Source organism: Candidatus Pelagibacter sp. (assembly GCF_052049855.1).
In the GTDB taxonomy this organism is placed as follows: Bacteria; Pseudomonadota; Alphaproteobacteria; order Pelagibacterales; family Pelagibacteraceae; genus Pelagibacter.
Genome location: NZ_JBNGZE010000001.1, coordinates 171,097 through 286,439 on the forward strand (window position 1 = coordinate 171,097; position 115,343 = coordinate 286,439).

Genomic DNA, 115,343 nt, shown 5'->3' on the forward strand with positions numbered 1-115,343 from the left:
TTTCCAATAATATTTTTTATAGAAGCTTCACCAGAATATGAAGATCCTTTAATATCAAACTTTTTATTATTTTTATTTAATTTTAATTTTACAAATTTTTCTTTTTTATTTTGAAGTGTTTTTGATTGAAAAGATATTAAATTATCTTTTAAATAAATTTCTTCCCCATATCCCTCTACTTTAAATATTGTTGCAGATAGTAATTTTACCTCAAATTTATATTGATTTTTTACTATTGTTTTTTCTCCATCTCTTTTAAAATAATAATTGTTATATCCAATTACCTCATCATTTCTCAAGATCTCCATTTCTATTTTGTCAAATTTGTTATAATGACCAATATGAGCTAAAGAAATTGATGAGAAAAATACAACAAGTAAAATAATTGCAATCTTTTTCATTTACTGATTACAATATTAGAATTTTTCATTAATAGATATAGCTTATTATAATTATGTTTTTAAAAATAAAAAAAATTCCAAAAGTAAAATGGAGCTCAGAAAAACCATTTAATTTTAAACCAAAGCTTTCTACATTTTTTTTCTTATGTTTCGGTTTGTCTCTATTTGGATTAGGTGAAGGATTATTAATTGTTTCATTCACAGGAGCCTCTCCTTGGAGTGTTTTAGCTCAAGGTATTTCCTTAAATATTAATTTAAGTATTGGAACTATTACATTATTAATAAGTATTGCTGTTTTAATTTTATGGATCCCTCTTGGGCAAAAACCAGGGATGGGCACAATATTTAATGCTTTGATAATTGCAATTATGATTGATCTTTGTATCAAATATGTTCCAACACCATCAAATTATATTCATCAATTATTTTTAGCTGTAATTTCTGTAATCATGGTTGGAATAGGTGGGGGTATTTACTTAGTATCAAATTTAGGAGCCGGTCCTAGAGATGGGCTTATGATAGGATTACAAAAAGTAACAAATTTTCCTATAGCTGTAGTAAGAGCAACATTAGAAATTTCAGTTGTAAGTATTGGATGGTATTTAGGAGGAACAGTAGGGGTTGGAACTTTACTGTTCGCGTTTGGCATAGGTCCTTGCGTTGCTCTAGGACTTTATTTAGTTGATAAAACTTTTGATTAGGCTGCGGCTGTAGCTTTTTCGCTTTTCTTTCTTTCGTGTGGATCAAGAATTGCTTTTCTCAATCTACAAGAGTCTGGAGTTATCTCTAAAGCTTCATCAGTATTAAGCATACTTAATTGTTCAGCAATAGACATTGTTCTGACGGGTGTAAGGACAACATTTTCATCAGTACCTTGAGTTCTCATATTGGTCAATTTTTTACCTTTCATAACGTTGATTATCATGTCACCTGGTTTAGGGGAAAGACCAACTATCATTCCAGGATAAACAGCATCATTATGAGTTACAAACATTTCTCCTCTTGCTTGTAGGTTAAATATCGCGAATGCAACTGCTTTTCCCTGTTCCATAGAGATTAATGCTCCATTTCTTCTACCTTCCATTTCTCCTTCAAAGGGACCATAGCTATGGAATATTCTATTTATCACTCCATTTCCTTTTGTAAGCGTAAGAAATCTACTTGTGTATCCCATTAACCCTCTTGTAGGTGCATGAAAAATTAACCTTTTTTTATTGGTTCCAGTATCTTTTAATTCTATTAGTTTACCTTTTCTTCTGTTCATGGAGTCAATTACTTTTGACGAATGTTCCTCATCAAGGTCCATGGTAATTTCCTCAATTGGCTCAAGTTTATTTCCACTTTCATCAGTTTTATATAATACTTTTGGAGGACTAACTGTCATTTCAAAACCTTCTCTTCTCATTTGAGTTAAAAGAATTTCTAACATCAGTTCACCTCTACCACTTACGACAAAAGAGTCTTTACCTTCGTTTTCAGAAAATGTAATTCCAACGTTGTTTTGAGCTTCTTGAACCAATCTATCTCTTATTTGGGTGCTAGTTAATTTTTTACCTTCTGTTCCAGCTAAAGGTGAAGTATTTACAGTAATTGTAATTGACATTGTAGGAGGATCTATCGGAGTAGCAGGGATCGGCTCATTTACTTCTAGATCACATATGGTATCAGCAACGTTTGCTTTTTCTAATCCAGCAACAACTACAATATCCCCAGCTTCACCAACATCTATTGGAACTTTTTTTGTTCCTTCATATCTAAAAATCTTTGTTAATTTTCCTTCATCAACTTTTTCACCATTTAAATTGATTGCTTTTATAGACTGGTTCGCTTTTGCAGTGCCTTGTGTAATTCTTCCAACTAAGCTTCTTCCTAAAAAACTATCTGCATAAAGTAGCGTTGACAACATTGCAAAAGGTTTAGTTTTATCAAGTTCAGCAGGTTTTACATGATCAACAATTAAATCTAACAAAGGATTTAAATTTTCTCTTGGACCATCAACTTCATGGTCTGCCCAACCTGATCTTCCACTTGCATATAGAACTGGAAAATCTAATTGTTCTTCATTTGCATCTAAGCTAACAAACAAATCAAATGTTTCATCCAAAACTTCATTAGCTCTTTGATCAGCTTTATCTAATTTATTAATAACAACAATTGGTTTTAATCCCTGTTTAAGAGCTTTGGATAATACAAATTTTGTTTGAGGCATAACACCTTCTGCAGAGTCAATTAATAGTAATGCTCCATCTGCCATACTTAAAACTCTTTCAACTTCAGCAGCAAAATCTCTGTGGCCTGGAGTATCGATTATATTTATTCTTGAATTATTCCAATTAATTGAAGCAGGTTTAGCTAAAATTGTAATTCCTCTTTCCTTTTCGAGCTCACCTGAGTCCATTAATCTTTCATCAACAACTTCATTCTCTCTAAATGAACCGCTTTGTTTCATTAAATTATCAATTAGAGTAGTTTTGCCATGATCAACATGGGCTATGATTGTAATGTTTCTGATATTATTGCTCATAAATTCTGGCTCTTATACATATTTAAAAGGATATTAAAACTCAAAAAAACTCATAACTGGCTTGAATAATTTTCAAAATTCAGGATTAATTTGTCTTTTTTTGCTTATCTTTTTTAAGTTTTCTTTTTTCTTTAAAGCTCAATTTAGGTTTTTTTTTAACACTAGAGTCTTTAAATGATTTACCGCTATATCTTTTTGACATAATTAGTCTTCACATAAAAAAAAGGCCATCTTAAGATGGCCTTTTAAATTTTGTTTAAGAAAATGAGGGATTACATTCCCATTCCACCCATTCCTCCCATGCCGCCCATACCACCAGGCATACCACCAGGCATTCCGCCAGCAGCATCTTTTTCCTCTGGTTTGTCAGCAATCATTGCTTCTGTAGTTACTAATAATCCAGCAATTGAGGCAGCGTCTTGTAAAGCAGTTCTCACAACTTTAACTGGGTCTATGATACCCTTTGCAAACATGTCACAATACTCTTCGTTTTGAGCATCGTAACCGTTAGTTTTTTTCTTCTGCTCTAATAATTTACCAACTACCACTGAACCATCTACACCAGCATTTTTAGTAATTTGTCTAATCGGAGCTTCTAATGCTTTTCTTACAAGATCCACACCAGCTTTTTGGTCATCACCTTTTGCTTTAACCTTATCAAGCTCTTGAGCAGCATAAAGAAGAGCACATCCACCACCAGTTACAATACCTTCTTCAACGGCAGCTCTAGTAGCGTTTAAAGCATCTTCAACTCTGTCTTTTCTTTCTTTAACTTCAACTTCGGTTGCACCACCAACTTTGATAACTGCAACTCCACCAGCTAACTTAGCTAATCTCTCTTGAAGTTTTTCTCTATCATAATCAGAAGTAGTTTCCTCAACTTGTTGTTTGATAGATGAACATCTTGCTTCAATGTCAGATTTTTTACCACTACCATTAACGATAGTACTATTATCTTTATCAACTTTGATTTTCTTACAAGATCCAAGATCATCAAGTTTAACATTTTCAAGTTTTATACCTAGGTCTTCAGATATAACCTGACCTCCTGTTAAAATTGCGATATCTTCAAGCATAGCTTTTCTTCTATCACCAAATCCTGGAGCTTTAACAGCCACAACTTTTAAACCGCCTCTTAGTTTGTTTACAACTAAAGTAGCTAAAGCTTCCCCTTCAACATCTTCAGAAATAATCATCAGTGGTCTACCAGCTTGTACAACAGCTTCTAATAAAGGAACCATTGGTTGCAAGTTAGTTAATTTTTTTTCGTGTAAAAGAATAAAAGGATTTTCTAACTCTGTAGTCATTTTATCACTGTTAGTGATAAAATATGGTGATAGATATCCTCTATCAAACTGCATACCTTCAACTACATCTAATTCTGTTTCAATACCTTTATTTTCTTCAACAGTAATAACTCCCTCGTTTCCAACTTTCTGCATAGCTTTTGCAATCATTGTTCCAATTTCTTTATCGCCATTTGCAGAAATTGTACCAACTTGAGCAATCTCATCACTGTCTTTTACTTTTTTTGCAGATGCAACAAGACTATCTTTTACTGTTTCTACAGCTGCATCAATACCTCTTTTTACATCCATAGGATTCATACCAGCTGTTACGTACTTCACACCTTCTTTTACAATAGCTTGTGCAAGTATAGTTGCAGTAGTAGTTCCATCACCAGCTTCATCGTTAGTTTTGCTAGCAACTTCTTTAACCATTTGTGCACCCATATTTTCAAATTTATCTTCAAGGTCTATTTCTTTAGCAACAGACACACCATCTTTAGTAATTCTAGGTGCACCATAAGATTTATCCATTACGACATTTCTTCCTTTTGGTCCTAAAGTTACTTTAACAGTGTCAGCTAAGATATTTACACCTCTAATCATTGCTGCTCTTGCTTCAGCATCAAATTTAACAACTTTTGCCATTATTTTTCTCCTTTAAATTAAATTACTTACCTGAAATACCCATAATGTCAGACTCTTTCATTATGCTGTATTCTTTACCATTAATTTTGACTTCAGTTCCTGACCATTTGCCAAATAAAACTTTATCACCAACTTTAACATCCATTGGAATTATTTTTCCATCTTCAGTTTTTGCACCACCACCTACAGCAACAACTTTGCCTTCTTGAGGTTTTTCTTGAGCTGTGTCAGGGATAATTATTCCTCCTGCAGTTTTTTCACTGCCATCTAATACTTCGATTAAAACTCTGTCATGTAACGGTTTAAACTTCATAAATTCTCCTTTATAAATCTTTACAAATATGAGCCTCATATAGATATTTCACCGTCTATTTCAAGATCAGAAAATGTTTAAGATATTAATATTGCTAGTAAATTCGGGATTTTATGGTTTATACCTTAAATTATGACCAAAAATTTAGATTTAAATGGCCTACAATCAATTGCTGATAATTATGATCTTTTTTATATAGACTTATGGGGCGTTGTTCATAATGGGGTTAATCTTCACGAAAATGCAATAGCTGTTTTAAATGAGCTTTTTAAAAAAAAGAAAATGTTCGTACTTTTAACAAATGCCCCAAGACCAAATAAAACTGTTCAAATTTTTTTAGAAAAGATGGGTATGGATAAAATACTTAGAGATCATGTATTTACCTCAGGAGAAGCAGCATTGAATTATTTGAAAAAATCTTACTTATCAAAAAAGTTTTATCACATAGGTCCACCCAGAGATTTTGATTTATTTTATTTATTTGAGAAAAATAAGTGTGAAAATATTAGTGATAGTGAATATTTATTGTGCACAGGGTTATTTGATGATCACGATAAGGATTTAAAATTTTACAAAGATTTACTTGAAAAACATATTACCAAAAAAATGATTTGTACAAATCCAGATTTAATTGTTGATCGTGGTGAAGTTAGAGAGTTGTGTGCAGGTTCTGTTGCAATGGTTTTTGAAAAAATGGGTGGAGAAGTAGTATATTTTGGAAAACCACATCCAGAGGTCTATAATCAGTCAACTGACAATAAAAATAAAAAAATATTAGCAATTGGTGATAATTTAAATACTGATATCAAAGGTGCAAATCTTTTAAATTATGATTCTTTATTAATTAGTAATGGAATACATAGAAATGAAATAAAAAATAAAGGTATCCAAGATGTTTCAAAAGAATATGAAGCTATAGTTAATTTTATTCAATCAGATTTAAAATGGTAAAACATTACACAAATTTTAATATTAAAAAAATACACAGAGGATCAATTATTTTAATTGGTAATTTTGATGGTTTGCATTTGGGTCATCAAAAATTATTTCAATTAGCACAGTCATATAAGAAAAAATATAATTTAAAGATTGGTGTTGTAAATTTTGATCCAATGCCAAAAATGTTTTTTAACAAAAAATTAAAAAATTTTCGACTTTCTAATATTGATCAAAAAATTAAATTACTAAGTAACTTAAAAGTAGATTTTGTTATAACAAAAAAATTTGATAAAAAATTTTCTAAAACTAAAGCGCTAAATTTTATTTCTCAAATTTTAAATAAAAAATTAAGCTCCAAATTTATTTTTGTTAGCAATAATTTTAGATTCGGAAACAAAAGAGAAGGTAATGTTAATTTACTAAAAAAATACGAAAAGTTATTTAATTATAAAGTTGTTAAACCTGAACCATTAATTAAAAGTAAAAAAATCGTATCATCATCTTTAATAAGAAATCTTTTAGAAAAAGGGTTGTTGGACAAAGCTAATAATCTCTTGAAAAGAAACTGGACGATACAAGGAATAGTTAAAAAGGGAAGACAAGTAGGAAAAAAAATTGGTTTTCCAACCTGTAACATAGACATCGGTGATTATGTTTTAGCAAAACCAGGAGTTTATGCCGTAAAGGTTTTAAGAAAAAATAGTGATAAATATCTTAAAGGAATTGCCAATCTTGGATATAGACCAACATTTAATCAAAAAAAAATATTATTAGAAGTTCATTTATTTAATTTTTCTGGAAATCTTTATAATAAACTTTTATCAGTAGAGTTTTTAAAGTTTATAAGGAAAGAAAAAAAATTTAATAATGTTAATCAATTAAGAGCTCAAATTAAAAAAGATTTAAATATTGCACAAAAGACTAAATGACTAAATCACAAATAAATCTACCAAAAACAGCTTTTTCTATGAAAGCTAACTTGCCTACTAGAGAACCAGAAATTCTTGAATATTGGAAAAAAATAAATCTTTACGATGAATTAAGAAATCAAAGTAAAGGAAGAGAAAAATTCGTTTTACATGATGGTCCCCCATATGCAAACGGAAATATTCATATGGGGACAGCTCTCAATAAAATTCTTAAAGATATAATTGTAAAATTTCATCAAATGGATGGCAAAGACTCCATTTACGTTCCAGGTTGGGATTGTCATGGCTTACCAATTGAATGGAAAATTGAGGAACAGTATAAAAAAAATAAAAAAAATAAAAATGAAGTTCCGATAGTTGAGTTTAGGAAAGAATGTAGAACATTTGCTGAGAAGTGGATTGAAGTTCATAAAAGTCAATTTAAAAGATTAGGTGTTGTCGGGGACTGGGAAAATTATTACTCAACAATGAGCTTTAATGCAGAAGCTCAAATAGTTAGGGAGCTTGGTAAATTTTTAAAAGAAGGAAGTTTATATAAAGGTTTTAAACCTGTGTTATGGTCAACAGTTGAGAAAACTGCACTTGCTGATGCTGAGGTAGAATATCAAGATCATAAATCAGATACAATTTACACATCGTTTAAAGTTAAATCATCTAATTTAAAAGATTTAGCTGGATGTGAAATAGTTATCTGGACAACAACTCCATGGACAATACCAGCCAATAAAGCTTTAGCATATAACGAGTCTCTTGATTATATAATATTAGAAATAAATGATGAGGGTGATTTTAAAAATAGAAAAATTGTTATTGCAGATGCTTTACTTGAATCAGTCGTTAAAGAATGTGAATTAAAAGAATATAAAAAACTTCTCACGTTTAAAGGTAAAGAATTTAAAAATACTATTTGTAGCCACCCTTTTTCAAATCTTAGTTATGATCATGATATTCCAATGCTTGAGGCTAGATTTGTAACTACTGATCAAGGAACCGGAATAGTTCACTGCGCACCAAGTCATGGACCTGATGACTTTAATCTTTGTCTAAACAACGGCATTAAAGCGATAGAAACAGTTGATGGAGATGGAAAATATACAAACAATGTGAAATTGTTTGAAGGAACTCATATTTTTAAAGCAAATCCAATTGTAATTGAAAAACTAAAAGAACAAAAAAATTTATTATTTAACAGTGAGTTGGTGCACTCTTATCCACACTCATGGAGATCTAAGGCTCCACTTGTTCATAGAGCCACTCCTCAATGGTTTATTTCAATGGAAAGTCATAAATTAAGAGATAAAGCATTAAAGGCCATTGATGAAACTACTTTTTATCCACATAAAGGTAAAGAAAGATTAAAATCAATGATAGAAACAAGACCTGATTGGTGTGTTTCAAGACAGAGAGTCTGGGGAGTACCTCTTCCAATTTTCGTAAATAAAAAAACAAAAGAAATATTAGTTGACGATCAGGTTACTGAAAATATTGCCTCTATTTATGAAAAAGAAGGTTCAGATTGTTGGTTTTCAGATGATCCTCAAAGATTTTTAGGAAATAAGTATAAAGCTGAGGATTTCGAAAAATTAAGTGATATTGTTGAGGTTTGGTTCGATAGTGGTTCAACTCATTCATTTGTTTTAGAAAAAAGAGATGATTTAAAATGGCCAGCATCGATGTATCTAGAGGGTTCAGACCAACACAGAGGTTGGTTTCATTCATCATTATTAGAGTCTTGTGGAACAAGAGGAAGAGCACCATTTGAATCAATTTTATCTCATGGATTTGTTGTAGATGGTAAAGGTTTGAAAATGTCTAAATCTTTGGGAAACGTAATTGCTCCTGAGGATATTTTAAAAAAATATGGTGCTGATATTTTAAGGATATGGGTAGCATCATCAAATTATGCAGAAGATTTAAGAATAGATTATTCAATCTTAGATCAACACGCTGACTCATATAGAAAGATTAGAAATACATTTAGATATTTGCTTGGAAATATAAATGATAATTTTGAAAATATAAATTTAGATGATTTAGATTTATCTGAATTTCCTGAATTAGAGCAATTGATGTTACATAAAATTTTTATATTAAATGATAAATTTAAAAAATATTTTAAGAATTATGATTTTCATAATTTATATAAAGAACTACTAAATTTCTGTACAGTTGATTTATCTGCTTTTTATTTTGATATTAGGAAAGATAATTTATATTGCGATACTAAAGACTCGAAAAAAAGAAAATCGACTATTTTACTACTTAATATAATTCTAAATGCACTATTAAGATGGTTTGCTCCTATTTTATCTTTCACAACTGAGGAAATTTTTAAGTTATTATTTAAAGATCAAAAAAGTATTCACTTTGAAAAATTTCTAGAGTTTCCAGATAAATTTAACAATGAAAAACTAAGCGAAAAATGGAGTGAATTAATTAAAATTAGAAATATTTGTAATATTAGTATTGAAGAAAAAAGAGCTAGTAAAGAAATAGGATCAAGCTTAGAAGCAGATTTAAAAATAAATTTAAATCAAAAATTACGAGATTTAACAAATAATATTGATTTTTCAGAACTATGTATTACTTCAAAAGCTGAGGTTAGTTATGCCGAAGAAGTTGAGACAACTGCAATCACTAGCAAAGCAAAGGGAACCAAGTGCCCAGTTTGTTGGAAAATAAATGAAGGTCCTTGCCCTAGACATTCTTAATGGTTGAAAAAATTTTAAGAAAAAATTTTATAATTAATTTGTTGTTAGTTTTTTTAATATTTTTACTTGATAGGATTTCTAAAATTTATGTAATTTATTTAGATAAAAAATATAATGGAGCTGAAATATTTTCCTCTAAATTTTTAAACATTAATTTAATCTGGAATGAAGGAATAGCTTTTGGTCTATTTTCATTTGATAACAATTTTTTTTATAATTTTTTAACCATTTTCATATTTATTATTATTTTGATAATTTTATTTATGATATTTAAATCTGGAGGTAAAAAAAAATACGCATTAATAGCAATATTAGGTGGAGCCATAGGAAACTTTTATGATCGTATTTATTACAGAGCGGTTCCTGATTTCATAGATTTTCATTTGGGTGGATTTCATTGGTTTATATTTAATTTTGCAGACGTATTTATCTCTTTAGGAGTAATTTTTATGATTTTAATGGAATTTATTGGTAATAATAGAAATAATGTGAAGTATGAAAAACTTTAAATTTTTAATTATATATTTTTTACTTTTTCTTAATCTGAATTCTTGTGGAACAATAAAAGAAGGTTTTTCTGCTCAAAAAAAAGACAATACTGACGAATTTCTAGTGGAAAAAAAAAATCCTTTAAAATTACCACCAAACTTTGATGAATTGCCTGTACCCAATAACTCAAACAATTTAGAGCAAAATAATGAAAAGAATCAAATAAAAGATATGATTAAAAATACCGAAAATCCCTCTGACAATTTAAACAATTCTGGTACTCCCAAAAAAACAAGTTTAGAAAAAATTTTATTGGATAAAATAAAAAAAAATTAATGCTAACCGAAGGGATAAATTTAACAAATTTTAAGAAAGTTTATAAATATTCAAAAGTATCCAAAATTTTAACAAAAATTTTAAAAGAAAATAATGAGATAATTAAATCTTTAACAAAAAATTATAAATATTCATTTAAAAAAAAAGACATCAAAAAATTTAAGAAAAATTTGAATTTTAGAATTATTGGTATGGGTGGATCTTCTCTTGGAGCACAAGCAATTTTCAATTTTTTAAAACATAAAATAAAAAAAAAATTCGATTTTGTGGATAACTTAACTCCAGATTATATTAAAAATAAAAATAAAAATTTTACAAATTTAATTATTTCTAAGTCTGGAAATACAATAGAAACTATTATTAACTCAAATTTAATTATTAAAAAAGGAGATAAAAATATTTTTATAACTGAAGATAAAAATAATTACCTATATCTTTTTGCTGAAAAGTTGAAAGCAGATATAATTCATCATAACAATTATATAGGTGGAAGATATTCGGTATTGTCTGAAGTAGGAATGCTTCCAGCTGAATTAATGGGTTTAAATCCAAATAATTTTAAAAGATATAATAATTTGATAAAAAATAAAAAATTTACTAAAGCGTTAATCAGTAATGTTGGTTCAATTCTTTATTTCTCTAGAAAAAAAAAGTTTAATTCAGTAATTATCAATTACGATGAAAAATCAGATAGTTTATTAAAATGGTATCAACAACTAGTTGCAGAAAGCTTGGGTAAAAAAAATAAAGGAATCTTACCAATTATTTCTAATATGCCAAAAGACAATCATAGTTTAATGCAATTGTACTTAGACGGATTTAATAATAATTTTTTTACCTTTTTTTATGTAAATGAAAAAAATTCAAATAAAATTAAAAATAATTTAATTTTATCAACTCATAAGTATTTAAAAAATAAAAATATATCTGAAATTATCTTCGCTCAAAAAAAAGCAAGTGAAAATGTATTTAAAAAAAAAAATATTCCTTTTAGAAGTTTTGAAATTAAGAAAAGAAACGAAACAATCTTAGGAGAGCTTTTTACTTTTTTTATTCTGGAGACAATATTACTAGGAAAATGTCTTAGATTAAATCCTTATGACCAACCTGCTGTCGAACTAATAAAAAAAGAGACTAAAAAAATATTAATTTAAGCAAGTTAAAAAAAATATTCTAGAGATACCATACTTTTTATTCTCCAAAATTTTAAATTTTTTTGGAAAATCATCTTTACTATTCACATGTCTATGCAAAATAATTACTCCATTTTTTTTTAGAATTTTTTTTAAGTAAATCGTTTCTAAAATTTTACTAAAATTTTGATCTTTGTATGGTGGATCTAAAAATATTATGTCAAAATTTTCTTTTAAATCTAAGAAGATATTTTGATCATATGCATTTTTTTCTATAATTTTAAAATTTTCTATATTTTTTAAACCACTTAAGTTTTTTTTAAGAATCAATAATACCTCTTTATAATTTTCAATAAATATTACTCTTCTTGCACCTCTAGAAAAACATTCCAAACCAAATGATCCAACACCTGCAAAAATATCTAAAACATTAGACTCTTTTATAAAAATTTTAAACTTATTTGAATGATCAATTATATTAAAAATAGATTCTTTTGTTAAATCTCTTAATGGTCTTGTTTTGAAATCTTTAGGTTGAAGAATTTTTTTTCCTTTAAATAAACCAGATATAATTCTCATTACTTTATAACTTTATATCCTATATCTTTTCTATAAAATCCTTCAGACCAATCTAATGCAGAAATATTATTAATAATATTTTTTTTAGCACTAGCAAAATCATCAGAAAGCGAGACAAAATTAAAAACTCTACCACCTATAGCATAAATTTTTTTATTTTCTAATTTTGTACCTGCATGAAATAAGAAATTACTTTTATCAAGTTTTAAATTATCTAAATTACTTATTTCAACATTTTTTTTTATTTTTTCTGGGTAGCCTTTTGAGCAAAGTACAATACATAGACTTTTTTTGTTAAGCCATTCGATTTTAATTTTATCTAAACTATGTTCACAACAGGCAATAAATATTTCGTAAAGATCCGTTTTTAAATTTGGTAGTATAGTTTGGCACTCAGGATCACCCATTCTCACGTTGTACTCAATAAGATAAGGTTCATTATTTACTATCATTAATCCGGTATATAAAAAACCTTGATACTCAGTTCCTATTTCAGACAACGCTTGAAGTGTTGGTTTGATAATTTTATTTAATATTTTTTTTTCTAATTCATCTGAAATCAATCTTGATGGCGAATATGCTCCCATGCCACCTGTATTTTTGCCTCTATCACCCTCCAGAACTCTTTTGTGATCTTGCGCAGTTCCAAAAATTTTAAAATGTCTTCCATCATGAATAGTAAAAAAACTCATTTCCTCTCCCTTCAAGAATTCCTCAATGAGTAAATTTTCTGCTTTGCCAAATTTCCCTGTAAATATTTCCTCTACTGCATTAATTGCTTCATTGAACTCTTCACAGATGTACACTCCTTTTCCAGAAGCTAAATTGTCAGCCTTAATTACTATTGGGAAGTTAGTTTTTTTTAAAAATTTTTTTACATCATCAATATTTTTAAAAATACCAAATTTAGCTGTAGGAATATTGAATTTTTCACAAATTTGTTTTGTAAAAATTTTAGATCCTTCTAATTGTGAAGCTATTTTATTTGGTCCAAAAACTTTTATTTTAAATCTTCTTAGATAATCCACTATACCTTCTACTAATGGTTTTTCAGGTCCAACAATAACTAAATCTATTTCTTTATTAATAATTAAATTTTTAATATTTTCAAAATTTTCTAAATCAATATTAATATTTTCTGCTATTTGAGCAGTTCCTGCATTTCCTGGAAAGCAATAGATTTTTTCAACTTTATTTGATTTTTTAATAATTTGACATATCGAATGTTCTCTTCCACCACTTCCTATAATACCAACTTTCATATAAAACTATATAAACTAAAAATGACAAAAAAATTAGCAAAATTAAAATATTTACCAAATAATTTCCAAATCATAGAGGAAGGAGATTATGTTGAATGTGCTATGACAGGAAAAAAAATTAATTTAAATAATTTAACTTATTGGAATGTTGATTTACAAGAAGCTTACTATTCTTATGCAGAAGCTTTCAAAAAAAGGGAAAAATTAGATAAAAAATAATTTTATTTCCAGCGATTATGAGACCAAATCCACTGCCCAGGATTTAAAATTATCATTTTTTCTAACTCCATATTTAATTCATCAGTTATATTCTTTATTGTTTTTTCTTTTGAAAAATAGATAGGGTTTTTAATTTTAATTTTAAAATTAATTTGATTAATCCTTTTAATGTAAACAGGTACAACTGGTATATTAAATTTTTTGACCAATTGAGCTGGTATTGTTGTTGTTAGAGCTTCTTGGTTAAAAAAGTTTGACAAGATTCCTTCCGAAACTCTTTGATCAATCATAAGTGCAGTAGAAAAGTTCTTTTTTTTTAATTTTATCAACTTTTTCATTCCACCAATTCCTTTTTTAATTTGGTTTTTACAGATATATTTTTTTCTTATTCTTTCCATTAATGGATTAAGAAAAATGTTATTCAAAGGACGATATATGGCTGCAACATTGATATTGTTTTTTTCCAAACTCATAGCCATTAATTCAAAATTACTAAAATGTCCTGAAATAAAAATTACCTGCTTATTACTTTTTTTGATTTCATCAAGTGTCTCTTTTCCCTCGATATTAATATTTGTAGCAAGATTACCTGTTCTGAAATTTTCAATAAAAATATATTCAGCAAAAATTCTGCCATAGTTATTCCACATTGAATTAATTATTTTTTTCTCATTTTCAAAATTAATATTTGGGATTGCTTTCCTTATATTTGAGCGAATAATCTTTTTGGATCTAAATAATGGTCCAATTTTTTCAAAAATTTTTCCACCAAGTTTTGAGGACAAATTTGGACCTAATAATTTGAATAATGAGAAGATCAAAATAACAAATATGAATTGAATAAAATATTTTAAATACTTCATTATCTATAATATTAAATTTTCTATTTCTTGTTCATTAATTATTTTTAATTCAGATTTAATAAATTTAATCTTCTTATCATTTATATTTTTTAATCTATAGAAATCTTTTTCTGTTGTAATTACTTTGCAATCAATTTTATTTGCATTTTCTAAAATTTGATTAATATCATTTTTTGTGTATTGATAATGATCTGGAAATTCTAAATCTCGAATAATTTTTAGTCCATTGCTCTTTATCATTGAGACAAAAGTTTGATGATTCCCAATACCTGAAAATACGAAATAATTTTCGTCCTTGCTAAATTCGTCTAAATTTATTGGTTCATATTTTCCAAAATAAATTTTAATTTTTGAATTAATTTTGAGTATTTGTTTTATTAAATCTTCACTGTTTTCAAGATTTCCATTTATAAAAACATGCTCATATAATTTTAAATTTTGAATACTCTCACGAAGTGGTCCTGATGGAAGAGTCATACCATTTCCAACCGAATTTATTGAATTAAAACAAACAAATTTAAGATCATATTCAACAGAACTATCTTGTAATCCATCGTCACATATTGCTATTTCATAATTTTGTTTTTCTGCTTCAATAATAGCTTGCATTCTTTTTGATGATAAAAATAGTTCTCCTTTTTTTTTTAATAATTTTTGCTCATCAACTTGTGCATTGTAAAATTTTTTAATAAAACATGATTTTATTTTTTTTTTTTTCAAAATTTCATGAATTTTTAAACATAATGATGTTTTACCAGTTCCACCAACATAGATATTACCGATACAAATAGTTTTGATTTTTCTTTTTTTATTTATCCGAGTGCATTTTTTTTTTAAAAAAACTAATACTTTTATAAGAAATGCTATTGGATAAAGAATATAGGCATAAATGTTTGGTTTTTTATAGTCCCAAAATTTAGGTTTTCTTATATTCATTATTAATAAATTTATTCAATTCTTTTATAGTTTTATTTTGGATTTTTTCTCCAATATTTTTAATTTTAATACCTATTTTTTTATTTTTCTTAAAAGATATCGATGTAGCCAATTGTTTAGGTGTACTTATTTTCTTTGATATTTTTAACATTTTTAATAATTTATAAACATCTTTAAAATTTTCTACGTTTGGACCATGTAATATTTTTGCACCATATCGTGCAGCTTCTAATGGATTTTGGCCACCTCTTTTTATTATAGACCCACCAAGAAAAACTGAGTTACTTATTTTATGGAATTTGCCTGTTTCACCAAATGTATTAACAATATATATGTCGGTACCATTTAAACTTTTCTGCTTGTCACTATGTAATACAGTTTTTAAGTTAAGTTTATTTATTTCTGTTACAATTTTATTTACGCGATGTACGTGTCGTGGGATTATAATAGTAAGAAGATTTTTAATTTTTTTTTGGAGTTCAATGTGCGCTTTCGCACAAAAAATCTCTTCTATTCCATGAGTACTTGATGCAATCCAAATTTTTTTTTTATTAAGTTCTGATTTTAATTTTTTTGAAATTTGATTATAATATTTATCAGGACTTTCAGTAAATTTTAAATTTCCTATTAAAGAAATTTTTTTGGTTTTGAGTTTTTTTAAATATTTTCCAGTTTCAAGATTTTGGGGGTAGGCAATGTTTATTTCATTAAAAATACTTTTTGAAAAAAATTTTATTTTTAACCATTTGTTAAATGTTTTTTTGGTTATTCTTGCATTTAATAAAATTAAAGGAACATTCAATTTACCCATATTTTTAAACATGCAAGGCCAAATTTCTGACTCTATAAATATCGCTAGGTGTGGTCTCCAAAATTTTAAAAATTTATTAGTAAAGTAAATATGATCTATTGGATAAAATTGATGAATTGTTTTTTTAAATTTAAATTTTTCAATCACTTTAGATGAACTTAAAGTGCTGGAAGTGACAAGAATTTGACTAATATCTTTTTTTTTTTCGTAGTATTTAATTATTGGAATTATACTTAAAATCTCTCCAACACTAGCTCCATGAAACCATATTAATTTTCCTTTTGTTCTTTGATCTGAAGGTATGCTAAATTTTTCAATAAAACGAAATTTATCTTCCTTGTTTTTAAAAATTCTAATAATTAGTATTAATGGTGAAATCAGCAGAAGAATTGAGATAATAATTTGATACAAAAAAAACATTTTTACTTTTGGATTTGTTTTTCATAAAAGTTTTTATATAAGTCAGATTTTATTAATAATTCACTATGCTTTCCGTTATCAACTACTTTTCCTGAATTGATCAAATATATATTATTTGAATTCAATATAGTAGAAAGTCTATGCGCAATCACAATAGTTGTTTTATCAGTAGTCAATATTTTAAGTGCCTCTTGAATTTTTTTTTCTGTTTCAGTATCTAATGCCGATGTTGCTTCATCTAATAAAATTATACTACTTTTTTTAATCATAGCTCTTGCTATAGATAATCTTTGTTTTTCTCCACCAGATAATCTCACTCCATTTTCTCCAATTAAAGTTTCATATTTATTGGGCAATTTCTCAATAAAATCATGTGAATTGGATAATCTAGAAACTTCATACACCTCCTCGTCTGTTGCATTTTCATTTGCATATTTTATGTTATTTTTGATTGTGTCATCAAATAGAGTCGTTTCTTGACTTACTAGAGAAATATTTTTTCTCAAAGAACTTATCGTTGCTTCATTAATAGAGGTTTTGTCAATTGTAATGTCACCCTTATGAGATTGATAGAATCTTGGTATTAAATTTAAAATTGTAGATTTACCCGATCCACTATGTCCTACAAGTGCCGTCATTTTGCGACCTTCAAAAACTAAATTTATGCCTTTAAGAATATTTTCCTCTTCTGAATTATATTTAAAAAAAATATTTTTGAATTCAATAGTGCCATCAGTGATATTTATTGGTTGAGAAGTTATTTTATCTTTAATGTTGTTTTCAGTATCAACAATTGGCAATATTCTTGACGCTGCAGAAAAACCTTGATTAATAACGATATTTAGAGTTGATAATGATCTAACAGGTTGATATGCCAACATCATCGCTGCTAAAAAAGAAAAAAAATTATTTACTTCTATTTCGTTTTTAATAATCAATTTACCAGAGTAATAGATCAATATTGCAATCATAATTCCTGTTAACACTTCCATAATTGGTGACATTCTAACTAGAATAGTACTTATCTTTTTACTTTTCTCTTTTAATTGATTTAAATGATTATTTGCTCTTTTATTCTCAAAGTTTTCTTTTTGAAAAATTTTAATTAGCTTATGATTTTTAAAAAGTTCTACTAAATAACTCGTTAAAAATCCAGATTTTTCCTGAGCTTCTGTAACTACTTTACCCATTCTTTTTCCTAAGCTTCTTGCTGCAATACTTGCTAGTGGTATCATTACAATTGAAACTAGAGATAACTTCCAATTCTGTAAAAACATTACAGTTAAAAGACCAATTAAAGTCAAACTATCTTTAAATAAATTTAAAATAGCATTACTTAGCAGGTTGGTAATATGTGCTACATCATATGTTAAATTAGAAATAAATTTTCCTGAATGTTTGTTGTCAATGAATTGAGTATCAGCACTAATTAAAGATTTTAACATGTCAGATTGAAGTTTCATTTTAACTTCTTCGCCAACATTAATCATTAATATCTTTGCTACATACAAAGAAACACCTTTTACTGCAAAAGCAATTATGATTAGCAGAGGTATAATAAATATTAATGTTTGATCTTTTTCAATAAATATTTTTTTAATTGCAGGATCAAGTAGCCACGCAATTGATGAAGTGCTTCCAGCAACCAAAATAGAAAAAAATACAGAAAATAATATTTTGTCAAGATATTTCTTAGTATAATCATTATAGAGTCTTTTAAAAATTTCTATTTTATTCATCAAAAAATTTTACAAATTAAAAAATTAAGAAATATTATAAATCCAAATAAATTATTACTTTTAAATGCCCTCAAACAGCTTGAAGGGTTATCTAAATTAAATATTTTGATTTGATAAGCAAATAAATGTAAAAAAGGAATTATTGTCAAAAAATAGAATATTATATTAAATTTCATTTTATACCCACCTATCAGAAAAAAGATTAACAAAAATGTGTAGCATAAAAATAAAAATTTTTTAGCATTTCCTTTAAATTTAATTGAGGTTGATTTTAATCCTATTATTTCGTCATCTTTTATGTCTTGATATCCATAAATCGTATCGTACCCCAGTGTCCAAAATATGGCTCCAAAATAGAAAATTATAGCTACAAAATCTAATTGATTTTGTACTGCAGTCCATCCAAGAATTAATCCATAATTAAAAGTAATACCTAAAAATAATTGCGGCCAATAAGTGTACCTTTTCATTAGAGGATAAGTAAAAGCCAATGGCATTGAAGCTAAAGCTAAAAATATAGTTAAAAAATTAAAATTAATAAGGACAATTAGTGCAAAAATACATAAAATTAATGAATAAAATATTCCTGTTTTTATTGAAACTTTTCCTGATGCTATAGGACGATTTTTAGTTCTAGAAACTCTACTATCAAACTCTTTATCTAGAATATCATTTACAATACAACCAGCGGATCTCATTAAAACAGATCCAAAAAAAAATAATATTAAATATGATATATAATTTTTTAAACCTGAGGAAAAATCGTATGCTAATGTTAATCCCCAGGCGCACGGCCAGAATAACAACATAAAGCCAATTGGTTTTTTCAATCTAGCTAAATCGATAAATAGTTTTAATTGGTCCATATTATTTTACTTGTAAATAACAAAGCCTAGTTTCATAATCAAATTGATTCGTATGAATATAGATTACACAGTCACTGCTCTAATGTTTCCTGCAATCCCTTTGATGATGGCTGTATATAGTAATAGGTTTCATTCTTTAAGTATATTAATTCGCCAGCTTCATGATGAGCATGTTTATGAAAAACATATCCCACCAGAATGGAAAAAGCAGTTTATAAATCTTAGTGGTAGAATAACTTTGCTAAGATGGACAATACTTTTTTCATCATTTGGATTCCTTTTTAACATGTTGACAGTATTTGCCTTGTATCTTGATGAGTTTTTTTTGGCTCGTGTAATTTTTGGATCTTGCTGTTTATCTATGATTATATCTATAATTTTTTTTATAAGGGAAATTCAAATTTCAACGAATGCACTCAAGCTACATATGTCTGATATGGATGTTGATGTTAATTAGGGATTATAACAGCTGGACCTAAAATTTTTCTTCCTTCAAGATCTTTATGCGCTTGAATAACATCTTCTAGATTATATTTTTTAAAAATTTTGATTTTAATTTTATCAAGGCTAATTTTTTCAAACATTGTTTTGGATGCTTCATTTAACTCTTCTCTTGTTGAGAGGTATTGTTGCATGGAAGGTCTTACAAGATAAAGACCTTTTGGCTGAATAACTTTAGGCACATTAATATCTGACAAAGGTCCAGATGCATTTCCAAATGAAACCATCATTCCTCTAATAGCTAAACATTCAATAGAACCGTCTAGTGTATCTTTTCCAACACCATCATAAACAACAGGTACACCCTTGCCATTTGTTATTTCTAAAACATTTTTAGCAAAGTTTTCTTTATTATAATTAATTACATGATCGTAACCATTTTCTTTAGCTATATTTATTTTTTCATCTGATCCAACCGTACCTATAACAGTGCAACCTAAACTTTTAGCCCATTGTCCAAAAATTTGACCAACACCGCCAGCGGCCGCATGAAATAAAATTGTTTCACCTGATTTAACTGGATAAGTTTTATGTAAAAGATAAAAAGTTGTTAGTCCTTTTGTCATTAAAGTTGCGGCTATTTCAAGATTAATATCATTGGGTACTTTTACTAAATTCTTAGTTGGATAATTTCTGTGCGAACAATAAGAACCTAAAGGAGTCCCCGCATAAGAAATTTTATCACCAATTTTAAAGTCTTTTACATTCTCACCAACATCTGTAATAACTCCAGCACCTTCCAAGCCAAGACCAGTAGGTAGTTTTAAAGGGTATAGACCTGATCTATGATAAGTATCAATGTAGTTTAAACCAATTGCTTTTTGTTCAATGGTTACATGATCAGGACCAGGTTTATCTAAAGTAATATTGTTTACTTCCAAAACTTCAGGTCCACCATTTTTATTAATTTCTACAGCTTTCATAATTTATTTTACAAACGTACCATTATGATAATCTTGAACTGCTTTCAAGATTTCTGCTTTAGTATTCATAACAAATGGTCCACCTCTAGCTATTTCCTCATTTATTGGTTTACCTGAAATCAATAAAAACTTAGTATTTGATTTTGCTTTAACACTTAAATCTTCACCTTTAGTTAATAATATTAAAGTACTATCTGTAACTTGATCGTGTTTATCCTTTCCAATTTCAATTTCACCATTAATTAAATAAACAAAAGTATTGTGGGTAGATGGTAATTTAAAATTAAATTCTTTACCTTTGTTGAGCTCAACATCAAAATAAACCGGTTCAACGTTATGACCTTTTACTGGTCCTTCAGCACTCTTGAATTTACCAGCAATTACTTTTACTTGTTTCTCATCATCTTTGTGAACACTCATTTTATCAGCATCAATATAAAGATATTCAGGCTTACTCATTTTTAATTTAGCGGGCATGTTAATCCACAATTGAAAACCATGAAGTCTTCCTTCTTTCATAGCAGGCATTTCTGAATGAATGATCCCACTTCCTGTTTTCATCCATTGAACATCTCCCGCTGTCATTCTACCTTCACCACCTGAACTATCTTTATGCTCAAAGTCGCCAGCCAACATATAAGTCACTGTTTCAATTCCTCTATGAGGGTGGGGTGGGAAACCCGCGATATAATCCTCACTATTTTCTGATCCAAATTCATCAAGCATTAAGAAAGGATCAAAATAATTTGGCTCAACACCAATACTTCTTTTTAATTTAACTCCAGCACCGTCAGAAGCTGGAATAGGATCAATGATTTTACTAACTTCAATATTTTTCATATTTTATAAATAAGAATTTTTTATATTATATCAAGTAACTTACTAAGATCTTTAATTTGATGTTTTGGTACATAATCTAGATTATCAAAAGTATTATTGTTTCTATTAACCCAAATAGAATTATAACCATAATTTCCACCACCAGATATATCCCAAGTGTTAGCACTTAAAAAAGCAACCTCATTTTTTTTAATATTATATTTTTTAATTGGTATATCGTAAACTTTAGAGTCTGGTTTATAAATACCAACTTCTTCAATTGAAAAGAGATCATCAAACAAATTATCTAAATTATTGCTTTTAACTAATTGATTGAGAAGAGCGGGTGTACCATTTGAAAGAATAGCAAGTTTTAAATTTTTATTTTTTAAAGATTTTAAAACTTCAGGCACTTCCTTAAATGGTGATAGAATTTTGTAAAGGTTTAATAATTCATTTCTCATATGAGAATCTATTTCATAGGTTTTCATTGATTTATCCAAACTATCCTCAGTCACTTGCCAAAAATCCTTATGACGTTTCATTAAACTTCTTAGCCAAGTGTATTCTAATTGTGTAGTTCTCCAATGATTAGCAAAACTTTCCCACTTATCACCTATTTTGCCTTTACATTTCTCAGCAGCTGAATTGACATCAAATAAGGTGCCGTAAGCATCAAAAATTATTGCTTTAATATTTTGCATAAACTAACTTATCAATATGAGTAACATTAGATTATTTTATTCAAAAAGTTTATCTCTTAATTTGACTGACAAACTTGATAAATCTCAATCTCATTATGTTTCTAAAGTAATGAGAATTAAAGAAAATGAAGTTTTTTCTCTTTTTAATAGTAGTGGTGAATGGGAAGCTAAAATTTTAAATATAACCAAAAACATAGTTGAGTTTAATGTTACGAAGCAATTAAGACAGAAAGAAAATATAAAAGAACTCTGGTTAGCTTTCTCTCCAATCAAATTAAATTACTTAAATTTTATGATTCAAAAAGCTACTGAGCTTGGTGTAACTAAGTTTTTACCAGTTATCTTTGAAAGAACGATTGTTAGAAAGATCAATAAAGAGAGATTGGAAAAAGTAATCATAGAAGCAACCGAACAGTCAAATAGAATAAGAGTTCCTCCAATTGAGGATCCTCAAAATTTAAAAAGCTTTTTAAATAATGATATGGATTTAATATTTACTGACCTCAACACTACTAATACAAAAATTGACATTAAAAAGTTAACTACAAAGCCTACTTGTGTAATTATAGGACCTGAGGGAGATTTTTCTGAGGAGGAAAGGGAAGAGATTCTTAGTTTTAACGATGTCCAACCAATTAAAATCAATGAAAACATCTTGAGATCTGAAACGGCTGTAATTTCTGCCTTATCGATCATAAATTACGCCATTAATTGATATTTTGTCGCTAAAAGTAAAAGTGTATTTTTTTAAAAGACACTCTATATAAGGTAAAAAAATGAAAAAATTTTTATATATATTTCTAACATTCTTTATCACTTCAAGCGCATTCGCTAATCAACCAGTCGATTGGCAACTAGGTTTTCAAAAGGCTGCTTCCGAGACTATGAGAGATATAGTTAATTTCCATGATAAATTGTTGTTACCTATTATAATAGCAATTAGTGTTTTTGTTCTATTTTTAATGGTTTATGCTTGTATAAGGTTTAGAGCTTCAGCAAATCCAGTTCCATCAAAAAGAACTCATAATGTTGCTGTTGAAGTTTTATGGACTTTAATCCCATGTTTAATTCTTATCGTGATGGCAGTTCCATCATTTAAAATTTTATACAAACAAGATGCAATTCCAAAGGCGGATATAACAGTTAAAGCTATAGGATATCAATGGTACTGGGGATACGAGTATCCAGATGAAAATATTTTCTTCGACTCATATATGATCGAAACTAAAGATTTAAAAGAAAACGAGCCTAGACTTTTAGCCGTAGATAATGAACTGGTTGTTCCAGTAAATAAAGTTGTTAAGGTAATGATCACTGCTAATGATGTTCTTCATGCTTGGGCACTTCCTTCATTTGGAGTAAAACGAGATGCTGTGCCTGGAAGAATAAATGAAACTTGGTTTAAAGCAGAAAAAGTTGGAACTTATTATGGTCAATGTTCTGAACTGTGTGGAATTAAACACGCATTTATGCCAATAGAAGTTAGAGTTGTTACTGAGGAAGAATATCAAGAGTGGTTGTTAGACGCTAAAGTCAAATTTGCAAAAGAAATTAATGAGCAAGATCAATTTAAAAAATTAGCGAGTAAATAATATGTATACACAAACGGCATCACACGACGATCATCATACTCCATCTGGTTGGAAACGTTGGGCTTATTCAACTAACCACAAAGATATTGGAACTATGTATCTAATATTTGCAATTATTGCAGGTGTGATTGGTACTGCATTTTCAGTTTTAATGAGAATGGAACTGATGCATCCAGGTGATGGAATTTTAGGTGGAAATTATCATTTATATAATGTCTTAGTTACTGGTCATGGTTTAATAATGATTTTCTTTATGGTTATGCCAGCAATGATAGGTGGCTTTGGTAATTGGTTTGTTCCAATAATGATTGGTGCACCTGATATGGCTTTTCCTAGAATGAATAATATTTCATTCTGGTTACTGCCTACATCTTTCATATTATTAATTATGTCAATTTTTATGGATGGCCCTCCAGGTCAAACAGGAGTAGGAGGAGGATGGACAATATATCCACCATTATCATCTACAGCAGGTCAACCAGGTCCAGCAATGGATTTTGCAATTTTAAGTCTACACTTAGCTGGAGCTTCTTCAATTTTAGGTGCAGTAAATTTTATTACTACAATTTTAAACATGAGAACACCTGGTATGACATTGCACAAAATGCCATTATTTGCTTGGTCAATATTAGTAACTGCTTTCTTATTATTGTTATCATTACCAGTTTTAGCAGGAGCAATTACTATGCTTCTTACAGATAGGAACTTTGGAACAGCTTTTTTTGATGCGCAAACTGGAGGAGATCCAGTTCTATTCCAACATTTATTTTGGTTTTTTGGTCACCCGGAAGTTTATATTTTGATTTTACCAGGTTTTGGAATGATCAGTCATATTGTTTCAACATTTTCTAGAAAACCAGTTTTTGGATACTTAGGAATGGCTTATGCAATGGTCGCAATTGGAATAGTTGGTTTCGTTGTTTGGGCTCACCACATGTATACAGTTGGTTTAAGCACAGATACTAAAGCGTACTTTTTAGCTGCAACTATGATCATAGCGGTTCCAACTGGTATAAAAATATTTTCATGGATAGCAACTATGTGGGGTGGTTCGATTTCATTTAAGACTCCAATGGTTTGGGCTTTAGGATTTATATTTTTATTTACCGTTGGTGGAGTTACCGGAGTAGTACTTGCGAATGCTGGAGTTGACACTGCAATGCATGATACTTACTACGTTGTTGCTCATTTTCATTACGTGCTATCTTTAGGAGCTGTATTTGCAATCTTTGCAGGATTTTACTATTGGTTTGGAAAAATGACTGGTTATGAGTACTCAGAGTGGATGGGTCAATTACACTTCTGGTTAACGTTTATCGGAGTTAACTTGGTTTTCTTCCCACAACACTTTTTAGGGCTTGCGGGAATGCCAAGAAGATATGCTGACTATCCAGATGCTTTTGCAGGATGGAATTACATTTCTTCAATTGGTTCCTACATTTCTGTAATTGGATTGGTAGTATTTTTTATAAACCTTGCTTATGCGTTTTATAAGAAAAAGGCTGCAGCACAAAACCCATGGGGAGAAGGCGCTACAACTTTAGAATGGACTGTACCATCTCCACCGAATTTTCATACTTTTGAGGAATTACCAAAGTTTGAGGATGAAGAGGGTGTTGAAAAATCTACTAGCTAAGTATAACAAACAAGATTTTTCAATTTTAAATTAATGATTAAGTCTAAATTAAAAAATAGAAACCTATCTCAAGAAGACGCCTTTAATTTATCTGAATTATTTAAATTAATGAAACCAAGAGTAATGTCTTTGGTTATCTTTACATGTGCAGTTGGATTGTTAATGGCTCCAAATATAATTCCAACAAAAGATGCAATCATTGGAATAATTTTAGTTTCAATTGGAGCAGGAGCAGCTGGGGCTTTAAATATGTGGTACGAGTCAGATTTAGATGCCCTTATGACAAGAACTTGTTTAAGACCAATTCCAACAGGGAAGGTAAATAGAAATCAAGCACTAGTATTTGGAATTTCTCTTTCGATTTTTTCTGTAATTGCGCTTGATTATTATTCAAACAGAATATCAGCTAGTTTGTTATTTTTTACTATTTTGTTTTATGTATTTGTTTATACAATTTGGTTAAAAAGAAAAACTCCGCAGAATATAGTAATTGGAGGAGCAGCAGGAGCATTACCCCCGGTGATTGGTTGGACTATAGCTACCAATTCTTTAACTTTTGAGCCAATTACATTTTTTTTGATTATATTCTTTTGGACGCCTTCACATTTTTGGGCTTTAAGTTTGTATAAATCAGATGATTACAAAAAAGCGAATATACCAATGCTTCCACTTACAAATGGCGTTGAGAGTACAAAATTAAACATATTTGTTTATTCTTTAACGATGTTACCTGTAATTATCTTGCCTTACGCAATTGGATTTGTAGGTATAACTTTTTTAATACCATCTTTAATTTTGACAATTTATTATAATTATTTATGTTTCGATCTTTATAAATTTAAAAAAAATAAATTTGATGCAAAAAAAGCAAAATCTATTTTTGGATATTCAATTTTGTATTTATTTTTAATTTTTGTTCTTTTTTTAGTTGATAAAATTATATGATAACACCTGACAAAAAAACGAAGAAAAAAAATATTATAACTGCTATAGCAATTTTAGCGTTTATGGTATTTTTATTTATATTTACTTTATACAACGTTGGAGTATTTGATAGACAGATATGATTAAAGGCAAAACATTAACTCCTTTACTTTTAGCTGGGATTTTTATCCTTATGTTGGGATTGTCTTTTGCGGCAGTACCTTTGTATGATTTGTTTTGTAGAGTTACAGGCTTTGGTGGAACAACACAGGTATCTAAAGAAGCTCCTAAAATAGTATTAGATAAGGTTGTTAGTGTGAGATTTGATACAAATGTGAACAACCTTGATTGGAATTTCAAAGCAAAATCAAACGTCATTGATGTGAAAGTTGGCCAGGTTAACAGAATAGAATTTGAAGTTGAGAACTTAGGAAATGAAACAACTCATGGTGTGGCTAGTTTTAACGTGTCACCTGCAAGTTTCGGTAAATATTATAGTAAATTAGGATGTTTTTGTTTTGAAAAACAAGAGTTGAAGGCAGGAGAGAAGGCAACTTACGTAATGACTTTCTATTTAGACCCTGACCTTGTGAACGATCCAACTACAAAAAATCTACAAGATGTAACTATGTCGTACACTTTTTTCTCGACAGATTACTATAAACAATCATAATCACGGAAAATGTCAGCAGAAAAAAAACACGATTACCACTTAGTTGATCCAAGTCCCTGGCCAATCTATACATCTTTTGCATGCTTAGTATTAGCTATAGGTGCAATTTTTTATATGCATAACGGTATTTCTTGGGGGATGTATCTTGGTTTGGCTTTATTAATCTACGGTGCATATATGTGGTTTAGAGATGTTGTAATTGAGGCCGAACATCAAGGACATCACACTCCTGTTGTCCAAATTCATCATAGATATGGAATGACTTTATTTATTGCTTCAGAAGTAATGTTCTTTGTTGCATGGTTCTGGGCTTATTTTGATATAAGTTTGTTTCCAAATGAATTTGTTGGAAATGTGTGGCCACCAAAAGATATTGAAACATTTGATCCTTGGGACATTCCTTTGATAAATACTTTAGTTTTATTACTATCAGGGACAACTGTTACTTGGGCCCACCACTCTTTATTAGAGGATGATAGGAAAGGATTTATACAAGGGTTAACTTTAACGGTAATCCTGGGTTTCTTTTTTACCTTATTACAAGCATATGAATACCATCATGCCACTTTTACCTACTCGGGTCATATTTATGGAGCAGTTTTTTACATGGCGACAGGTTTTCATGGTTTCCATGTGATTATTGGAACAATATTTTTGGCCGTATGTTTATGGAGAGGAAGACTTGGTCATTTCACAAAGGATCATCATTTTGGGTTTGAAGCAGCTGCTTGGTACTGGCACTTTGTTGACGTAGTGTGGCTTTTCTTATTTGCTGCAATTTATATTTGGGGAAGTTAATATTTATCCTTGAAGAATAAATTATTATTTTCGGTTTTTGTTTATTTTATTATTTTAACTCTTCTCTCGTTGGGGTTTTGGCAAATTTATAGATTAAATTGGAAATTAGAATTAATTGAGCAAATTGAAAATTCTTTAAAAAATAACCCTGTAGAATTATCCAATGTTGAAAAAAAAAATTATCTTAGAATAAAGACAAGTGGAGAAATTGATTTTGATAAACAAATTTACTTATATAACTTAAATGATGAAGGCAAACCTGGATTTGAAGTTGTTAATCCAATAAAAATTGGTGACGAAAATTATTTAATTAATAGGGGCTGGATACCTTTCGAAAAAAAAGGTCTAAATGAAATAAATTTAGTTGATCAAAATCAAATAGTTGGCACTCTTATGCTGCAAACCAAACCAAGTTCATTTAAGCCTGAAAATGATATTGAAAAAAATTATTGGTTCACTTTGAATAGAGAAGATATTTTAAAATTTACTGGTAGAAATTTTTCAAATTATGTCATTTATTTAAACGGTGAATATAAAATTCCAAAACCAAGAGTGATAACTGCTAAAATTTCAAATAATCATAAGAAGTATGCAATTACTTGGTTTTCTATGGCGGTTTCAATCCTTTTAATATATTTATATTTTAGAAAAAAAAATTATTAAATGAGATACTTAAGTACAAGAGACACATCAAAAACCTTTGAATTTAAAGATGTTTTTATTAAAGGTCTTGCTGACGATGGGGGCTTATTTATTCCTGAAATATTAGTGAAATATAATGAAAATGAAATTAAAGATTTAAAAAAACTTAGTTATTCAGATTTAGCTAAAAGAATTATTTATCCATTTATTGGTAATTTTATGTCTCAGGCTGAATTAGCTAACATTATTGATAAATCTTACTCTACATTTAGAAAAGATAATGTTGTAGATTTAATTAAGCTTGGAGACAAAACGGTATTAGAGCTATTTCATGGTCCTACTTTAGCTTTTAAAGATGTTGCCATGCAACTTTTAGGTAACTTTTACGAATATTATTTAAATAATGAAAATCAAAAAATTAATATTGTGGTTGCAACATCTGGAGACACCGGTGCTGCAGCAATTGATGCAATTAAAGGCAAAAAAAATGTTAATATTTTTGTTCTTCATCCAGATAATCGTGTTTCACCAGTGCAAAGAAAATTAATGACAACAGGTAAACATGAAAATGTATTTAATGTAGCTATAAAAGGAAATTTTGATGATTGCCAAAATCTAGTTAAATCTATGTTTGCAGATAAGAAGTTTTCAAATGAAATCAAAATGTCAGGGGTAAATTCTATTAATTGGGCAAGGATTATTGCTCAAAGTGTTTATTATTTTTATAGCTATTTACTAGTTGAAAATACTGAGGAACCAACAAATTTTTCAGTACCAACAGGAAATTTTGGAGATGTTTATGCCGGATATTTAGCTAAAAAAATGGGCTTGCCTATTAATAAATTAATTGTTGCAACTAATCAAAACGATATTTTACATAGAGCAATATCAAAAGGTACTTATGAGGCAGAAACGGTCTCTGAAACTATTTCTCCTAGTATGGATATTCAAATAGCTAGCAATTTTGAGAGACTTATATTCGACCTAAATAATGAGGACGATAAACAGACTTCATTAGATATGAAAAATATTAAAGATAATGGAAAATATTTAATTAGTGAAGATAAATTAAATAAAATTAGAGAAAATTTTCTATCAGCTAGAATGAGTGAGGATGAGACTTTAGAGGTTATCAAAAAGGTGTATGAAAAATTTTCTGTAGTTTTAGATCCACACACAGCTATCGGGTATGGTGCTTTTGACAAACATAACTTAAAAGGAAATAATATTGTACTAGCAACAGCACATCCTTGTAAATTTCCTGATGCCGTTTCTAAAGCTATAAATTTAAGATCTGAATTACCAAAAAAACTGGAGTTTATTTTGAATGAAAAAGAAGATTATGATATAATTGAAAATAATTTAGAGAAAATTAAAAACTACATTGTAGGTAAAACAAAATGAAAATTAAAGAAGGGGAACAGCTTCCAAATTCTGAATTTTATTATTTAGACTCAAGTGGAGTAGCCAAAAAAATAACTACAACAGAAGTTTTTAAAAATCATAAAACAATTGTGATTGGTGTTCCTGGGGCATTTACAAAAGTTTGTTCAGCAAAACATCTACCAGGTTATGTTGATAATTATGAGACAGCGAAGAATAAAGGGGTTACAAAAATTATTTGTGTTTCAGTCAATGATCCAAATGTTATGAAAGCATGGGGTGAAAGTCAAAAAGCCGAAGATAAAATATTTATGGCTGCAGATCCATACTGTGAATTTACTAAATCAATTGGAGCAGAAATTGATAGATACGATCGGGGTCAGGGAATGAGATCAGCAAGATATACAATGTTAATCGAGGACAATATTGTAAAGAAAATACAAGCAGAAGAAGATACTGCTACTTGTGAAATTTCAGCAGCTCAAAATTTTTTAAATTTAATCTAAATTTGCTGCTTTTTTAGCTAGTAAGTCGACCTCTTCATTTAAAGGGTCTCCGTTATGAGCTTTAACCCAATTCCATTGAATACTAAGTGATTTATTTAAATTATATAGATCAATCCACAAATCTTTATTTTTAACATCTTCTTTTTTTGACGTTTTCCAATTATTATACATCCAAATATTAATCCACTCAGTTATTCCATTTTTTACATATTGAGAGTCTGTATATATTTTTATTTCAACACCAGGTTTCATATCTTTCAATGCATTAATTGGAGCCAGCAACTCCATTCTATTATTCGTTGTATTTTTTTCGTTACCACTAATTTTTCTTATTTCTTTTCCATCATTTATAATTGCAGCCCATCCACCGTTACCTGGATTTGTTAAACAAGAGCCATCTGTATAAATTGTAATCATTAATTTAAATAATCTTTAAATGAACTCAAATTGTTATGTGAGAGTAACTTTTGATAATACTCATTAGGATCTTTAATTTTAATCAGCGCTGTTTTGGGCGTATTTGAGTAGTCATACAGTCTAGTTAACAAATATCTTAATGCAGCTCCTCTACACAAAGTATTTATAGATTTTTTTTCCTTCAATGAAATTTTTTTAACACTTTCATACCCTTTGATTAAATTTTTAATTTTATTGTTATTCATTTTGAATTTCCCCTTTTTATGGTCAAAACAAAGAGCATTTATACATATAGCAATTTCATACATAAAATAATCACTAGCAGCAAAGTAGAAATCAATAATTCCAGAAAGCTTCTTTTTTTTGAAGAAGATATTATCTATAAATAAGTCACCATGGATAATACCTTTGGGTAATTGTTTAGGCCAATTTTTATTAATATCCTTTAGGTTGTTTTTTAAAAATATTTTTAAATTTGAAAATTTTTTTGATTTAAATTTAATACTTTCTAATAAAGGCTTTAAATTTCTAACTCCCATTGAATTTTTTCTGTTAAGTTTCATTTTTTTTGTAACTATATGCATTTGAGCAATAGTTTTACCAATTGCATAACAATCATTTACTTTTAATATTTTTTTATCCCTACCTTCCAAAAATGAAACGATACATGCAGTTTTATTTCTTAATTTAATAAGATATTGATTATTTTTGGTTTTAAGTGGTTTGGGACAATTTATGTTTGAACTATTCAGACTATCCATTAATTTCATAAAAAAAGGTATTTCTTTCTGCAAAACTCTTTTTTCAAATATAGTTAATATATATTTTTTCTTTTTTGATTTAAGAAGGTAGTTTGTGTTTTCTATACCTTGCTTGATACCCTTAAAGCTTGTAATCTTCTCTAAATTAAAATTTTCATTAATAGTATCAATTTCCTTTTGCTTTATTTTAGTATAAACAGCCATATTTTAGTTTAACTTATTAGGAACTTTAAATACTACATCTTCTTTAATTATTTCAACTTCATTGATACTTATAGAAAATTTATTTTTTAAATCATTAATAAAATTTTCGACTAAAATTTCAGGCGCAGATGCTCCTGACGATATACCAATAGTATTACAATTTTCAATTTGATCAAATGGTATTGAGCTTTCTGAGTGGATAAGTTGTGAATTTTTACATCCTGATTTTTTTGCCACCTCAACAAGCCTAACAGAATTTGATGAGTTTCTGCTACCAATGACAAAAAACATATCACAATTTTTTGCAATATTTTTTACTGCCATCTGACGGTTAGTAGTTGCATAACAAATATCTTCTTTCATTGGTTCTTTTATATCTGGAAATTTATTTTTCAAAATTTTGATTATTTCTTTAGTATCATCAACTGATAAAGTAGTCTGTGTAATATATGATATTTTTTTATTTACATAATTTTGATAGTTAATAGCATCTTCCTCACTTTGAATTAAATCTATAGAACCTTCAGTTAATTGACCCATAGTTCCTATTACCTCAGGGTGGTTTTTGTGACCAATTAAAAGTATGTGATAACCAGCTTTATTTAAATTTTCAGCTTCCCTATGAACTTTAGATACGAGTGGACATGTAGCATCAACGTAAGTCATCTTATAATTTTTTGCTTCTTCAGGTATTTTTTTTGGTACTCCATGTGCGGAAAAAATTACTGGTCGAGATTTATCCTGTATTTCCTCTAGCTCTTCTACAAATATTGCTCCCTTATTTTTTAAATTATCCACAACGTGTTTATTATGTACAATTTCATGACGTACATAAACTGGAGCACCAAATTTTTGTATAGATTTTTCAACTATTTCGATTGCTCTCTCTACTCCAGCACAAAATCCACGAGGTGCAGATAACAATATTTTTAATTCTTTATTTTTCATTTTTTTCTAAAAAATATTCCAGCAATATATGTGGAAAGGTTAAAGACGCCAAACCTATAAATATTATTTTTAAAATTGCACTGTCTAAATTGTATGAATTACTAAGCATGTATAGTGCAATAAAACAAAGGACAGCTGTTAAAATTGTTAAAGGTAAAGCTTTTTTTACAAATAATTTAAATCCATTTGTTATACTATATGTATCAAGTTCGAAAGCTAGTGAAATTGAATGTCTTATTGAATGTAAAAAACAGAAATACACAGTGAAGGCTAGCAGCGGAGATAAATAATAGTTTAATATTAGTATTGAAAAATAATCTAAAAAAATTACAAACTTTTTAATTTCAAAATTCTTTAAGAAAAGATAAATACTAGATAAAGTGCTACAGATTATTCCTATTTGAATTACTCTATTTGTCTCAATAAAACTTAAACTTGAATAAAACACCTCATTATCAATTAATAACAATTTAAATATTTCTATAGTTTCTTGAAAATTAAAATATAAAGGAGCAAGTATAATTAAAATTCCTTTAAAAAAATAAAGTAAATGATTTAAATAAGATTTATCATTTATTAAAAAATCTGTATCCTCTTTACCAAAGTGATAGGAAGCAACTATTAAAAAAAGAATTAAAGTCATTGATGGCAATAGCATCCAAGTCACTATCACCATTACAGAAATTAAAACATAAATAATATAGAATATATAAGTTGATTGAATTTTTAATTTATCAAGAATTTTTTTTCCTTTAATATGGTCTAATGATCCGTGAGAGACACCTATAATTAAAATTAAAAGTAAACATAAAATTGATGAAATTTTTAAATTACTAAATTTAAAAGATAAAATACAAAAAATATTTATTAAAAAGAAAAAAATAAACGAATGATTAAAATTTATTTTTTTTTTATTATTGCTCATATTAAATCAATTCTTTTAAAAATTTCCACTTAGGCATTTTTAGAATAACTTCTAAATCTTCAAAAAAACTACTTTTGTTTGATAAAAAATTAATGGCTGTTTTAGGTTTTGAATTAAAAACTTTTAAAAAAATATTACCCATTTCATACGGGTTATTTTTAAGAACTTTTAAAAAAATTTTATCTAAAAAATCATATTTTGAATTAATTTTAAATTGATTAACATTTTTTATATTTTCTAAGTTTTTTCTTATATATCTGCTTTGTTCTTGAATATTTAGGAAAGTATAACCTGTACTAAGTCTAGTCATACCCCCAGCCGATCCTATGTTAATTTCATTTAATTCATTTTTATTTTTTTGTCTAAAAAGAGGAATTGCTCCTTTTTCTTGAAAATATACTTTACATTGTCTTAAGTTTAAATGATTACATAAGTAGTCATCAATTTGTTCTTCATAATCAGTCAAGGAGCTATTATTTAGTTCAGATATCCAAGTAGTTTCAATAAGTGCTGTCTTTTTTGTAAATGGCAGAGTATAAAAAAAGTGCACTCTACTTCTTTGATCACAATTGAAATCCATTAAGTTAAATATTTCTTCATCAAAAAAATCTTTTCGAGTTTCTATTTCTACGCCACAAAAGTGTTGCCATAACTCACTGGGCCTACTCTCGAAATTATGTACACTATTAAATACAATTGATTTTGACTTATCTATGTTATCCATACTTTTAGAAAAAGTAATATTTTTATTTGATTTAAGTTTTCGAAGTATTTTTTCATAAAACATACCACTATCAATCGTCTGGTACGGGGTAGATTTACAATTTATAAATTTTGTTTCACTTGTTGTATTTATTGAAAAACTAGTCCAACTTTTTTTTACACAATCATCAAAGTTATGAGGAAAAACTTTCCAAAAAGACCAAGTTTTGTCTCTTTTATAATCCTCCCTTGGATCAACAATTGCTAAAGTTTTATCTTTTAATTTATTATAAATTTCTAGCTCATATGCTAATGAAAGACCCGCACAACCTCCACCTATAATTATATAATCAAATTCTTTCATTTAAATTTATTTCTTCATTAATTAAATTATGATCGTGATTAATATTATCATCGTTTATACTTATAAGTGACAACCTAATTAAGTCAAAAATAGATAAAAAAGTTTCAATAATTTTTTCAATATTTGAAACATAAATTTTTCCTGATTTTTTATAATTTTCTATGTTTTGTTTATTTAAAATTTTATAACCAATTTTTCTATAAACTCTTCTTGCAACCAAAATAGAAAATCTAAAACTGAATGGTATTTCTTTAATTGAGTAAAATGAATTGTCATAAAACTTTTCTGAAAGCTTTATTGTAGTCTTTATTTCCTCAAAATTTTCATTGATATAAAATCTATTATTCTTTTTATCTTCTATAACGTCTCTAGAAATATTTGTTAATTGCATAGCAATTCCAAGATCGATAGCTGATTTTAAAGATTGTTGTTTGTGAACATTCAATATTTTAGCCATCATTAATCCAACAGTTCCAGCTACCCTGTAAGAATAAATTAATAATTCTTTTTTTGAATTAAGTTTAACATTTTCTTTTATATCAGAATTAATACCTTCAAATAAATCCTCAACAATTTTCGTAGAAATATTAAATTCATTAATTAAATCCCACATGTTTTTAATAACTGGATTATCATAATTTTTATTTACAAAATTATTTCTAAATTTATTAAAATTATCTTTTTTTACTTCCATCCTGTTTTCATCATCAGCAATATTATCTGCTTCTCTGCAAAAATCATAAAGTGCAGAGCATTTTTCGTAAGTTTTTTTTGGTAAAAAAAAACCAGCCCAATTGAAAGATTTGGCGTAAAGAGTTAAATAATTTTTAGTTAACATTAAAATAATTTATCTAAAACTTTTGCTGAAGACAGAACACCCGGAACCCCAGCTCCCGGATGTGTGCCTGCGCCAACAAAGTATAAACCATCATATATTTCTGATTTATTATGAAATCTAAAATATGCTGATTGTGTAAATTTGGGTTGAACTGAAAAACCTGATCCAAATTTTGTATTTAACTCTTTTTCAAAGTAATCAGGTGTAAGATAAAAATCTTCAATTATATTTTTCTTAAGATCTGGCATTAAGTCTTTTTCCATTTTTCCAATTACTAGATCTTTCATTTTTTCACCTTCAATTTCCCAATTAATTTTTGACTGATTGTTAGGAACAGGCACTAAAACATAAAAACAATCATTTCCCTCTGGAGCCATAGCTTTATCTGTTGCTGTAGGTCTGTGAAGATAATAGCTGATATCATTATTTAATTTTTTTTTATCAAATATATCATCAAGATGTTCCTTGTACTTGTTTCCAAATTTTATTGTATGATGTTCAACATTCTCATAAATTTTTTTTGTTCCAAAATAGTAAACAAATAAACCCATAGAATATTCCATTCGATTTTTTTTCCAATTAAACAACATGGAACTCTCGTTGCTTCTGCTTAACATTTTCTCATAAAATGCTGGTGGATCTGCATTACAAACAACATTATCTGCATCAATTTTATTTTCATTATTTAATTTTACACCACTTATTTTATTATTTTTTGTTATGATTTCCGTTACTTCACTGTTTTTTATTATTTCAACACCAACCTCATTCATTAACTTTTCAAAACCTTTAATTATATTTCCTGTTCCTCCAACTGAATAATGTATTCCCCATTTTTTTTCTAAATAAAGAATTAATCCATAAATAGAAGTGGTGGTAAAAGGATTTCCCCCAACTAGCAAAGGATGCATACTAAACATTCTTCTTAATTTTTCATTTTTTACGTAAGATGAAACAAGTGAGTATACTGATTTATAACTTTTAAGTTTCAAAAGGGCAGGCAATTGCTGCATCATTACAAAAGGTTTATTAAATGGCACATCTGCAAGTTCTGAAAAACCTTTGTCGAAAATCTTTTTGGTGAAATTAACTAACTTTTCATATCCATTTACATCTTCTTTACTTAGCTTCTCAATTTGGTTTTTCATTTCTAATTCGTCACCCGAATAGTTAAATTTTGTTTTGTCTTCAAAAATAAATTGGTACCAAATTTTTAGTGGGGTTAGTTCTATATAATTTTTTGGATCTTTATTGAATAACTCAAACAATTCATTAATTAAATAGGGTGCAGTAATTACTGTTGGTCCAGCATCATAGATAAACCCATTTCTTCTAAAAACTCTAGCTCTACCACCTAGGTCTGGATGTTTTTCTATTAATTTTACTTTATGACCTTTAGCTTTAAGTCTCAGCGCTGCTGCGATTCCACCAAATCCTGATCCGATGACTATAGAATTCATTTTAATAATTTATAGCTTTTTTTGAAAATTGTAAGTGTATTATGAGTTAATTTTTTTTAACTCTTCTTTAGTTTCATCTAAATTTTTTTGAAACACAGCATCTAATTTTGCCTTATCTACAGATGTAGTTATTATTTTTTTTACTGAGTCTACGGCAATCTTTATTGAAGTGTCCTTAATTTCTTTTAAAGCAGCCTCTTTCATCTGACTTATTTTATTTTCAGTTAAATTTTTTTTAATTTCTGAGGATTTATGAAATTTATCATTCATTTCAATTATCAATCTATCAGCATCTTTTTTAGCGTTTTCAAGGATTTCATTGCTAACAGATTGAGCTGTATCTAATTTTTTTTGTGAATTATCTAATAGTGTTTTTGCTTCAGTTCTCAATTTTTCACTTTCGTCAATTTCATTTTTTATGTCAGATATCAATTTATCTAACATTTCAGAAATTTTTTGAGGTATCTTAAGATAAATTAAACCTCCAAAAAAAATAACAAATGATACGGCTACCCAAAATGTTGCATCAATTGCCATAGTATTTATCTCCATTTTTTTTAGATAGATCGTCAACAATTGCAGATATACTGCTGTTGTTTACTTCAGTACCAATAAGTTTTTGTAATAACTCAGATGAAGTCTCAATAGCTATTTTATTTATTTTATCTGGCGCATTCTTTCTTAATGTATCTATCTCTTTTTCAGCCTCAGCAATTTCATTATCAATTTGCTTATCAAGAATCTCTCTTTTTGCACCAATGTTTTTAAGTGCTTTCTCTCTTGCTTGATTGAAAATGCTATTAGCCTCTAGTTTGCTTTTAGAGATAATTTCATCATATTCTTTTAGCTTCGCATCACTATCTTCTCTTTGTTTCTCAGCAGCCTCAATGTTTTCTAATATTTGGGATTTTCTTGACTCTAAGTTATTACTAATTTTCGGTAATATTAGTTTAGATAAAACTAAATACATAATACCAAAAGTAAGTATTAACCAAAAGATTTGAGAAACCCAAAACTCTGGATTTAATTGAGGCATACCTCCACTTTCAGCTGCAAAAGCTTCTTGAATAAATAAAAAGCTAAAAAATATCGTCTGAAAATATATTTTTTTAATCATCAATTTAAAACGCAAAAAGAATGATTAACGCAACTACCAATCCGAATAATCCTGTAGCTTCTGCAAGTGCAAAACCTAAAAGCAAGTTAGGAAATTGTTTTTGCGCTGCAGATGGATTTCTCATTGCTCCAGACAAATAATTTCCAAAAATTATTCCTATACCAACACCAGCTCCAGCTAAAGCGATTGCCGCTAAACCTGCTCCGATCATTTTTGCTGCTTCTAATTCCATTATATCCTCCTCTGTTATTAATGGTGTAAATTTAATGCATCATTTAAATAGATGCAGGTTAAGATTGCAAAAACATAAGCTTGAAGAAAAGCAACTAAGATCTCCAAACCAGTCAACGCAACCGAAAAACTTAGTGGAAGCCACCCACCAACTATTCCAAGGCTAATTACAAAGCCTCCGAAAACTTTCATCATAGTATGACCAGCCATCATATTGGCAAATAATCTAACTGATAAACTTATAGGTCTACTTAAATAGGAAATAATTTCTATAACAACAATTAAAGGTAGTAATACTGCAGGTACTCCACTTGGAACAAATAATTTTAAATACCCAAATCCATGTCTAATAAACCCAATTACAGTCACTCCAATAAATATAAATGCTGCGAGAACAAATGTTACAATGATATGACTGGTTACAGTGAAAGTATAAGGTATCATTCCAAACATGTTACAAAATAAAACAAACATGAATAGAGAAAATATAAATGCAAAGTATGGTTTCGCTTTTGATCCAGCTGTATCGCTAATCATTTTAGATACAAAGGTATAGCTAAGTTCTGCTAATAATTGAATTTTGTTTGGTAGTATTGAATTTTTTTTTGATCCTAAATTAAATATTAACAAAATAGATACAGTACTTAAAATCATAAACAAACTTGAGTTCGTAAACGATATGTCGAATGCTCCAACTTTAATTTCTGGTCCAATTCTATAAACATTGAATTGAGACATAGGATTTGCTGCCATAGTACTTATTTATTTTTGCATTTTTTTTGCAGATCTTATCACATTGGTTATTCCAGCAACTACACCAACAAAAAAAAATATTAATATAAACCAGGGTTTAGTACCAAAGGTCTTATCAAAAATAAACCCAATAATTGTCCCCACAGCCACTGCAGAAACCAGTTCTGTGCTCAATTTGAATGCAATTCCTAAAGGTGAGGGGTCATTCTTCTTATTGAAGAGATTTTTCTTTGAAATCTTGCTTTTTGCAATCTCTAAGCGATTTTTGAAAGTGTCTTTTGGCATTTATATAGTTTATGCAACCATACTCTCTGCTTTTTGTAAATCAACAGCCACAAGCTGACTAATTCCTTTTTGAGGCATAGTCACCCCATATAGTCGGTTCATTTTTGACATAGTTAAAGCATGATGAGTTACAATTATGAATTTGGTGTTGGTGATTTTAATTAGTTCCTCAAGTAAACTACAAAATCTTGTTACGTTAGCATCGTCAAGCGGCGCATCAACTTCATCCAATACACATATAGGTGAAGGTTTTGTTAAAAATACTGCGAAGATTAAAGAGAGGGCAGTCAATGCTTGTTCACCTCCAGATAACAAAGTTATAGATTGAAGTCTTTTTCCCGGAGGACTAACCAACATTTCCAAACCCGCTTCAAGTGGATCATCAGAGTCCACCAATTCTAGTTTGGCATTTCCACCATTGAAAAGTTTTGTATAAACTTCATTAAATTTTCTATTAACTTTTTCAAAAGCTTCTATCAATCTTTCTCTTCCTTTTTGATTAAGTTCATTGATACTATCTTTCAGTTTCACGATAGCAGTAACAAGGTCGGCACGATCCTGTTCCATTTTTTTTATCTCTTCTTCATATTTACTTGTTTCCTCGTCCGCTTTTAAATTTACAGATCCTAATTTTTCTCTTTCTTGTTTTTTCTTGTCTAAAGCATCTTCTTGATCAACTGGATTTGGAAGCTCTTCTACTCCATTTAAATTTGAATTTTCTAAAATATTATCTTCATTCAAATTTAACTCAGAACTAATTCTATCAAGGAGATCATTTTTTCTTTTTTGTAGGCCTTCAATTGTAGCTCCTGAGCTTGCCTTTCTTTCTCTTATTTGAATTGATTGTTCTTGGATTTCATTTAACTGTGCTCTTAACATTTCAATTTTTTGATCCGTTTCATCAATAATAGCTTCATTATCAATTTTTTCTTTATTTGATATTCTTAAATTTTCTGAAATTTGACCTTTTCTTTCTGCTTGTGCTCTAGGTTGGTTTTCTAAATCACTTAGGTGTTTTGATAATTTATCTTTTCTTTGTGTTAATTCATTAACCATTTTTTCTGAATTAGTTAGTAAATTTTTCCAACTTTCAATTTCCGTTTCAATGGTTTTAATTCTTTCATTTCTTTTAATAGACTCATTTTTAATTGATTGATTTTTACTATATGCATCGGCATATTTTTCTTGTAATAATTTTATATTTTTTGATTTTTCACTAACTCCTAATAACTCATTTCTAGATCTTTCATTTTTTAAATCATTTAAAAAACTATCTAGTTCCATGTTGCATCTATCTAGAAGTGTCACAGCTTGATTTATTTCATTACTATCTATTAATTCTTTTACCCTTGATATAGTATTTTTTACATTTCTTATTGGACCAACACTTATATTTACAGTTTCTTCAGCTAAACTGTTTACAATTTCATCAACAGCTTTTTGTTCTTCTTTAAGTTTATTTTTTGCATTTTCTAAATCTTCATTAGATAATTTTTCTGTTTCAAAATACTTCGAGTCTGTCTCAATTAATTCAGTTTTTTCTTCCTTCAATCTTTTTTCATTTGAGTTAGCATCTATAATAATTCCTTTTTCTCTCGTGATATCATCATCAAGTGTTCGACTTGATTTTTTGATGCTTTCTATTTCATCTTGAATTCTTGTATTTTCCTCATCTAAACTTTGAAGTTCTAGATTAAGTCTTTGTATTCTTGATAAATTTTCTATATTTTTTTCTCTCAATGGATTTACTTTATCTGTAAAAGTTTTAATTGAATTTTCTAATTCAGATATTTTACTATTAAATCCTTCTACCTCTCCTTCTGCCTCAGTATTAATTTCATTTTCAATTCTAATTTCTTTGTCTATCTCTAATAATCTTAAATAATATAAACCTGCTTCAATTTTTTTAATTTGATCCGAAATGAGCTTATATTTTGTTGCTTCTTCAGCTTGTTTTTGAAGATTTGCCAACTGTTTTTCTTGCTGTCTTCTTAATTCATCTGCTCTTTTTAAATTATTCTCAGCCGCACCTAATCTTAATTCAGCCTCATGTCTTCTAACGTGCAAACCAGATATTCCTGCAGCTTCTTCTAAAATAGCTCTTCTATCGGTTGGTTTCGCAGTTACTAATGAACCTATTCTTCCTTGACTAATCATTGATGGAGAGTGCGCACCAGTCGAAAGATCTGCAAAAAACATTTGAGTATCTCTTGCTCTAACTTCTTTATCATTAATGTAAAATTTAGATCCTTTATCTTTTTCTATTTTTCTTCTAATTTGTATTTGTTCCAATTCACGGTATTGGATTGGACCTTCTTTATCTTTGTTTTCAACTTCGATTGATACTTCCGCAATATTTTTTGATGCTTTATTAGATGTTCCTGAAAATATGACATCCTCCATACCAGATCCACGCATACTTTTTGCTGAGGTCTCTCCCATTACCCATCTTAAAGATTCTACAATGTTAGATTTTCCACAACCGTTAGGACCCACTATACCTGTAAGACCATCTTCAATTAAAAAGTTGGTTTTTTCAGCAAAAGATTTAAATCCGTTTAATTGGATTTTTTTAAACTCCATGCACAAACTTATATCAGTTTTTCTAGTGCTTTTTTTAAATTTTTATAATTAAGAGTTTTTTCAAATTTTTCGTTGTTAATAATAATCGTAGGAGTTGCGTTCACTTTAAAGTTCTTTGCTCCATCGATTCGGTCGTTTAGTACGAAATCTTCAATTTCCTTATTATTTATACAAGCATCAAAATCAATACTAAATCCCTCACTTTTTAAAAATTTTTGTAGATTTTTATTTGCCTCCTGTATTGAATTTCCCTTTACCCATTTTTGTTGATTAGTATATAACCTTTCAAGAATATCTGAATTTCCATCATTCTTACACTGAGAAACTTTTGATGCATTAAAGGCCGCTATGTCTAATGGAAAATGTCTAAATTCTATTTTAGCGAGTCCAGTATCAAGATACTCTTTCTTTAATTGAGGATAAACATTTTTATGAAAACTAGCACAATGACTGCAAGTTAATGATTCAAAAGCTATAATAGTTATTTTTGCATCTTTGTTACCAACAGTTATCCTTTTAATTTCCTCAGCTTGTACATTTAAAACTGTAGTTAAAAATATTAATATTAAGAATATAATTTTTTTCATTTCTCTCTAAAAACCCTGGTTAACTCTGTTAATGATTTTTTAATTTTTTCGTTTTTAACACTTTTTATCTTATCTTGATATTTACCAATTGCCACATTTTTAACTTTTGTTTCACTCGAGCCCGTCATTTCATGCTCATCATCAAAACTTATAAATTTAAGTTTTTCAACAACAGAATATTCAAAAAAATTATTCACTTTATTCAAAATATCTTTTTTCGAATATTCTACGTCAACTTCATGTCCTCGCTTGACCATAACCACTAAGGTGCTAACACCAAATTTATTTGAATTTTTAAATGTTTTTGGATAGCAAATTTTAAATAATTCGCTTCCAACTAAATATTTCCAATTGCTCAACGTTTCTGAATATACATGACCTTTTTTATTTATTATTTTTTTGACGTTTTTTGGCAAAGTGTCTTTGAAAGATCTTAATCCTTGAATGCTAGCGTTTCTCTGCTTAGTATTATTTTTAGATTGCATATGAAAGATCCAATAATAACAAATAATATTCTTAAATGGTATGATTTAAATAAAAGATCTTTACCTTGGAGAAATAATGTTTCTCAAACAAAAAAGCAATACTACACTTTAATAAGTGAATTTATGTTGCAGCAAACCCAGGTTGCAACAGTAATACCTTACTTTAACAGATTTATAAAAAATATTCCCACAATAGAAAAATTATCTAAATATGATGATAGAAAATTAATTAAACTTTGGGAGGGTCTTGGATACTATTCAAGAGTAAGAAATTTAAAAAAAACAGCTCAAATAGTTGTTAATAATTTTAATAAAAAAATACCTAGAAATTTTGTAGATTTAAAGTCTCTCCCAGGAATTGGAGATTATACAGCAAGTGCAATTTCTGCAATTGCATTCAATGAACCAATAATTCCTCTAGATGGTAATATTGAAAGAATACTAAAGAGATACTTATTTTTAAAAAAACAAGATCAAATAAAAAAAGAAAATTTACACGAGAAGAAAAAAATTTTTGGAACATCAGTCAAAAGGTCTAGTGATTATGCTCAAGCTTTAATGGAATTAGGAGCACTAATTTGTAAACCTGTTAGTCCTAATTGTAAGAACTGCCCATTAGTAAAAAAATGCAAATCATTTAAAAATAAAAATTTTGATTTAATAAAATTTAAAAAAAAAGATAAGGAAACTTTTTACAAGCTTAATGTTTATAAAAAAAATAATCATTATTTATTAATCAAAAATAATAAATTTAATTTTTTGAAAAATTTTAATATCTTCCCAATGGAGGAAGTAAATAATCCTAAAAATTTTGTTAAAGATTTGAATTTTAAAATGTCTAATATGAATATGAATATAAAAATTGAATTTAAAAATAAATATAATTTAAATAAAAATAGTTATTGGATTGATCCAACAAAACTTCAAAATTATATACTGCCAACATTTACAAAAAAGATAGTTAAATTTTTAGAAAGTCATAAATGAAAAAAATTGCAATAATTGGTGCTGGAATTTCTGGTTTGTATATTGCCAATTTATTCAAAGATCATAAGGATTATCAGGTTACGATTTATGAAAAAAGGAATTCATTAGAAATGGAAGAAGGCTATGGAATTCAGTTGTCAGTAAATAGTGTAAAGTTTTTAAATAAAATAGGCTTCTCTTCTTTCACTGAAGAAGAAAAATTTAATCCAAAAAAAATTGATTTTTATGAAATTAAAAATTCAAAAAAAATTTGTGACTTAGACATTTCAAGATTTAATTCAGAAGATTGTAAATACACAACATTGAAAAGATCAAAATTGCTTCAATTTTTAAAAAAACAAATAAACGAAGATATAATTAAATATAACCACAGTATTGAACAGATTGTTTACGATAAAGAGTCAATAAAATTAATATTTGATAAAAATAATATAACTTGTGATTACTTAATTATTTCAGACGGTGTGTTTTCTAAAGGGAAGTTATTAATTTCAACCAATAAATCAAAACCAATTTACAATGATACGATTGCTATTAGGGGAACTATATCGAGAGAAAATTTTCAAAATATAAATGAAGAAAATATTTCCTTGTTCTTAGGACCGAATTTTCATTATGTTATTTATCCAATTAATAATGATAAAAATTTAAATTTTATCGGCATTTTAAAACATAAACTAAATTCAAATGAGCAAGAGAACTATAATCTTTTAAATGAGAGTTTTTTTATAGAAAATATTAAATTTATATTATCTCAAAAAGTTTCCCAAAGTTTTTTGGAAAGTCTTCAAAATATTAAATTATTTCCAATATTTGTAAGTAAAAATTTATACAATCCTCCAAAAAATATATTTCTTGTAGGAGATGCATTTTTTGCTTTTTCACCTTCATTTGCGCAGGGAGCTTCTCAATCAATAGAGGGGGCTAATGAATTATATGAATGTTTAATTAATAATAATAATTTTTATGATATCAGATCAAAGAGAGTAAAAATGATTAACAGTAGGTCTAATTTCAATCAATTTGCCTTCCATTTATCAAATCCAATTATGATCAAATCTAGAAATATTTTTTTAAAACTTTTAACTAAAAATAAAAAATTTTTAGAAAGTTATTTGGGTAAAATATATAAAAGTTAATTTTTAGAAATTAATCTTTGTCTTAGATAATCAATAGGATAAGTTCGTCCATTTATATCACAGTGCCAAAAAGTCCATCCGTTGCAACTTTCAGCTCCTAAAATAGTAGCCGCAACTTTGTGTATAGAACCCTCTGCTTGATTATGTTTTATACTGCCATCAGCCATAATTCTGGCTGTTATTTTTTTCTTATTATCAAAAATATTAGTTCCGGGTTTAATTATTCCAAGCTCTACTAATGAACCAAAAGGAATTCTTGGTTTTGATCTATTGTTTTTTAACGTATCTAATAGATCGTCTTCAATAGGCTTTGTAGTTTTTATACGTTGCTCAGCAGCTTTAAAATAATTTTTTTCTTTTTCTATTCCGAAATAATTTCTCCCTAGTTTTTTTGCTACTGTGGCTGTTGTTCCTGATCCTAAAAAAGGATCAAGTATGAGGTCATTTTTATTTGATGTAGCTAGTAAAATTCTATGCAATAGTGCTTCTGGTTTTTGTGTTGAGTGAATTTTTTTTCCATCCTTTTTAAGTCTCTCTGAACCATTGCATATTGGAAGATCCCAATTAGATCTCATTTGAAGATCATCATTTAAACATTTTAAAGATTGATAATTAAATGTGTATTTTGATTTCTCACTTTTAGAAGCCCATATTAAAGTTTCATGAGCGTTAGTAAAACGTGTACCTCTAAAGTTTGGCATTGGATTATTTTTATTCCAAATAACATCATTTAAAATCCAGAAACCTAGGTTTTGTATTGCTGTGCCAACTCTAAAAATATTATGGTAGCTTCCTATAACCCAAATAGCTCCATCTTTTTTTAAAATTCTTTTACATTCACTAAGCCACTCATAGGTGAAATCATCATATTTTTTAAAATTTTCAAATTGATCCCATTTATCATTTACTGCACTTACCTTTGATCTATCTGGTCTAGTTAATTCACTTTTTAATTGTAAGTTGTAAGGAGGATCAGCAAAAATTAAATCAAAAGTTTCACGTGGAATTTTTTTTAATTCTTCGAGACTATCTCCATTAATTATTTTATTTTTGAAATCAGTTTTCATTTGTAAAAATTAATTAGACTCCAAATGGATTCCTCGGTCAACCTGAGATTGAAAAATTTGGATTCGATTAGTGTTTCTTAGTTAGAAATTAACTAGATGTAGTGTTAATTTATTTTGAAAATAGGTGAAAAAGTTTTTCTATGATGTTTAGTAATACCTAATTTTTTCATAGCTTTTAAGTGCTGTTTTGTTCCGTACCCAAAGTTTTTATCCCAATCATAGCCTTTATTTTTTTTTGATAAAGTGGTTATAAACTTATCTCTTGATACTTTTGCAATTATAGAAGCTGCCGATATAGAGGGAATTTTTTTATCTCCTTTAATAACTGATTTTAAATTATAATTTTTTAACTCTGGAGTTTTGTTTCCATCTACCAGAACATGTGTTGGTTTTCTCTTAAGTTTTTTGATGGCTCTTTTCATAGCTAGCAAACTTGCTTGAAGTATATTCAGTTTTTCTATTTCTTTTACAGAAGCTTTGCCTATGGACCAAGTAGAATTTTTTTTTATATATGTACACAGATACTCTCTCTCTTTTTTACTTAATGATTTTGAATCTTTTAATAACTTTGAATTAATTGATTTTTTTAAAATTACTGCTGAAGCATAAACAGGCCCAATTAAACTTCCTCTACCAACCTCATCAACCCCAGCAATTATCTTCATCAAATTTTTAACTTAAGATCTTTGATTTTGTCTCTTATTTTCTTTAAATCTTCCCATGAGTGTTTTTTATTTTCTGGAAAACGGATTAAATAAGATGGATTAAAAGTTATCATTAAAGGGAATGTTTTGTTTTTTAAAATCACTTCCTTCCAATGCCCTCTTTCAGTAGTTATTTTTTCACTCATTCCTGTTATAGCCTCCATTGCCGAACTACCCATCAAAACAATAATCTTTGGGTTTATAATCGATATATGCTCCTTCAAAAATACTGAGTATCTTTTAATTTCTGTTGAGGTTGGTTTTCTGTCATCAGGTGGTCTAAAATTGATCGCATAACTAGTGTAAATATTTTGTCTCTTAATATTGATGGCTATAAGCATTTTGTTAAGAAGTTCGCCAACTTCACCTCTAAATGGGACACCCAATTTTTCTTCTTCAGCCCCAGGAGATTCTCCAATTAACATTAAAGGGCTATTTATATTTCCCTCACCTAAAATGATTTTAGTTGAATTTAGTTTCAATTTACAATTTTCAATTGAATTTATTTGATCTTTTAAATTTTTAAGTAATTCTTCTTTATTAATTTGCAGTGTACCATTGTTCGTTTCTAAAACATTAAATCTATTTATTGGCTTATCTGTGAATATAAATTTTGGCTCGATAGTATTAATTAGTTTTTGGTTTAATTTGGTATTTTGATTTATCACTTTTTTAGTCATAGTATGGTCACATGTTCCTAAAATTTCTAAAATTAGTACTAATAATATTCATATCTTATCAGACACCTTTGTATTCTAAAAGTGCTACTTTCGATGATTTCAACTCAAGAGATTTATCAAATTATTTTTCTGGAATTGTTGCATTTGAAAATCGAGATAATTCTGAAGCATTAAAATTTTTTAACTTAACCAGAGTATTAATTAACAAACATGACAGTTATTTAAAAAGATATGTTAACTCTTTAGTTTTAGATAACAAAGTACCTCAAGCAATTAATGTATTAAATAACAATGTAAACAAATCTAATTCAGATTTTTATGATGCCTATATAATTTTAATAATTGATAGTTTAAAGAAAAATAATTTTAAAAAAGCTGATGAATATTTAACACAAAGTTTAAAATTTCAAGATAAAGATAGGATAAACCTAGTTATATTTGAAACTCTAAAACAGTACATTTATACATTTAAAAATAAAAAAATATTAGATAACAAAAAAAATTTTGGAAACCTGTCTCTTATAGCTGAGACATTCCAAAGATGTTATATTGGAGATAAACGAACCACATCATTTTTTCTTAATTTAATAAATAATCAACAAGGTGATTATTCAAGATACATTTTCTTTTATCTTAATCATTTAATTGACAACAACAAATTAAATCAAGCAAGATCAGTTGTTGAAAAAATTGATTATATAAATTCAACACTTTTACTTTCACAAAGTAAAAGTTGGGTAGACAAAGAAAAATTCGATGATTTTGGAAAAATTTTTTCATGCAAAGATCACAATGATCTTGTAAGTGAATTTTTATTTTTAATCTCTAATCTTTATTCTTCTCAGGATAATTTTGAAAAATCAAATTTTTATTTAAATTTGTCAACCTATTTAAATCCTAAGTTTGAATTTAATTTGTCATTGGTTGCAGAAAATTTTTATCTTAATGATGAATTTGATAAAGTAAAAAGAATTGTAAAAAACTTTAAAATAGAAGATGAATTTTATTATTGGTTTAGATTAAAAAAAGAAGCTCAAATAATAATTCAAGAGCAGGATTATGAAAATGGAATTAAATACATAGATTCAAAATTAAATAAAATTGAAAATCCAAATATAAAAATGATTTTTGATTTAGCCAATTTTTATAAAAATTCTAAAAATTATGAAAAGGCAATAGATCGATATACAGAAATTATTTTAAAGCTGGATGACAATTCACTAATCAAATCAGATGTATTGTATCGTAGAGGTGGCAGTTATGAAAGAATGGGCAATTATGAAAAGTCAGATGAAGATTTACTGCATGCGCTTAAAATTGATCCTAGTGATGCATATATTTTAAATTACCTTGCTTACTCTTGGTTAGAGCGTGATTATAAAATTAATGAAGCAATGGATATGTTGAAAACAGCATATGATTTAAAAAGCAATGATCCATATATTATTGACTCAATTGGATGGGCTTATTTTTTAATAGAGGATTATGTAGTGGCAGAAAAGTATTTAAAAAGAGCTGTAGAATTGATGCCAGATGACCCAATCGTGAATGATCATTATGGAGATATTTTATGGAAATTAAATCGAAAAATTCAAGCAAGATATTTTTGGAACAACGTATTAACTTTTGATGACACCGAAGATGATATGATAGAAAAAATCAACATTAAAGTAATTGAGGGTCTTAAAAATTCCTAAATGAAAATTGATAAAGTTAAATCTAATGCAAAGTTAAATTTAGCACTAAATATCACTGGAAAAAAAAAATTTTTACATAAAATTGAAAGTATAATTGGTTTCTTAGATTTACATGATGTTATTTCAATCAATCAACATAATGGAAAAAAACATCATATTTCTTTTTATGGAAAGTTTTCTAAAAATATTGGAAAAAAAAATACCGTTCAAAAATTATTTCAAATACTAGATAGAGAAAATTTATTAAAAAATAAAAAATTTAAAGTTAAAATTAAAAAATTAATCCCTCAACAAGCTGGGTTGGGTGGGGGATCGATGAATGCAGCTAGTGTGTTTAATTATCTGGTTAAAAAAAAAATTATTAATCCTAATTATAAAAAAACTCGAAGTATCTGTGACTTCGTTGGTTCTGATGTTATTCTAGGCACCATTTCATCCAACTGTGTGTTGTCATCAGGTGGCAGAATAAAGAAGATTTATAATATTCCACAATTTTACTCTACTTTAGTAAAGCCTGATTTTGGGTGCTCAACTAAAAAAATATACTCAGCTGTTCGAAAGTATACAAAATCAAAATATAATAAACCTAAAAAAAACATGTTTGGAGTAAAATTTTTGATTAATCAGCAAAATGCCTTTGAAAAAATAGCTCTCAAAAAATATCCAAAACTTAAAAAAATTAAGTTGTTCTTAGAAAGTGTAAATAATCCATTATTTGTAAGAATGACTGGTTCAGGATCAACAATTGTTGCCTATTATAATTCATTAAAGAGTTGTAAATTAGCAAAAGCTAAATTTAAAAGAAAATATAAAAATTATTGGTGTGTTACAGCAAAAACTATATGAATTTTATATTTTTATGTTATAGGAAGCTAGTATTGGGGCGTAGCCAAGCGGTAAGGCACGGGTTTTTGGTACCTGCATCCTAGGTTCGAATCCTAGCGCCCCAGCCATTTATGAAAAATTTTTTAGATAAATTTTTTTCCCGATCAAAGAATCTTGATTATGTCAGTCAAAACTTAAAACAAATTACTTTAACAACACCCACAAATAAAATTTTTGAGGCAATTAATAATTTTTCAGAGAAAAGTGAAATCAGATATGTAGGTGGGTGTGTAAGAAAAGTAATAAAAAAAGAAAATGTTGATGATATTGACCTAGCAACAAATTTAACTCCTCCTCAAGTTTGTGAGGCTCTTAAAAACAAACAAATAAGTTATTATGAAACAGGAATTGAACACGGAACTATAACCGCAATAATCGAGGAATATAAATATGAAATTACTTCTTTAAGGAAAGACGTCTCAACTGATGGAAGGCATGCTGATGTAGAATTCTCTTTAGATTGGAAGGAAGATGCCTCTAGAAGGGATTTTACTATCAACTCAATTTATGCAGATAGCGACGGTAATTTATTTGATCCATTTAACGGTAAAAAAGATTTAGAGGAGGGTTATATTAATTTTATTGGCAATGCGGAAAAAAGAATTAAGGAGGATTATTTACGTATTTTGAGGTATTTAAGGTTTTATTTAAATTACTCAAATCATAAGCACCAGCCAGAAATAATTAAAAATATAAAAAAAAATATTGATGGAATTTCAAATATATCATCTGAAAGATTAATAGATGAATTAAAAAAAATAACTGGTTCAAATGGATTTTTAAAACTCTTTAAAGATAAAGAAAGTTTAGAACTCGTAGAAATAATTTTCCCCCAATTAAAGAATATTAAAAATTTTAAAAAACACAATTCTTATGCTGCTGAGAATTTTTTAAAAATTGACTTTATATTCTTAATTGCGCTTTTAGTAATTGATGGGACTGATAATGCTGATTATTTTCTTTATAAATTTAAAATATCTAACAAAGATAAAAAAAGATTAAAATTGATAGATATTTTTTATAGAGAAAAAGTAACTTTAAATAACTTTACAGAGAAAAACTTAAATAAATTTTTTTATTTTAATGGACGACAGGCTGTAATGGATGTTATTAATTTTAAAATTTTTACCTCAAACAAGGTAGAAAAAAAATTAATTAAACTATTAGATACTTATAAAGAAAAAGAAATTCCAACTTTGCCAATAGGAGCTGATCTACTAATGTCTAAATTTCAAATTCCTGAGGGTAAAACTTTAGGAAATAAATTAAAAAAGATAGAGGAAACTTGGGTTCAAAACGGATTTCAAATTTCAGATAAGCAACTACAACAAATAGTCAAAAGTTAAATATATTTTACGTCTTTGATTTCAAAATTTTTTGTACCTGATGGTGTATTTATTTCAACTAAATCACTTTTATTCTTTCCAATTAAACCTTTGCCAATTGGTGATTGAAAGAAAATTAGTTTTTGTTTTAAATCCGCTTCATCTTTTCCAACAATTTTATAATTAATTTTTTCACCTGTATCTAAATCTTCTAAATAAACTGTTGATCCAAAAATTACTTTTCCCTCATTATTTATTTTTGTAACGTCAATAACATTTGCTCTTGCGATAATGTCGTTGATTTCGGTTATTCTTCCCTCATTATGAGATTGTTCTTCTTTAGCTGCATGATATTCAGCATTTTCTTTAAGGTCTCCATGAGATCTTGCTTCAGCAATCGCGGCTACTATTTCAGGTCTTTTTTTTTCTTTTAAAAAAACTAATTCTTCATTTAGTTTATTTAATCCATTTAATGTTATTGGCTCTTTATCCATTTTTATTTCCATTTTGCAATCGGAGGTAATGACATCAAAATTGCTTCAACATTACCACCAGTTTGTAGCCCAAATTTTGTTCCTCTATCATAGAGTAAATTAAATTCTGTATATCGACCTCTTTTAATATACTGAAACTCTTTATCTTTTAAAGTCCATTTTCTTTTTATTTTTTTTTTAATAATTTCATTAAATAGCATTTGAAATGTAACACCAACATCTCTTACAAACTTAAAGTCATTTTCAAAATTATCATTTTTATAGTCAAAAAAGATTCCACCTATACCTCTTGATTCTTTTCTGTGAGGTAGATAAAAATATTCATCACACCACTTTTTATATTTTTTATAATAATTTTTATTATGTCTATCGCACATTGCTTTTAATATTTTATGAAAGTTTTTCATCTCTTTTTCATCTTTTATTGCTGGGGTTACATCCATACCTCCACCAAACCAATTCTTTGTTGTACAAATAAATCTGGTATTAAAATGCATTGCAGGAATATGGGGATTTTGCATGTGCATAACTATTGATATTCCTGATGCCCAAAATCTAGGATCTTTACTTGTGCCTGGTATATTCTTTTGAAATTGCTTAGGAAATTTTCCATAAACTTTCGAAAAATTTACTCCTACTTTTTCAAAAATTTTTCCATTTTTAAGAATTCTATATTCACCACCACCCTCATCTTTTTTATTGCTCCTTTTCCAAGAAGTTGATTCAAAATTTACTTTATTTTTTTCAATTTTTAAAATGTCGTCGCATATTGCATTTTGTAATAGTTTAAACCAGTTACCCGCTAAGTCTTTTTTGATTGAAATGTCCATTTTATAATAATTCTATTTGACGCAAACTTTCTGCCAAAACAATGGCAACTGACGATGCAATATTAAGAGATCTTACTTGGTTATTCATTGGTATTTTTAAACGATTTTTAATAATTTTATGAACCTCTTCGGGTACTCCAGCACTTTCTCTTCCAAACAAAATAGTATCATCAGGCTTAAATTTAAATTTAGTATAATTTATTGAACTCTTAGTTGTCATCAATACTATTCTCTGTTTCTTTTTTGCCTCAAAAAATTTTTCTGAACTTTGATAAAACTCTATTTGACTATATTCCATATAGTCCATAACCACTCTTTTAAAGCGTTTGTCTGATAATAGAAAGCCACATGGTTCAATTATTTCTAGTTTAGCACCCAAACAAGCACAGGTTCTAATGATTGCAGCAGTATTCTGAGGTATATCAGGCTCATACAAAGCTATTTTGGGTCCTAAAATTGTTGAATTCTGTGTCATTCTTTCAGTAGTAAAATAATTATTTTATATTATATGAATTCGTATATTAACTATTTTAAATCAAAAAGAGATAATAATAAAAGCTACTAAAAGTGTCTGAAAAAAAAACAAAAAGAAGAGATTTTTTATTTACAGCTACTACAGCTGTAGGAGCTGTTGGTGCCGCTGCAGTAGTGTGGCCAATGATAGATCAAATGAATCCAGATGCTTCTGTTAAAGCATTAGCTAGTACAGAGGTTGATGTAAGTTCATTAACACCTGGAAACACATTGACTGTTTTATGGAGGGGAAAACCAGTATTTATAAGAAGAAGAACTCAAGAAGAAATTGATGAAGCAAGATCTGTGAAGATGGAGGATTTAATTCATCCTGAAAAAGATGAAGATAGAGCAAAAAACCCTGAGTGGCTTGTTATGTTAGGTGTATGCACCCACCTTGGATGCGTGCCTTTAAATGATAAAGGTGATTATAATGGTTGGTTTTGCCCATGTCATGGATCTCATTATGATACATCTGGAAGAATTAGAAAAGGACCAGCACCTTGGAATATGGAAGTGCCTAAATACGAATTCGTTAATGCAAATACAATTAAAATTGGATAAAGAAAAATGAGTGACCACGATTACACACCAAAATCGAAAGTAGGACAATGGTTTAATGATCGATTGCCACTATTAACTCTTGCAAATCATTTAACAGATTACCCAACTCCTAAAAATTTAAACTATTGGTGGACATTTGGTGGAATTTTAACTTTTTGTTTAATTACTCAAATTGTAACAGGATTAACTCTTGCAATGCATTATATTGCTCATGCTGATATGGCTTTTGAAAGTGTAGAGCACATTATGCGTGATGTTAATTATGGATGGCTAATTAGATATATCCATGCAAACGGTGCTTCAATGTTTTTCCTAGCGGTGTATATTCATATATTTAGATCATTGTTTTATGGTTCTTATAAATCTCCAAGAGAAATAATATGGATTTTAGGGATAATAATTTATTTATTAATGATGGCTGCAGCATTTATGGGTTATGTGTTGCCGTGGGGTCAAATGAGTTTTTGGGGAGCAACAGTTATCACAAATTTATTTAGTGCTATTCCTCTGGTAGGAGAGGGAATAGTTACTTGGTTATGGGGTGGTTATTCAGTTGACAACCCTACATTAACTAGATTTTTTACTTTGCATTATTTAATTCCATTTTTAATTTTAGGATTAGTTGTTTTACATATATGGGCTTTACATGTTCCTGGTAACAACAATCCAGTAGGAATAGATATAAAAAAACCATCTAAAGACACTGTACCTTTCCATCCTTACATCGTAATTAAAGATGGTTTTGCTTTATTAATGTTCATGATTGTGTTTGCTTTCTTTGTATTCTATGCACCAAATATTTTAGGACATGCAGATAATTATATAGAGGCTAACCCAATGGTAACACCTGCACATATTGTTCCTGAATGGTACCTATTACCTTTTTATGCAATATTAAGATCAGTTCCTGATAAATTGCTAGGAGTTGTGGCTATGTTATCTGCAATATTAATCTTGGCAGTTTTACCTTGGTTAGATACCTCAAAAATAAGATCAGCAGTATTTAGACCTTTATATAAACAATTTTACTGGATATTAGTTGCAGATGTTTTGATACTTGGTTATGTGGGTGCAATGCCAGCTGAAGGACTTTATTTATTGATAGCCCGAGTTGCTACGGCGTATTACTTTTTACATTTCTTAGTTATTCTTCCCGTTTTAGGGTTTAAAGAAAAAACTTTACCAGTGCCTTTAAGTATTACCGAATCTGTTCTCGGTGGTTCACCAAATTTAGCTGCTGCCAGAAATAAAGAAAGTAAAATAGAATAGGGTGAAAAATTTATTTAAATTATTTTCTATAATTATCTTAATTATTGCCTCAAATTCATATTCTTTTGCTGCTGAAAAAGTAGAATATCTTAAAACTGATTGGAGTTTTAAGGGTTTATTTGGAAAATTTGATAGAGCTTCTCTTCAAAGAGGTTATCAAGTTTATACTGAAGTATGTGCTTCTTGCCATTCGATGAAATATTTAAGTTATAGAAATTTAGCAGAGCCAGGTGGGCCAGAATTTTCAGAAGCTCAAGCCAAAGCTATAGCAGCTTCTTTTGAAGTAACTGATGGTCCAAATTCTGATGGTGAAATGTTTACAAGGCCAGGTAAATTATCTGATAAATTTGTTATGCCTTACGATAATGTAAAAGCAGCTCAAGCTGCAAATGGTGGCGCATATCCTCCCGACATGTCTGTTTTGGTAAAAGCAAGAGGTGGAGGTGTTGACTATATTTATTCCTTATTACAGGGATATGAAGAAGCTCCTAGCAATGTGTCTTTAGATGATGGAGTCTATTATAACAAATATATGTATGGTAATAAAATTAGAATGTCTGCTCCATTATCGGATGGATTGGTTGAGTATGGTGATGGAACAAATGCGACAGTAGAACAGATGTCAAAAGATGTTACGACTTTTTTAATGTGGTCAGCCGAACCTCATTTAGAAGCTCGACATCAAATGGGCTTTAAAGCAATTGTCTATTTAATTATTCTGACAATTCTAGTTTACTTTAGTATGAAAAAAATATGGTCACGTGTTGAATCTGAAGTTTAGTACATCTCCATCTTTTACAATATAATCTTTACCTTCTAATCTCATTTTTCCATTAGCTTTAGAATTTACCCATCCATCATTAGCTAAGAAATCTTCATAGGATATAGTTTCAGCTCTAATGAACCCTTTTTCAAAATCTGAATGAATTTCTCCTGCAGCTTTAGGAGCAGGACAGTTTTTTTGTATTGTCCAAGCCCTTGTTTCTTCAGGTCCAGATGTAAAATACGTATCAAGTTCTAATATTTTATAGCCCTTTTGAATTAACATACTTAGACCTGTATCTTTCAAACCAATCATGTCCATATAATTTTTTTTTTCATCTTTTGCTAATTCATTTATTTGGTTTTCTATATCTGCAGAAACAATCAGAGTGTTATCTTTTCCAAATTTTTCAATAAAGTTTTTAGTATATTTATTTCCATCCTGTACGCTTTGCTCATCTACATTGCAAACAAAAATCTTTGGTTTTATTGATAAAAGGCCACTTTGATTTAGTTGTTTTGTTTCAAATTGAGAATTTAATATTGATATATCTTTATCATTATTAATGCAGTCTAATGCAATCTCTAAAATCTTAAGCTGATCTTCTTCTACATTTTTCTTATTATTTTTTTCAAGTCTTTTTTGGATAGACTCTAGGTCAGCTAACATCATTTCAGTTTCAATGATCTCAAGATCTCTTATAGGGTCAACGTCTGGATGAACATTTTGAATATCGTCTGAATCAAAGCATCTAATCATATGAATAACTGCATCAACTTCTCTTATGTGAGACAGAAATTTATTGCCTAATCCTTCACCTTTAGACGCGCCTTTTACAAGACCAGCTATATCAACAAATGAAATAGTTGTATTTATTGTTTTTTTAGATTTTGACACTTCTGATAATTTGTTCAATCTTTCATCTGGAACGGGGACTACTCCCACATTGGGATCTATTGTACAAAATGGAAAGTTTGCTGCTTGAGCTTTGCTTGAGTTTGTTAGAGCATTGAAGAGGGTAGATTTACCCACATTAGGCAAACCAACAATTCCACATTTAAAACTCATTATTTATTATTTACAGTGCTAGAGAATAAATCTAATTTTTTGTCGATAAGTATTGAAATAGAATCTGTGATGTTATTGGTAATTTTTTCCAATCCAAGCATTTCATCCTCATCAAAATTTTGAAGAACAAAATCACTAACTTCCATTTTATCTTTTGGTTTGCCAATTCCTATTCGCACTCTTGAATAATCTTTACCAATAAATTTATCTATTGATGCAATTCCGTTGTGTCCTGCATCAGAGCCACCAAATTTTGCTTTTATTTTTCCAAATTCTACATCTAGATCGTCATGAAATACGATAACATCCTCAGCATTTATTTTGAAATATTCAATTAATTCTCTAATACAAATTCCAGAATTATTCATAAATGTTAAAGGTTTAATTGCATAAACTTTTTGGTCTCCCACATTACCAGTTGTAAGAAGTCCCTTGAATTTTGGTTTTTGTTTTGAAAGTCCAAATTTTTTATTTATTGCATCTATAATCTTGAAACCAATATTGTGTCTATTGTTTTCACTGTCTGGGGTTGGATTGCCTAATCCTACAAGTAGAAGCATAAAATATTAATATTGGAGGATAAAATTCAATTTAAATTAACTTATTTTTTTTCTTCAGCAGGTTTTTTATCTTCACCTTCTTTTTTATCACCTTCAGCTGCTGACTTATCTCCACCTTCAGCTGCAGCGGCTTCTGCTCCTTCAGCACTTTCTCCCTCAGCCTCCTCAGCTTCTGCAGGTTTTTCAGGTTCTTTCATAACAGTTGGAGCTGCTAGAGTTGCAATTACGAAATCTCTTCCCTGAATTGTAGGAGTAACTTCACTGTCAAGATTTATAGAAGAGATCTTAAAACTCTCTCCGATATCAACTCCATCAAGATCTATTACAAGATTTTCAGGAATTTTTTCGCTTGGACATTTAAGCTCAACTTTTCTTCTTACAATATTTAAAACTCCACCTCTTTTCAAACCAGGAGATTTTTCATGATTTAAAAATTTTACTGGAACTTCAATTCTAACTTTTATGCCTGAAACTATTCTTAAAAAGTCTACATGAATTGGTTCATCTGAAATAATGTCATATTTTATTTCTCTTGGTAGAACTTTTTGAGTTTTACCATCAACATTTAAAGTTATGATACTTGATAAAAAATTTTCTTTTTCGATTAGTGATTTAAGTATTTTCTTCGATATAGAAATCTTTTCATTTTGAGCTTCACCACCATAAATTATCGCAGGCACATTGCCATCACCCCTAAGTGAGTTAAGCTCACCTTTAGTCTTTGTATTTCTGATGTTAGCGTTTAATGAATTCATAAAAACAAGGGTTTTTAGCTCAAGTTACTTAATAACTCAAGGTATTTATTTGAATAAATCTGATACTGAGGTTGAATTAGATATTCTTTTAATTGCTTCACCCATCAGGCTTGAAATTGACAAAACTTCGATGTTTTTTACACCTTTAACTCTACTGATGTTATCAATTGTATCAGTTATTACTAAATTTTTAATTACTGATTTTTTTATTTTTTTTACAGCTTCACCACTAAGTACTCCGTGTGTTATATAAACATAAACCTCTTTAGCTCCTCTATCTTTAAGTGCTTTTGCTGCATTTACTATTGTTCCTCCAGAATCGATGATATCATCAACAAGAATACAAGTTTTTCCTTTCACATCTCCAATAATATTCATTACTTGTGATTGACCTGGTTTTGGTCTTCTTTTATCAACAATAGCCAATCCAACATTTAAAATTTTTCCAAGTGCTCTAGCTCTTTCAGTACCACCCACATCTGGAGCTACACAAATTAGGTTTCTACTTTTTATCTTTTTTTTAACATGCCTTGCAAAAATAGGTGTTGCAAATAAGTTGTCTACTGGAATATCAAAAAATCCTTGAATTTGACCAGCATGTAAATCAACAGTTACAACTCTATCCGCGCCTGCTTTAGTGATAAGATTTGAGACAAGCTTAGCTGATATGGATGTTCTTGGTGCAACTTTTCTATCTTGTCTAGCATAACCAAAGTAAGGGATAACAGCAGTAATATTTTTTGCTGAGGATCTCTTAAGTGCGTCAATACATAATAATAGTTCCATTAGATTATCATTTGCTGGAGATGAAACAGATTGAATTAAAAAAATACTATTCCCTCTAATATTTTCATTAATTTCCACATAGATTTCCCCATCAGAAAAATTTCTAATACTAGAATTGACTAATTTAGATTTTAGAAATTTAGCGATATTCTTACTTAATGGTTTGTTGCTATTTCCGGATAATAATTTCATTAAAAAAACCTAATTAAGCATAATTATTGAAATATTTCTACCATAATCATCATGATTTAGTCTTAATGCTCTCCTCGCACTAAAAAAATTATTATTAATATCAAATGTGTCAATATTTAAAGACTCAATATTTTTTATTTTATTCTTTAAAAGACATGATTTTACATATTTAGGTAAATCAAAATAAAGCTTTTTGTACTTAATTTTAAAAAATTTATTATTTTTTTTATTCTTCCTAATAAATTTTCTTTTAAAATCTTGTTTGACTTCATAATTTTTAGCTGAGATGGCAGGTCCGATAGCTGCAGTAATATTTTTAGGATTAGATCCTTTTTTGATCATAAATTGGATCACCTTGGTAATTATATCTTTGTATGCACCTTTCCACCCTGCATGAATTGCTGCAACTAACTTAGTTTTTTCATCACAGATTAAAATTGGCACACAGTCAGCAGTTAAAATACCAATAGGTATGTTTTTTTGGTTTGTAATTACTGCGTCTGCTTTTGGTTTTGATCTAAATAAATTTTTTTTATTAATATAAAATAACTTATTACCATGTATTTGATGAAGTAAAAAAATACTTTTAGCGGTGCTTTTTATTTTTTTTTTTACTATTTGTAAATTTTTTTTAACATTTGAGGGATTATCTTTAGAACCAGGACCACAGTTTAAACTTTTATAAATTTTTTTTGATTTACCACCAGTTTTATCAAAAAAACCATGTTTAATTATTTTTATTTTCGAAAGTTTTTTTGATTTTATCAATTTTGAAAACCTGTCTTAAAATTGTTTCTCTTATTTTTTACAAGCATGACTTTGAACAATTCACCCATTTGCTTTTCATCTATCAAACGTCTTACCCGATAAAATAAATCAGCTTTTTTAGAAAATGCTACATTTTTGCTGATTATTTCTGCTCTTTGAAGAATACCCATACTTGTTAAAAATTTTTTTTGATTTGTAAAAATTAAATTAATTTCTTTAAACTGATTTATAAATTTTTCAAAGGAATGAAAGTTTATATTGTAAGTAATATCAGACTCTCCAATATTTTCTAAAATGTTAGAATATTTATGATTATTGATTGCCTGAAGAGTTTCATGCATCTTGCTATCAGCATAACCATAATCAATCACCAACATTCCCCCATCATTTTTTTGTATCAAATCACAAATTGTTCTTAAATATTTAAATGTATCTGGTGAATATTCTATAATATTTTGATCTTTTGATATTTCGAAATTTAGATGTTTTTCAATTTTTTCTATATCAATTTTTTCTTCTTTAAACTCAGCTTTTTTTGGATCATTCAAACTCACAAATCTTTCAAACCATCCATCTTTTTTTTTGAAAAATTGTTTAATTGGTATGGCATCAAAGAATTCATTAGCTAAAAAAATTGTTGGGTTAGAGTTTATTTTTTTAATATCTTTTAACCATGAAAATTTTTTAGAATTTAAATTTTTTTTTTGTTCATTAATTAAAAAATCACTTTTTTCATGTATTACAAAACTGCAGGCATTGTAACATTCGGGAAAATTTATAAGTGTCTCATCTATGACTTTCATCATTTCGCCATTTCCAGCTCCCAGTTCTAGCAAATTAAATTTTTTCGGAGAGCCAATACTTTTCCAAAAAGTAATTGTCCAAATTGCAATAATCTCTGAAAATAGCCTTGTGATATTTGGAGCAGTAATAAAGTCTCCATCTTTACCAAAAGGATTCTTTTTCATATAAAAACCTTTATCCTTATCGTAAAGAGCAAAATTTATAAACTGATCTAATGGTAAATTAATTATTTTAGCGACTTTCATGTTTTAAATAAAATAGGATTACACCTGATAATATAAATATTAAACTTACTACTTGCCCCATCGTTAAGTTTAAAAATATATAACCCAACTGTTCATCTGGTTCTCTATAAAATTCAACAATGAATCTGAAGATTGAGTAAATTATTAAAAATAATCCTGAAATTACACCAGTTTTATTTGAAAATTTATTTTTAAAATAAATTAATAATAAAAATAAAAATAAACCCTCTAATAGTGCTTCATATAATTGCGAGGGATGTCTAGGAAGATTATCTATTTGAACAAATGTTACTGCCCAAGGCACATTAGTTATAGTTCCATACAACTCTGAATTTATAAAGTTTGCTATTCGTCCAAAAAATAATCCGACTGGTGCTACTAAAGAGACAATATCTAAATATAAGAATGGATTTTGATTATTTTTTTTAGCGAAAAATATAGATGCTAAAATAACTCCAATTAAACCACCATGGAAGGACATTCCTCCTTGCCAAATTTTAAATATATCTAATGGATTATTTAAATAAAAACTTAAATTATAAATAAAAATATAGCCAAGTCTTCCCCCTAATATTATACCTATAATTAAATAAGTTAAATAATCATCAAATTTATTTTTAACTTCTATATCTTGGATAAATAATTTTTTAGCAAGGATCCAGCCTAATATAATTCCAAATATATAAGCTAAAGAATACCACCTGATTTCTAAAGAAAATATTACAAAGGCTACTGGGTCAAAATTATTAATGAACATTTTTAATAATACTTATAATGTATATCTTAAATATGAAAAATTCTAAATTTATAATTGATAAGTTTGCTAAATTTATAGAGCAGGGACTAGTATCTTCAAAAGACTTTACTAATGAATTATTTAATATCTTAAAATCTAAAAGAGATGAGTTTGTTTTTAAAATGAAACTTACAAGTAAAGAGGAGTTTGAAGTGCTTTCAAAACGTGTTGAGAATCTTGAAAATAAAATAAATAAACTTGAAAAAAAAAAAAGTAAAAAAGTTAAACAGGCAAGAAAATCTTAACTCTTAAACCATACATTTTTGATTTTTCTAACATTATATTTCCCCCATGAGATTTGATAATATCTGATGAAATTGATAATCCAAGACCAACACTTGATTTAGAGTCTGCTCGACCCTTATCTATTTTATAGAAAGGTTTAAATACATTTTCATACTCATTTTTTGGTATTCCAGGACCATCATCATCAATCATAATGAATAAGTTCGTATTTTTTTTATTTAAACTTATATCAACTTTATTTGCATATTTCAGTGAATTATCAATTAGATTATTTAGACATCTGTTAATTAAATTTTTCCTACCATTAAAGTAAATTCTTGGGGTTAAGTTTTGTGAAATATTTTCATTATTATATTTTTCGATAACATCTGAAATTAATTCAGATAGATTAAACATTTCATCTTTTTCAACATATGATGAGCTTGTGAATTGTAAATATTCATTTAACATTTTCTCCATTTCATTGATGTCTTCAGTTATTTTATTAACAGTTTCTTTATCTTTTATAAAAGCTAATTGTAGTTTCATCCTTGTTAAAGGTGTCCTTAAATCATGACTTATTCCAGATAACATTTCTGTTCTTTGATTTATGTGTCTTTCAATTCTCTTTCTCATTTTATCAAATTCATGTCCTGCTTGTCTTATTTCAAGGGCTCCAGAAGGTTTGAACTCTTCAATATTTTCTCCTTTACCAAACCTTTCAGCCGCACGAGCTAGGTTAGTGATTGGTCTTGTTTGATTTTTTAAAAATATTAGAGAAATGATCACCATTATAATTGCAGGTACTGTGATCCAAAGTGCAAATATTCTTGCTGAGGAACTTGCAACCCTATCTTTAGGTACTAAAAATTTAAAATAACCATCTTCATATTTAATTCTTAAATCAATTAATTCTTTATAACCTGTTGTATCAAACCAGTATTCATTTAATCCAAATTTAGATTTTAGTTCTCTTCTTAAAGTTCTATCTATAGGACTAAACCATCTTTCATTATCGGTTTTTTTTAATTTTTCATTATCAGTGAATTCAATATTTAAATCTAAAAATATAGAAAAAAGATCTAGTAACTCTTGTTTGTTTTCTTGCTCACTTCCATAAGCTTCAATAAATGTACTAATTTCATTTACTAAAGTTCTTGTCATTCCTTTGTTTGTTTTGATCCAAAGGCTATCAAAAAAAACAATTGTAATTACTAGTTGCAGAACTAAAACTGGAATAGCAACAATAAGTAGCGCTCTATAAAATAATCTTTTAGGTAATATTTTTTTAAAGTAATTACTCAATCCAGAGAACATATCCCGCACCTCTTATTGTTTGTAAAAATTTTGGATTTTTTGGGTCAATTTCAATTTTTTTTCTAAGTCGAGTAATAATAACATCTATTGATCTCTCTTTATCTAGATTGATTAATTGACCAATATCTTCCCTAGAAAATGTTTTGCCTGGGTTATTAATCATTTTTTCTAAAATCGTTTTTTCAGTTGCATTAATCTTAAATTCTTTATCGCTTTTAAATATTAAAAGTTTATTCAAATCAATTTTCACATTTTCAAATTCTAAAACCCTTTTCTGATCAGTTTTGATAGTTTTATTTAATATGTTTTGTATTCTTAGAATTAATTCTTTTGGTTCAAATGGTTTTGGCAAATAATCATCAGCACCAATCTCTAACCCTTCAACTCTTTCACTTGCTTCACCTTTAGCAGTCAGAAGTATAACTGGTGTATCTAATTTTTTTTTATTTTCTTTTAAAAATTCAAGCCCACTTTTACCAGGCATCATGATATCCAAAACAATTAAATCAAACTTAATTATCTTTATTTTTTCTAATGCATTTTCTGCATTTTCAGCAGTAGTGACTAAAAATCTATTTTCATTTAAATACTTTTTAACAAGAGATCTAATTCCATCATCATCATCAACCACTAATATATGTGAAATAAACTTATCCATTAATTATTTTATTTAGTACATTATCAAAATTTATAACTTCTTCGGAACTTGAATTTAATAAAGCATTATAAATTCTCTTTTTTTGTAAATTGAAAATTTCATTAAAAATTTTTTTACCTTTTTCATTAAGAAAAACATGCTTTACTCTAGTATCCTTATCATCTTTTTTAAAAATGATGATTTCAAGCTTAATTAAGTCTTTGAGAACTCTATTTAAGCTTTGTTTTGTCACCTTTAATCTCTTTAGCAACTCAGAAATTGAGATTCCCTCATACATTGACAGTAAATGTATTACTTTGTGATGTGCTAAACCAATTGAATATCTATCTAATATTTTTTTTGAATCTGAAAAAGTTTCCCTATAGCTTACAAATAGTTTTTCAATTAGATCTTTAAGCTGGTCATCTTTTAAATATAAAAGTTCTTTCATTATAGGTAAGTTATATTGACATATTAAAGATACAAAGTTATTTTTCATTTATAAATAAAAAAAATTTTCATACATGATACCTTACGATAAGAGATCTGGAAAAATTTGGTACAACAACAAATTAGTTGATTGGGCAGACGTTAAATTGCATGTATTAAGCCATGGTATGCATTATGCTAGTTGTGTATTTGAGGGTGAAAGAGTTTATGATGGTTCAATTTTTAAATTAGAAGAGCATACATCAAGATTTTTTTATTCTGCAAAAAGAATGGGTTTTGAAATTCCATATACTGAGAAGGAAATAAATATTGCATCAAACAAAATTGTTGCAACGCAAAAAGTAGAAAATGGTTATGTGAGACCTGTAGCTTGGAGAGGAAGTGAGATGATGGCTATTTCTGCGCAACACACTAAAATTCATGTTGCAATAGCAACTTGGGAATGGGGATCATATTTTGATCCTAAACTTAAAGTTGAAGGAATAAGATTAAATATTTCAAATTGGAGAAGACCAGCGCCTAACACGATACCGTGGGATACAAAGGCTTCTGGTCTTTACATGATTTGTACTCTTTCAAAACACGAGGCTGAAAAGCAAGGGTATACAGACTCTTTAATGTTAGATCACGAGGGAAATATTGCAGAGGCAACTGGAGCGAATATTTTTTTTAAAGATAAAAATGGAGAAATTCATACCCCAATACCCGACTCATTTTTGGATGGTATCACAAGAAGAACTGTTATTGGAATAGCAAAATCAAAAAGTATAAAAGTCCATGAAAGAAAAATTAGTCCAACTGAACTTCCAAATTTTGATGGATGTTTTTTAACAGGAACTGCAGCAGAAGTAACCCCTGTATCATGTATTGCAGAAAATCAATTTAAAGTATGTGATACTATTATTGATTTAAATGAAAGTTATCAAAAATTAGTTAGAAAGAAAAAAGCAGCTTAATCTTTACTGTCTTCTGACATAGCGTGATCAATACCTTTTCGCATATAATCATATGCAGTAAATAGTGTTAAAGCAGCTGATAACCACAAAAGAATTATACCTATTGTTTGTGCGTTATAATCTTGGAAATTAATTATTTTATTTCCTGTATCTCCAGATAATAAAAGAGCTATCGATACCATTTGTAATACTGTTTTAAGCTTAGCAAGGTTTGAAACAGGAAGTTTTATTTTTCCCTTTGCTAAAAACTCTCTCAAACCTGAAATTAAAATTTCTCTTGTAAGTATTATGATTGCTGCAATTACCTCGTAATTTCGAATAGTACCATCCATTACTAAAAGTATTAATGCCGTAGCGACAATGATTTTATCAGCTATAGGATCTAATAATTCACCCAGTTTTGACTCTACACCAAAAATTCTGGCCAACATACCATCTAAAAAGTCTGTAAATGATGCAACAATAAACAATATTAAAGCAGTAAGATCACCATAAAATCCTGGAAGATAAAAAGCTAAAACAAAAAAGGGAACAATTATTATTCGCCCTATCGTTAATATGTTTGGAATTTTTTTTAACATAATTATTCGTGAAAAAAGTTATATATTTTTTTTGCTACTTTTTCTTCAACACCTTCTACGGATTTAATTTCATCTAGGCTAGCTGACTCAACTGATCTTGCAGATCCAAAATGGTTTAATAAAGCCCTTTTTCTTATAGCTCCAATGCCGTCTATTTGATCCAATAAAGATTTGCTAATACCTTTCTTTCTTTTAGCTCTGTGAGCGCTGATAGCAAATCTGTGTGACTCATCTCTAATTCTTTGAAGAAAAAATAGGGTAGGATCGTTTCTTGAGAATTTGTATTCTTTGCCATTATGAAAAAAGGTTTCATTACCACTATTTCTAAATTTACCTTTTGCTATTGCAATAATTGGAATATCGTGAAGTCCTAGTTCATTAAGGCTTTCTCTAGCAACAGAATATTGACCTTTTCCTCCATCTACTATAACCAAATCTGGGAAAGCAAGGTAGTTGTCTTTTTCTTGAACTGCTCTTTTAAACCGTCTATTCAACACTTCTCTCATCATTCCATAGTCATCTTGCTCATTTTTTTTGTGTTTAATATTAAATTTTCTATATCTTTTTTTAATAAATCCTTCATCACCGTACGCTATTAAAGCTCCAACACTATTCGTACCTTGAATATGACTATTATCGTAAACCTCAATTAAATTTATATTGTTTTCTAAATTAAATTTTTGAGCTACTGCATCGAATAATTCTTTATTATTCTGACTTTCATAAAGTTTTCTATTAAGACTATCTTTAGCATTTTTTATTGCTTGATTAATAACCTTGAGTTTTGATCCTTTTTTTGCAACTGAAATATTTATCTGTTTACCTTCTTTTTGTGTCAGCGTTTTTTCAATTAGTACTTTTTCTTTTATTTCTTCTGAAAGAATAATTGATGAAGGAACACTTTTGTTTTCATAAAATTGAGAGACAAATGAATTTAGGATTTCACTAAATTTTTCATCTGGATCATGTTTTGGAAAAAAAGCTTGATTACCCCAATTTTGTTTTGATCTATAAAAAAACACTTGAATACAAGTTTTTCCAGATTCTTTATACCCAGCAATAACATCTGCCTCAACTAAATTTGCTTCGTTAATCCTCTGCGAAGATTGAATTATGTTCAACGCTTTAATTCTATCTCTTAATATTACAGCTTTTTCAAAATCAAGATCATCACTTGCTTTTTCCATCTGATTAGAAAGATTTTTTTGAATTTTCCTAGATTTACCTGAAACAAATTCAATAGCGTCGTTTACTGTTTGATTATAATCCTCTTTTTTTACGTAACCAACACACGGTCCAGAACATCTTTTTATTTGATACAAAATACATGGTCTTTCTCTATTTTTAAAAACGGTATCATCACAAACTCTTAAATGAAAAATCTTTTGGATCATTTTGATTGTCCAATTAGCAGAACCAGCAGAAGCAAAAGGTCCAAAGTAAAAACCTTCTTTTGTTTTTTTACCCCTATGTCTTTTTATTTGGGGCCACTTATCTTTGTTGCCTATAAATATAAATGGAAATGATTTATCATCACGAAGCAGGATATTGAATTTTGGTTTATACTTTTTGATTAAATTTGCTTCTAAAAGCAGTGCTTCACTTTCATTAGATGTTGTTGTTATCTCTAGCTTTCTAGTTTGAGATAACATTCGTTCAGTTCTAATTATGTGATTTTTTTCAGCAACGTAACTCTTTAATCTGTTTGGTAGATTTTTAGCCTTACCTACATAAAGAATTTCATTTTTCTCATTTAGCATCCTGTAAACTCCAGGAAGTTTAGGCACTAAAGGCAACTCTTTTTTAATTACGTCTTTTCCTAATTCAGAACTTATCATTGCTTCTCTTTTTGGTAATTTGAATACCAACAGATGAACACTGTTTTAAGATTTCTAATTTTTCAATTTTTAACATTATTTTAGCAATTCTTTTGTCTTTAAATAATTCATCAAAAACAGCTTCTGCCAAGGTTTCTAAAAAGTTATAATGTTTCTTTTTTACAAGTTTAGTAATCAATTTTACAATTGTTCCATAATTTACAATAGATTTTATATCTTTATCGCTAGAAGGTTTTTTATCCTCATAGTCTATTTCAAGACTAAATTTTACTTTTTGTGATTTTTCTTTTTCAGAGTCGTAATAACCAAGTTTTAAATCTAAAATTAACTCATTAATTAGTATTTTTTTCTCATAATTAAATAAAGTTTTATTTTTATCTATTTTGACAATTTTTAAATTATTTTTTTTCATTATTTAGTTCCAAAAATAGTAAGACTCCAACATGCATTCCCATCCTCAATACGAACATAGCAACCAAAAAATGACATTATTTTAAATGCAAAAAAACCACCAATTAAAATTATTGCTGCCGCAAGAAAAGGATTAATTTTTTTCATTCTTTCCCTCTCATTATATCTGGTGTTTGCCAGTTTAAACTCTGTCCACTATCTATTGCTAAAACTTGTCCTGTAATAGATATATTTTTTATAAAAAAGTCAACAGCATTACATATTTGTTCTACATCAACTTGTCTTTTTAAAGGAGTTTCTAAGTATTGTTTTCTAAAATGTTTTTCAGATTGTCTTTTATTTTTAATAGTTGGACCAGGTGCTATACCGTTTACTCTAATCTTTGGAGCCAAACTCATAGCACTAGTTTTAGTTAAAGTATAAAGTCCAGTTTTACTAATTGTGTAAGAAAAAAAATAGGGAGTTAGTTTAAATACTCTTTGATCAATAATATTAATTATATTATTATTTTTTCCTTTAACATTTTTTGCAAATTCTTTAGACAATAATGCAGGTGTTCTTAAATTTGTTCTTAAATGTTGCCCCCAACTATCTGTTGTAAAATTTTCTAATTTATCATTTTCAAATAAAGAAGCGTTATTAATTAAACAATCAAAATATTTAAGTTTTGATTTTGCATATTTTACAATTTTATTTACATCATTTTCTTTACTCAAGTCACCTTTAACTAAGTAAACTTTAGTACCACCATTTGATAGTTCTTTTTTTAACTTCTCAGCTCTTAATTTTGACTTATTAAAATGAATGAGAATTTCTTTATTAGGGCCAGATAATTTTTTTGCAATCGCAGCACCAATTCTTGTTGCTCCACCTGTAATAATTATTTTCCGTGCTTCCATTTCTTATCTTTTTTTTTTGTGACTTTAGTGCCTGGCATACCCATAGTTGATCTGCCTTTTGGATAAAGCTTATTCTTTACATCATACTGTCTTATTTTTGGATTTAATGTAATTTCTAATTCGGTGCTTTCTAACTTTCTTATTTCATCTCGTATTTTAGCTGCTTCCTCAAATTCTAAATTTGATGCTGCTTCTTTCATTTTTTTATCTAAACCTTTAAGATGTTTTTTAAGATTGCCACCAATATTTGAACCTTCACTTATTTTGACATAGTCCTTTTCATAAACACTCTCTAAAATATCGCTAATTTCTTTTTTTACTGACTTTGCATCTATTTTGTGTTTCTTGTTGTAAGCTAATTGAATTTTTCTTCTTCTTTCAGTTTCTGCAATTGCTTTTTTTATACTTTTTGTCTCTTTGTCGGCATACAAAATGACTTTACCTTCAACGTTTCGTGCTGCTCTTCCTATTGTTTGAATTAAGGATGTTTCAGATCTTAGAAAACCTTCTTTATCAGCATCTAAAATCCCAACTAACGCACATTCAGGAATATCTAATCCTTCCCTTAACAAGTTAATTCCAACCAAAACATCAAATACACCCATTCTTAAATCTCTCATTATTTCAATTCTTTCTAATGTATCAATGTCTGAGTGCAGGTATCTTACTTTTATGCCGTTCTCATGAAGGTATTCTGTTAAATCTTCAGCCATTTTTTTAGTTAGTGTTGTTACTAATACTCTATGATTTTTTTCAATAACTCTCTTACATTCATGCATTAAATCATCAACTTGATTTTTTGCAGGTCTTATTTCTACAGGAGGATCAATTAATCCTGTTGGTCTAATTACTTGATCTATAAAATTACCTTTTGTTTGTTCCAACTCCCATGGTCCAGGAGTTGCTGAAACAAATACTGTTTGGGTTCTCATTAAATCCCATTCTTCAAATTTTAATGGTCTATTGTCCATACACGAAGGAAGTCTAAATCCATATTCTGCTAAAGTACTTTTTCTTGATCTATCTCCTTTATACATTCCATTCAGTTGAGGGACTGTGACGTGACACTCATCTACAAATATCAAAGTATTATCAGGAAAATATTCAAAAAGAGTAGGAGGGGGTTCTCCTGGTTTTCTTCCTGACAAAAATCTTGAATAGTTTTCGATACCAGCACAAGACCCAGTTGCTTCAATCATTTCAAGATCAAATTTAGTTCTCTCTTCTAATCTTTGTGCTTCCAGTAATTTATTTTCAGAACGGTGTTTTTTTAAAGTTAATTCTAATTCTTTTTTTATATTAATTACTGCTTGCTCTATTGTAGGTTTTGGGGTGATGTAATGACTATTAGCATAAACTTTTACTAAACTTAATTCTCTTACTTTATCACCAGTTAAAGGGTCAAACTCTTCTATGTGTTCGAGCTTATCACCAAACAAACACAATCTCCAAGCTCTGTCCTCTAGGTGTGATGGAAAAATTTCTAAGTATTCTCCTCTTGCTCTAAATGTTCCTCTATAAAAATTTTGATCGTTACGTTTGTATTGAAGAGCAACCAAAGACTTAATTATTTCTTCTCTGTTATAATCATAATTTTTCTGTAGCGTTAAAGTCATTTTGCTATATGCTTCGACAGACCCAAGACCATAAATGCAAGAAACGCTTGCAACAATTAATACATCATCTCTTTCTAAAAGAGATCTGGTTGCTGAGTGCCTCATTCTATCAATTTGTTCATTAATTGAGGCTTCTTTCTCGATATATGTGTCTGATCTCGGCACATAAGCCTCAGGAGTATAATAGTCATAGTATGAAACAAAATATTCAACAGCATTGTCAGGAAAAAAGGTTTTCATTTCCCCATAAAGTTGAGCAGCAAGAGTTTTGTTTGGGGCTAAAATCAAGGCAGGTCTATTAGTAGCTTCAATAACTTTAGCCATGGTAAAAGTTTTTCCAGACCCTGTTACACCAAGTAAAACTTGGTTAAATTGATCTTTGTTTGCACCATTTACTAATTTTTTTATTGCTTCAGGCTGATCACCAGCAGGTTTAAAATCAGATTTAATTTTGAATTTTTTTCCGCCTTCAAGTTTTCCACCTATTTTAGGATTTTTACTCTGAATATCTGTAATTAAATCTTGATAAGTATTTTCCATATATTAAACAACGTAGTAGAATTTATTTATATTTCAATGAGCATAATATCAGACAGTTTAAAGAAGATTAAACCATCACCTACTATTGCTGTTACTCAAAAAGCAAGAGAATTAAAAGCTGCAGGAAAGGATGTTATTGGACTTGGTGCAGGAGAACCAGATTTTGATACTCCAGATAATATTAAGCAAGCAGCTATAAAAGCTATTAATGATGGTGATACTAAATACACTGCAGTAGATGGAACTCCAGCATTGAAAAAAGCAATCGTAGAAAAATTTAAAAAAGAAAATAATTTAGATTATACAACTGATCAAATTACAGTTGGTGCAGGAGGAAAGCACGTTATCTATAATGCTATGATGGCAACACTAAACGATGGAGACGAGGTAATAATTCCAGCTCCTTTTTGGGTGTCTTATCCAGATATAGTTTTATTGGCTGGTGGAAAGCCAGTTGTTATGAAATGTGACGAGAAACAAGGCTTTAAAATAAATCCATCAGACTTAGAAAAATTTATCACTCCAAAAACAAAATGGATAATTTTAAATTCGCCATCTAATCCAACTGGAGCTTGTTATTCTGAAAATGATATTAAAGCAATTGCTGCTGTTTTACAAAAACACAAGCATATTTACATTTTAAGTGATGATATTTATGAACACGTCACCTACGAAGGGTTTAAATTTTTTACCATTGCTCAAATAGAAAGTTTAAAAGACAGGGTTCTTACAATGAATGGTGTAAGTAAAGCTTACTCAATGACAGGTTGGAGGATAGGGTATGCAGCTGGTCCAAAAGATATTGTTAAAGCTATTGCTAAAATTCAATCACAATCAACAACTAATCCTTCATCAATTAGTCAAGCAGCATCAGTTGAGGCACTAAGCGGGACACAAGATTTTATAAAAAAAAGAGCCGACTCTTTTCAAGAAAGAAGAGATTTTGTAGTAAAAGCATTAAATGATATTGATGGCATTAACTGTTTAAATCCTGACGGAGCATTTTACGTTTTTCCCAGTTGTAAAGAATTAATGGGAAAAAAAGATCCTAGTGGAAAAGAAATTAAATCAGATACTGATTTTGTTCAATCTCTTTTAGAGAATAGTGGTATTGCTGTTGTTCAGGGCTCTGCATTTGGTTTAGAAGGATTTTTTAGAATTTCATATGCGACTTCAATGGAAAATCTAAAAAAAGCTTTAGAAAAAATTTCCTCTTTTTGTAAAAGTTTATCTTAATGAAAACAGCTATAGTATTTGGTTCCACTGGATTAATCGGTGGCCATTTAGTTAATCAATTAATTCAAGATAATTATTACACTAAAGTTAAGGTTTTTGTTCGTTCACAAACTTCAATTAATAATGAAAAAGTTGAGGTTATAAATATTAATTTTAATAATTTAGGAAATCATAAAATTGAAATTACAGGGGATGATTGTTTTTTTTGTATTGGTACTACAAAACAAAATTCTCCTAATAGAAATGAGTACCAAAAAGCAGAGCTAGATATCCCAAAAGAAATTGGACAAATCGCAAAAGCTAATTCAGTCAAGTCATTTATTTTTATCTCTTCAATATATGCTAATCCAAATAGTTCAGGGAATTATGTGAAATTTAAAGGTTTAGTTGAAGAAGAATTAAAAAGATTAAACTTCTCTAAATTAGGAATATTAAGACCCTCTTTTTTACTGGGTAAAAGAAAAGAAAACAGAGTGGGTGAAAAAATAGGTATTTTAATTTTTAGCCTATTGTCGCCTTTATTATTTGGACCGTTTAAAAAAATGAGACCTATCAGTTCAGAAATAGTTGCAAAAGCTATGATCAAAATTGCCAAACAAAATTTACAAAAAATTACGTTTGAATCTGATGAAATTTTAAAATTATAATTAAACCAAACCTAATCTCACAACAGATTTTGCATTCTCCGCCATACAATCTTTTGCAGCTTTAAATTTAAACCCCAATAATTCTTCAGCATAAGAGGGGTCGGTTTGCATTAAAATTCCAAGATCAGGTATCATCATTTTGGCACTTGAGTCTAAATAACTTATCAACTTAACCATGAAATTTGGAAGCTCTTTTTTTGGAAGCTTTTTTGCATAAGCAGGCATTGCTTCAGCTATCAATTGGGATAATTCGACTAATTTTTTTACTTCTTTTCCAACAATTAATCTTCTACCTCCAACTTTATCATTTCCAATGCAAGCTACATGTGCTTTTGCAATATCTTTTACATCAGAAATTAGAACAGCAAATTTAGGTGCTCCAGGGAATTTACCAGCCATGAATTGTCTAACATACTCAATTGAAGTACCTCCTTTTTTATCCAGAGCATCACCAAAGACTCCACCAGGACAAATTGTTGTTAATTTATTTTTTAATCCTTTGCTTTCCATCAATTCCCAAGCAACTCTCTCAGCTTTCGTTTTTGATAAAAAATAATCATTTACTCCTTCTACCCAATTTTCATCGGTCCAATCTTGTTCTCCAAATGTATAAGGATTAGTTCTGTTAGGTTTTCTAAACATAGCAACAATAGAAGAAGTTTTAACAATTTGATCTACTCCAGCATTTATCCCTGCATTTAATACCCTTAAAGTACCATCTACTGCAGGAGGTAATAAGCTTTCTCTATTATTTGAAACTTTTATTGGAAAAGGAGATGCAATATGAAATATATATTTACATCCTTTAGCCGCATCATTCCATCCATCATCTTTCACAAGATCTAATTTAATAAAAGATAATTTATCTATAGAAGCGTATTTACTAATAGTATCTTTGGTTTGTTGAATTAAAGTTTCATTCCTTACTGTTCCCAGGACCTCGTAACCAGAATTTAATAATTCTATTGCTGTGTGTTTTGCTATCCAACCGCTTACTCCAGTTAGCAATATTTTTTCTGGCATTTAATTATGAGAGAGATATTTTTCTGCTTCAAGAGCTGCCATGCATCCCATGCCCGCAGCTGTAACTGCTTGTCTGAAAATTTTGTCTTTTACATCTCCAGCAGCAAAAACTCCAGGCACATTGGTTTCAGTTGAATCTGCTTTTGTGATTAAGTATCCTTCTTTATCCATTTCCAGTTGATCTTTAAATAGCTGAGTTGCTGGATCATGGCCAATAGCAATAAATACACCGTCAAGATTTAATTCTTGTGTTTCATTTGTTTTGACATTTTTTATTTTAATTCCCTTAACATTTTTAGGATCTTTGTCACCCAATACATCTTCAACTACAGAGTCCCAAATAATTTCAATTTTTTTGTTTTCCATTAATTTTTTTTGAAGCATTTTTTCAGCCCTTAAACTATCTCTTCTATGGATTAATTTTACTTTGGATGCAAATTTTGTAAGAAACATTGCCTCTTCAACAGCTGCATTGCCACCTCCAACTACTGCAACTTCTTTATTTTTAAAAAAGAAACCGTCACATGTTGCGCAAGCAGAGACGCCAAATCCTCTAAATTCTTGTTCTGAGTCTAAATTTAACCATCTTGCCTGAGCACCAGTAGAAATTATTATGCTGTCAGCAGTATATTTTTGACCACTATCTCCAGTTGCCTCAAAAGGAGAAGTTTTAAAATTAACACTACTAATGTGATCCTCTATCATTTCTGTACCAACAGCTTTAGCTTGTTCTTTCATTTGATCCATTAACCATGGACCCTGTATAACCTCTGCAAATCCTGGAAAGTTTTCAACATCAGTTGTAGTTGTTAATTGACCACCTGGCTCAGATCCATGAACTAGAATTGGATTTAACATAGCTCGAGCAGCATAAACTGCAGCTGTGTATCCGGCAGGACCGGATCCAATTATTAACACTTTTGTGTGTTTAGTTGGATTTTGACTCATATGAAAGCTATATAGTGATTAATGACTAAATTAAAAGGTATTTTATTAACTCAAGGCATGCATGGAATGATTAGTCAAGTTGAGGGATTGGCTAAAGCTCTAGAAATTGAATTCATACACCATAAGGTTGAACTAAATAATTTTTGGAATTTGCTCCCACCAAAATTTACTCCTGTTTCACAAAATGTTTATAAAAAAATAGATCATTTAGATTTTGATATAATTATCTCTTGTGGAAGAAAAAGTGTAATTCCATCAATTCATTTAAAAAGTATTTCAAATAAAAAAGTATTTAATATTCACATACAAGATCCAAAAGTAGATTTAAATCATTTTGATTTTGTAATAGCTCCTGAACACGATGGAATAAAAGGCTCAAATGTAATTTCCACTAAAGGCGCCATACATTATCTTACCAAAAATGAAATCGAGGAAAATAAGAATTATTTATACTCGTTTATAAAAAGAGATGATAGAAAAATTTGGTCTTTAATTTTGGGTGGGCCTACGAAATATTATGATTACTCAACAAAAAACATGAAACATATCTTTTCAATATTTTATAAATTGTTAAAAAAACATAATTTTCAACTTGTTGTAATTCCATCAATGAGAACACCATTGAATACGATCCATTATGCAAAAGAATTTTTTGGAGAAAATCACACCATTATAATGAATGTTGATAAAAAAGCTTATTTATCAGCACTTGGTTTATCTGAAAATATTGTGGTCACATGCGATTCTAGCTCAATGATATCCGAAGCAGCTTTGACTGGTAAACCCATTTATGTAGCAAATATTTTACCGAAAAGAAATGATAAGAGATTTCAAAATTTTAGAAATTTATTTAGAGAATTAAATATTATAAGAAATTTGGGAGAAGAAATAGAAAATTGGAACTATGAAAAACTTGATGAAACTAATAGAGTAGCAAAAATATTAAAAAGTAAAATTCAAAGTTAATGTCATTTTTAAATTCAATTAAAAATAATTCGAAACAATACAATTTCCCTTTTAATCATTGGGAATATAGCAATGCTTTATCAGAGGAAGCAATTGATGAAATAGTGAAAGCAGATATTCCTGATGTGAGTAAACACAATCTTAATTATGATGGCACTAGAGCAATAGATGGTGGAGCTGCAGAATTTAGAGAAGGAATAGCATCAGGTGGAAAAGCAATAAAATTTAGATGTTTTATAAATAAAGAAAACTCCACACAATTTCCAAATTTAGTAAAATTTATAAACGAACTTCAGTCTAAAGAAACATATGAAACAATTTCTAAAATGATAGATAAGGATTTATCAAATTCTTATGTAAGAGTTGAAGTTATATGTGATCGAGAAGGTTTTTGGCTTAAACCTCATTGCGATATAAAAGAAAAACTTATGTCGGGGTTGATATTTGTTAATAAAACAAATGAGTCTGAGGACTTAGGAACAGATTTTTATAATGAAAAATTAGAGAAGGTTAAGACACTTCCTTATAAACATAATTATGGTTATATGTTTACCAGTGGACCAAACACTTGGCATGGAATGGAAAAGAAAAAAATAGTTAAAGAAAGACGATGTATACAAGTAAACTATGTGACTTTTGAAACCGATTGGAAGGTAAACTCTTAAATATCTTGGAGTGAAGTTACTTCTAATTTCATAGTTTTTAATGATCTGATCGCTTCCAAACAGGCTTGAGCAGTAGACATATTAGTACAGTACGGGACTTTATTCTTTAATGTTGCTCGTCTTAAAGCTATTGCATCACTCAGTCGGTGTTCACTATTTCCACCCCCAGTGTTTATTACTAGCGCAATTTTTTTTGAGTCTAAAACATCGACTATATGGGGAGTTCCACTACTAACTTTATTTATAATTTTACATTTCATTCCATGTTTTCGAATATATTCAGCAGTTCCTTTAGTTGCACATAATGTAAATTTAAGCTTTAAAAGATCTTTTGCTAAATCCAACCCTTCGTCTTTATGTGAGTTTTTAAGAGATATGAAAGCCAATCCTTCTTTTGGTAATGAGTTGGCTGCCGCTATTTGACTTTTCGCAAAAGCCATTCCAAAATTTTTATCAAATCCCATAACTTCTCCAGTTGATTTCATTTCTGGTCCCAACAACAAGTCACTATTTGGAAATTTATTAAATGGGAATACAGCCTCTTTAACCGCATACATACCTTTGGATCTATCCTTTAAATTGAACTTAGATAATTTTTCACCAGCCATTACTCTTGATGCAATTTTAGCTAGAGGCAAACCTTTTGCTTTTGATACAAAAGGAACAGTTCGACTAGCTCTTGGATTAACTTCAATCACATAAATTTCATCTTTTTTTATTGCAAATTGTATATTCATAAAGCCTTTAACATTTAATGCTATTGCTAATTTTTTTGTTTGATTTTCAATTTCTTTAAGAAGGTATGGTTTAATTGATACTGGGGGCAGGCTACACGCAGAGTCTCCTGAATGAATTCCAGCCTCCTCGATATGCTGCATAATACCCGCAACATGAACCTGTTTTCCATCTGATATGGCATCCACATCTACTTCCATTGCATGATCAATAAATTTATCAATTAAAATTGGATTTTCTTCTGCAGCTTTAAATGCTTCTTCAACAAATTTTTTAAGTTGATTTTTTTCATGAACAATTTCCATTGCTCTTCCCCCTAAAACATACGAAGGTCTTACCATTAATGGTAATCCTATTTTATCTGCAATTTTTATTGCCTGATTAAATGTTTTTGCAACTCCACTCTCCGCCTGCTTAAGTTTTAATTTGTTTAATAAATTTCTAAATCTGTCTCTATCCTCCGCTAAATCGATAGAGGTATATTGTGTTCCTAAAATTGGAAGTTTATTTTTATGTAAAAATTTAGCAAGTTTAATTGGAGTTTGTCCACCAAACTGAGCTATCACTCCTATTAGGTTCCCTTTTTCTTGTTCTTTTTTAATTATGTTAAAAACATATTCTTCTTTTAAAGGTTCAAAGTATAATCGATCACTCGTATCATAGTCTGTTGATACTGTTTCAGGGTTACAATTAACCATTATAGTCTCAAAACCTGCATTTTTTAGTGAAAAACTTGCCTGGCAACAACAATAATCAAACTCAATTCCTTGACCAATTCTATTTGGTCCTCCTCCAAGAATAATTATTTTTTTCTTATTGGATGGATTAGCTTCACATTCTGAGTTAATTGAAAAATTTCTTTGGTAAGTTGAGTACATATAAGGGGTGAATGATTTGAATTCAGCCGCACAAGTATCTACTTTTTTATAAACTGGAAGTATTTTTAGCGCCGATCTTTTTCTTCTTACAATTTCTTCAGAGGTTTTAGTTAATTCTGAAAGTTTTTTATCTGAAAATCCTATCGATTTTATTCTATTAAATTCTATAAAATTCCCAGGAAGTCCTTTGGTTTTTATCTGTATTTCACAATCAACTATCTCTTTAATTTGTTCTAAAAACCAAGGATCAATTTTAGATAAATTATATATTTTCTTTAAGTCTATTTTTTTTCTAATTGCTTCGGCTACTAGCAATATCTTATTTGGAATAGTTTCTTTAAGCTTCATTTCAATTTGTTTTTTATTAAAATCAAAAATTCTATCTAAACCTGAAAAACCAGTTTCAAGAGACACTAACGCCTTTTGCAGAGACTCCTTAAAGTTTCTTCCAATAGCCATTGCTTCACCTACTGATTTCATAGATGTTCCTAAAGTTGCAGGAGAGGTTGAAAATTTTTCGAACGTAAATCTTGGAATTTTAGTTACAACATAATCTATACTTGGTTCAAACGAAGCAGGTGTAACTTTAGTTATTTCATTTTTTAATTCATCCAGAGTATAACCGACTGCTAATTTTGCAGCTACTTTCGCAATTGGAAATCCAGTTGCTTTTGATGCAAGTGCTGATGATCTTGATACACGTGGATTCATTTCAATGATAACCATTCGTCCATTTTTAGGATTTATAGCAAACTGAACATTTGATCCTCCAGTTTCAACTCCGATCTTTCTTAAACATGCAATAGATGCATTTCTCATTACCTGGTACTCTTTATCAGTAAGAGTGAGAGCGGGCGCAATTGTGACCGAGTCACCTGTATGAATTCCCATCGGATCTATATTTTCAATAGAGCAAATTATGATACAATTATCTTTCTTATCTCTTACCACCTCCATTTCAAATTCTTTCCAACCTTCCAAACATTCCTCAACAAGAACTTGGCTTACAGGAGACTCGTGCAACCCATTTTTAACAATCTTAAAATAATCTTTTTTAGTTTTAGCTATTCCTCCACCGAGTCCACCAAGTGTAAATGCAGGTCTTATAATTGCAGGTAAACCAATTTTTTTTAATACTTTTGATGCTTGGTTGTTGCTATTAACAATTTCAGATTTTGGTAAATCTAAACCAATATCAATCATGTTTTTTCTAAATTTCTTTCTGTCCTCAGCGTTAGAAATTGCTTTTGAATTGGCTCCTATCAATTCTATTTTGTATTTTTTTAGAATCCCTTTTTTTTCTGCTTCCATTGCAAGGTTAAGTGCAGTTTGCCCACCCATTGTTGGCAGAATTGCATCTGGTTTTTCTTTTTTGAGAATTTTTTCTAATACATCTGGTGTAATTGGTTCAATATAAGTTTTATCTGCAACATCTGGATCAGTCATAATTGTTGCAGGATTTGAGTTTATTAAGACTACTTTATATCCCTCATCTTTAAGAGCTTTACAAGCTTGCGTTCCTGAATAATCAAATTCACATGCTTGTCCTATAATTATTGGACCAGCACCAACGACTAAAATTTTTTTAATATCTTTTCTTTTTGGCATTTTTTTTCATGTTGTTAATAAATTCTTCAAACAAATAAACACTATCTTGGGGTCCAGGATTAGATTCTGGATGATATTGAACTGAAAATATTGGTTTATTTTTAAGCTTTATTCCTTCAATAGTATTATCAAAAAGAGATTTATGAGTTACTTCAATTTTTTTTGGTAAAGTTTCTTCAACTACTACAAACCCATGATTTTGACTGGTAATTTCAACTTTGTCATGTACTAAATTTTTAACAGGATGGTTTGCACCTCTATGTCCTAACTTCATTTTTTTTGTTTTGCCACCTAAAGCTAATGCCAAAATCTGATGACCTAAACAAATACCAAATACAGGTAAATTGTTTTTTATAAGTTCATTAATTATAGCGATTGAATACTTTCCTGTTGCAGCTGGGTCTCCTGGTCCATTGGATAAAAAAATTCCATTTGGTTTCAAACTTAGTATTTTTTGTGCAGTTGTTTTACAAGAAACAACAGTAACCTTACAGTTGTAATCAGAGAAATATCTTAATATATTTTTTTTTATTCCATAATCAACTGCAACTACATGAAATAAATTTTTATTATTCTTTTTATATCCTGTCTTTTTTTTCCAGGTTTGAAGACCTTTCCAAGTATAATTTTTCTTAGTTGAAACTACTTGTGCAAGATCTAGATTTTTTAATCCACTCCATTTAATTGTATTATTAGTTAGTTTACTAATATTAAACTTTCCATTTTTTGAATAAGATACTGTTCCCTTAGGTGCCCCTTTATCTCTTATAAAGTTTGTAAGACTTCTGGTGTCTAAGCCAGTAATTCCAACAATTTTATTCTTTTTTAACCAAGAATCTAAATGCAGGAATGATCTATAATTTGATGGTGAAGTTATTTCAGAGTTAATAATCACTCCTCTGGCCCATATTTTATCTGACTCATGATCTTCTTTATTAGTTCCAACATTTCCTATATGTGGAAAGGTAAAGTTAATAATTTGACCTGCATATGATGGGTCAGAGATAATCTCTTGATAGCCTGTTAATGATGTATTAAAACAAACTTCACCAGTGGCTTCTCCTTGGTGTCCAATTCCAATTCCCCTAAATACCTTTTTATTTTCAAGAACTAAAATGCCTGTATTGATTTGAGATTTTTTTGAGTTAGTTTTTTTTGCTTTTTTGATCAATTACAACTCATGAGTTAAAGGTTAATACAATAATTGCTTTATTATCGCAACAGAGATGTATTATAAAATTGTAAAAAAACAATTTTTCTTTTGAAGAATTTTTTCTTTAAAGTAGATTAAAAAATTATGTCATTAAAACAGACTATCGAAAACGAATATAAAAATGCTTTAAAATCTAAAGATAAAAATAAAATATCAACCTATAGGTTAATATTATCTTCTATTAAGGATTTGGATATTGTTAACAGGTCAGGCCCTAATAAAAAAGAAACTGATGATGAGGATATTAAGAAACTTTTGAAAAAAATGGTCAAGCAGCGAAGCGAATCAATAGATATTTACAAAAAAAATAATAGAACAGATCTTTTAGAGGTTGAGCAAAATGAATATGATATTTTAACCAGTTTCTTACCCAAGCAGCTAGGTGAAGAAGAAACAAAGAAAATTTGTTCAAATGTTATTTCAAAAATTGGAGCAAATTCATTAAAAGATATGGGAAAAGTTATGGGTGAACTTAAAAAAACTCATGCCGACGAAATCGATTTTTCCAAAGCAGGATCAATAATTAAAGAATTGTTAAACAAATAATGAAATATCCAAAAGAATATCTTGATGAAATTAAAAATAGGTTGAAAGTTTCAACGGTAGTATCAAAAACTGTTTCTTTAAAAAAAAGAGGTAAAGAATTTTTAGGTTTATCACCTTTCAAAAATGAAAAAACACCTTCATTTACCGTAAATGATGAAAAAGAATTTTATCATTGTTTTGCAACTTCAGAACATGGAAATATTTTTGATTTTGTGATGAAAACTCAAAATTTAAAATTTGGTGAGGCAGTTAAATATTTAGCTCAATTAGCAGGTATGCAGCCATATATGTTTTCAAAACAAGATGAAGAAAGAGAGAAAAAATGGAATGAGTATAAATCTATTTTTAGCAATTATGTAGATTTTTATCACAATGAACTTTTAAAAAATGAGGATTATTCAATTGCTAGAGATTATTTAAAAAATAGATCACTAGGCAAAGATGAAGTGAAAAAATTTAAAATAGGGTACATAGAAAAAAACCCAAATTTTTTTGAAATATTAAAGAAAGATTATACTGAACAAACTTTAGTTGAAACTGGTTTATTCTATTTAGATGAGAAAAAAAAAATTTATATGGAAAGATTTAGAGGTCGATTAATATTCCCAATCAATAATATTTCAGGTCAACCAATAGCTTTAGGTGGAAGAATAATTGAAAATTTAGATTACTTAGCTAAATATATAAATTCGCCTGAAACAAATTTTTTTAAAAAAGGATCAAATTTATACAATTTAGACTTAGCAAGGAAACTCTCTAATAAAATCGATCACATTTATCTAGTCGAAGGATATATGGATGTTGTAGGTCTGAGTAAAAACGGAATTGAAAATGTAGTAGCAAATCTTGGTACGTCTTTAACTGATAAGCAAATTTTAATTTTAAACCAATTTTTTGATGACATCATAATTTGTTTCGATGGTGACGAAAGTGGATATAAAGCTGCCTTAAGAGCTGCTGAAAATTCAATTAAGGAACTTAAACCAGAAAAACAAATTTCGTTTTTATTTTTGCCAGATAAAGAAGATCCAGACAGTTATGTTAATAAAAAAGGTAAGGCTAATTTTGTAGATTTTACAAAGCAGAGCAAATTATCAATTCATCAATTTATTTTTAGTCATTATAAAAAACAAACTAAAAACAATCCATCATCGATGGCTATTTTTGAGAAAAAACTAAGAGAAATTGCAAATACAATTAAAGATGATTTTATAAAAAAATATGTTTTAGAATATTTTTTAGAAAAAATTTCTGAACTAACACCATATTCCAATCAAAATAGTAAAAGATTTTATATAAAAAAAATCAAATCTTTAGATAGTACGAAAAAATATTTTAAAGAAAGTCAGTCATTGACTGGAGTTGAGTTAAAAGAGTTTTCTTTATTATACTTGATAATAAACAAATTAGATTTGATGCAAGCAAACATTCATTTGCTTGAAAATATTAAATTATTTACTGAATTTAATAAAAAAATATTTGAAATGATTATCGAAAAATTGAAATCTAGTTCTCAAATCACAATTCAAGATCTTGACTTAGATGTTCAATTAACTGAAAAAATAAACAAATTTGCTCCAATCAAACATATTTTAAAAAATCAATCTGATGATGATCAAAAAATAATAGAATTATTAGAGGACATCTCTAGAGATTTGATGAATTATGATCTTGAGTTCAGAATCCAGGAATTAGAATCGAAGTTTTCTGTGGATATGAGCGAGTCTACATTTAATGAGTTAAAAGAGCTTAAAAAAAAGCAGAATCTCAATTAAACCGACCAAATTAGTAATGGATTTTTATATAATTGACATTATATAAGACATCCTAACTCTTAATACTGTGGAAAGAATTATTACAAAATCATTTGCTAGACTTATGGGTCGAGGAACTCATAGAGGTTTTATAACTTATGAAGAGTTAAGCAAATCTCTTGGCAAAAGAAATCTTTCGGATGCAAATTTATCCCAAGCATTTATTCATATTCTAGATGAAAATATCTCTTTGGTAGAAAAAAAATCTGATTTTAAAGTTTTAAGAAAAAAAGAGAACTTAAACAAAGAAGAAGGAAAAACAATAGAAAAAAGTGACGACCCAATAAGAATGTATTTAAGAGAAATGGGAGGAGTTGAATTACTTTCTAGAGAGGGTGAAATAGCAATAGCAAAAAGAATTGAAGCGGGGAAAGATGTCATGCTTATAGCACTTTCTCAAAGCCCAGTTACTGCTCAACAATTTTTTGAGTGGAACGATCAACTTCTTAAAGATGAAATTTTAGTAAGAGAAATTATTGATATTGATACCAATTATATGGAAGATGAAACCACTGGTCCAAGTGCAAAACAAAAAAATGCAGGTGAAACTGATAAAGATGAAGGTTCATCAGACGAGGATGAGGATTTTAATCCTACTTTGGCTGCAATGGAGACTGAAATTAAACCCAAAGTTTTAAAAACAATTAATACTCTTACAAAGGAATACACAAAATTGATTAGGTATCAAAAAGAAAAACTTCAATGTGTTTTAGATGCAAAAATTTTCTCTCCAGCAAAGGAAAAAGGATATGAGAAAATTGTAAATGATATCTTAGAAAATATAAAATCTTTGCAATTATCACCATCAGTTTTAGAAGAATTAGTGCAAAAGCATTACTTAGAAAATAAAAAAATAATATCCCTAGAAGGTAATTTACTTAGACTAGCAATGGATAGCAATATACCAAGAAATGAGTTTATTAAATTTTATTTAGGTAATGAAATTAATCCTAATCTTAAAAAGTTTTTAGATACTAATTCAATATGGAAGCAGTTTTTTAATAAAAATAAAGATGAGTTTAAAAATATAAGAGAGAGGCTAGTTGAAATAAGTTATAAACTTGGAATTTCAGTGACAGACTTTAAGAAATTAGTTAGTAGAATTCAAAAAGGAGAAAAAGAGTCAAGAATAGCAAAAAAAGAAATGGTAGAGGCTAATTTGAGATTAGTTATATCAATTGCAAAAAAATATACAAACAGAGGGCTCCAATTTTTAGACTTAATTCAAGAGGGAAATATTGGATTGATGAAGGCAGTAGATAAATTTGAGTATAGAAGAGGTTATAAATTTTCAACTTATGCGACATGGTGGATAAGACAAGCGATAACAAGATCAATTGCAGATCAAGCTAGAACTATTCGTATTCCTGTTCATATGATTGAAACAATTAATAAGATTGTGAGAACACAAAGATTAATTTTAAGTGAATTTGGTAGAGAAGCCACCCCAGAAGAATTGGCTCAAAAACTTCGAATGCCATTAGATAAAGTTAGAAAAGTTTTGAAAATATCGAAAGAACCTGTTTCACTTGAAAAGCCTGTGGGAGATGAAGAAGACAGTAGTTTAGGTGATTTTATTGAAGACACAAAAGCTTTGGCGCCTCTTGAACAAGCAATTAAATCTAATTTAGGAGAAGCAACTACAAAGATTTTATCTACTTTAACCCCTAGAGAAGAAAGAGTTTTAAGGATGAGGTTCGGTGTTGGTATGAACACAGATCATACATTGGAAGAAGTTGGATTACAATTCTCTGTTACAAGAGAGAGAATAAGACAAATTGAAGCTAAAGCTTTAAGAAAATTGAAACATCCTAGTAGATCAAAACAATTAAAAAGTTTCTTAGAAAGCTAGTTCTGGGCCGTTAGCTCAATAGTAGAGTACTGCATTGACATTGCAGGGGTAGTTGGAGCGTAACCAACACGGCCCACCATTTTAATTATCTTTAATTGATTACTTTGAAAAAATGATATAACTAAACTAATTTGATGGGCCTGTAGCTCAGTTGGTTAGAGCAGTACACTCATAATGTATTGGTCCCAGGTTCGAGTCCTGGCGGGCCCACCACTAACTTAACTAATTTTTGGAAAATTCCTCTAATGTTTTAAAAAGAGCATTAATATCATTTTCATTAGAATTTAGTATTGACGAAAATTCCTCTTTTTGAGTTCTAGCTAAACTAAGGCCCTCAATTATTAAATCTCTTATTAATGGATTATCAGGATTTTTTGTATAAATTCTCCAATCAATTTTAACTTCTGGCCTTTCTGAGGTACCAACTAGTATACTATTTACTATTGTATAATTTTTATTCAAAACTTGCTTATTGTTAACTTCTATTTCTGGATTAGTATACTCAGCCAACCTGCTTGAGAAACTTTTTAGAAAATAAGCTTCAAATAATTTAGAGTATTTTTCTTTTTGATCTTCATTTAAGGTTTTTCTCGCAGATCCTAATGAATAATATCCAACACCTTTTATATCCACAGTTTTTTTTGCTATTTCTTTTAATTTGTTTATTTTCTCAATTCTTGAAATGTTTTCTGAAAGTATTTGAGAAGCTCTATTTACAGTTGATTGCACAAAAACATCCGGTTCAATTGAGTAAACAAAATTTGAATTAATATTAAAAATAAAAATAATTATTAGAATTTTTTTAAAATTCATTATTTTAATAATATTTATTGGGACTTTATTTCTTCCCAATCACTATCATCTTGGGTTTGAATGATTTTGTTTGCATTTATAATTTTTTGCTGCCTATCTTGTAAATATAAACTTTTTACTGAAGCATAAAAATCAATAGAATTTTTTTCTAGATTTTCAATTGCATCATAATTTTTGGCTCTAAAATCTATTCCAGACATAACTCCTGAAGCATAATAATCAAAGTCACTGAAATGTTGTGTGTCATTCTTAACTGTAACATTATACCAAGCATCTCCTCCCATAAAATTTGCAAGTGATGCAGTTGCATCACGAACTGTACTTGGTCCTAAAACTGGTAAAACCAAATAACAACCTGGTCCAACACCCATTGTTGCAAGCGTTTGACCATAATCTTCTTTTTCATATTCTGGAAACCCCAAGTGTTCAGCAACGTCTATCAACCCCAAGACACCTACAGTGCTATTAATAATAAATCTTCCAGAGTTTACTCCAGCCATTTTTAAATCTCCCTGTAAAATATTATTAGGAATTGTTATTAGGTTTGATAAATTATTTAATGAATTACTTACTCCATTTTTAACTGGTGAGGGTAAAACTCTGTACATTTTTGCAACAGGCTTAAACAAAACTCCGTCTAAAGCTTGGTTAAAAGCAAAAGTAGTTCTATTTAACGTCTCAAAACAATCTTTAATTTCAGAGGGTTGATTTTTTTTTAATACTAATTCGCCATCTGAACCTGCATTAGCTTTAAACCCTGACAATAAAATTATGGCAGAAATTATTAGTAATTTTTTAAACATAGCTGTTTATATAATATATAAAATTTTAAAGTAAATTAAGAAATATTTTACAAAAATGACAACAAAATGTCTATAAAGTAGCCTAAATTGTTATTTAAATTGAAAATGAATACAACTCTGAATTACTCACCAAATTTTGATAAGAAAAAAAGAAAAGGAAAACAAATAAAATTCATCATCTTTCATTACACCGGAATGAAAAGGGAAAATGATGCAATAAATAAATTAACTGATAAAAACTCAAAAGTTAGCTGCCATTATTTTATTAAAAATAATGGTGAAATATTAATTTTAGTTCCTGAGTCATACACCGCGTGGCATGCAGGTATTTCATGTTGGAAAAAATTTAAATCAATAAACAAGTTTTCAATTGGAATTGAGTTAAGTAATCCGGGTCATGATAATAAATACAAAAAATACTCAAAAAAACAAATTAATTCTTTGCTAAAATTAAGTAGATTATTAATTCAAAAGTATAAAATTAATCCATACTCTTTCTTGGGGCACTCAGATATTGCACCAAATCGAAAAAAAGATCCTGGTGAAAAATTTCCTTGGAAATATTTATCAAAATATAAAATTGGAATTTGGCATAATTTAAATCAAAACTTAATTATAAAAAAAAGAAAAATACAGATAGAAAAAAAAGATAAATTAAAATTTTTTAAAAATTTATCTAAAATAGGATATCCTTTAATAAAATCTATTTATGATACTAAATATACAAGATTGATAATAGAAGCATTTCAAAGAAGATTCAGACAAGAATTGATTAATGGTATTGTTGATTTAGAGTGCTTGGTCATAAGTAATAACTTAGTGAAAAAATTAAAAAAATTAACTTGAAATTTTAAATTTTATTTATAAGTTGTATTTGCCAGATAAATGACTTATCGCTTTAAAAAAAATTTAAAGAGGAAAGTCCGGGCTCTACAAGGACACAGTGCCAGGTAATACCTGGCGGGGGAAACCCTAGGGATAGTGCCACAGAAAATAAACCGCCATAACATGGCAAGGGTGAAAAGGTGTGGTAAGAGCGCACCGGTTCTATTGGTAACAATGAACGCTGGAAAACCCCACTGGGAGCAAGACTAAGTAGAGACGACACTGTTGAAAAACAAAAAGCCGTCCTTGGCTAGTCGTCAGGGTTAGTTGCTTGAGCTTTAGAGTGATTTAAAGCCTAGACAAATGATAAGTTTAAAGGACAGAACCCGGCTTATAGTTTATCTGGCCTTCAACATATACAATCTAAAATTAGTTTATTAAATTATCGAATATAAGTTTCTTTGTTTGTTCTCATTTTTATACTTTAGAGCCAATTTTCTTTCCATATTAAAGAATTATAGCATCAAAATATTAGCTATTGACGTATGGTTATAAAACCCATAATATCCCATAAATTCCCAATATAATGGGAAAAAAATTTATGTTTTATGTTTTTATCAACATACGAAAACAAATTAGACAAAAAAGGGAGAGTATCTGTGCCTGCTAGTTTTAGGTCACACTTATCAAATTTAGGATACAACGGAGTTATTTGTTATCCGTCTTTCAATAATTTTTCATTAGAAGCTTGTTCTCAAGACAGAATTGAAAAAATTTCTTCGGTAATAGATTCCTTAAACCCTTTTGAGGAAAAAAGAGATTATTTTGCTACATCTATTTTAGCTGAGAGTATTAATTTACAATTTGATAGTGAGGGTAGAATAACACTTCCATCTAAATTATTAAAACACGCTAAAATTAAAAATAGCATATTGTTTGTTGGGCAAGGTCAAACCTTCCAAATTTGGGAACCAAAAGCATTTGAAAAATTTAAGATAACAGCAAGAAAAAAAGCTAATATTAATCGAGCAAGTCTTAAATGGGAAAAACGCTTAAACAACAATGAGGGGTAATAAGATGACAATTAACTTTAAAACACCAGAGATAAAAGAATTACAACCACGACTATTAGTATTAGGTGTTGGTGGAGCAGGTGGAAACGCAATTAATGAAATGATTGAAAACAACATGCAAGGAGTAGAATTTATTGCAGTTAATACAGATGCTCAGGATTTAAAGTTAAGTAAAGCAAAATCAAGAATTCAAATAGGTTTAAATTTAACAAAAGGTTTAGGAGCAGGTGCAAAACTTGATATTGGTCAAGCTGCAGCTGATGAGTCTTTAAATGATATTGTTAATACACTGCAAGGTGCAAACATGGTTTTTATCGCAGCCGGTATGGGTGGTGGAACGGGTACTGGTGCTGCCCATGTCATCGCAAGAGCTGCTAAAGAATTAAATATACTGACTGTAGGTGTTGTGACTCTTCCATTTTTATACGAAGGCCCCTCTAGAATGAGAAGAGCACAACAAGGGTTGGAAGAGTTAAGAAAACATGTTGATACAATAATTGTTATTCCTAACCAAAATTTATTTAAAATAGCCAACGAACAGACAACTTTTGAGGAGTCATTTAATCTCTCAAATAATGTTTTGATGCATGGTGTTCAAAGTATAACAGATTTAATGGTTAGACCTGGTTTAATTAACCTAGATTTTGCTGATGTTGAAACTGTTATGGCAGCGATGGGTAAAGCTATGATGGGAACAGGAGAAGCTGAAGGAGAAGGTAGAGCTCTTAAAGCAGCAGAGATGGCAATTAGCAATCCATTAATAGATGACTATACTTTAAAAGGTGCGAAGGGTTTATTGGTAAATATTACCGGCGGTAAAGATCTTAAACTTTTTGAAGTTGATGAGGCTGTAAATAAAGTTAGAGCTGAAGTTGATCCTGAAGCAGAATTAATTATTGGTGCAATTACCGATACAGAACTTGATGGAAAAATGAGAGTTTCAATTGTTGCAACATCATTAGATGGGCAACAGCCTGAGTCAAAATCAGTAGTAAATATGGTTCACCGAATTCAAAACCGTAATCCTGGTTACTCTGATTTTTCAAATATTGGATCCTCTCAATCTTTCAATTTTTCAAACACAACAAAATCAAATCCAATTACACATGGTGCTAATGCCTTAAAGCTTGAAAATGAGATTATTCAAGAACAGCAAACTGAAAGCTCTCATAATCAAATGATGAATGAAGAAATTGTTCAAAATGCTAGCATGGAGAGCGAAAGTATAGTTGAAGATAGTTCAGTTAATGAAATGGAGAAATCTTTTGCTCAAGAAGCTATGGAAACTACCCATGAAGATCATCAAGATATTAACAACGAAGAAGAAACTTCTAATGATTTAAAAGAATTCGGAGTTGACTCAGATGCACCAGATTTATTTAGTTCAGAAACTGATAATTCAAGCCCTAAAGATTTACTGACATCAGATGAAGAGGAAGAAGATGATCTTGAAATACCAGCATTCTTAAGAAGACAAAAAAATTAATGGTCTTCAAAGAAATAAATGGACGCCACCATAGTATCGAAAATGCAAAAGCATTATCCGGTGCTGCTAAAAGAAATTATTAGCGTTATTTCCCCTCAACATGGTGGCACATTTATCGATTGTACATTCGGTCAAGGCGGTTATACCAAAAAAATTTTAGATTTTGAAAATACAAATGTAATAGCTCTTGATAGAGATAAAGAGAGTGAAAAAATTGCTACTCAATTAAAAAAAAACTTTGAAGATAGATTTATTTTTAAAAATATTAAATTTAGTCAATTAAATAATTTAAAGCTTAAAAATGAAAATATAAGAGGAGTAATTTTTGATCTCGGTTATTCCTACACTCAAATTAAAGATCCAAAAAAAGGATTATCTTTCGATGCTGATGGTCAATTAAATATGCAATTGGGATTAAATAGTTATTCAGCAGATGATGCAATTAATAAACTTGATCAAAAGGAATTAGAAAAAATTTTTAAATTTTTTGGAGATGAAAAAGAAGCAAAATATATTTCAAGAAATATTATTAAAGAGAGATCTAAAAATAAAATTGATACTAAATCATTAGTAGAAATTATTGACAAATCAAAAATAAGGAAAAATTTCAAAGTTCATAATGCAACCAAGGTATTTCAGGCTCTTAGAATATTTGTAAATAAAGAAATAAGTGAGCTAATTTTTGGACTTATTAATGCTGCTAAAGTGTTAAAAAAAGGAGGGATTTTAGGGGTAGTTACATTTCATTCTTTAGAGGATAAAATAGTAAAATATTTTTTTAAAAGTCTCTCCGAAAATAAAAGTATTTCACGATATAGCCCTGTTGTAAAACAAGCAGATACATTATTTAACTTAATACAAAAAAAACCAATAACTCCTTCGGATGAAGAGATAATTGAAAATCCACCATCCAGATCTGCTAAATTTAGATATGCAATAAAAAAAACTGATTTTTATAATTTTGATACTGATATAGAGGAGCAGTTTAAAAATTATATTGAAATTGAAAATTATGGATACAAATTATGAAAAAATTTGTTCTAGCAGCTGTAATTTTTTTTTTAGTCTTATCAACTGCAATAATAAAAAATACGACTAAACAGATCGAAGATGAAATATTTACAGCAAAAGAGAATATTAGAGTTTTAAAGTCTGAATTTGAAAATATATCCTTGGAGTATGATTATTTAAGTTCTGCAGAAAGATTACTCGAATATCAATCACAGTATTTTGAGGATGAGTTAATTCAAAAAAATATTAACGACATAAAAATCTATAATATTTCAGATGATATAAATAAGATCCAAAATTTTAAAATTATTAAAGAGTAATGGCTGATAATAAATCTAGATTAACCATAGAAGACTATAAAAGCGATTTTATATTTAAGAAAAAAGAGAATGGGTTAAATATTCAATTTAATCGTGTAGCATTTATTTTCTTTGTTTTTTTTATTATATATTTGATTTACACAATACACCTTGTTCACTTAGGTTCACGAAAGAGTAAATTTGAAAAAATAAATAATCTTCCTGCATCAAAAAATCAGCTTTATCGAGCAGACATCATTGATATTAATGGAAATTATCTAGCAAAGACAGTTAAATCGATTGATATTGGTTTAAAAACTTCAGATATAATCAATGAAAAAAAATTACTTCTAAGTTTAAATATTATTTTTCCTGATAAAAATTTTGCTGAAGTTAAAAAAAAAATAAAAACTAAGAAATTTTTTTATTTAGAGAAGAAAATTTCAGAAGAAAATTATGAAAAAATAATGAAATTAGGGGACAAATCTTTAGTTCCAGAGGAAAGAGTTTTAAGAATGTATCCACAAAAAAATCTTTTTAGTCATGTTTTAGGTCAGATAGATAATGATAATAATGGTATTTCTGGATTAGAAAAATCTTTAAATGATGAACTTAGAAAATCTAAAGAGTCAATTAAACTTACTTTAGATAAAGATATTCAATTTTTAATTAGAAAAGAATTAATTAAATATCAGGAAATTTTTAAAAGCAAAGGTAGTGCAGCTATTTTAATGGATGTTAATAATGGCAATATTTTATCGTTAGTTTCTTTGCCAGATTTCAATCCAAATGAAAGACAAAATATTACAGATGTAAATTATATTAACAGGGTAACTAAAGGGACATATGAACTTGGGTCTGTATTTAAAGCATTTACTTTTGCTAGCGCCTTAAATGAAAAGGTAATTAAACCAGAGACTGAATTTTTAGATTTACCCAAATCAATTAAATGTGACAAATACAGGATAGGTGAGTACGACAATGAAATACCATCAGATTTAACTGCTGAGCAAATTTTAGTTAGATCTGGAAATATAGGATCTGTCAGAATTGCTCAAAAAATTGGTGCAGAAAAATTCAAATTATTTTTAGAAAAAGTTGGCGTGTTAAGTGATATTGATTTTGATATTGAAGAAGTTGCTCCTCAAAAAAATTATGATTTTGGAAAATGCAGATTGGCTACAGCTTCCTTTGGACACGGAATAGCAACTACAATTCTTCAATTAGCAAAAGGTTATTCTGTTCTATCAAATGGTGGTTATGAAATTAACCCAACATTAATTTATAAAGAAAACAATTTTAATAAAAAAAATGAAAGAATATTAAATAGAGGTATTTCAGAACAAGTTGTTAGCGCGTTAAGAAAAATTGTAAATACTGAGGAAGGAACAGCTAAATTTGCAGACGTTCAAAATTATGAAATTGGTGGAAAAACAGGAACCGCTGATCAACCTGAGGGAGGAGCATATTCAGAGGCAAAAATAAATACTTTTGCTTCTATTTTTCCAACATCAAATCCACAATTTGTTTTTGTTGTTATGCTCGATACGCCAAAAAAATCTAAAGATTATTATTATAAGTATAGACATAGAAAAGGAGGGTGGAAAGGTACACTTTATAATACTGCTGGTTGGACCTCGGTAGAGGTAGCTGGAAAAGTTATGGATAAAATTGGGCCTATTTTAGCCACAAAATATATAGAGGTTAATTAATTATGCTTCTAGGAAATTACTTTCATAACATAAATAAAAATTATAGAAATTATTCTTTTTCAGGAATTTCATTTGATACGAAGAGTATTAAAAAAAATAATATTTTTTTTGCAATCAAAGGAAATATTATTGATGGTAATAAATTTATTCCTAAAGCAATTAAAAAAGGATCTAAAATTATTGTAACTGAAAAAAAGGTAAATCAATTCCAAAATGGAATTTTATATATTTATACAAATAATATTAGAAAATTATTAGCTGAAACTGCTTTTAAAATTTATAATAAAAAACCAAAAAATTTAATCGCAGTTACAGGTACAAACGGAAAATCGTCAGTTGCTGATTTTTATTATCAAATATTAAAATTAAATAATAAAAAGGTTGCTTCAATTGGCACATTAGGTGTTAAATCAAAGAGAATTAATTTGAATTTATCTAATACTACAATAGATCCAATTAAATTGGCTAAAATTTTGATTAAGTTAAAAACTAAAAAAATAGAAAATGTAATTATGGAAGCCTCAAGTCATGGGTTAAAACAAAATAGATTAGATGGTTTGAAGTTTAATTCAGGTATATTTACTAATTTATCCCAGGATCACCTTGATTATCATAAAAATTTAAAAAATTATTTAAAAGCAAAACTTTATTTATTTGAAAATCTAATCCAAAAAAGAGGCAATGTAATTACGGATCAATCAATACCAGAGTTTAAAAAAATAAAAAAAATTACAATTAATAAGAAATTAAAATTGCATACACTAAATGATAAGAAAAATAATCTGGAGCTTTTATATCATAACTTTAAAGGAGAGGGGCAATTTCTAAGAGTTAAATTAAATAATTCAATAAGGGACCTGAATTTAAATTTAATTGGAAAAATACAATTTAAAAATGTTTTGATGGCAATAATTGCAGCAAAATATAGCGGTGTTAGTTTGGATAAAATTTTAAATACAATTCCAAAATTAAGACCAGTTGAGGGAAGGTTTGAAAAAATTGGTAAAATAAAAAATCAATCTAAGGTAATTCTCGATTATGCTCATACACCTGATGCTCTAAAAACTTGTCTTTTAAATCTTAAAGAACAATTTCCAAATAAAAAAATCACACTTCTATTTGGTTGTGGCGGAAATAGAGATCAAAATAAAAGATCAAAAATGGGAAGAATAGCGAGTGATTTTGCAGATAGCATTATGCTTACAAATGACAATCCTAGATTTGAAAACCCTCAAAAAATAAGAAGAGATATAAAAAAAGGAATTAAAAAAAAAAGAATTACTGAAATATCTAATAGAGCAGAAGCAATAACAAAAGCTATTCATAATTTGAATTCAGGTGATATTTTGTTAGTCGCTGGAAAAGGCCATGAGAAAACGCAAGATATTGGAAATAAGAAAATTTTCTTTTCAGATAGAAGAGTAATTCTAAATGCCATTAAGAATAAAAATAATAATTTATCAGATAATTTAAAATTTAATTTGGTTAAAGAAGTAGCTAAAATTAAAAAATTATCTCCCTCTATATCTTTAAAAACGGCTAGAATTAATTCTCAAGAAGTTACTAAAAATGATATTTTTTTTGCTTTAAAGGGAAAAAAAAATGATGGTAACAAATTTGTTAAACAGTCATTCAAGAAAAAAGCATCCTTAGCTGTAGTAAACAAAATCCAAAATAGATTAAATAAAAGTCGTCAGATTAAAGTAAAAAATACCTTAAAATTTTTAACAGACATTTCAAAAACTTTTAGAAAAAGTATTGATACAAATATTATAGCTATCACAGGTAGTTGTGGCAAAACTACACTTAAAGAATTATTGGGCAATACATTAAGCAAAATTTCAAAAGTAAGCATTTCTCCAAAATCCTATAACAATAAATTTGGAGTTCCTTTGAGTCTTTTTAATTTAAAACAAAATGATGAATTTGGAATTTTAGAAGTTGGAATGGATAAAAAAGGTGAAATTGATTATTTATCAAAAATAATAGAACCAGATGTTGGAGTAATAACAAATATAAATTATGCACATGCTAAAAATTTTAAAAATATTAAACAGATCGCTTTGGCAAAATCTGAAATTATTAACAATATAAAATGTTTTGGATATCTTGTATTAAATGCAGATGATAATTTTTTTCAATTACATAAAAAAATTGCCAAAGAAAAGAAAATTAAAGTAGTTTCTTTTGGTATTGAAAGTCAGAAAGCAAATATAAAATTAATTAATATAAAACCCTTTGGAAAAAAATTTAGAATTCAAATTAGATTAAACAATAAAAAAAAGTTTTTCACTTTATCAAACGATTTCCAAAACAATGTATACAATACACTTTCTGCTCTAGCAGTTATTAGTATTTATAAAAATATATTTGAACTTAATGAAAATATTTTTCTTAATTTCAAAACTCCCAGAGGAAGAGGGGATCATTCTGTGGTAAAATTTAATAACAAAAAAATTAATTTAATTGATCAAAGCTATAATTCGAATCCTTTATCGTTGAAATCAGCAATAAAAAATTTTGATAAAATAAACTCTAAAAAATCAAATAAATATTTATTAATTGGTGACATGTTGGAGCTGGGCAGTCATTCAAAAAAACTTCATAAATCTATTGCTCCAATAATTAATCAAACCAAGATAGACAAGGTATTTGTCAAAGGTAAAATGGCATCCATAATATTTGCAGGTATCTCTAAAGCCAAAAAAGGTAGGATTTTATTAAACAAATCTCAAATTATTGAATTGATAAAAAAAGATTTAAATAATAATGATTATTTAATGATTAAGGCCTCACTTGCGACAGGATTCAACGACATAGTTAAAGATCTGAAAGGATTGCATTAAATGCTTTATCAATTTTTATTAAATTTTGTTGATATTTTTAGTTTTTTAAATGTATTTAAATATTTAACTTTTAGAACAGGTTTATCTTTTTTCACCTCATTGGTTATTGTACTGATTATTGGAGGTCCTTTCATTAAATTTTTTTCAAAACAAAAAATTTTAAATCCAATCCGGGATGATGGACCCAAAGATCATATAGTAAAAAAAATTGGTACACCAACAATGGGAGGTTTAATAATTTTATTCGGCTTATTGGTATCAGTAATATTTTGGGCAGATTTATCAAATATTAATATTTTATTTTGTATCTACATAGCAATAACTTTTGGTTTATTGGGAGCATATGATGACTTTAAGAAGATTAAATATAGCAACTCATCAGGAATTTCTTCAAAGTTTAAAATAACTTCACAAATAATATTAGCAATTGTTGGAGTTAGTATTTTTATTTATTTAAATGATTATCAAGATTTAAATAATTTATATTTTCCATTTTTTAAAAATTTAATCATAAATCTTGGATGGTTTTTTATACCATTTGCAATATTTGTAATTATAGGCTCATCAAATGCTGTAAATCTTACTGATGGATTAGATGGTCTAGCAACAGTGCCTGTAATATTAGTTGCAGCCTGTTTTGCCTTTATAAGTTATGTTACTGGAAACATCGTATTTTCAAATTATTTACAAATTCCATATATTGAAGGAACTGGAGAAGTAGCAATTTTTTGTGGAGCGATTATTGGCTCTTGTTTAGGTTTCTTATGGTTTAATGCTCCACCTGCTAAAATTTTTATGGGTGACACAGGCTCTTTATCTCTTGGTGGTTCTTTGGGTGCTGTAGGTATTATTACAAAGCATGAGATTGTCTTGGCAATTACGGGTGGACTTTTTGTATTAGAGGCGGTTTCAGTAATGGTTCAGGTAATATCTTTTAAGCTTACCGGAAAAAGAATTTTTAAAATGGCACCTATTCACCATCATTTTGAAAAAAAGGGATGGCCAGAGTCAACAGTTGTAATTAGGTTTTGGATTATCTCTATTATCTTAGCAATGATTGGTTTAGCTACATTGAAATTAAGATAATGAAAATATTTAATAATATTTTTTTAGGAAAAAAAATATTAATTTATGGTTTAGGAAAGAGCGGCATTTCATCTTATAATTTTTTAAAAAACAAGTCTTATGTATATTTGTATGATGACAATCAAAAAATTAAATTAAAACTTAAAAATAAAATAATTAGTTTAAAAGAAATACAAAAAATTAATTTTGATATAATTATTATTAGTCCAGGTATTGATATTGCAAAATGTAAATTATCAAATTTTTTAAAGAAAAATTTTCAAAAAATTCATACTGATCTAGATGTTTTGTTTTCATTTTATGACAATGAAAATATTACGATTACAGGAACTAATGGTAAATCTACAACTGCCAAAATATTACATGATGTTTTGATTGATCAAAATAAAGACTCTAGGCTTATTGGGAATATTGGTAATCCAGCATTATCAGAAAAAAACATTACAAAGAAAACAGTTTTCGTAATAGAGGCTTCTTCATATCAGCTAGATTATAGTAAAATTTTTAAATCAAAATATGCAGCAATTCTTAATATTACTTCAGATCATATTGAAAGACATAAATCTTTTAAAAATTATATAAATGCAAAATTTAAACTATTAAAATCTCAAACGAGTGGATCTTTTGCTTATGTTAAAAAAGATGATGATCTAATTATTAAAGAAATAAATAAAGGTAAATATAAAGCGAAAATTTATAAAGTTGATGCTTCGAATTTAAATAAAGAGATTAGTAAAATTACTAACAAATATTTTATCTCTGATGGTAATAAAGAAAATTTATCATTCATCCTAAAAATTGCTTTAAAATTAAAACTTAATAAGAAAAAATTAATTAAAACTATTAATAAATTTAAAGGTCTAGATTTTAGACAACAAATTATTTTTGATAAAAATAACTTAACAATTATTAATGATTCAAAATCTACAAGTTTTGCTTCCTCAGAAAATGTATTAAAAAATTTAAGTGATGCCTATTGGATCTTAGGAGGAATTCCCAAAAAAGGAGACAAATTTAAGTTATCGAAAATAAAGAGTAAAAATTTAAAAGCTTTTGTATTTGGAGTACATAGTAAGAAATTTTTGAAAATTTTAAAAAATAAAATAAAAGTAAAAAGCTTCAGTAATTTACAAAATACACTTAAAGCTATTTTTTCAGAAATTAATAGTCACAACCTTAAAAAAAATATTATTTTTTTTAGCCCGGCTGGAGCTTCATTTGATAGTTTCAAAAATTTTGAAGATAGAGGGTATTATTTTAATCAAATAATTAAAAAGTATATAAATGCAAAGCGATAGAATTGTTTACAAATTTTATTATCAATGGTGGAAAAACATAGATAAATCAATTTTTTTTCTAATAAGCTTATTATTTACTATTGGATTATTTTTTTCTTTAGTATCAACTTCTCTAATAGCTTCTGACAAATTAGATACGAACAATTATTTCTTTTTTTTTAAACATTTGATTTATGTGTTAATTGGAATATTTCTTATTTTTATATTCTCCTCTTTAAATTCAGACCAATTATACAAATACTCTATTTTTCTTTTTTTTATTTCACTTATTTCTCTATTTTTAGTGCCATTTCTCGGTATTGAAGTTAAAGGCTCTAAAAGATGGATAGACTTATTTTTCTTACCAAGATTTCAACCCATAGAAGTTCTAAAACCATTTTTGGTAATAATTTTAGCAATTATTTTATGTGACATTAAAACAAATATTTTATTTAAGTATTTGATATCAATTATTTTGATATCTATCATTTCTTCACTTTTAATAGCTCAACCAGATATTGGTCAAACTTTATTAGTGGTATTTTGTTGGGCAACTCTAATCTTCACATCAGGAATTAATATATATATCCTTTTAACAATATTTATTATTGGCGCATCTTTGCTTGCTTATCTTGTTATTTATGTTCCCAGGTTTGATTATATCCAAGCACGTATTTTTTCATTTTTCAATAGAGAAACAGGTACTCATAATTTTCAATCTGATAAAGCAATAGATTCAATTACAAGCGGAGGTTTCTTTGGAAAAGGCATAGGTGAAGGAATTCTTAAAAATAGAGTTCCTGAAGCCCATACTGATTACATTATTTCGGTAATTTCTGAAGAGTTTGGTGTTGTTGCCATAATGTTGATATTGTTATTATTTCTGATCTTAATTTATATGGTTTTTAAAAAAATAAGTTTTGAGACAAATGACAAAGCTAAACTCATTTTAATCGGATCCAGTAGTTTAATATTAATGCAAGCCACTATCCATATTGGCGTTAATATAAGATTATTTCCAACCACTGGAATGACATTACCTTTTCTAAGTTATGGTGGTTCATCGATAATAAGTACATCAATATTGGCTGGTATAATTTTAAATTTAACAAAAAGAAAAATAACCCAATAAATGACAAAAAAAGTTTTAATTTCCACAGGCGGATCCGGCGGTCATGTGGTTCCAGCAATTACAATTTATAATCACTTAAAGAATACTCATGAAATTTTAATTTCTACTGATAAAAGAGGTCTTTCTTATATAGATCAGAATTTTAACGTATTAGTAATCAATACTCCAAAATTAAATAATTATTTTCTGTTTCCTTTTTCCCTATTAAAAATATTATTTCTAACTATCAAATCTTTTTTTGTTTTAAAAAAAAATAATATTTCAATTTTAATTTCAACAGGTGGCTATATGTCTTTGCCAATATGTTTAGCAGCAAAAATATTGGGAATTAATATTTTTCTAATTGAACCCAATATGGTTCTTGGAAGAGCAAATAAATTTTTTTTAAATTTTTCAAGAAAATTAATATGTTATTCAAAGAATTTAATTAATTTACCATCTGGAATTAATCACAAATTAATTACTATTAAACCTTTGATACGAAAAGAATATTATGAGACTAGTAAGCATCAAAAACAGGATAATTTATTTACAATTATAATTATAGGAGGTAGTCAGGGTGCAAAAATCTTTGATGAGCTTTTAAATAAATCTTTTGTTGCTGTAGCAAAACAAGCATCTATAAAAATTATTCATCAAACAAGTGAGAAAAATATAAATTTTTTAAAAGATTTCTATTTTCAAAATAATATTGAAAGTAGAGTTTTCAGTTTTGATCACAATCTTAGTGAAGTTTTAAAAGAAGGAGATTTATGCATAACAAGAGCTGGAGCATCAAGTTTAGCCGAACTATCTTTTTTAAATATTCCATTTATAGCAATACCACTTCCATCTTCAAAAGATAATCATCAATATGAAAATGCAAAATACTATGAGGAACAAGATTGTTGCTGGATAATTGATCAAAAAAATTTTGATGATCAAAAATTTGAGAAATTTTTGCTAAAATTGACAAATAAAAGTCAGGATTACATGACAAAAAAAAATAATTTACAGAAATTAAATTATCAAAATACTTGGAATAATGTTAATCAAAAAATATTAAAAATTATTAATGAAAATTAAATTAGCAAAATCAGAACTGATACACTTCGTTGGAATAGGTGGAATAGGTATGAGTGGCTTAGCATTAATAATGAAGGGCAAAGGTTTTAGAGTTCAAGGAAGCGATATTTCAAATAATAAAAATATTGAAAGATTAAGAAAAGAAAAAATAAAAGTTTTTATTGGACACAAGAAACAAAATATTAATAAAGGAACTATACTGGTTATATCTTCAGCTATTAAAAAAAATAATCCTGAGCTTGTTGTAGCAAAAAAAAAACAATTACCCATTTATAAACGAGGAGAAATGCTTGCCAATATTGTTTCTTTAACAAAAAATATTGTGGTAGTTGGATCACACGGTAAAACCACGACAACTTCTTTAATAGCATCTATATTTCAAGAAACAAAAATTGATCCTACAATAATCAATGGTGGAGTAATAAATTCAATTAATAATTCTGCAAAGCTTGGGAAAAGTGATTGGTCTATATTAGAGGCAGACGAGTCAGATGGAAGTTTTGTTTTCATACCACCAACATATTCAATCATCACCAATATAGATCGAGAGCACATGGATTATTATGGTAGTATGGATAAATTAAATAAATATTTTGAAAACTTTGTAGGTAAGGTTCCTTCATTTGGAAAATCATTTATTTGTTTAGATGATAAAAATAACAAAAATTTGATTAAAAATATTAAAAATAAAAACTTCTATACATATGGTTTGGATAACAAATCAAATTTTTGTATTAAAAATATAAAACAATTAAAACAGTACTCTGAGTTTGACCTAAATATAAAATTACCTAATAAAAAAAATCAATTAATTAAAAATTTTAAAATTCCTTTATTAGGAACTCATAATATTAAAAATTCTGTAGCTGCGGCTGCATTAGCTTTAACTGTCGGTCTACCAATAAATAATATAAAAAAAGGACTTAAAAATTTTAAAGGAGTTCAAAGAAGATTTAATAAAATTTTCAACTTTAATAATGTAGATTTTTATGATGATTATGCTCATCATCCCACAGAAATCAAAGAAGTGCTGGATGGTGTAAAAAATGTTTATAAAGATTATGAAAAAATATGTATTTTTCAACCGCATAGAGTATCAAGATTAAAAGATTTAAAAAAAGAATTTACCTACGCTTTTAAAAATGCAGATAAAGTTATCTTGTTTCCAATTTATACTGCTGGAGAAAAATTAAAGCTTGGATTTAGTTATATAAATTTTGCTAAAGAAATAATTAAAAACTCAAGAGTCCAGTTATTTTTAGTAGATGATAGATTTCAATTAGCAAAATTTATTAAAGCAAACATTTTTGGAAAAAAAATTGTTATAGGAATGGGGGCGGGTACAATTTCAAGCTGGATGCGAGAATTACCTAAATTATTATAATGAAGATTGATTTAAAGGAGCTGGTATCAGAATTTAATAATAATTTAAAGTTAGATTATGATCTAAAAAAAAAAAATTGGTTTAATATAGGAGGTAAAACTAAAGCTTTCTATAAGGCAAGTGATTTAAAAGAATTGATTAAATTTCTTAAAAAAATTCAAGATAAAGAAAAAATATTTGTATTAGGAGCGGGTTCCAATACCCTTATATCAGATAATAAATTTGATGGAGTTGTAATAAAACTTTCGAAAAATTTTAACAATATTTCTTTGCATTCTGAAGAAATTATTGTGGCTGGTAGTGCAGTTACAGATAAATCATTATCTGAATTTGCAATGAAAAATAGTTTAGGTGGTTTTGAATTTCTTTCGTGTATACCTGGTACAATAGGTGGAGGCATTAAAATGAATGCAGGTTGTTTTCAAAGAGAATTTAAAGATATTCTTATTTCAATTCAGGCAGTCAATAAATCTGGTCAAGTTATCACTATACCTTCGAAAGAGATTAATTTTAAATATAGAGATAGTGGTTTATCTGATGATCTTATTTTTCTGAGCGCATCATTCAAGGGTTTTAAAAAAGATAAGAATGTTATCAAAAGTGAGATGAGTTTATTAAAAGAAAAAAAAGAACAAACCCAACCAACAAAAATTAAAACAAGTGGTAGTACTTTTAAAAATCCAAAAGATCTAACAGAAAAAAAAGTTTGGCAACTAATCAAAGAGTCTGTACCGTTAGAAAAATCTTTTGGAGATGCGTCAATTTCTGAAAAACACTGTAATTTTTTTGTAAATAAAGGTAATGCTAAGTTTGAAGATATGAGAAAATTAATAAATTTTGTCTCAGAGTGTGTCTTTAAAAGGACAGGAATTAAATTAGAAACAGAAATTAAAATATTAGAATAAATTGAAAAAAAAAATATTAATATTGTCAGGTGGAATTTCTAAAGAAAGATTTATTAGTCTTGATACGGGGTTGCAGGTTGGCAAGGAACTTAAAAAAAATGGTTATAAAGTTAAAATTTGCGAGCCAGATAATAATTTAACAAAAATTATTAAAATTTTTAAACCTAGTGTAATTTTTAATGCATTGCATGGTCAATTTGGTGAGGATGGATATATTCAAAGCATCTTAGAAAGATTTAAAATTCCATACACTCATTCTGGAGTAATCTCATCTTCAATAGCAATGGATAAGGAGATTTCTAAAAAAATTTTTATTAAAAATAAAATTAAGACTCCTAAATACATTATTTATTCTTATGACATATCTACATTTAAGTTAATTAAAAAAATTAAAAAAAGCTTTAATTTTCCAGTAGTTGTAAAACCTTTAAACGAGGGATCCAGTGTAAATGTTTATATATGTAAAGAAAAAAATATTACTAAGATTATAAATTTAATTAAAAACTATAAAAAAATTATGGTTGAAGAGTTTATCGGTGGTAGAGAAATACAGGTTGCAATAATGGGGGATAGAAAATTAGGTGCTATTGAACTAAAACCAAAGAGAAAATTTTATGATTATAAAGCTAAATATGATGCTAAAGCAAAAACTAAACATATCATCCCTGTGGATTTGCCCAAAGATAAATTAAACCAAGTAATGAACATAGCTTATAAAGCTCATAAAAAAATCGGTTGTTCTGGAATTACACGCTCAGATTTCAAATATTTCAATGGAATTTTTTATTTATTAGAAATTAATACACAACCAGGAATGACAAAACTTTCTCTAGTACCTGAGATTGCAGCTTATAAGGGTATAAACTTTATAAAGTTAGTTGAATGGATGTTGAAAGATGCATCGGAAAAAAAGTAAAATAATTTTTATTTATTTTTTTTTACTACTATTACTAGGTTCAATAAATAATATTGATTTAAAAAATATTAAATTTAGTGAAATCAAAGATATTAACATTAGTGGTTTAAATGATTATGAAAAAAAAATTATTTTACAAAGTTTGCAAGATATAAAATTAAAAAATATTTTTTTTATTAATGACAAAGATATAAATAACATTTTTAGCAATTTTGCTTTTATTGAGAGACATGAAGTATATAAGAGATATCCATCTACATTAGATATTAACATCGAAAAGACTGAATTTTTAGCTAGAACAAATCATGAAGGGAAAATATCAATTATTGGTTCAAATGGAAAATATCTTAAAAATGAGAATTTAAATACACAGTTGCCATTTATCTTTGGTAATCCTGAAGCAAAAGATTTTTTAAATCTAAAGTATTTAGTTGATGAGTCTAAAATTTCATATGATTTGATTAAACATTTTTATTTTTTTCCATCAAAAAGATGGGATTTAGAATTAAAAAACAATACTTTAATTAAGTTACCTAAAGAAAATATTAAACAAAATTTGAATAATGTTTTTGAATTTATCAATAATAAAAATTTCAAAGATATTAAAGTAATAGATGCAAGAGTTGAAAATAATATAATAATAAATGGTTGATGAGTTAAAAACATATTTATCTGTAACCCCAAATAGATTTCAGATATTTTTATATGACACAAAAAAACTAATTAACCTATATAAACAAAGTATTAAATTTGATAATCAGTCGGAAGAAATCAATTATATTTCTTTAAATAAATTTCTTGAAGAGAACATATTTAAAGTTGAAAAGTTAAGTGGTAATTTTATAAATAATGTATGCTTAATAATTAATAATAATAAGGTAAATAATATTAGTCTTAGTATTAAAGATAAAAATTACAATAAAATCCTTGATAAAAAATATATTCAAAAATTACTTACCAATGCAAAAGATATTTTCACAGAAAACTATCCAGAGGAGAAAATTTTACATATTCTTCTGAATGGTCTAGTAGTTGATAAAAAATTTTTTTCATCTTTTCAAGATAATCTAAATGGGGATAAAATTAGTATTGAGGTGCAATTTAAATCTATTTCAATTAAATTATTAAAAGAGATAGACAATATCCTTGAAAGATATCAAATTAAAGTAAGTGATTGTATAGATCAAAATTATTTGAAATCTCTCTCAGAAAGTGAAAATTTTGAGTTAGATGAAATAGCTCACAAAGTTCAGAGTGGTTTTAATGATAATGAAGTAAAATTAATTCCAAAAAATCAAAAAAAGAAAGGTTTTTTTGAAAGATTTTTTCAATTATTTAGTTAATCTTGTTTTTTCTCGTAACATTTGTTGTTTTTTAATTCAGTAAATTTACAATTAAAAGTTCTTTGTGACATATTTAACTCAAAAGACAATTAAAAATTCAGCTTCATTTAGTGGTGTGGCTCTTCATAGTGGAAAAAATGTAAACGTTTGCATTAAACCAGCTGAACCTGATTTTGGTATAGTATTTAAAAGGGTTGATGTTAAAAAGAATAATATTGTTTATCCAAATTTTGCTAACGTAACTAACACTTCATTAAATACGACTGTATCAAATGAGTTTGGAGTAAAAGTTTCAACAATTGAGCATTTAATGGGTGCCCTTTTTTGTCTTGGTATAGACAATGCCTTGATAGAAATTGATAATGAGGAGGTTCCAATTTTAGATGGCTCCGCAAAAAAATTTATTGAAAAAATTTTATTAGCAGAAATTCAGGTGAGCAACTCACCGATTAAAATAATTAAAATAAACAAAGAAGTTGAGTATTCAGAGGGAGACAAATTTATTTCTGTAAAGCCCTCTACTCTGAGTTTAGATATTGATTTCCAATTGAAATATAAAAATGAAATCATTGGAAATCAAAGAAATAAAGTTAAGGTATACGAAGATGATTTGAAAGATGTTTATAATTCTAGAACTTATTGTTTATATGAAGATATTGAAAAAATTAGACATAATGGTTTTGCAAAAGGAGGGAGTTTAGATAATGCTGTCGTTGTTAAAGGTGCAGAAATATTAAATCCAGAAGGGTTGAGGAACAAAAAAGAATTTGTAAACCATAAAATACTTGATTGTATTGGAGATTTATATACTTCAGGTTACAGAATAGTAGCATCGGTAAAATGTTCTCAAGGAGGACATTATCTAACCAATCAGTTATTGAGAAAAGTATTCCAAAATAAAGAAAATTTTTCTATATTGGAAATTAAAGAAAAAAACCTTTCACACACACTAATTAACAGACAACTGTTAAAGTCAATTGCATAAATATAAAGATATCTTTAAAAAATAATATTAAATCAGTATAAATTTAATATGAATATTTCTAAGTTTTTTCTGTTAATAATTGTTCTTGTACTTTTAGTTTCATGTGGAAAAGATAATTCAAAAAAATCTGTTATTTTAGAAAAAGACTTAGATCTTCAAGTTTTAGAGGCTTACGAAGAAGGTTTAAAATCTTTAAAAGAAGGCGATGTTATATTTGCCGCTAAAAAATTTAATGAAGCAGAAACTTTATTTCCACAATCGGAATGGGCCCCAAAATCTTCTCTAATGGCCGCATATTCTTTTTACTCACAAGACTATTATGAGGATGCGATATTGGAATTACAAAGATTTATAAAAGTTTACTCTTATCATGAAAATTTAGATTATGCTTATTATTTGTTAGGACTTTGTTGGTACGAGCAAATAATAGATGAGAAAAAAGATTTACAAACGATAGTAAAAGCAAAAGACACATTTTCTTTAATAATAAAAGATTATCCAAATACAGAGTATGCTTTAGATGCTGAGTTTAAAATTGATTTAATAAACGATACTTTGGCATCAAAAGAAATGTATATAGGAAGGTATTATTTTGAAAGAAAAAAATGGATACCAGCAATCAACAGATTCAGAACTGTTATAGATGATTATGATACAACAATTTATACGGAAGAGGCATTGCATAGACTAGTGGAGGTTTATTATACTATTGGATTAAAAGATGAGGCCAAAAAATATGCAAGTCTACTAGGATATAATTATCAGTCATCAGAATGGTATGAGAAATCATACTTGGTATTTAATAAAAAATATGAAAAACAAAAAAAAAATAAAAGTAAAAAAAATAAATCAATATTAAAAAAATTTAAATCTCTACTAGAGTGAGATGAAAAAAAAAGACATACAAAATATATACAAAAATTATATTAAAAAATTAAAAAAATATAATGAGAACTATTATGTAAAAAGCGAACCACTTATTTCCGACAGGGAATATGACAAATTAAAGTTAGAAATCATTGATTTAGAGAAAAAATATAACTTTTTAAAATCAAAAAATTCACCTGCTGTCTCTGTGGGCTATAAACCTTCTAAAAATTTTAAAAAGGCCCTACATAAAGTTCCAATGCTTTCTTTGGCAAATGCATTTACAGAGGAAGATTTATTTAATTTTGAAAAAAAAATTTTAAATTTTCTTTCAAAGGATAAAAACTATAAAATAAGCTATAGTGCTGAACCAAAAATTGATGGAATTTCTGCTTCATTAACTTATAAAAATGGAAATTTTAATAGAGGATTATCTCGAGGAGATGGTAGAGAGGGTGAAGATATAACTTTAAATTTAGCAACAATAAAAAATATTCCAAAAAAAATTTTAAATAAAGATTTTCCAAAAAATATTGATATTAGAGGGGAGGTATTTATTCAAAATAGCGATTTTGAGAATTTAAAAGAAAAGTTTGCTAACCCAAGAAATGCTGCTTCAGGCACTTTAAGACAAAAAAATCCTGAAGACACAAAAAAAATACCATTAAATTTTATAGCTTATACTTTTGGTTTTGAGGAAGGTTTACAGCAAAAAAAACAATCTGATTATTTAAAAAAATTAGATGAATGGGGATTTGAAACCAACCCTCTAAACAAAACTATCACTGGTATAAAAAATTTAATTCAAAATTATATTGAAGTTGAGCAGCAAAGAGCGAATTTAAATTTTGACATTGATGGTATTGTTTATAAGGTTAATGATTTTGAACTTCAAAAAAGACTAGGTAACGTCGCTAACGCACCAAGATGGGCAATCGCACATAAATTTTCCTCAAATAAAGCAATATCAAAAGTCTTAGATATTGATATTCAAATAGGTAGAACAGGCGCGTTAACCCCAGTAGCAAAAATAAAACCTATAAATATTGGAGGTGTATTAGTTTCTAATGCAACTTTACACAACGAAGATGAAATTATAAGAAAAGATATTCGGATTGGTGACACAGTAACGTTAGAAAGGGCTGGTGATGTAATACCGCATATTCTTTCAGTAGATTTAAAAAAAAGGTTAAACTCAAGCTCAAAATTTATTTTTCCAATCAAGTGTCCTTTTTGTGGTTCAAAAACAATAAAAGAATTTAATAAAGTTACAAAAAAAATTGATGCAGTAAGGAGATGCTCGAGTGAAGGATACTTTTGTGATAAAATTACAATTGAAAAATTGAAACATTTTGTTTCTAAAGAGGCATTGAATATAGATGGGTTTGGAAAAAAAAATATCGAACAATTCTGGAAATTAAAATTAATAAAATTTCCACAAGATATATTTAAATTAGATTATAAAAAAATTGAAAAAATTGAAGGATGGGGATCTTTGTCTGTTGAAAACTTAAAATATTCTATAAACCAAAAAAAAAATATTTCTTTAGAAAGATTTATATTTGCTTTAGGTATTAGACATATAGGATTAGAAAATGCAAAATTATTATCTAAACATTTTAAATCTTATTCGACATTTCAAAATTTTGTTAAAAAAGAAAATTACAATGATTTATTAAATATTGATGGTATTGGGGAAACACAGGTCAGTTCAATAAAAAGTTTTTTTGAGAATAAAATAAATGTAAAAGTTCTAGATGAATTAGGAAAAATTTTGGTTATAAAAAATGTAGCAATCATAGAGCAAAATGGATTATTAAAAAACAAATCTTTCTTAGTAACAGGTAAATTAAATGGAATTAGTAGAGCCGAGGTTAAATCATTAATTGAGGAAAACTCGGGAATTACAGTTAGTAGTGTTTCAAAAAAGCTAAATTATTTAATTATAGGCGAAAATCCTACAAGAAGAAAAGTAGAGAGTGCTAAAGATTTAAAAATTAAAATTATTAACCAAAATGACTTTTTAAAAATGCTAAATATGACTAGCTAACCATTTTTTTTCATTTGGTTTTAAATATTTTGATATGCTTGTGTAAACGTGTAAATGATATTTTAATAGATATTCTTTTTCATAAAAAGTTAGTAAATTATAATTAATTAATTCTTTTTCAATAGGTACCATTGTAAGGTTTTCAAAAAATATTTTTCCATTTTTTTTGTTAACATAAATCAAATTTTCTATACGAATTCCAAAATGGCCTTTTTTGTAGTAACCAGGTTCATTACTTAAAACCATTCCAGGCTTTATTTTAACTTTATTTATCTTAGTTATTGATTGAGGTCCTTCATGAACATTTAGAAAAAAACCAACACCATGGCCGGTGCCATGTGAATAATCTAAATTACTTTCTCTTAAGAATTTTCTTGCTCTTTTGTCAATTTTTTTGCCAATATTGTCTTTACTGATATTTGTTGTGGCGACAGCAATATGTCCTTTTAAAACTTTTGTAAAAATGTTTTTTATGATTAAGCTTTGATTAGAAAAACAAATCGTTCTTGTTACATCTGTTGTACCATATTTATATTGTCCACCTGAATCACATAGAAAAATATCTTTTTTATTTAAATTTCTACAACTTTCTTTTTTTGCACGATAATGCACAATAGCACCATTTTTTCCAGAACCTGCAATTGTATCAAAACTAGGATAAAGGAAATTTTTATTCTTTTTTCTAAATTTTTCTAATTTTTTTGCAGCCTCTACCTCAGAAATTTTTTTTTTGTTAATCTTTTTTATCCAATAAATAAATTTTGTTAAAGCAGCACCATCTAAAATATGTGCTTTAATCATATTTTTAATTTCTACTTTATTTTTAATTGCTTTTAAAAGGTAAGTAGGATCCTCTCTACTTAAAATTTTAAACTTTGAATTGATTAAATTTTCATAAAATATTGAACATGATTTATCATCAATAATAAATTTTCTACCTTTAAGTTTGAATATTTTGCTTGGTAATTCGTTAATATCTAATAACTGATTTTTTTTTATAATTTTGTTTTTTAATAAATTTTTACATTTAATTTGATTACAAATTAAGAAAATTTTTTTTGTTTTACTTATTATTAATCTTGAATTTGGTATTGGACTATTTGGACCATCACCGCCTCTAATATTTAATATCCAGGCTACGTTTTCAGGTGCACTGATAAAAATATAATCAGATTTATTCTTTTTAAGATATATAGAAATTTTATTAATTTTTGAACTAACGCTTTCTCCAACTATACTTTTACTTAATGAAAAAAAAGGGATATTATTATTTTCTCTTTGTTTTCTTATTTCATCTATAAGATTTTTATTAATGTATTTTATTTTATTATATTTCAAAAAAAATTTTTTTATTTGGGAACTTGTGAATAATTTGGGGTCAATACCTAGAGTTAAATTTTTAAATAAATTACAATTTATTAATTTTTCGAACCCATAGATTTTAAAATTTTTCCCACTTTCTAACTGACTTTGGATTGTGTATCGTCCATCTGTGAATAGGTAGTTTTTATTTTTTAATATTATAGCTAATCCAGCTGAGCCACTAAAATTAGATATGATTTTTAACCTATTAATTTTTGAATATTCAGTAAAATAGTCATCATTTTTTGGTACGACATATCCATCAATTTTATATTTTTCAAATTTTTTTCTTAATTTTAGTAAATATTGTTTCATTTAATTCTTTTCTGGTACCTTATCCAGCCAGGACTCCTTGTACCTTCCTCAATTTCAAAATCTTGATTAAATTCAAAATCGTTATCATTATTTGTTTCTTCATCAAAAAATGAGTTTTTTTCTAAATTTTTTTCAGGTAATTCATCTAAAAATCTTGAGGCTATACTGTCTATCCAATCTCCTTGATAAAATCTATTCAAAGAAAAAGATATTATAGCTTTTTTCTTAGCCCTGGTAATCCCAACATAAGCCAACCGTCTTTCTTCCTCTAAGCCACTTTGTCCTTTTTCTTCAATAGATTTTTGATGTGGAAATAATCCTTCCTCCCATCCTGGTAGGAAAACAACATCAAACTCTAATCCTTTTGCAGCATGCATTGTCATCATATTAATTTTTTCACCGTCCCATTCTTGATCTACAGAAGTTGCTAAAGATACATGCTCTAAAAAACTTTCTAAATTATCAAATTCCTTCATGGCACTTAATAACTCTTTAATATTTTCTAATTTATTTTCGTTATCTAAGTCTTTTTTGTTTTTTAACATTGCTGAATATCCAGACTCATCCAAAACGGTTTGTAATAATTTAATATGATTTGATTTTTTAAATGTTAAATCATTTCTCCATTTAGCTAAACAATTTACAAACAAATTTAAACCAATTTTGGCTTTTGGCTTGATTAAATTTTGTTCAAGCATTTTAATTGATGCTCTTTCTAAATTTAAATTATTTTTTTTAGAAAATTCATGAATATATTTTAAAGTGCTTTCCCCAATAGATCTTTTTGGGTTGTTTACAATTCTTTCAAATGCAAGATCATCCTGTTCCTGATAAATTAATCGTAAATAAGCTACACAGTCTTTGATTTCTGCTCTTTCATAAAATTTTGTACCACCAAGTATTCTATAAGGCATTCCAATTTTAAGAAAGCGTTCTTCAAATTCACGAGTTTGAAAAATGGCCCTAACTAGTATTGCAATATTATTGTATGAAAATTTTTTTTTTATATTTTTTTCTATTTCATCTGAAACCCCTACAGCTTCGTCTTTACCATTTTTGAAACAATTTAATTTAACTAAATCACCCTCTTCCATAGTAGTTATTAACGTTTTACCAACTCTATTCTGATTATTGGAAATAAGATTCGAAGCTACAGATAAAATATTTTGCGATGATCTATAATTTTGCTCCAATCTTATTACTTTTGTGTTTTCGTAGACTTGATCAAACTCTAAAAAATTTTTTATTTCTGCTCCCCTCCAGCTATAAATTGATTGATCATCATCGCCCACACAACATATATTTTTATTTTTTTCAGATAGAAGATTAAGCCATTTGCTTTGAATAAAATTCGTATCTTGATACTCGTCAACAAGAATATATTTAAAATTTTTCGAATACAATTCTCTAATATCAGAATTTAACTCTAAAACTTTCACTGTGTGCAGAATAAGATCACCAAAATCACAAGAGTTTAAGTCCGTCAGTTTTTGTTGATAAATTTTATAAAGTGGTAGAATTGTTTTCTCATAAATATCTTTTTTATTTATTAATACTTCATTGGGATAAAATCCCTTATTTTTCCATCTATCAATTATTGCTAATATAAATTTCGGTGATAATTGTTTAATGTCGATATTTTCTGCTTTACAAATATTTTTGATAAGTCTGATTTGATCATCTGAGTCTATGATGGTAAAATTGTAATTTAAGTTCGCTGCAGATGCATGTTTTCTTAATAATTTTGCGCAGATTGAGTGAAATGTCCCGAGCCATGATAGACCAACAGCTGCAGAGCCCAAAATACCACTAACTCTATTCTGCATTTCTTTAGCAGCTTTGTTTGTAAAAGTTACTGCTAAAATTTGATTAGGAAATGCCTTTTTTTCTTTAATTATATTCGCAATTCGAGAGGTTAACACTTTCGTTTTTCCAGATCCAGCGCCAGCAACAATTAAAAGAGGTCCTTCTAGATGCATAACAGCTTCTTTTTGGGCCTTATTTAGATTTTTAAGATAATCTTTGTTTATCATTTTAAATTATACTTTATAAGCTCTCTTGGCTGTTATGAGTAAAAAAAACTTTTTTTTAAAATATTTAAAAAACATTGGTAAATTAATTAATAGTCTTTTAGAAAAAAATTTAAACAAGTTAAATTTACAAAACCTTATATATTTATCAAAAAATAATAAAATAATTTTAACTTTTGTCGCACTTTTTGTTATATTTCTATCTTATCTATTATTACCTACTTTTTATAATCAATCCGATATTTCAAATAAGTTACAAACTGAACTTAGAAATAAGTTAGATTTAAATTTTGAATTTTCTAATAATATTAAATATAATTTTTTTCCCAAACCCCATTTTGTAATAAAAAATTCAACTATCTTTTTTGACCAAAAAGAAATTTCAAAAATAGACAAATTGAAAATTTTTATTTCATTTGATAATTTTTTCTCTTTTAAAAAGACTCAGATAAAAGATTTAATAATTGAAAATGCAAATTTCAATATTTCTAAAAATAATTATAATTTTTTTATAAAACTTCTTAATAAAAATTTTAAATATGGAAAGTTATTAATTAATAATAGTAATGTTTTTTTTAAACATTCATTTGAGGAAGTTTTGTTTATAAATAAAATATTCAAAATAAAATATTATTATAATATCAAAGAAACAAAAAATATTTTTTACTCAGACAGTGAGATTTTTAATGTACCTTTTTCCATTAAAACGTTTTTTAATGAAGATAAAAGTAAAATTTACTCTCAAATAAATCTTGATTTATTAAAATTAAGAATTGAAAATGAGTTAAGTTTAAATAATAAAAAAAAAATTGGAAAATCTGAATTTTATTTAAAAAAAATAAAACGATTTGTGGAATATAAAATTGAAGAAAATATCTTCAATTTTCATATATTTGATAAAATCGAAGATCCAAACACTACTTATAAAGGGCAATTTAATTTAAAACCTTTTTATGGAAACATCGAGGGTGATTTAAATGAAATAAATCTAAATCATTTATTTGGTTCTAATCCATTAATTGTAGAACTTTTGAAATCAGAAATATTTAATAGCAAAAATATTGACTTTAAATTGAATATAAATGCTGAAAATGTTTATAACAATGTCAACTTTAGAAATATTTATTTAAAATCCAAAATTCAGGACGGTCTAATTGATACTGATATGACAAAATTTCAATGGAGGGACTTCGCAGACTTTGAATTATTTGAAAGTTTAATTTTCGTTAAAAATGGAGAGTTAGTTTTAGATGGAAAATTGAAGATTTACATTAATGATTATAATAAAGTATACAAATTTCTTCTAACTCCAAAAAATTATAGAAATAAGATCAAAAATATAGATTTAAATTTTACTTATAATTTTGATAAAAAAACAGCTGAACTTAAAGATATTAAAATTGACAACAAAATTAATAACGCCGTTAACGAAATCTTAAATAATGTAATTTTAAAAAAAGATGACCTACAGAATAAAATTTATTTCAAGAACTTATTAAATGCAGCAATAAAGAATTATGCTGGGTAGATCATCTTTCTAGGATCCACTATTTTATTGTAATCTTTTTCCTTAATTAATCCTGTTTTAAGAGTTTCATGTTTTAATGTTGTATTATTTTTAAGAGCTTTTTTTGCAATTTTTGCAGCATTATCATATCCAATGTGTGGAGCTAGTGCTGTTACTAACATTAGTGAATTATCCAAATGATCTTGAATTTTCTTTTTATTAGCTTTTATTCCTTTAACACAATATAGAGCAAAGTTCTTAGTACTGTCAGCGATTAAGTCAATTGATTGCAAAATGTTATGAGCAATTAATGGCTTAAATACATTTAGCTCAAAATGTCCGTGCGAACCTGCCATTGTGATACCATTATGGTTACCTATGACTTTAACAGAAACCATAGTAACAGCCTCACACTGAGTTGGATTTACTTTTCCGGGCATTATAGATGAACCTGGTTCGTTCTCAGGTAAAATTAATTCTCCATAGCCAGCTCTTGGTCCAGAACCCAGGAAACGAATATCATTCGATATTTTCATTAATGCTACTGCACATGTATTTAAAGCACCAGAAAAATTTACTATTGAGTCATGAGCT

At 28.0% G+C, this 115,343-nt stretch carries 115 protein-coding genes, 3 tRNA genes and 1 other RNA gene (2 of these 119 only partly in view); 59 read left to right on the forward strand and 60 right to left on the reverse strand.

The annotated features are described in order from the left end of the window. Positions 1-401: the 5' portion of a DUF6134 family protein gene (locus tag ACTT9X_RS00910; protein WP_440933823.1), read on the reverse strand. 280 nt of this gene lie to the left of the window's left edge; only the first 401 of its 681 coding nucleotides appear in the window; the start codon lies at positions 399-401; the stop codon falls past the left edge of the window. Between the two features lie 53 nt (positions 402-454). Here ACTT9X_RS00910 and yczE point away from each other — a divergent pair, with 53 nt between their 5' ends. Continuing rightward, on the forward strand, positions 455-1,102 hold the full coding sequence (gene yczE, locus ACTT9X_RS00915; RefSeq protein WP_440933824.1) for a membrane protein YczE: 648 nt from the start codon (positions 455-457) through the stop codon (positions 1,100-1,102). On the opposite strand, the gene typA is transcribed toward yczE, so the two are convergent. The 3 genes from typA to groES form a co-directional block, all read right to left on the reverse strand. Further along, positions 1,099-2,925 carry a translational GTPase TypA gene (gene typA / locus ACTT9X_RS00920; protein ID WP_440933825.1) on the reverse strand — a complete coding sequence of 609 codons (1,827 nt, stop codon included), beginning with the start codon at positions 2,923-2,925 and terminating at the stop codon, positions 1,099-1,101. The two genes, yczE and typA, sit on opposite strands and share 4 nt — an antisense overlap. A gap of 272 nt (positions 2,926-3,197) precedes the next feature. Further along, positions 3,198-4,859: a chaperonin GroEL gene (groL, locus tag ACTT9X_RS00925; protein ID WP_440933826.1), complete on the reverse strand. Its 1,662-nt coding sequence runs from the start codon at positions 4,857-4,859 to the stop codon at positions 3,198-3,200. A gap of 22 nt (positions 4,860-4,881) precedes the next feature. Next, on the reverse strand, positions 4,882-5,172 hold the full coding sequence (groES, locus tag ACTT9X_RS00930; RefSeq protein WP_023854741.1) for a co-chaperone GroES: 291 nt from the start codon (positions 5,170-5,172) through the stop codon (positions 4,882-4,884). A 132-nt stretch (positions 5,173-5,304) separates the two neighbouring features. Here groES and ACTT9X_RS00935 point away from each other — a divergent pair, with 132 nt between their 5' ends. The 6 genes from ACTT9X_RS00935 to ACTT9X_RS00960 are packed head-to-tail and all read left to right on the forward strand — an operon-like array spanning position 5,305 to position 11,730. After that, positions 5,305-6,123: a TIGR01459 family HAD-type hydrolase gene (locus ACTT9X_RS00935; RefSeq protein WP_440933827.1), complete on the forward strand. Its 819-nt coding sequence runs from the start codon at positions 5,305-5,307 to the stop codon at positions 6,121-6,123. Then, positions 6,117-7,040 (forward strand): bifunctional riboflavin kinase/FAD synthetase, encoded by a 924-nt coding sequence (locus ACTT9X_RS00940; RefSeq protein WP_440933828.1) that lies wholly within the window; start codon positions 6,117-6,119, stop codon positions 7,038-7,040. Before ACTT9X_RS00935 ends, ACTT9X_RS00940 begins: the two co-directional genes overlap by 7 nt. Next, entirely contained in the window at positions 7,037-9,751 is a 2,715-nt protein-coding gene (gene ileS / locus ACTT9X_RS00945; protein WP_440933829.1) for an isoleucine--tRNA ligase, read from the forward strand. The genes ACTT9X_RS00940 and ileS overlap by 4 nt, the downstream gene beginning before the upstream one ends. Then, complete coding sequence (gene lspA / locus ACTT9X_RS00950) at positions 9,751-10,260, forward strand: signal peptidase II (RefSeq protein ID WP_440933830.1); 510 nt, start codon at positions 9,751-9,753, stop codon at positions 10,258-10,260. The genes ileS and lspA overlap by 1 nt, the downstream gene beginning before the upstream one ends. Beyond that, positions 10,247-10,576: a DUF3035 domain-containing protein gene (locus ACTT9X_RS00955; RefSeq protein WP_440933831.1), complete on the forward strand. Its 330-nt coding sequence runs from the start codon at positions 10,247-10,249 to the stop codon at positions 10,574-10,576. The genes lspA and ACTT9X_RS00955 overlap by 14 nt, the downstream gene beginning before the upstream one ends. After that, positions 10,576-11,730, forward strand: coding sequence for a glucose-6-phosphate isomerase (locus ACTT9X_RS00960; RefSeq protein WP_440933832.1), 1,155 nt, complete (start codon positions 10,576-10,578; stop codon positions 11,728-11,730). The genes ACTT9X_RS00955 and ACTT9X_RS00960 overlap by 1 nt, the downstream gene beginning before the upstream one ends. Here the strand turns inward: ACTT9X_RS00960 and rsmD are convergent. Next, positions 11,722-12,288, reverse strand: coding sequence for a 16S rRNA (guanine(966)-N(2))-methyltransferase RsmD (gene rsmD / locus ACTT9X_RS00965; RefSeq protein WP_440933833.1), 567 nt, complete (start codon positions 12,286-12,288; stop codon positions 11,722-11,724). The two genes, ACTT9X_RS00960 and rsmD, sit on opposite strands and share 9 nt — an antisense overlap. Next, on the reverse strand, positions 12,288-13,550 hold the full coding sequence (purD, locus tag ACTT9X_RS00970) for a phosphoribosylamine--glycine ligase (protein WP_440933834.1): 1,263 nt from the start codon (positions 13,548-13,550) through the stop codon (positions 12,288-12,290). The genes rsmD and purD overlap by 1 nt, the downstream gene beginning before the upstream one ends. A gap of 21 nt (positions 13,551-13,571) precedes the next feature. Here purD and ACTT9X_RS00975 point away from each other — a divergent pair, with 21 nt between their 5' ends. Beyond that, a complete protein-coding gene (locus tag ACTT9X_RS00975; RefSeq protein ID WP_440933835.1) occupies positions 13,572-13,769 on the forward strand; it encodes a DUF2093 domain-containing protein in 198 nt (65 codons plus the stop codon). A 2-nt stretch (positions 13,770-13,771) separates the two neighbouring features. Here ACTT9X_RS00975 and ACTT9X_RS00980 read toward each other — a convergent pair whose 3' ends face one another. From ACTT9X_RS00980 to ubiA, 5 genes are read right to left on the reverse strand one after another with little or no spacing between them, the layout of a single operon-like run. Next, on the reverse strand, positions 13,772-14,632 hold the full coding sequence (locus ACTT9X_RS00980) for a lysophospholipid acyltransferase family protein (protein WP_440933836.1): 861 nt from the start codon (positions 14,630-14,632) through the stop codon (positions 13,772-13,774). A gap of 3 nt (positions 14,633-14,635) precedes the next feature. Continuing rightward, positions 14,636-15,568 (reverse strand): tetraacyldisaccharide 4'-kinase, encoded by a 933-nt coding sequence (lpxK, locus tag ACTT9X_RS00985; RefSeq protein WP_440933837.1) that lies wholly within the window; start codon positions 15,566-15,568, stop codon positions 14,636-14,638. Continuing rightward, complete coding sequence (locus tag ACTT9X_RS00990) at positions 15,549-16,799, reverse strand: 3-deoxy-D-manno-octulosonic acid transferase (protein ID WP_440933838.1); 1,251 nt, start codon at positions 16,797-16,799, stop codon at positions 15,549-15,551. The genes lpxK and ACTT9X_RS00990 overlap by 20 nt, the downstream gene beginning before the upstream one ends. A gap of 2 nt (positions 16,800-16,801) precedes the next feature. Next, positions 16,802-18,538 (reverse strand): ABC transporter ATP-binding protein, encoded by a 1,737-nt coding sequence (locus ACTT9X_RS00995; protein ID WP_440933839.1) that lies wholly within the window; start codon positions 18,536-18,538, stop codon positions 16,802-16,804. Next, positions 18,538-19,404 carry a 4-hydroxybenzoate octaprenyltransferase gene (gene ubiA, locus ACTT9X_RS01000; protein WP_440933840.1) on the reverse strand — a complete coding sequence of 289 codons (867 nt, stop codon included), beginning with the start codon at positions 19,402-19,404 and terminating at the stop codon, positions 18,538-18,540. The genes ACTT9X_RS00995 and ubiA overlap by 1 nt, the downstream gene beginning before the upstream one ends. A 52-nt stretch (positions 19,405-19,456) precedes the next feature. On the opposite strand from ubiA, the gene ACTT9X_RS01005 reads away from it, so the two are divergent. Then, positions 19,457-19,861: a DUF2721 domain-containing protein gene (locus ACTT9X_RS01005; protein WP_440933841.1), complete on the forward strand. Its 405-nt coding sequence runs from the start codon at positions 19,457-19,459 to the stop codon at positions 19,859-19,861. On the opposite strand, the gene ACTT9X_RS01010 is transcribed toward ACTT9X_RS01005, so the two are convergent. From ACTT9X_RS01010 to ACTT9X_RS01020, 3 genes are read right to left on the reverse strand one after another with little or no spacing between them, the layout of a single operon-like run. Then, on the reverse strand, positions 19,854-20,828 hold the full coding sequence (locus ACTT9X_RS01010) for a quinone oxidoreductase family protein (RefSeq protein WP_440933842.1): 975 nt from the start codon (positions 20,826-20,828) through the stop codon (positions 19,854-19,856). The genes ACTT9X_RS01005 and ACTT9X_RS01010 overlap by 8 nt on opposite strands. A 3-nt stretch (positions 20,829-20,831) precedes the next feature. Further along, positions 20,832-21,668 carry a pirin family protein gene (locus tag ACTT9X_RS01015; RefSeq protein WP_440933843.1) on the reverse strand — a complete coding sequence of 279 codons (837 nt, stop codon included), beginning with the start codon at positions 21,666-21,668 and terminating at the stop codon, positions 20,832-20,834. 20 nt (positions 21,669-21,688) lie between these two features. Beyond that, a complete protein-coding gene (locus ACTT9X_RS01020) occupies positions 21,689-22,351 on the reverse strand; it encodes a haloacid dehalogenase type II (RefSeq protein ID WP_440933844.1) in 663 nt (220 codons plus the stop codon). A 16-nt stretch (positions 22,352-22,367) separates the two neighbouring features. Here ACTT9X_RS01020 and ACTT9X_RS01025 point away from each other — a divergent pair, with 16 nt between their 5' ends. From ACTT9X_RS01025 to ACTT9X_RS01065, 9 genes are all read left to right on the forward strand, one after another. Next, positions 22,368-23,066: an RsmE family RNA methyltransferase gene (locus ACTT9X_RS01025; protein ID WP_440933845.1), complete on the forward strand. Its 699-nt coding sequence runs from the start codon at positions 22,368-22,370 to the stop codon at positions 23,064-23,066. 61 nt (positions 23,067-23,127) lie between these two features. Beyond that, entirely contained in the window at positions 23,128-23,943 is an 816-nt protein-coding gene (gene coxB, locus ACTT9X_RS01030; protein ID WP_440933846.1) for a cytochrome c oxidase subunit II, read from the forward strand. Between the two features lies 1 nt (position 23,944). Next, a complete protein-coding gene (gene ctaD / locus ACTT9X_RS01035; RefSeq protein WP_440933847.1) occupies positions 23,945-25,579 on the forward strand; it encodes a cytochrome c oxidase subunit I in 1,635 nt (544 codons plus the stop codon). 33 nt (positions 25,580-25,612) lie between these two features. Then, entirely contained in the window at positions 25,613-26,524 is a 912-nt protein-coding gene (gene cyoE / locus ACTT9X_RS01040; RefSeq protein ID WP_440933848.1) for a heme o synthase, read from the forward strand. Positions 26,525-26,642: 118 nt separating this feature from the next. Further along, the gene (locus ACTT9X_RS01045; protein WP_440933425.1) at positions 26,643-27,176 is read left to right on the forward strand and encodes a cytochrome c oxidase assembly protein; all 534 of its coding nucleotides are present in this window, start codon (positions 26,643-26,645) and stop codon (positions 27,174-27,176) included. A 9-nt stretch (positions 27,177-27,185) separates the two neighbouring features. Further along, entirely contained in the window at positions 27,186-27,974 is a 789-nt protein-coding gene (locus ACTT9X_RS01050; RefSeq protein WP_440928570.1) for a cytochrome c oxidase subunit 3, read from the forward strand. A gap of 9 nt (positions 27,975-27,983) precedes the next feature. Next, complete coding sequence (locus ACTT9X_RS01055) at positions 27,984-28,637, forward strand: SURF1 family protein (protein WP_440933849.1); 654 nt, start codon at positions 27,984-27,986, stop codon at positions 28,635-28,637. Continuing rightward, positions 28,638-30,020, forward strand: coding sequence for a threonine synthase (thrC, locus tag ACTT9X_RS01060; RefSeq protein WP_440933850.1), 1,383 nt, complete (start codon positions 28,638-28,640; stop codon positions 30,018-30,020). Then, complete coding sequence (locus tag ACTT9X_RS01065) at positions 30,017-30,505, forward strand: redoxin family protein (RefSeq protein WP_440933851.1); 489 nt, start codon at positions 30,017-30,019, stop codon at positions 30,503-30,505. Before thrC ends, ACTT9X_RS01065 begins: the two co-directional genes overlap by 4 nt. Here ACTT9X_RS01065 and rnhA read toward each other — a convergent pair. The 15 genes from rnhA to ACTT9X_RS01140 are packed head-to-tail and all read right to left on the reverse strand — an operon-like array spanning position 30,497 to position 43,165. Then, positions 30,497-30,922: a ribonuclease HI gene (gene rnhA, locus ACTT9X_RS01070; protein WP_440933852.1), complete on the reverse strand. Its 426-nt coding sequence runs from the start codon at positions 30,920-30,922 to the stop codon at positions 30,497-30,499. The genes ACTT9X_RS01065 and rnhA overlap by 9 nt on opposite strands. Continuing rightward, positions 30,922-31,887 carry a homoserine kinase gene (locus ACTT9X_RS01075; RefSeq protein ID WP_440933853.1) on the reverse strand — a complete coding sequence of 322 codons (966 nt, stop codon included), beginning with the start codon at positions 31,885-31,887 and terminating at the stop codon, positions 30,922-30,924. Before ACTT9X_RS01075 ends, rnhA begins: the two co-directional genes overlap by 1 nt. Positions 31,888-31,890: 3 nt before the next feature. Next, positions 31,891-32,835 (reverse strand): 4-hydroxy-3-methylbut-2-enyl diphosphate reductase, encoded by a 945-nt coding sequence (gene ispH / locus ACTT9X_RS01080; protein WP_440933854.1) that lies wholly within the window; start codon positions 32,833-32,835, stop codon positions 31,891-31,893. Next, positions 32,825-33,760, reverse strand: a complete 936-nt coding sequence (locus tag ACTT9X_RS01085; RefSeq protein WP_440933855.1) for a Brp/Blh family beta-carotene 15,15'-dioxygenase — start codon at positions 33,758-33,760, stop codon at positions 32,825-32,827. Before ACTT9X_RS01085 ends, ispH begins: the two co-directional genes overlap by 11 nt. 1 nt (position 33,761) lies before the next feature. After that, on the reverse strand, positions 33,762-34,826 hold the full coding sequence (locus ACTT9X_RS01090) for a lycopene cyclase family protein (RefSeq protein ID WP_440933856.1): 1,065 nt from the start codon (positions 34,824-34,826) through the stop codon (positions 33,762-33,764). After that, positions 34,813-35,664, reverse strand: coding sequence for a phytoene/squalene synthase family protein (locus ACTT9X_RS01095; RefSeq protein ID WP_440933857.1), 852 nt, complete (start codon positions 35,662-35,664; stop codon positions 34,813-34,815). The genes ACTT9X_RS01090 and ACTT9X_RS01095 overlap by 14 nt, the downstream gene beginning before the upstream one ends. Beyond that, positions 35,664-37,124, reverse strand: a complete 1,461-nt coding sequence (crtI, locus tag ACTT9X_RS01100; protein WP_440933858.1) for a phytoene desaturase family protein — start codon at positions 37,122-37,124, stop codon at positions 35,664-35,666. The genes ACTT9X_RS01095 and crtI overlap by 1 nt, the downstream gene beginning before the upstream one ends. 39 nt (positions 37,125-37,163) lie before the next feature. Then, positions 37,164-37,676 (reverse strand): F0F1 ATP synthase subunit B family protein, encoded by a 513-nt coding sequence (locus ACTT9X_RS01105; protein WP_440933859.1) that lies wholly within the window; start codon positions 37,674-37,676, stop codon positions 37,164-37,166. Next, the gene (locus ACTT9X_RS01110; RefSeq protein WP_440933860.1) at positions 37,651-38,241 is read right to left on the reverse strand and encodes a F0F1 ATP synthase subunit B family protein; all 591 of its coding nucleotides are present in this window, start codon (positions 38,239-38,241) and stop codon (positions 37,651-37,653) included. The genes ACTT9X_RS01105 and ACTT9X_RS01110 overlap by 26 nt, the downstream gene beginning before the upstream one ends. Positions 38,242-38,245: 4 nt before the next feature. After that, positions 38,246-38,473 (reverse strand): F0F1 ATP synthase subunit C, encoded by a 228-nt coding sequence (locus ACTT9X_RS01115; protein ID WP_006997791.1) that lies wholly within the window; start codon positions 38,471-38,473, stop codon positions 38,246-38,248. 17 nt (positions 38,474-38,490) lie between these two features. Next, positions 38,491-39,225, reverse strand: coding sequence for a F0F1 ATP synthase subunit A (locus ACTT9X_RS01120; RefSeq protein ID WP_440933861.1), 735 nt, complete (start codon positions 39,223-39,225; stop codon positions 38,491-38,493). A 9-nt stretch (positions 39,226-39,234) separates the two neighbouring features. Further along, complete coding sequence (locus ACTT9X_RS01125; RefSeq protein WP_440933862.1) at positions 39,235-39,510, reverse strand: AtpZ/AtpI family protein; 276 nt, start codon at positions 39,508-39,510, stop codon at positions 39,235-39,237. Between the two features lie 9 nt (positions 39,511-39,519). Beyond that, the gene (locus ACTT9X_RS01130) at positions 39,520-42,093 is read right to left on the reverse strand and encodes a chromosome segregation SMC family protein (protein ID WP_440933863.1); all 2,574 of its coding nucleotides are present in this window, start codon (positions 42,091-42,093) and stop codon (positions 39,520-39,522) included. Positions 42,094-42,101: 8 nt separating this feature from the next. Continuing rightward, entirely contained in the window at positions 42,102-42,680 is a 579-nt protein-coding gene (locus ACTT9X_RS01135) for a thioredoxin domain-containing protein (RefSeq protein ID WP_440933864.1), read from the reverse strand. After that, complete coding sequence (locus ACTT9X_RS01140; protein ID WP_440933865.1) at positions 42,677-43,165, reverse strand: DUF721 domain-containing protein; 489 nt, start codon at positions 43,163-43,165, stop codon at positions 42,677-42,679. The genes ACTT9X_RS01135 and ACTT9X_RS01140 overlap by 4 nt, the downstream gene beginning before the upstream one ends. On the opposite strand from ACTT9X_RS01140, the gene ACTT9X_RS01145 reads away from it, so the two are divergent. Together ACTT9X_RS01145 and ACTT9X_RS01150 are read left to right on the forward strand one after the other, a co-directional pair. Further along, positions 43,166-44,152 (forward strand): A/G-specific adenine glycosylase, encoded by a 987-nt coding sequence (locus tag ACTT9X_RS01145; RefSeq protein ID WP_440933866.1) that lies wholly within the window; start codon positions 43,166-43,168, stop codon positions 44,150-44,152. Continuing rightward, positions 44,149-45,291 (forward strand): FAD-dependent monooxygenase, encoded by a 1,143-nt coding sequence (locus tag ACTT9X_RS01150; protein WP_440933867.1) that lies wholly within the window; start codon positions 44,149-44,151, stop codon positions 45,289-45,291. The genes ACTT9X_RS01145 and ACTT9X_RS01150 overlap by 4 nt, the downstream gene beginning before the upstream one ends. On the opposite strand, the gene ACTT9X_RS01155 is transcribed toward ACTT9X_RS01150, so the two are convergent. The 3 genes from ACTT9X_RS01155 to ACTT9X_RS01165 form a co-directional block, all read right to left on the reverse strand. Next, entirely contained in the window at positions 45,288-46,358 is a 1,071-nt protein-coding gene (locus ACTT9X_RS01155; protein WP_440933868.1) for a site-specific DNA-methyltransferase, read from the reverse strand. The genes ACTT9X_RS01150 and ACTT9X_RS01155 overlap by 4 nt on opposite strands. A gap of 104 nt (positions 46,359-46,462) precedes the next feature. Next, the gene (locus tag ACTT9X_RS01160; protein ID WP_440933869.1) at positions 46,463-47,023 is read right to left on the reverse strand and encodes a ribonuclease HII; all 561 of its coding nucleotides are present in this window, start codon (positions 47,021-47,023) and stop codon (positions 46,463-46,465) included. Continuing rightward, the gene (locus tag ACTT9X_RS01165) at positions 47,023-47,742 is read right to left on the reverse strand and encodes a uracil-DNA glycosylase (RefSeq protein WP_440933870.1); all 720 of its coding nucleotides are present in this window, start codon (positions 47,740-47,742) and stop codon (positions 47,023-47,025) included. The genes ACTT9X_RS01160 and ACTT9X_RS01165 overlap by 1 nt, the downstream gene beginning before the upstream one ends. A 68-nt stretch (positions 47,743-47,810) precedes the next feature. On the opposite strand from ACTT9X_RS01165, the gene ACTT9X_RS01170 reads away from it, so the two are divergent. The 4 genes from ACTT9X_RS01170 (at position 47,811) to ACTT9X_RS01185 (ending at position 51,670) form a co-directional block, all read left to right on the forward strand. Next, positions 47,811-49,439 (forward strand): tetratricopeptide repeat protein, encoded by a 1,629-nt coding sequence (locus ACTT9X_RS01170; RefSeq protein ID WP_440933871.1) that lies wholly within the window; start codon positions 47,811-47,813, stop codon positions 49,437-49,439. Further along, the gene (locus ACTT9X_RS01175) at positions 49,440-50,285 is read left to right on the forward strand and encodes a GHMP family kinase ATP-binding protein (RefSeq protein WP_440933872.1); all 846 of its coding nucleotides are present in this window, start codon (positions 49,440-49,442) and stop codon (positions 50,283-50,285) included. It abuts the gene before it with no gap. 33 nt (positions 50,286-50,318) lie between these two features. Further along, a tRNA-Gln gene (locus ACTT9X_RS01180) sits at positions 50,319-50,392 on the forward strand. Positions 50,393-50,395: 3 nt separating this feature from the next. After that, positions 50,396-51,670, forward strand: a complete 1,275-nt coding sequence (locus tag ACTT9X_RS01185) for a CCA tRNA nucleotidyltransferase (RefSeq protein WP_440933873.1) — start codon at positions 50,396-50,398, stop codon at positions 51,668-51,670. Here the strand turns inward: ACTT9X_RS01185 and greA are convergent. From greA to ACTT9X_RS01200, 3 genes are read right to left on the reverse strand one after another with little or no spacing between them, the layout of a single operon-like run. Next, positions 51,667-52,143, reverse strand: a complete 477-nt coding sequence (greA, locus tag ACTT9X_RS01190) for a transcription elongation factor GreA (RefSeq protein ID WP_440933874.1) — start codon at positions 52,141-52,143, stop codon at positions 51,667-51,669. The two genes, ACTT9X_RS01185 and greA, sit on opposite strands and share 4 nt — an antisense overlap. Before the next feature lie 2 nt (positions 52,144-52,145). Beyond that, on the reverse strand, positions 52,146-52,973 hold the full coding sequence (gene hemF / locus ACTT9X_RS01195) for an oxygen-dependent coproporphyrinogen oxidase (RefSeq protein WP_440933875.1): 828 nt from the start codon (positions 52,971-52,973) through the stop codon (positions 52,146-52,148). A 1-nt stretch (position 52,974) separates the two neighbouring features. Next, the gene (locus ACTT9X_RS01200) at positions 52,975-53,448 is read right to left on the reverse strand and encodes a tRNA (cytidine(34)-2'-O)-methyltransferase (protein WP_440933876.1); all 474 of its coding nucleotides are present in this window, start codon (positions 53,446-53,448) and stop codon (positions 52,975-52,977) included. A gap of 92 nt (positions 53,449-53,540) precedes the next feature. Between ACTT9X_RS01200 and petA the strand changes: the two genes are divergently transcribed. The 3 genes from petA to ACTT9X_RS01215 are packed head-to-tail and all read left to right on the forward strand — an operon-like array spanning position 53,541 to position 56,100. After that, positions 53,541-54,050 (forward strand): ubiquinol-cytochrome c reductase iron-sulfur subunit, encoded by a 510-nt coding sequence (gene petA, locus ACTT9X_RS01205; protein WP_075485341.1) that lies wholly within the window; start codon positions 53,541-53,543, stop codon positions 54,048-54,050. A 6-nt stretch (positions 54,051-54,056) separates the two neighbouring features. Continuing rightward, positions 54,057-55,319: a cytochrome b gene (locus ACTT9X_RS01210; RefSeq protein WP_440933877.1), complete on the forward strand. Its 1,263-nt coding sequence runs from the start codon at positions 54,057-54,059 to the stop codon at positions 55,317-55,319. Between the two features lies 1 nt (position 55,320). Continuing rightward, complete coding sequence (locus ACTT9X_RS01215) at positions 55,321-56,100, forward strand: cytochrome c1 (RefSeq protein WP_440933878.1); 780 nt, start codon at positions 55,321-55,323, stop codon at positions 56,098-56,100. Here ACTT9X_RS01215 and ychF read toward each other — a convergent pair. From ychF to lgt, 7 genes are read right to left on the reverse strand one after another with little or no spacing between them, the layout of a single operon-like run. Further along, complete coding sequence (gene ychF / locus ACTT9X_RS01220) at positions 56,077-57,150, reverse strand: redox-regulated ATPase YchF (RefSeq protein ID WP_440933879.1); 1,074 nt, start codon at positions 57,148-57,150, stop codon at positions 56,077-56,079. The two genes, ACTT9X_RS01215 and ychF, sit on opposite strands and share 24 nt — an antisense overlap. After that, positions 57,150-57,710 carry an aminoacyl-tRNA hydrolase gene (gene pth / locus ACTT9X_RS01225; RefSeq protein WP_440933880.1) on the reverse strand — a complete coding sequence of 187 codons (561 nt, stop codon included), beginning with the start codon at positions 57,708-57,710 and terminating at the stop codon, positions 57,150-57,152. The genes ychF and pth overlap by 1 nt, the downstream gene beginning before the upstream one ends. Positions 57,711-57,751: 41 nt before the next feature. After that, complete coding sequence (locus ACTT9X_RS01230; RefSeq protein WP_440933881.1) at positions 57,752-58,465, reverse strand: 50S ribosomal protein L25/general stress protein Ctc; 714 nt, start codon at positions 58,463-58,465, stop codon at positions 57,752-57,754. Positions 58,466-58,510: 45 nt separating this feature from the next. Further along, positions 58,511-59,443 carry a ribose-phosphate pyrophosphokinase gene (locus tag ACTT9X_RS01235; RefSeq protein ID WP_440933882.1) on the reverse strand — a complete coding sequence of 311 codons (933 nt, stop codon included), beginning with the start codon at positions 59,441-59,443 and terminating at the stop codon, positions 58,511-58,513. 9 nt (positions 59,444-59,452) lie between these two features. Then, the gene (pgeF, locus tag ACTT9X_RS01240; protein ID WP_440933883.1) at positions 59,453-60,211 is read right to left on the reverse strand and encodes a peptidoglycan editing factor PgeF; all 759 of its coding nucleotides are present in this window, start codon (positions 60,209-60,211) and stop codon (positions 59,453-59,455) included. Then, complete coding sequence (locus ACTT9X_RS01245; RefSeq protein WP_440933884.1) at positions 60,208-61,260, reverse strand: SAM-dependent methyltransferase; 1,053 nt, start codon at positions 61,258-61,260, stop codon at positions 60,208-60,210. The genes pgeF and ACTT9X_RS01245 overlap by 4 nt, the downstream gene beginning before the upstream one ends. Further along, the gene (gene lgt / locus ACTT9X_RS01250; RefSeq protein ID WP_440933885.1) at positions 61,247-62,017 is read right to left on the reverse strand and encodes a prolipoprotein diacylglyceryl transferase; all 771 of its coding nucleotides are present in this window, start codon (positions 62,015-62,017) and stop codon (positions 61,247-61,249) included. Before lgt ends, ACTT9X_RS01245 begins: the two co-directional genes overlap by 14 nt. Before the next feature lie 32 nt (positions 62,018-62,049). Here lgt and ACTT9X_RS01255 point away from each other — a divergent pair, with 32 nt between their 5' ends. Continuing rightward, on the forward strand, positions 62,050-62,301 hold the full coding sequence (locus ACTT9X_RS01255) for a hypothetical protein (RefSeq protein ID WP_440933886.1): 252 nt from the start codon (positions 62,050-62,052) through the stop codon (positions 62,299-62,301). Here ACTT9X_RS01255 and ACTT9X_RS01260 read toward each other — a convergent pair. Genes ACTT9X_RS01260 through ACTT9X_RS01270 form a run of 3 tightly spaced genes read right to left on the reverse strand, consistent with a single transcriptional unit; the run spans position 62,279 to position 64,686 of the window. Next, positions 62,279-63,598: an ATP-binding protein gene (locus ACTT9X_RS01260; protein WP_440933887.1), complete on the reverse strand. Its 1,320-nt coding sequence runs from the start codon at positions 63,596-63,598 to the stop codon at positions 62,279-62,281. The genes ACTT9X_RS01255 and ACTT9X_RS01260 overlap by 23 nt on opposite strands. After that, positions 63,579-64,256, reverse strand: a complete 678-nt coding sequence (locus ACTT9X_RS01265) for a response regulator (RefSeq protein WP_440933888.1) — start codon at positions 64,254-64,256, stop codon at positions 63,579-63,581. Before ACTT9X_RS01265 ends, ACTT9X_RS01260 begins: the two co-directional genes overlap by 20 nt. Then, on the reverse strand, positions 64,249-64,686 hold the full coding sequence (locus ACTT9X_RS01270) for a MarR family winged helix-turn-helix transcriptional regulator (RefSeq protein ID WP_440934026.1): 438 nt from the start codon (positions 64,684-64,686) through the stop codon (positions 64,249-64,251). Before ACTT9X_RS01270 ends, ACTT9X_RS01265 begins: the two co-directional genes overlap by 8 nt. Positions 64,687-64,759: 73 nt before the next feature. Here ACTT9X_RS01270 and ACTT9X_RS01275 point away from each other — a divergent pair, with 73 nt between their 5' ends. Further along, positions 64,760-65,641 (forward strand): branched-chain amino acid aminotransferase, encoded by an 882-nt coding sequence (locus ACTT9X_RS01275; protein WP_440933889.1) that lies wholly within the window; start codon positions 64,760-64,762, stop codon positions 65,639-65,641. Here ACTT9X_RS01275 and pgsA read toward each other — a convergent pair. From pgsA to uvrB, 6 genes are read right to left on the reverse strand one after another with little or no spacing between them, the layout of a single operon-like run. Next, entirely contained in the window at positions 65,638-66,222 is a 585-nt protein-coding gene (gene pgsA / locus ACTT9X_RS01280; protein WP_440933890.1) for a CDP-diacylglycerol--glycerol-3-phosphate 3-phosphatidyltransferase, read from the reverse strand. The two genes, ACTT9X_RS01275 and pgsA, sit on opposite strands and share 4 nt — an antisense overlap. 2 nt (positions 66,223-66,224) lie before the next feature. Next, positions 66,225-68,060, reverse strand: a complete 1,836-nt coding sequence (gene uvrC / locus ACTT9X_RS01285; RefSeq protein WP_440933891.1) for an excinuclease ABC subunit UvrC — start codon at positions 68,058-68,060, stop codon at positions 66,225-66,227. Then, a complete protein-coding gene (locus ACTT9X_RS01290; protein ID WP_440908280.1) occupies positions 68,047-68,472 on the reverse strand; it encodes a dihydroneopterin aldolase in 426 nt (141 codons plus the stop codon). The genes uvrC and ACTT9X_RS01290 overlap by 14 nt, the downstream gene beginning before the upstream one ends. Further along, complete coding sequence (locus ACTT9X_RS01295) at positions 68,472-68,618, reverse strand: hypothetical protein (RefSeq protein ID WP_440933892.1); 147 nt, start codon at positions 68,616-68,618, stop codon at positions 68,472-68,474. The genes ACTT9X_RS01290 and ACTT9X_RS01295 overlap by 1 nt, the downstream gene beginning before the upstream one ends. Then, complete coding sequence (locus ACTT9X_RS01300) at positions 68,615-69,370, reverse strand: SDR family oxidoreductase (RefSeq protein ID WP_440933893.1); 756 nt, start codon at positions 69,368-69,370, stop codon at positions 68,615-68,617. Before ACTT9X_RS01300 ends, ACTT9X_RS01295 begins: the two co-directional genes overlap by 4 nt. Then, positions 69,352-71,526: an excinuclease ABC subunit UvrB gene (gene uvrB / locus ACTT9X_RS01305; RefSeq protein WP_440933894.1), complete on the reverse strand. Its 2,175-nt coding sequence runs from the start codon at positions 71,524-71,526 to the stop codon at positions 69,352-69,354. Before uvrB ends, ACTT9X_RS01300 begins: the two co-directional genes overlap by 19 nt. 36 nt (positions 71,527-71,562) lie before the next feature. On the opposite strand from uvrB, the gene ACTT9X_RS01310 reads away from it, so the two are divergent. Then, positions 71,563-72,762, forward strand: coding sequence for a pyridoxal phosphate-dependent aminotransferase (locus ACTT9X_RS01310; RefSeq protein WP_440933895.1), 1,200 nt, complete (start codon positions 71,563-71,565; stop codon positions 72,760-72,762). Then, positions 72,762-73,409, forward strand: a complete 648-nt coding sequence (locus ACTT9X_RS01315) for an NAD(P)H-binding protein (protein WP_440933896.1) — start codon at positions 72,762-72,764, stop codon at positions 73,407-73,409. Before ACTT9X_RS01310 ends, ACTT9X_RS01315 begins: the two co-directional genes overlap by 1 nt. On the opposite strand, the gene ACTT9X_RS01320 is transcribed toward ACTT9X_RS01315, so the two are convergent. Both ACTT9X_RS01320 and trxB read right to left on the reverse strand, forming a co-directional pair. Continuing rightward, the gene (locus ACTT9X_RS01320; protein ID WP_440933897.1) at positions 73,410-74,432 is read right to left on the reverse strand and encodes an NAD-dependent epimerase/dehydratase family protein; all 1,023 of its coding nucleotides are present in this window, start codon (positions 74,430-74,432) and stop codon (positions 73,410-73,412) included. Continuing rightward, on the reverse strand, positions 74,433-75,380 hold the full coding sequence (trxB, locus tag ACTT9X_RS01325; protein ID WP_440933898.1) for a thioredoxin-disulfide reductase: 948 nt from the start codon (positions 75,378-75,380) through the stop codon (positions 74,433-74,435). Between the two features lie 21 nt (positions 75,381-75,401). Between trxB and ACTT9X_RS01330 the strand changes: the two genes are divergently transcribed. Next, positions 75,402-76,346: a mitochondrial fission ELM1 family protein gene (locus tag ACTT9X_RS01330; RefSeq protein WP_440933899.1), complete on the forward strand. Its 945-nt coding sequence runs from the start codon at positions 75,402-75,404 to the stop codon at positions 76,344-76,346. After that, complete coding sequence (locus tag ACTT9X_RS01335) at positions 76,346-77,011, forward strand: hypothetical protein (RefSeq protein ID WP_440933900.1); 666 nt, start codon at positions 76,346-76,348, stop codon at positions 77,009-77,011. Before ACTT9X_RS01330 ends, ACTT9X_RS01335 begins: the two co-directional genes overlap by 1 nt. On the opposite strand, the gene carB is transcribed toward ACTT9X_RS01335, so the two are convergent. Together carB and carA are read right to left on the reverse strand one after the other, a co-directional pair. Further along, positions 77,008-80,232, reverse strand: a complete 3,225-nt coding sequence (carB, locus tag ACTT9X_RS01340) for a carbamoyl-phosphate synthase large subunit (RefSeq protein ID WP_440933901.1) — start codon at positions 80,230-80,232, stop codon at positions 77,008-77,010. The two genes, ACTT9X_RS01335 and carB, sit on opposite strands and share 4 nt — an antisense overlap. Beyond that, on the reverse strand, positions 80,210-81,403 hold the full coding sequence (gene carA / locus ACTT9X_RS01345; protein ID WP_440933902.1) for a glutamine-hydrolyzing carbamoyl-phosphate synthase small subunit: 1,194 nt from the start codon (positions 81,401-81,403) through the stop codon (positions 80,210-80,212). Before carA ends, carB begins: the two co-directional genes overlap by 23 nt. A gap of 126 nt (positions 81,404-81,529) precedes the next feature. On the opposite strand from carA, the gene ACTT9X_RS01350 reads away from it, so the two are divergent. The 5 genes from ACTT9X_RS01350 (at position 81,530) to ACTT9X_RS01370 (ending at position 85,870) form a co-directional block, all read left to right on the forward strand. Beyond that, positions 81,530-81,991 carry a GatB/YqeY domain-containing protein gene (locus ACTT9X_RS01350; RefSeq protein ID WP_440933903.1) on the forward strand — a complete coding sequence of 154 codons (462 nt, stop codon included), beginning with the start codon at positions 81,530-81,532 and terminating at the stop codon, positions 81,989-81,991. After that, complete coding sequence (gene dnaG / locus ACTT9X_RS01355) at positions 81,991-83,766, forward strand: DNA primase (protein WP_440933904.1); 1,776 nt, start codon at positions 81,991-81,993, stop codon at positions 83,764-83,766. The genes ACTT9X_RS01350 and dnaG overlap by 1 nt, the downstream gene beginning before the upstream one ends. Positions 83,767-83,833: 67 nt before the next feature. After that, positions 83,834-85,657, forward strand: coding sequence for an RNA polymerase sigma factor RpoD (rpoD, locus tag ACTT9X_RS01360; protein ID WP_440933905.1), 1,824 nt, complete (start codon positions 83,834-83,836; stop codon positions 85,655-85,657). 4 nt (positions 85,658-85,661) lie between these two features. Next, a tRNA-Val gene (locus tag ACTT9X_RS01365) sits at positions 85,662-85,736 on the forward strand. A gap of 57 nt (positions 85,737-85,793) precedes the next feature. Continuing rightward, positions 85,794-85,870 (forward strand) — tRNA-Ile (locus tag ACTT9X_RS01370). A gap of 9 nt (positions 85,871-85,879) precedes the next feature. Here ACTT9X_RS01370 and ACTT9X_RS01375 read toward each other — a convergent pair. Next, entirely contained in the window at positions 85,880-86,470 is a 591-nt protein-coding gene (locus tag ACTT9X_RS01375; RefSeq protein WP_440933906.1) for an MlaC/ttg2D family ABC transporter substrate-binding protein, read from the reverse strand. Between the two features lie 14 nt (positions 86,471-86,484). Then, positions 86,485-87,273 (reverse strand): MlaA family lipoprotein, encoded by a 789-nt coding sequence (locus ACTT9X_RS01380; RefSeq protein ID WP_440933907.1) that lies wholly within the window; start codon positions 87,271-87,273, stop codon positions 86,485-86,487. 105 nt (positions 87,274-87,378) lie between these two features. Here ACTT9X_RS01380 and ACTT9X_RS01385 point away from each other — a divergent pair, with 105 nt between their 5' ends. The 20 genes from ACTT9X_RS01385 (at position 87,379) to ligA (ending at position 109,535) form a co-directional block, all read left to right on the forward strand. Beyond that, positions 87,379-88,119 carry an N-acetylmuramoyl-L-alanine amidase gene (locus ACTT9X_RS01385; RefSeq protein WP_440933908.1) on the forward strand — a complete coding sequence of 247 codons (741 nt, stop codon included), beginning with the start codon at positions 87,379-87,381 and terminating at the stop codon, positions 88,117-88,119. Positions 88,120-88,150: 31 nt separating this feature from the next. After that, an RNA gene (gene rnpB, locus ACTT9X_RS01390) (RNase P RNA component class A) lies at positions 88,151-88,508 on the forward strand. Positions 88,509-88,706: 198 nt separating this feature from the next. Beyond that, positions 88,707-89,171, forward strand: coding sequence for a division/cell wall cluster transcriptional repressor MraZ (gene mraZ, locus ACTT9X_RS01395; protein WP_440933909.1), 465 nt, complete (start codon positions 88,707-88,709; stop codon positions 89,169-89,171). 4 nt (positions 89,172-89,175) lie between these two features. Beyond that, the gene (gene ftsZ, locus ACTT9X_RS01400; protein WP_440933910.1) at positions 89,176-90,657 is read left to right on the forward strand and encodes a cell division protein FtsZ; all 1,482 of its coding nucleotides are present in this window, start codon (positions 89,176-89,178) and stop codon (positions 90,655-90,657) included. A gap of 42 nt (positions 90,658-90,699) precedes the next feature. After that, positions 90,700-91,686, forward strand: coding sequence for a 16S rRNA (cytosine(1402)-N(4))-methyltransferase RsmH (gene rsmH, locus ACTT9X_RS01405; protein WP_440933911.1), 987 nt, complete (start codon positions 90,700-90,702; stop codon positions 91,684-91,686). Then, entirely contained in the window at positions 91,683-91,988 is a 306-nt protein-coding gene (locus ACTT9X_RS01410; protein ID WP_440933912.1) for a cell division protein FtsL, read from the forward strand. Before rsmH ends, ACTT9X_RS01410 begins: the two co-directional genes overlap by 4 nt. Continuing rightward, the gene (locus ACTT9X_RS01415; RefSeq protein WP_440933913.1) at positions 91,988-93,679 is read left to right on the forward strand and encodes a peptidoglycan D,D-transpeptidase FtsI family protein; all 1,692 of its coding nucleotides are present in this window, start codon (positions 91,988-91,990) and stop codon (positions 93,677-93,679) included. The genes ACTT9X_RS01410 and ACTT9X_RS01415 overlap by 1 nt, the downstream gene beginning before the upstream one ends. 2 nt (positions 93,680-93,681) lie before the next feature. Then, positions 93,682-96,525: a UDP-N-acetylmuramoyl-L-alanyl-D-glutamate--2,6-diaminopimelate ligase gene (locus ACTT9X_RS01420; protein WP_440933914.1), complete on the forward strand. Its 2,844-nt coding sequence runs from the start codon at positions 93,682-93,684 to the stop codon at positions 96,523-96,525. Continuing rightward, complete coding sequence (gene mraY, locus ACTT9X_RS01425; protein ID WP_440933915.1) at positions 96,526-97,611, forward strand: phospho-N-acetylmuramoyl-pentapeptide-transferase; 1,086 nt, start codon at positions 96,526-96,528, stop codon at positions 97,609-97,611. Then, entirely contained in the window at positions 97,611-98,909 is a 1,299-nt protein-coding gene (murD, locus tag ACTT9X_RS01430; RefSeq protein WP_440933916.1) for a UDP-N-acetylmuramoyl-L-alanine--D-glutamate ligase, read from the forward strand. The genes mraY and murD overlap by 1 nt, the downstream gene beginning before the upstream one ends. Beyond that, entirely contained in the window at positions 98,896-100,020 is a 1,125-nt protein-coding gene (locus ACTT9X_RS01435; RefSeq protein WP_440933917.1) for an FtsW/RodA/SpoVE family cell cycle protein, read from the forward strand. The genes murD and ACTT9X_RS01435 overlap by 14 nt, the downstream gene beginning before the upstream one ends. Next, a complete protein-coding gene (locus tag ACTT9X_RS01440) occupies positions 100,021-101,085 on the forward strand; it encodes a UDP-N-acetylglucosamine--N-acetylmuramyl-(pentapeptide) pyrophosphoryl-undecaprenol N-acetylglucosamine transferase (RefSeq protein ID WP_440933918.1) in 1,065 nt (354 codons plus the stop codon). Then, positions 101,075-102,469: a UDP-N-acetylmuramate--L-alanine ligase gene (gene murC / locus ACTT9X_RS01445; protein WP_440933919.1), complete on the forward strand. Its 1,395-nt coding sequence runs from the start codon at positions 101,075-101,077 to the stop codon at positions 102,467-102,469. The genes ACTT9X_RS01440 and murC overlap by 11 nt, the downstream gene beginning before the upstream one ends. Beyond that, a complete protein-coding gene (gene murB / locus ACTT9X_RS01450; protein WP_440933920.1) occupies positions 102,469-103,374 on the forward strand; it encodes a UDP-N-acetylmuramate dehydrogenase in 906 nt (301 codons plus the stop codon). Before murC ends, murB begins: the two co-directional genes overlap by 1 nt. 1 nt (position 103,375) lies before the next feature. Beyond that, on the forward strand, positions 103,376-104,290 hold the full coding sequence (locus tag ACTT9X_RS01455) for a D-alanine--D-alanine ligase (protein ID WP_440933921.1): 915 nt from the start codon (positions 103,376-103,378) through the stop codon (positions 104,288-104,290). After that, positions 104,271-104,942, forward strand: coding sequence for a cell division protein FtsQ/DivIB (locus ACTT9X_RS01460; protein WP_440933922.1), 672 nt, complete (start codon positions 104,271-104,273; stop codon positions 104,940-104,942). The genes ACTT9X_RS01455 and ACTT9X_RS01460 overlap by 20 nt, the downstream gene beginning before the upstream one ends. After that, positions 104,935-105,633: a hypothetical protein gene (locus ACTT9X_RS01465; RefSeq protein ID WP_440933923.1), complete on the forward strand. Its 699-nt coding sequence runs from the start codon at positions 104,935-104,937 to the stop codon at positions 105,631-105,633. Before ACTT9X_RS01460 ends, ACTT9X_RS01465 begins: the two co-directional genes overlap by 8 nt. A 64-nt stretch (positions 105,634-105,697) precedes the next feature. Continuing rightward, positions 105,698-106,618, forward strand: a complete 921-nt coding sequence (gene lpxC, locus ACTT9X_RS01470; RefSeq protein WP_440933924.1) for a UDP-3-O-acyl-N-acetylglucosamine deacetylase — start codon at positions 105,698-105,700, stop codon at positions 106,616-106,618. Between the two features lie 48 nt (positions 106,619-106,666). Then, positions 106,667-107,503: an outer membrane protein assembly factor BamD gene (locus ACTT9X_RS01475; RefSeq protein ID WP_440933925.1), complete on the forward strand. Its 837-nt coding sequence runs from the start codon at positions 106,667-106,669 to the stop codon at positions 107,501-107,503. 1 nt (position 107,504) lies between these two features. Then, entirely contained in the window at positions 107,505-109,535 is a 2,031-nt protein-coding gene (gene ligA, locus ACTT9X_RS01480) for an NAD-dependent DNA ligase LigA (protein ID WP_440933926.1), read from the forward strand. Here ligA and ACTT9X_RS01485 read toward each other — a convergent pair. Next, complete coding sequence (locus ACTT9X_RS01485; protein WP_440933927.1) at positions 109,518-111,212, reverse strand: M24 family metallopeptidase; 1,695 nt, start codon at positions 111,210-111,212, stop codon at positions 109,518-109,520. The genes ligA and ACTT9X_RS01485 overlap by 18 nt on opposite strands. Beyond that, a complete protein-coding gene (locus ACTT9X_RS01490; protein ID WP_440933928.1) occupies positions 111,209-113,245 on the reverse strand; it encodes an ATP-dependent helicase in 2,037 nt (678 codons plus the stop codon). Before ACTT9X_RS01490 ends, ACTT9X_RS01485 begins: the two co-directional genes overlap by 4 nt. A gap of 34 nt (positions 113,246-113,279) precedes the next feature. Between ACTT9X_RS01490 and ACTT9X_RS01495 the strand changes: the two genes are divergently transcribed. Beyond that, positions 113,280-114,770, forward strand: coding sequence for a hypothetical protein (locus ACTT9X_RS01495; RefSeq protein ID WP_440933929.1), 1,491 nt, complete (start codon positions 113,280-113,282; stop codon positions 114,768-114,770). Here the strand turns inward: ACTT9X_RS01495 and fumC are convergent. Next, on the reverse strand, positions 114,758-115,343 hold the 3' end of the coding sequence (gene fumC, locus ACTT9X_RS01500; RefSeq protein ID WP_440933930.1) for a class II fumarate hydratase. Its footprint extends 803 nt past the window's final position; the window shows 586 of its 1,389 coding nt (coding positions 804-1,389); its start codon lies off the right edge, out of view; its stop codon occupies positions 114,758-114,760. The genes ACTT9X_RS01495 and fumC overlap by 13 nt on opposite strands.

Excerpts from the sequence above, each read along its gene's own strand:
- ACTT9X_RS01385 (WP_440933908.1), top strand. The coding sequence starts at position 87,379 with ATGAATACAACTCTGAATTACTCACCAAATTTTGATAAGAAAAAAAGA.
- rsmD (WP_440933833.1), bottom strand. The coding sequence starts at position 12,288 with ATGAGAATTATATCTGGTTTATTTAAAGGAAAAAAAATTCTTCAACCT.
- ychF (WP_440933879.1), bottom strand. The coding sequence starts at position 57,150 with ATGAGTTTTAAATGTGGAATTGTTGGTTTGCCTAATGTGGGTAAATCT.
- lspA (WP_440933830.1), top strand. The coding sequence starts at position 9,751 with ATGGTTGAAAAAATTTTAAGAAAAAATTTTATAATTAATTTGTTGTTA.
- ACTT9X_RS00955 (WP_440933831.1), top strand. The coding sequence starts at position 10,247 with ATGAAAAACTTTAAATTTTTAATTATATATTTTTTACTTTTTCTTAAT.
- ACTT9X_RS01335 (WP_440933900.1), top strand. The coding sequence starts at position 76,346 with ATGTCATTTTTAAATTCAATTAAAAATAATTCGAAACAATACAATTTC.
- rnhA (WP_440933852.1), bottom strand. The coding sequence starts at position 30,922 with ATGATTACAATTTATACAGATGGCTCTTGTTTAACAAATCCAGGTAAC.
- murD (WP_440933916.1), top strand. The coding sequence starts at position 97,611 with ATGAAAATATTTAATAATATTTTTTTAGGAAAAAAAATATTAATTTAT.
- carB (WP_440933901.1), bottom strand. The coding sequence starts at position 80,232 with ATGCCAAAAAGAAAAGATATTAAAAAAATTTTAGTCGTTGGTGCTGGT.
- ACTT9X_RS01245 (WP_440933884.1), bottom strand. The coding sequence starts at position 61,260 with ATGAAAGTCGCTAAAATAATTAATTTACCATTAGATCAGTTTATAAAT.
- ACTT9X_RS01140 (WP_440933865.1), bottom strand. The coding sequence starts at position 43,165 with ATGCAATCTAAAAATAATACTAAGCAGAGAAACGCTAGCATTCAAGGA.
- pgsA (WP_440933890.1), bottom strand. The coding sequence starts at position 66,222 with ATGTTAAAAAAAATTCCAAACATATTAACGATAGGGCGAATAATAATT.
- groES (WP_023854741.1), bottom strand. The coding sequence starts at position 5,172 with ATGAAGTTTAAACCGTTACATGACAGAGTTTTAATCGAAGTATTAGAT.
- ACTT9X_RS01185 (WP_440933873.1), top strand. The coding sequence starts at position 50,396 with ATGAAAAATTTTTTAGATAAATTTTTTTCCCGATCAAAGAATCTTGAT.
- ACTT9X_RS01320 (WP_440933897.1), bottom strand. The coding sequence starts at position 74,432 with ATGCCAGAAAAAATATTGCTAACTGGAGTAAGCGGTTGGATAGCAAAA.
- ACTT9X_RS01475 (WP_440933925.1), top strand. The coding sequence starts at position 106,667 with ATGAATATTTCTAAGTTTTTTCTGTTAATAATTGTTCTTGTACTTTTA.
- pth (WP_440933880.1), bottom strand. The coding sequence starts at position 57,710 with ATGCTTCTACTTGTAGGATTAGGCAATCCAACCCCAGACAGTGAAAAC.
- ACTT9X_RS01495 (WP_440933929.1), top strand. The coding sequence starts at position 113,280 with ATGAGTAAAAAAAACTTTTTTTTAAAATATTTAAAAAACATTGGTAAA.
- ACTT9X_RS01130 (WP_440933863.1), bottom strand. The coding sequence starts at position 42,093 with ATGGAGTTTAAAAAAATCCAATTAAACGGATTTAAATCTTTTGCTGAA.
- hemF (WP_440933875.1), bottom strand. The coding sequence starts at position 52,973 with ATGGACATTTCAATCAAAAAAGACTTAGCGGGTAACTGGTTTAAACTA.
- ACTT9X_RS01375 (WP_440933906.1), bottom strand. The coding sequence starts at position 86,470 with ATGAATTTTAAAAAAATTCTAATAATTATTTTTATTTTTAATATTAAT.
- ispH (WP_440933854.1), bottom strand. The coding sequence starts at position 32,835 with ATGAAAAATAAAGAATTAAAAATATTGTTATCTGCACCTCGTGGATTT.
- ACTT9X_RS01440 (WP_440933918.1), top strand. The coding sequence starts at position 100,021 with ATGACAAAAAAAGTTTTAATTTCCACAGGCGGATCCGGCGGTCATGTG.
- ileS (WP_440933829.1), top strand. The coding sequence starts at position 7,037 with ATGACTAAATCACAAATAAATCTACCAAAAACAGCTTTTTCTATGAAA.
- ACTT9X_RS00935 (WP_440933827.1), top strand. The coding sequence starts at position 5,305 with ATGACCAAAAATTTAGATTTAAATGGCCTACAATCAATTGCTGATAAT.
- ACTT9X_RS01490 (WP_440933928.1), bottom strand. The coding sequence starts at position 113,245 with ATGATAAACAAAGATTATCTTAAAAATCTAAATAAGGCCCAAAAAGAA.
- ACTT9X_RS01210 (WP_440933877.1), top strand. The coding sequence starts at position 54,057 with ATGAGTGACCACGATTACACACCAAAATCGAAAGTAGGACAATGGTTT.
- ACTT9X_RS01410 (WP_440933912.1), top strand. The coding sequence starts at position 91,683 with ATGAAAAAATTTGTTCTAGCAGCTGTAATTTTTTTTTTAGTCTTATCA.
- ACTT9X_RS01265 (WP_440933888.1), bottom strand. The coding sequence starts at position 64,256 with ATGGATAAGTTTATTTCACATATATTAGTGGTTGATGATGATGATGGA.
- ACTT9X_RS01020 (WP_440933844.1), bottom strand. The coding sequence starts at position 22,351 with ATGCAAAATATTAAAGCAATAATTTTTGATGCTTACGGCACCTTATTT.
- rsmH (WP_440933911.1), top strand. The coding sequence starts at position 90,700 with ATGCAAAAGCATTATCCGGTGCTGCTAAAAGAAATTATTAGCGTTATT.
- ACTT9X_RS01115 (WP_006997791.1), bottom strand. The coding sequence starts at position 38,473 with ATGGAATTAGAAGCAGCAAAAATGATCGGAGCAGGTTTAGCGGCAATC.
- ACTT9X_RS01315 (WP_440933896.1), top strand. The coding sequence starts at position 72,762 with ATGAAAACAGCTATAGTATTTGGTTCCACTGGATTAATCGGTGGCCAT.
- murC (WP_440933919.1), top strand. The coding sequence starts at position 101,075 with ATGAAAATTAAATTAGCAAAATCAGAACTGATACACTTCGTTGGAATA.
- trxB (WP_440933898.1), bottom strand. The coding sequence starts at position 75,380 with ATGAGTCAAAATCCAACTAAACACACAAAAGTGTTAATAATTGGATCC.
- ctaD (WP_440933847.1), top strand. The coding sequence starts at position 23,945 with ATGTATACACAAACGGCATCACACGACGATCATCATACTCCATCTGGT.
- ACTT9X_RS01150 (WP_440933867.1), top strand. The coding sequence starts at position 44,149 with ATGAAAAAAATTGCAATAATTGGTGCTGGAATTTCTGGTTTGTATATT.
- purD (WP_440933834.1), bottom strand. The coding sequence starts at position 13,550 with ATGAAAGTTGGTATTATAGGAAGTGGTGGAAGAGAACATTCGATATGT.
- ACTT9X_RS00960 (WP_440933832.1), top strand. The coding sequence starts at position 10,576 with ATGCTAACCGAAGGGATAAATTTAACAAATTTTAAGAAAGTTTATAAA.
- ACTT9X_RS00975 (WP_440933835.1), top strand. The coding sequence starts at position 13,572 with ATGACAAAAAAATTAGCAAAATTAAAATATTTACCAAATAATTTCCAA.
- typA (WP_440933825.1), bottom strand. The coding sequence starts at position 2,925 with ATGAGCAATAATATCAGAAACATTACAATCATAGCCCATGTTGATCAT.
- uvrB (WP_440933894.1), bottom strand. The coding sequence starts at position 71,526 with ATGGAAAATACTTATCAAGATTTAATTACAGATATTCAGAGTAAAAAT.
- ACTT9X_RS01105 (WP_440933859.1), bottom strand. The coding sequence starts at position 37,676 with ATGGAGATAAATACTATGGCAATTGATGCAACATTTTGGGTAGCCGTA.
- ACTT9X_RS01465 (WP_440933923.1), top strand. The coding sequence starts at position 104,935 with ATGGTTGATGAGTTAAAAACATATTTATCTGTAACCCCAAATAGATTT.
- ACTT9X_RS01175 (WP_440933872.1), top strand. The coding sequence starts at position 49,440 with ATGAAAATTGATAAAGTTAAATCTAATGCAAAGTTAAATTTAGCACTA.
- ACTT9X_RS01260 (WP_440933887.1), bottom strand. The coding sequence starts at position 63,598 with ATGTTCTCTGGATTGAGTAATTACTTTAAAAAAATATTACCTAAAAGA.
- ACTT9X_RS01010 (WP_440933842.1), bottom strand. The coding sequence starts at position 20,828 with ATGAAAGCTGTAGAAATTAATAAAAATGGTGGACCTGAAGTTTTGGAA.
- ligA (WP_440933926.1), top strand. The coding sequence starts at position 107,505 with ATGAAAAAAAAAGACATACAAAATATATACAAAAATTATATTAAAAAA.
- mraY (WP_440933915.1), top strand. The coding sequence starts at position 96,526 with ATGCTTTATCAATTTTTATTAAATTTTGTTGATATTTTTAGTTTTTTA.
- ACTT9X_RS01435 (WP_440933917.1), top strand. The coding sequence starts at position 98,896 with ATGCAAAGCGATAGAATTGTTTACAAATTTTATTATCAATGGTGGAAA.
- ACTT9X_RS01200 (WP_440933876.1), bottom strand. The coding sequence starts at position 53,448 with ATGACACAGAATTCAACAATTTTAGGACCCAAAATAGCTTTGTATGAG.
- ACTT9X_RS01005 (WP_440933841.1), top strand. The coding sequence starts at position 19,457 with ATGAATATAGATTACACAGTCACTGCTCTAATGTTTCCTGCAATCCCT.
- lpxK (WP_440933837.1), bottom strand. The coding sequence starts at position 15,568 with ATGAATATAAGAAAACCTAAATTTTGGGACTATAAAAAACCAAACATT.
- dnaG (WP_440933904.1), top strand. The coding sequence starts at position 81,991 with ATGAAATATCCAAAAGAATATCTTGATGAAATTAAAAATAGGTTGAAA.
- ACTT9X_RS01050 (WP_440928570.1), top strand. The coding sequence starts at position 27,186 with ATGTCAGCAGAAAAAAAACACGATTACCACTTAGTTGATCCAAGTCCC.
- coxB (WP_440933846.1), top strand. The coding sequence starts at position 23,128 with ATGAAAAAATTTTTATATATATTTCTAACATTCTTTATCACTTCAAGC.
- ACTT9X_RS01155 (WP_440933868.1), bottom strand. The coding sequence starts at position 46,358 with ATGAAAACTGATTTCAAAAATAAAATAATTAATGGAGATAGTCTCGAA.
- ACTT9X_RS01045 (WP_440933425.1), top strand. The coding sequence starts at position 26,643 with ATGATTAAAGGCAAAACATTAACTCCTTTACTTTTAGCTGGGATTTTT.
- groL (WP_440933826.1), bottom strand. The coding sequence starts at position 4,859 with ATGGCAAAAGTTGTTAAATTTGATGCTGAAGCAAGAGCAGCAATGATT.
- ACTT9X_RS01415 (WP_440933913.1), top strand. The coding sequence starts at position 91,988 with ATGGCTGATAATAAATCTAGATTAACCATAGAAGACTATAAAAGCGAT.
- ACTT9X_RS01110 (WP_440933860.1), bottom strand. The coding sequence starts at position 38,241 with ATGATTAAAAAAATATATTTTCAGACGATATTTTTTAGCTTTTTATTT.
- ACTT9X_RS01120 (WP_440933861.1), bottom strand. The coding sequence starts at position 39,225 with ATGGCAGCAAATCCTATGTCTCAATTCAATGTTTATAGAATTGGACCA.
- ACTT9X_RS01485 (WP_440933927.1), bottom strand. The coding sequence starts at position 111,212 with ATGAAACAATATTTACTAAAATTAAGAAAAAAATTTGAAAAATATAAA.
- ACTT9X_RS01460 (WP_440933922.1), top strand. The coding sequence starts at position 104,271 with ATGCATCGGAAAAAAAGTAAAATAATTTTTATTTATTTTTTTTTACTA.
- ACTT9X_RS01330 (WP_440933899.1), top strand. The coding sequence starts at position 75,402 with ATGACTAAATTAAAAGGTATTTTATTAACTCAAGGCATGCATGGAATG.
- ACTT9X_RS01275 (WP_440933889.1), top strand. The coding sequence starts at position 64,760 with ATGATACCTTACGATAAGAGATCTGGAAAAATTTGGTACAACAACAAA.
- ACTT9X_RS01295 (WP_440933892.1), bottom strand. The coding sequence starts at position 68,618 with ATGAAAAAAATTAATCCTTTTCTTGCGGCAGCAATAATTTTAATTGGT.
- ACTT9X_RS01125 (WP_440933862.1), bottom strand. The coding sequence starts at position 39,510 with ATGCCAAAAGACACTTTCAAAAATCGCTTAGAGATTGCAAAAAGCAAG.
- yczE (WP_440933824.1), top strand. The coding sequence starts at position 455 with ATGTTTTTAAAAATAAAAAAAATTCCAAAAGTAAAATGGAGCTCAGAA.
- ACTT9X_RS00990 (WP_440933838.1), bottom strand. The coding sequence starts at position 16,799 with ATGTTTTTTTTGTATCAAATTATTATCTCAATTCTTCTGCTGATTTCA.
- ACTT9X_RS01165 (WP_440933870.1), bottom strand. The coding sequence starts at position 47,742 with ATGACTAAAAAAGTGATAAATCAAAATACCAAATTAAACCAAAAACTA.
- ACTT9X_RS01380 (WP_440933907.1), bottom strand. The coding sequence starts at position 87,273 with ATGTTTAAAAAATTACTAATAATTTCTGCCATAATTTTATTGTCAGGG.
- ACTT9X_RS00980 (WP_440933836.1), bottom strand. The coding sequence starts at position 14,632 with ATGAAGTATTTAAAATATTTTATTCAATTCATATTTGTTATTTTGATC.
- ACTT9X_RS01095 (WP_440933857.1), bottom strand. The coding sequence starts at position 35,664 with ATGTTAACTAAAAATTATTTAACTCTTTACGCCAAATCTTTCAATTGG.
- ACTT9X_RS01090 (WP_440933856.1), bottom strand. The coding sequence starts at position 34,826 with ATGAAAGAATTTGATTATATAATTATAGGTGGAGGTTGTGCGGGTCTT.
- ACTT9X_RS01230 (WP_440933881.1), bottom strand. The coding sequence starts at position 58,465 with ATGAATTCATTAAACGCTAACATCAGAAATACAAAGACTAAAGGTGAG.
- cyoE (WP_440933848.1), top strand. The coding sequence starts at position 25,613 with ATGATTAAGTCTAAATTAAAAAATAGAAACCTATCTCAAGAAGACGCC.
- uvrC (WP_440933891.1), bottom strand. The coding sequence starts at position 68,060 with ATGATAAGTTCTGAATTAGGAAAAGACGTAATTAAAAAAGAGTTGCCT.
- ACTT9X_RS01255 (WP_440933886.1), top strand. The coding sequence starts at position 62,050 with ATGAAAAATTCTAAATTTATAATTGATAAGTTTGCTAAATTTATAGAG.
- ACTT9X_RS01270 (WP_440934026.1), bottom strand. The coding sequence starts at position 64,686 with ATGAAAGAACTTTTATATTTAAAAGATGACCAGCTTAAAGATCTAATT.
- lgt (WP_440933885.1), bottom strand. The coding sequence starts at position 62,017 with ATGTTCATTAATAATTTTGACCCAGTAGCCTTTGTAATATTTTCTTTA.
- ACTT9X_RS01145 (WP_440933866.1), top strand. The coding sequence starts at position 43,166 with ATGAAAGATCCAATAATAACAAATAATATTCTTAAATGGTATGATTTA.
- thrC (WP_440933850.1), top strand. The coding sequence starts at position 28,638 with ATGAGATACTTAAGTACAAGAGACACATCAAAAACCTTTGAATTTAAA.
- ACTT9X_RS01235 (WP_440933882.1), bottom strand. The coding sequence starts at position 59,443 with ATGAAATTATTATCCGGAAATAGCAACAAACCATTAAGTAAGAATATC.
- ACTT9X_RS01310 (WP_440933895.1), top strand. The coding sequence starts at position 71,563 with ATGAGCATAATATCAGACAGTTTAAAGAAGATTAAACCATCACCTACT.
- ACTT9X_RS01015 (WP_440933843.1), bottom strand. The coding sequence starts at position 21,668 with ATGAAAAATATTGAAGTTAGTAAAATCATTGATCCTATTCCAGCTTCT.
- ACTT9X_RS01290 (WP_440908280.1), bottom strand. The coding sequence starts at position 68,472 with ATGAAAAAAAATAATTTAAAAATTGTCAAAATAGATAAAAATAAAACT.
- ACTT9X_RS00940 (WP_440933828.1), top strand. The coding sequence starts at position 6,117 with ATGGTAAAACATTACACAAATTTTAATATTAAAAAAATACACAGAGGA.
- ACTT9X_RS01025 (WP_440933845.1), top strand. The coding sequence starts at position 22,368 with ATGAGTAACATTAGATTATTTTATTCAAAAAGTTTATCTCTTAATTTG.
- ACTT9X_RS01350 (WP_440933903.1), top strand. The coding sequence starts at position 81,530 with ATGTCATTAAAACAGACTATCGAAAACGAATATAAAAATGCTTTAAAA.
- ACTT9X_RS01300 (WP_440933893.1), bottom strand. The coding sequence starts at position 69,370 with ATGGAAGCACGGAAAATAATTATTACAGGTGGAGCAACAAGAATTGGT.
- ACTT9X_RS01075 (WP_440933853.1), bottom strand. The coding sequence starts at position 31,887 with ATGGCTGTTTATACTAAAATAAAGCAAAAGGAAATTGATACTATTAAT.
- ACTT9X_RS01065 (WP_440933851.1), top strand. The coding sequence starts at position 30,017 with ATGAAAATTAAAGAAGGGGAACAGCTTCCAAATTCTGAATTTTATTAT.
- crtI (WP_440933858.1), bottom strand. The coding sequence starts at position 37,124 with ATGAATTCTATAGTCATCGGATCAGGATTTGGTGGAATCGCAGCAGCG.
- ACTT9X_RS01085 (WP_440933855.1), bottom strand. The coding sequence starts at position 33,760 with ATGAGCAATAATAAAAAAAAAATAAATTTTAATCATTCGTTTATTTTT.
- greA (WP_440933874.1), bottom strand. The coding sequence starts at position 52,143 with ATGGATAAAGAGCCAATAACATTAAATGGATTAAATAAACTAAATGAA.
- ACTT9X_RS01420 (WP_440933914.1), top strand. The coding sequence starts at position 93,682 with ATGCTTCTAGGAAATTACTTTCATAACATAAATAAAAATTATAGAAAT.
- mraZ (WP_440933909.1), top strand. The coding sequence starts at position 88,707 with ATGTTTTTATCAACATACGAAAACAAATTAGACAAAAAAGGGAGAGTA.
- ftsZ (WP_440933910.1), top strand. The coding sequence starts at position 89,176 with ATGACAATTAACTTTAAAACACCAGAGATAAAAGAATTACAACCACGA.
- ACTT9X_RS01160 (WP_440933869.1), bottom strand. The coding sequence starts at position 47,023 with ATGAAGATAATTGCTGGGGTTGATGAGGTTGGTAGAGGAAGTTTAATT.
- ubiA (WP_440933840.1), bottom strand. The coding sequence starts at position 19,404 with ATGGACCAATTAAAACTATTTATCGATTTAGCTAGATTGAAAAAACCA.
- ACTT9X_RS01135 (WP_440933864.1), bottom strand. The coding sequence starts at position 42,680 with ATGAAAAAAATTATATTCTTAATATTAATATTTTTAACTACAGTTTTA.
- murB (WP_440933920.1), top strand. The coding sequence starts at position 102,469 with ATGAAGATTGATTTAAAGGAGCTGGTATCAGAATTTAATAATAATTTA.
- ACTT9X_RS00995 (WP_440933839.1), bottom strand. The coding sequence starts at position 18,538 with ATGAATAAAATAGAAATTTTTAAAAGACTCTATAATGATTATACTAAG.